This is a genomic window from Nocardia sp. NPDC050413 (assembly GCF_040655475.1).
GTDB lineage: Bacteria > Actinomycetota > Actinomycetes > Mycobacteriales > Mycobacteriaceae > Nocardia > Nocardia coubleae.
This window is the reverse complement of sequence record NZ_JBFAJZ010000009.1, coordinates 1-113,417: the sequence shown is the minus strand read 5'-3', so window position 1 is coordinate 113,417 and position 113,417 is coordinate 1. Positions and strand designations below refer to the sequence as shown.

General features: G+C 67.5%; 103 protein-coding genes, 1 tRNA gene and 1 pseudogene. 63 read left to right on the top strand and 42 right to left on the bottom strand.

Annotated features, from left to right (window positions below; all coding sequences use genetic code 11):
* Positions 1–72 precede the first annotated feature (72 nt).
* Positions 73–1,197 carry a glycerate kinase gene (locus tag AB0I19_RS21310; protein WP_357150686.1) on the top strand — a complete coding sequence of 375 codons (1,125 nt, stop codon included), beginning with the start codon at positions 73–75 and terminating at the stop codon, positions 1,195–1,197.
* 8 nt (positions 1,198–1,205) lie between these two features.
* On the opposite strand, the gene AB0I19_RS21305 is transcribed toward AB0I19_RS21310, so the two are convergent.
* A complete protein-coding gene (locus AB0I19_RS21305; RefSeq protein ID WP_067497730.1) occupies positions 1,206–1,532 on the bottom strand; it encodes a helix-turn-helix domain-containing protein in 327 nt (108 codons plus the stop codon).
* 144 nt (positions 1,533–1,676) lie between these two features.
* Between AB0I19_RS21305 and AB0I19_RS21300 the strand changes: the two genes are divergently transcribed.
* Entirely contained in the window at positions 1,677–2,546 is an 870-nt protein-coding gene (locus AB0I19_RS21300) for an NAD(P)-binding domain-containing protein (RefSeq protein WP_357150685.1), read from the top strand.
* Between the two features lie 46 nt (positions 2,547–2,592).
* On the opposite strand, the gene AB0I19_RS21295 is transcribed toward AB0I19_RS21300, so the two are convergent.
* From AB0I19_RS21295 to AB0I19_RS21285, 3 genes are read right to left on the bottom strand one after another with little or no spacing between them, the layout of a single operon-like run.
* On the bottom strand, positions 2,593–2,829 hold the full coding sequence (locus tag AB0I19_RS21295) for a helix-turn-helix transcriptional regulator (RefSeq protein WP_067643518.1): 237 nt from the start codon (positions 2,827–2,829) through the stop codon (positions 2,593–2,595).
* Positions 2,819–3,658, bottom strand: coding sequence for an ABC transporter permease (locus tag AB0I19_RS21290; protein WP_357150684.1), 840 nt, complete (start codon positions 3,656–3,658; stop codon positions 2,819–2,821). Before AB0I19_RS21290 ends, AB0I19_RS21295 begins: the two co-directional genes overlap by 11 nt.
* Positions 3,655–4,575 carry an ABC transporter ATP-binding protein gene (locus AB0I19_RS21285; RefSeq protein ID WP_357150683.1) on the bottom strand — a complete coding sequence of 307 codons (921 nt, stop codon included), beginning with the start codon at positions 4,573–4,575 and terminating at the stop codon, positions 3,655–3,657. Before AB0I19_RS21285 ends, AB0I19_RS21290 begins: the two co-directional genes overlap by 4 nt.
* Before the next feature lie 132 nt (positions 4,576–4,707).
* On the opposite strand from AB0I19_RS21285, the gene AB0I19_RS21280 reads away from it, so the two are divergent.
* Positions 4,708–5,154, top strand: coding sequence for a nitroreductase/quinone reductase family protein (locus AB0I19_RS21280; RefSeq protein WP_357150682.1), 447 nt, complete (start codon positions 4,708–4,710; stop codon positions 5,152–5,154).
* Here the strand turns inward: AB0I19_RS21280 and aroQ are convergent.
* Together aroQ and AB0I19_RS21270 are read right to left on the bottom strand one after the other, a co-directional pair.
* Positions 5,151–5,603, bottom strand: a complete 453-nt coding sequence (aroQ, locus tag AB0I19_RS21275) for a type II 3-dehydroquinate dehydratase (RefSeq protein WP_067497745.1) — start codon at positions 5,601–5,603, stop codon at positions 5,151–5,153. The two genes, AB0I19_RS21280 and aroQ, sit on opposite strands and share 4 nt — an antisense overlap.
* Before the next feature lie 83 nt (positions 5,604–5,686).
* A complete protein-coding gene (locus AB0I19_RS21270; RefSeq protein WP_067497800.1) occupies positions 5,687–6,253 on the bottom strand; it encodes a hypothetical protein in 567 nt (188 codons plus the stop codon).
* 479 nt (positions 6,254–6,732) lie between these two features.
* On the opposite strand from AB0I19_RS21270, the gene AB0I19_RS21265 reads away from it, so the two are divergent.
* Both AB0I19_RS21265 and AB0I19_RS21260 read left to right on the top strand, forming a co-directional pair.
* Positions 6,733–8,319 carry an NTF2-like N-terminal transpeptidase domain-containing protein gene (locus AB0I19_RS21265; protein WP_357150681.1) on the top strand — a complete coding sequence of 529 codons (1,587 nt, stop codon included), beginning with the start codon at positions 6,733–6,735 and terminating at the stop codon, positions 8,317–8,319.
* A gap of 147 nt (positions 8,320–8,466) precedes the next feature.
* Positions 8,467–8,823, top strand: coding sequence for a DUF3054 domain-containing protein (locus tag AB0I19_RS21260; protein ID WP_357150680.1), 357 nt, complete (start codon positions 8,467–8,469; stop codon positions 8,821–8,823).
* On the opposite strand, the gene AB0I19_RS21255 is transcribed toward AB0I19_RS21260, so the two are convergent.
* Positions 8,820–9,902 carry a YbhN family protein gene (locus AB0I19_RS21255; RefSeq protein WP_357150679.1) on the bottom strand — a complete coding sequence of 361 codons (1,083 nt, stop codon included), beginning with the start codon at positions 9,900–9,902 and terminating at the stop codon, positions 8,820–8,822. The two genes, AB0I19_RS21260 and AB0I19_RS21255, sit on opposite strands and share 4 nt — an antisense overlap.
* A 4-nt stretch (positions 9,903–9,906) precedes the next feature.
* Positions 9,907–11,427 (bottom strand): adenylate/guanylate cyclase domain-containing protein, encoded by a 1,521-nt coding sequence (locus AB0I19_RS21250; protein WP_357150781.1) that lies wholly within the window; start codon positions 11,425–11,427, stop codon positions 9,907–9,909.
* Between the two features lie 72 nt (positions 11,428–11,499).
* Between AB0I19_RS21250 and AB0I19_RS21245 the strand changes: the two genes are divergently transcribed.
* The 5 genes from AB0I19_RS21245 to AB0I19_RS21225 all read left to right on the top strand — a co-directional run bounded on the left by AB0I19_RS21245 (position 11,500) and on the right by AB0I19_RS21225 (position 17,636).
* Positions 11,500–12,738 (top strand): AI-2E family transporter, encoded by a 1,239-nt coding sequence (locus AB0I19_RS21245; protein ID WP_357150678.1) that lies wholly within the window; start codon positions 11,500–11,502, stop codon positions 12,736–12,738.
* Positions 12,719–13,900: a DUF5931 domain-containing protein gene (locus AB0I19_RS21240; RefSeq protein ID WP_357150677.1), complete on the top strand. Its 1,182-nt coding sequence runs from the start codon at positions 12,719–12,721 to the stop codon at positions 13,898–13,900. Before AB0I19_RS21245 ends, AB0I19_RS21240 begins: the two co-directional genes overlap by 20 nt.
* Positions 13,901–13,908: 8 nt before the next feature.
* The gene (locus AB0I19_RS21235) at positions 13,909–14,559 is read left to right on the top strand and encodes a response regulator transcription factor (RefSeq protein ID WP_357150676.1); all 651 of its coding nucleotides are present in this window, start codon (positions 13,909–13,911) and stop codon (positions 14,557–14,559) included.
* Between the two features lie 60 nt (positions 14,560–14,619).
* On the top strand, positions 14,620–15,303 hold the full coding sequence (locus tag AB0I19_RS21230) for a DUF1707 domain-containing protein (RefSeq protein ID WP_357150675.1): 684 nt from the start codon (positions 14,620–14,622) through the stop codon (positions 15,301–15,303).
* A 725-nt stretch (positions 15,304–16,028) separates the two neighbouring features.
* Entirely contained in the window at positions 16,029–17,636 is a 1,608-nt protein-coding gene (locus AB0I19_RS21225; RefSeq protein WP_357150674.1) for a DUF2339 domain-containing protein, read from the top strand.
* Positions 17,637–19,736: 2,100 nt separating this feature from the next.
* On the opposite strand, the pseudogene AB0I19_RS21220 reads toward AB0I19_RS21225, so the two are convergent.
* The 3 genes and pseudogenes from AB0I19_RS21220 to trmB form a co-directional block, all read right to left on the bottom strand.
* Positions 19,737–22,286 (bottom strand): annotated as a pseudogene (locus tag AB0I19_RS21220) (MMPL family transporter); the annotation flags it as partial.
* Positions 22,287–23,009 (bottom strand): NYN domain-containing protein, encoded by a 723-nt coding sequence (locus AB0I19_RS21215; RefSeq protein WP_225281546.1) that lies wholly within the window; start codon positions 23,007–23,009, stop codon positions 22,287–22,289.
* Positions 23,006–23,749 carry a tRNA (guanosine(46)-N7)-methyltransferase TrmB gene (gene trmB / locus AB0I19_RS21210; protein WP_243749826.1) on the bottom strand — a complete coding sequence of 248 codons (744 nt, stop codon included), beginning with the start codon at positions 23,747–23,749 and terminating at the stop codon, positions 23,006–23,008. Before trmB ends, AB0I19_RS21215 begins: the two co-directional genes overlap by 4 nt.
* A gap of 186 nt (positions 23,750–23,935) precedes the next feature.
* Here trmB and AB0I19_RS21205 point away from each other — a divergent pair, with 186 nt between their 5' ends.
* The 3 genes from AB0I19_RS21205 (at position 23,936) to AB0I19_RS21195 (ending at position 28,531) form a co-directional block, all read left to right on the top strand.
* The gene (locus AB0I19_RS21205; RefSeq protein WP_357150673.1) at positions 23,936–25,030 is read left to right on the top strand and encodes a hypothetical protein; all 1,095 of its coding nucleotides are present in this window, start codon (positions 23,936–23,938) and stop codon (positions 25,028–25,030) included.
* Positions 25,017–26,462: a hypothetical protein gene (locus AB0I19_RS21200; protein ID WP_357150672.1), complete on the top strand. Its 1,446-nt coding sequence runs from the start codon at positions 25,017–25,019 to the stop codon at positions 26,460–26,462. Before AB0I19_RS21205 ends, AB0I19_RS21200 begins: the two co-directional genes overlap by 14 nt.
* 239 nt (positions 26,463–26,701) lie before the next feature.
* On the top strand, positions 26,702–28,531 hold the full coding sequence (locus AB0I19_RS21195) for a phosphoenolpyruvate carboxykinase (GTP) (RefSeq protein ID WP_357150671.1): 1,830 nt from the start codon (positions 26,702–26,704) through the stop codon (positions 28,529–28,531).
* A gap of 51 nt (positions 28,532–28,582) precedes the next feature.
* Here AB0I19_RS21195 and AB0I19_RS21190 read toward each other — a convergent pair whose 3' ends face one another.
* Positions 28,583–29,329, bottom strand: a complete 747-nt coding sequence (locus AB0I19_RS21190; protein WP_357150670.1) for an HD domain-containing protein — start codon at positions 29,327–29,329, stop codon at positions 28,583–28,585.
* A 103-nt stretch (positions 29,330–29,432) separates the two neighbouring features.
* On the opposite strand from AB0I19_RS21190, the gene AB0I19_RS21185 reads away from it, so the two are divergent.
* Entirely contained in the window at positions 29,433–30,383 is a 951-nt protein-coding gene (locus tag AB0I19_RS21185; RefSeq protein WP_357150669.1) for a helix-turn-helix domain-containing protein, read from the top strand.
* A 202-nt stretch (positions 30,384–30,585) separates the two neighbouring features.
* Positions 30,586–30,765 carry a hypothetical protein gene (locus AB0I19_RS21180; RefSeq protein ID WP_357150668.1) on the top strand — a complete coding sequence of 60 codons (180 nt, stop codon included), beginning with the start codon at positions 30,586–30,588 and terminating at the stop codon, positions 30,763–30,765.
* On the opposite strand, the gene AB0I19_RS21175 is transcribed toward AB0I19_RS21180, so the two are convergent.
* Positions 30,762–32,207 (bottom strand): aldehyde dehydrogenase, encoded by a 1,446-nt coding sequence (locus AB0I19_RS21175; RefSeq protein ID WP_357150667.1) that lies wholly within the window; start codon positions 32,205–32,207, stop codon positions 30,762–30,764. The two genes, AB0I19_RS21180 and AB0I19_RS21175, sit on opposite strands and share 4 nt — an antisense overlap.
* A gap of 211 nt (positions 32,208–32,418) precedes the next feature.
* Between AB0I19_RS21175 and AB0I19_RS21170 the strand changes: the two genes are divergently transcribed.
* Complete coding sequence (locus AB0I19_RS21170; protein ID WP_067497182.1) at positions 32,419–32,715, top strand: hypothetical protein; 297 nt, start codon at positions 32,419–32,421, stop codon at positions 32,713–32,715.
* Position 32,716: 1 nt separating this feature from the next.
* Here AB0I19_RS21170 and AB0I19_RS21165 read toward each other — a convergent pair whose 3' ends face one another.
* Positions 32,717–33,508, bottom strand: coding sequence for a class I SAM-dependent methyltransferase (locus AB0I19_RS21165; RefSeq protein WP_067643553.1), 792 nt, complete (start codon positions 33,506–33,508; stop codon positions 32,717–32,719).
* A gap of 139 nt (positions 33,509–33,647) precedes the next feature.
* On the opposite strand from AB0I19_RS21165, the gene AB0I19_RS21160 reads away from it, so the two are divergent.
* Positions 33,648–34,820, top strand: coding sequence for a glycosyltransferase family 4 protein (locus tag AB0I19_RS21160; RefSeq protein ID WP_357150666.1), 1,173 nt, complete (start codon positions 33,648–33,650; stop codon positions 34,818–34,820).
* On the opposite strand, the gene AB0I19_RS21155 is transcribed toward AB0I19_RS21160, so the two are convergent.
* Together AB0I19_RS21155 and AB0I19_RS21150 are read right to left on the bottom strand one after the other, a co-directional pair.
* A complete protein-coding gene (locus AB0I19_RS21155) occupies positions 34,810–35,040 on the bottom strand; it encodes a hypothetical protein (RefSeq protein WP_357150665.1) in 231 nt (76 codons plus the stop codon). The genes AB0I19_RS21160 and AB0I19_RS21155 overlap by 11 nt on opposite strands.
* 148 nt (positions 35,041–35,188) lie before the next feature.
* Positions 35,189–37,105: a hypothetical protein gene (locus tag AB0I19_RS21150; RefSeq protein WP_357150664.1), complete on the bottom strand. Its 1,917-nt coding sequence runs from the start codon at positions 37,103–37,105 to the stop codon at positions 35,189–35,191.
* Positions 37,106–37,359: 254 nt separating this feature from the next.
* Here AB0I19_RS21150 and AB0I19_RS21145 point away from each other — a divergent pair, with 254 nt between their 5' ends.
* A complete protein-coding gene (locus AB0I19_RS21145; protein WP_357150663.1) occupies positions 37,360–38,541 on the top strand; it encodes a polysaccharide biosynthesis protein in 1,182 nt (393 codons plus the stop codon).
* 25 nt (positions 38,542–38,566) lie between these two features.
* Here the strand turns inward: AB0I19_RS21145 and AB0I19_RS21140 are convergent, their stop codons facing one another.
* A complete protein-coding gene (locus AB0I19_RS21140; RefSeq protein WP_357150662.1) occupies positions 38,567–39,757 on the bottom strand; it encodes a DUF3068 domain-containing protein in 1,191 nt (396 codons plus the stop codon).
* A 109-nt stretch (positions 39,758–39,866) separates the two neighbouring features.
* Here AB0I19_RS21140 and AB0I19_RS21135 point away from each other — a divergent pair, with 109 nt between their 5' ends.
* On the top strand, positions 39,867–41,030 hold the full coding sequence (locus AB0I19_RS21135) for an acyltransferase (protein ID WP_357150661.1): 1,164 nt from the start codon (positions 39,867–39,869) through the stop codon (positions 41,028–41,030).
* A gap of 80 nt (positions 41,031–41,110) precedes the next feature.
* Here the strand turns inward: AB0I19_RS21135 and AB0I19_RS21130 are convergent, their stop codons facing one another.
* From AB0I19_RS21130 to AB0I19_RS21115, 4 genes are all read right to left on the bottom strand, one after another.
* A complete protein-coding gene (locus tag AB0I19_RS21130; RefSeq protein ID WP_357150780.1) occupies positions 41,111–45,496 on the bottom strand; it encodes an alpha-(1->3)-arabinofuranosyltransferase in 4,386 nt (1,461 codons plus the stop codon).
* A 34-nt stretch (positions 45,497–45,530) separates the two neighbouring features.
* Complete coding sequence (locus tag AB0I19_RS21125) at positions 45,531–45,701, bottom strand: DUF2613 domain-containing protein (protein ID WP_022566695.1); 171 nt, start codon at positions 45,699–45,701, stop codon at positions 45,531–45,533.
* Between the two features lie 67 nt (positions 45,702–45,768).
* The gene (locus tag AB0I19_RS21120; protein ID WP_357150660.1) at positions 45,769–46,860 is read right to left on the bottom strand and encodes a chorismate-binding protein; all 1,092 of its coding nucleotides are present in this window, start codon (positions 46,858–46,860) and stop codon (positions 45,769–45,771) included.
* Positions 46,861–46,917: 57 nt separating this feature from the next.
* Positions 46,918–47,385, bottom strand: coding sequence for a universal stress protein (locus tag AB0I19_RS21115; RefSeq protein ID WP_067497170.1), 468 nt, complete (start codon positions 47,383–47,385; stop codon positions 46,918–46,920).
* 105 nt (positions 47,386–47,490) lie between these two features.
* Between AB0I19_RS21115 and AB0I19_RS21110 the strand changes: the two genes are divergently transcribed.
* The 3 genes from AB0I19_RS21110 (at position 47,491) to AB0I19_RS21100 (ending at position 50,556) form a co-directional block, all read left to right on the top strand.
* Complete coding sequence (locus tag AB0I19_RS21110; RefSeq protein ID WP_357150659.1) at positions 47,491–48,660, top strand: glycoside hydrolase family 3 N-terminal domain-containing protein; 1,170 nt, start codon at positions 47,491–47,493, stop codon at positions 48,658–48,660.
* Positions 48,661–48,745: 85 nt separating this feature from the next.
* Positions 48,746–49,342 (top strand): TetR/AcrR family transcriptional regulator, encoded by a 597-nt coding sequence (locus tag AB0I19_RS21105; protein WP_067497168.1) that lies wholly within the window; start codon positions 48,746–48,748, stop codon positions 49,340–49,342.
* Between the two features lie 65 nt (positions 49,343–49,407).
* A complete protein-coding gene (locus AB0I19_RS21100) occupies positions 49,408–50,556 on the top strand; it encodes a DUF5685 family protein (RefSeq protein ID WP_357150658.1) in 1,149 nt (382 codons plus the stop codon).
* A 7-nt stretch (positions 50,557–50,563) separates the two neighbouring features.
* On the opposite strand, the gene AB0I19_RS21095 is transcribed toward AB0I19_RS21100, so the two are convergent.
* A complete protein-coding gene (locus AB0I19_RS21095; protein ID WP_357150657.1) occupies positions 50,564–52,411 on the bottom strand; it encodes a VanW family protein in 1,848 nt (615 codons plus the stop codon).
* 306 nt (positions 52,412–52,717) lie between these two features.
* Between AB0I19_RS21095 and gnd the strand changes: the two genes are divergently transcribed.
* The 4 genes from gnd (at position 52,718) to AB0I19_RS21075 (ending at position 56,011) form a co-directional block, all read left to right on the top strand.
* Positions 52,718–53,743, top strand: coding sequence for a phosphogluconate dehydrogenase (NAD(+)-dependent, decarboxylating) (gene gnd / locus AB0I19_RS21090; protein ID WP_067497162.1), 1,026 nt, complete (start codon positions 52,718–52,720; stop codon positions 53,741–53,743).
* A gap of 241 nt (positions 53,744–53,984) precedes the next feature.
* Complete coding sequence (locus AB0I19_RS21085) at positions 53,985–54,686, top strand: hypothetical protein (RefSeq protein WP_357150656.1); 702 nt, start codon at positions 53,985–53,987, stop codon at positions 54,684–54,686.
* A 23-nt stretch (positions 54,687–54,709) separates the two neighbouring features.
* Entirely contained in the window at positions 54,710–55,669 is a 960-nt protein-coding gene (locus AB0I19_RS21080; protein ID WP_357150655.1) for an alpha/beta hydrolase family protein, read from the top strand.
* Positions 55,670–55,780: 111 nt separating this feature from the next.
* Positions 55,781–56,011, top strand: a complete 231-nt coding sequence (locus AB0I19_RS21075) for a hypothetical protein (protein ID WP_357150654.1) — start codon at positions 55,781–55,783, stop codon at positions 56,009–56,011.
* 68 nt (positions 56,012–56,079) lie between these two features.
* On the opposite strand, the gene AB0I19_RS21070 is transcribed toward AB0I19_RS21075, so the two are convergent.
* Positions 56,080–57,411, bottom strand: a complete 1,332-nt coding sequence (locus tag AB0I19_RS21070) for an acetyl-CoA C-acetyltransferase (RefSeq protein ID WP_067497154.1) — start codon at positions 57,409–57,411, stop codon at positions 56,080–56,082.
* Between the two features lie 101 nt (positions 57,412–57,512).
* Between AB0I19_RS21070 and AB0I19_RS21065 the strand changes: the two genes are divergently transcribed.
* From AB0I19_RS21065 to AB0I19_RS21035, 7 genes are all read left to right on the top strand, one after another.
* On the top strand, positions 57,513–58,868 hold the full coding sequence (locus tag AB0I19_RS21065) for a 3-oxoacyl-ACP reductase (RefSeq protein WP_067497153.1): 1,356 nt from the start codon (positions 57,513–57,515) through the stop codon (positions 58,866–58,868).
* The gene (locus tag AB0I19_RS21060) at positions 58,868–59,737 is read left to right on the top strand and encodes a MaoC/PaaZ C-terminal domain-containing protein (protein WP_357150653.1); all 870 of its coding nucleotides are present in this window, start codon (positions 58,868–58,870) and stop codon (positions 59,735–59,737) included. The genes AB0I19_RS21065 and AB0I19_RS21060 overlap by 1 nt, the downstream gene beginning before the upstream one ends.
* A gap of 489 nt (positions 59,738–60,226) precedes the next feature.
* Positions 60,227–60,688 (top strand): hypothetical protein, encoded by a 462-nt coding sequence (locus tag AB0I19_RS21055; RefSeq protein WP_357150652.1) that lies wholly within the window; start codon positions 60,227–60,229, stop codon positions 60,686–60,688.
* A 301-nt stretch (positions 60,689–60,989) separates the two neighbouring features.
* A complete protein-coding gene (locus tag AB0I19_RS21050; RefSeq protein ID WP_357150651.1) occupies positions 60,990–61,400 on the top strand; it encodes a hypothetical protein in 411 nt (136 codons plus the stop codon).
* A gap of 341 nt (positions 61,401–61,741) precedes the next feature.
* Positions 61,742–62,299, top strand: coding sequence for a hypothetical protein (locus AB0I19_RS21045; RefSeq protein ID WP_357150650.1), 558 nt, complete (start codon positions 61,742–61,744; stop codon positions 62,297–62,299).
* 149 nt (positions 62,300–62,448) lie between these two features.
* Positions 62,449–62,910 carry an HD domain-containing protein gene (locus tag AB0I19_RS21040; protein WP_357150649.1) on the top strand — a complete coding sequence of 154 codons (462 nt, stop codon included), beginning with the start codon at positions 62,449–62,451 and terminating at the stop codon, positions 62,908–62,910.
* Positions 62,911–62,992: 82 nt separating this feature from the next.
* Positions 62,993–63,307 carry a hypothetical protein gene (locus AB0I19_RS21035; protein ID WP_357150648.1) on the top strand — a complete coding sequence of 105 codons (315 nt, stop codon included), beginning with the start codon at positions 62,993–62,995 and terminating at the stop codon, positions 63,305–63,307.
* A gap of 79 nt (positions 63,308–63,386) precedes the next feature.
* Here AB0I19_RS21035 and AB0I19_RS21030 read toward each other — a convergent pair whose 3' ends face one another.
* Positions 63,387–63,971: a cysteine hydrolase family protein gene (locus AB0I19_RS21030; RefSeq protein ID WP_357150647.1), complete on the bottom strand. Its 585-nt coding sequence runs from the start codon at positions 63,969–63,971 to the stop codon at positions 63,387–63,389.
* A 79-nt stretch (positions 63,972–64,050) separates the two neighbouring features.
* On the opposite strand from AB0I19_RS21030, the gene AB0I19_RS21025 reads away from it, so the two are divergent.
* The 3 genes from AB0I19_RS21025 to AB0I19_RS21015 all read left to right on the top strand — a co-directional run bounded on the left by AB0I19_RS21025 (position 64,051) and on the right by AB0I19_RS21015 (position 65,839).
* On the top strand, positions 64,051–65,028 hold the full coding sequence (locus tag AB0I19_RS21025; RefSeq protein WP_357150646.1) for a DJ-1/PfpI family protein: 978 nt from the start codon (positions 64,051–64,053) through the stop codon (positions 65,026–65,028).
* 271 nt (positions 65,029–65,299) lie between these two features.
* Entirely contained in the window at positions 65,300–65,638 is a 339-nt protein-coding gene (locus tag AB0I19_RS21020) for a hypothetical protein (RefSeq protein ID WP_357150645.1), read from the top strand.
* Positions 65,639–65,689: 51 nt separating this feature from the next.
* Entirely contained in the window at positions 65,690–65,839 is a 150-nt protein-coding gene (locus AB0I19_RS21015) for a hypothetical protein (protein ID WP_357150644.1), read from the top strand.
* A gap of 58 nt (positions 65,840–65,897) precedes the next feature.
* Here AB0I19_RS21015 and AB0I19_RS21010 read toward each other — a convergent pair whose 3' ends face one another.
* The 3 genes from AB0I19_RS21010 to AB0I19_RS21000 form a co-directional block, all read right to left on the bottom strand.
* On the bottom strand, positions 65,898–66,611 hold the full coding sequence (locus AB0I19_RS21010; protein WP_067643721.1) for a helix-turn-helix domain-containing protein: 714 nt from the start codon (positions 66,609–66,611) through the stop codon (positions 65,898–65,900).
* 118 nt (positions 66,612–66,729) lie between these two features.
* Complete coding sequence (locus AB0I19_RS21005; protein WP_357150643.1) at positions 66,730–67,971, bottom strand: SGNH/GDSL hydrolase family protein; 1,242 nt, start codon at positions 67,969–67,971, stop codon at positions 66,730–66,732.
* 26 nt (positions 67,972–67,997) lie between these two features.
* Complete coding sequence (locus AB0I19_RS21000; protein ID WP_357150642.1) at positions 67,998–69,188, bottom strand: MFS transporter; 1,191 nt, start codon at positions 69,186–69,188, stop codon at positions 67,998–68,000.
* A 153-nt stretch (positions 69,189–69,341) separates the two neighbouring features.
* Here AB0I19_RS21000 and AB0I19_RS20995 point away from each other — a divergent pair, with 153 nt between their 5' ends.
* Complete coding sequence (locus AB0I19_RS20995; RefSeq protein WP_357150641.1) at positions 69,342–70,241, top strand: LysR family transcriptional regulator; 900 nt, start codon at positions 69,342–69,344, stop codon at positions 70,239–70,241.
* 16 nt (positions 70,242–70,257) lie between these two features.
* Here the strand turns inward: AB0I19_RS20995 and AB0I19_RS20990 are convergent, their stop codons facing one another.
* Both AB0I19_RS20990 and AB0I19_RS20985 read right to left on the bottom strand, forming a co-directional pair.
* Complete coding sequence (locus AB0I19_RS20990; protein WP_357150640.1) at positions 70,258–70,824, bottom strand: Uma2 family endonuclease; 567 nt, start codon at positions 70,822–70,824, stop codon at positions 70,258–70,260.
* A 126-nt stretch (positions 70,825–70,950) separates the two neighbouring features.
* On the bottom strand, positions 70,951–72,786 hold the full coding sequence (locus AB0I19_RS20985; protein WP_067497127.1) for an acyl-CoA dehydrogenase: 1,836 nt from the start codon (positions 72,784–72,786) through the stop codon (positions 70,951–70,953).
* Between the two features lie 233 nt (positions 72,787–73,019).
* Here AB0I19_RS20985 and AB0I19_RS20980 point away from each other — a divergent pair, with 233 nt between their 5' ends.
* Together AB0I19_RS20980 and AB0I19_RS20975 are read left to right on the top strand one after the other, a co-directional pair.
* Positions 73,020–73,613, top strand: a complete 594-nt coding sequence (locus tag AB0I19_RS20980; protein ID WP_357150639.1) for an alpha/beta family hydrolase — start codon at positions 73,020–73,022, stop codon at positions 73,611–73,613.
* A 34-nt stretch (positions 73,614–73,647) separates the two neighbouring features.
* The gene (locus tag AB0I19_RS20975; RefSeq protein WP_357150638.1) at positions 73,648–74,112 is read left to right on the top strand and encodes a flavodoxin family protein; all 465 of its coding nucleotides are present in this window, start codon (positions 73,648–73,650) and stop codon (positions 74,110–74,112) included.
* On the opposite strand, the gene AB0I19_RS20970 is transcribed toward AB0I19_RS20975, so the two are convergent.
* The 3 genes from AB0I19_RS20970 to AB0I19_RS20960 form a co-directional block, all read right to left on the bottom strand.
* Positions 74,092–74,748 (bottom strand): class I SAM-dependent methyltransferase, encoded by a 657-nt coding sequence (locus AB0I19_RS20970; protein ID WP_067643738.1) that lies wholly within the window; start codon positions 74,746–74,748, stop codon positions 74,092–74,094. The two genes, AB0I19_RS20975 and AB0I19_RS20970, sit on opposite strands and share 21 nt — an antisense overlap.
* Positions 74,749–74,882: 134 nt before the next feature.
* On the bottom strand, positions 74,883–75,986 hold the full coding sequence (locus AB0I19_RS20965; RefSeq protein WP_357150637.1) for a DUF4185 domain-containing protein: 1,104 nt from the start codon (positions 75,984–75,986) through the stop codon (positions 74,883–74,885).
* A gap of 146 nt (positions 75,987–76,132) precedes the next feature.
* Positions 76,133–76,876, bottom strand: a complete 744-nt coding sequence (locus tag AB0I19_RS20960) for a crotonase/enoyl-CoA hydratase family protein (RefSeq protein ID WP_357150636.1) — start codon at positions 76,874–76,876, stop codon at positions 76,133–76,135.
* 114 nt (positions 76,877–76,990) lie between these two features.
* Here AB0I19_RS20960 and AB0I19_RS20955 point away from each other — a divergent pair, with 114 nt between their 5' ends.
* From AB0I19_RS20955 to AB0I19_RS20945, 3 genes are all read left to right on the top strand, one after another.
* The gene (locus AB0I19_RS20955) at positions 76,991–77,302 is read left to right on the top strand and encodes a hypothetical protein (protein ID WP_067497116.1); all 312 of its coding nucleotides are present in this window, start codon (positions 76,991–76,993) and stop codon (positions 77,300–77,302) included.
* A gap of 125 nt (positions 77,303–77,427) precedes the next feature.
* Entirely contained in the window at positions 77,428–78,042 is a 615-nt protein-coding gene (locus AB0I19_RS20950) for an NAD(P)H-dependent oxidoreductase (protein WP_357150779.1), read from the top strand.
* A gap of 5 nt (positions 78,043–78,047) precedes the next feature.
* A complete protein-coding gene (locus tag AB0I19_RS20945; protein WP_357150635.1) occupies positions 78,048–79,493 on the top strand; it encodes a DHA2 family efflux MFS transporter permease subunit in 1,446 nt (481 codons plus the stop codon).
* Between the two features lie 89 nt (positions 79,494–79,582).
* Here the strand turns inward: AB0I19_RS20945 and AB0I19_RS20940 are convergent, their stop codons facing one another.
* Entirely contained in the window at positions 79,583–80,089 is a 507-nt protein-coding gene (locus AB0I19_RS20940; protein ID WP_357150634.1) for a hypothetical protein, read from the bottom strand.
* A 134-nt stretch (positions 80,090–80,223) separates the two neighbouring features.
* On the opposite strand from AB0I19_RS20940, the gene AB0I19_RS20935 reads away from it, so the two are divergent.
* Positions 80,224–80,670 (top strand): hypothetical protein, encoded by a 447-nt coding sequence (locus AB0I19_RS20935; RefSeq protein ID WP_357150633.1) that lies wholly within the window; start codon positions 80,224–80,226, stop codon positions 80,668–80,670.
* 18 nt (positions 80,671–80,688) lie between these two features.
* Here AB0I19_RS20935 and AB0I19_RS20930 read toward each other — a convergent pair.
* Positions 80,689–80,759 (bottom strand) — tRNA-Gly (locus AB0I19_RS20930).
* Positions 80,760–80,858: 99 nt separating this feature from the next.
* On the opposite strand from AB0I19_RS20930, the gene dcd reads away from it, so the two are divergent.
* Positions 80,859–81,458 carry a dCTP deaminase gene (gene dcd, locus AB0I19_RS20925; RefSeq protein WP_067497111.1) on the top strand — a complete coding sequence of 200 codons (600 nt, stop codon included), beginning with the start codon at positions 80,859–80,861 and terminating at the stop codon, positions 81,456–81,458.
* Here dcd and AB0I19_RS20920 read toward each other — a convergent pair.
* The gene (locus tag AB0I19_RS20920) at positions 81,371–81,883 is read right to left on the bottom strand and encodes a hypothetical protein (protein WP_357150632.1); all 513 of its coding nucleotides are present in this window, start codon (positions 81,881–81,883) and stop codon (positions 81,371–81,373) included. The genes dcd and AB0I19_RS20920 overlap by 88 nt on opposite strands.
* A gap of 149 nt (positions 81,884–82,032) precedes the next feature.
* Between AB0I19_RS20920 and AB0I19_RS20915 the strand changes: the two genes are divergently transcribed.
* The 3 genes from AB0I19_RS20915 to AB0I19_RS20905 all read left to right on the top strand — a co-directional run bounded on the left by AB0I19_RS20915 (position 82,033) and on the right by AB0I19_RS20905 (position 86,246).
* Positions 82,033–83,346 (top strand): helix-turn-helix domain-containing protein, encoded by a 1,314-nt coding sequence (locus tag AB0I19_RS20915; protein ID WP_067497110.1) that lies wholly within the window; start codon positions 82,033–82,035, stop codon positions 83,344–83,346.
* Positions 83,347–83,370: 24 nt separating this feature from the next.
* Positions 83,371–84,624, top strand: coding sequence for a pyridoxal phosphate-dependent aminotransferase (locus AB0I19_RS20910; protein WP_067643759.1), 1,254 nt, complete (start codon positions 83,371–83,373; stop codon positions 84,622–84,624).
* Positions 84,625–84,932: 308 nt separating this feature from the next.
* The gene (locus tag AB0I19_RS20905; RefSeq protein ID WP_067497108.1) at positions 84,933–86,246 is read left to right on the top strand and encodes a YibE/F family protein; all 1,314 of its coding nucleotides are present in this window, start codon (positions 84,933–84,935) and stop codon (positions 86,244–86,246) included.
* Between the two features lies 1 nt (position 86,247).
* Here AB0I19_RS20905 and AB0I19_RS20900 read toward each other — a convergent pair whose 3' ends face one another.
* Positions 86,248–87,585, bottom strand: coding sequence for an Hsp70 family protein (locus tag AB0I19_RS20900; RefSeq protein WP_357150631.1), 1,338 nt, complete (start codon positions 87,583–87,585; stop codon positions 86,248–86,250).
* Positions 87,586–87,652: 67 nt separating this feature from the next.
* Positions 87,653–88,975 carry a UDP-glucose/GDP-mannose dehydrogenase family protein gene (locus AB0I19_RS20895; protein ID WP_181698783.1) on the bottom strand — a complete coding sequence of 441 codons (1,323 nt, stop codon included), beginning with the start codon at positions 88,973–88,975 and terminating at the stop codon, positions 87,653–87,655.
* 247 nt (positions 88,976–89,222) lie between these two features.
* On the opposite strand from AB0I19_RS20895, the gene AB0I19_RS20890 reads away from it, so the two are divergent.
* Entirely contained in the window at positions 89,223–89,741 is a 519-nt protein-coding gene (locus AB0I19_RS20890; protein WP_357150630.1) for a YdcF family protein, read from the top strand.
* A 1-nt stretch (position 89,742) separates the two neighbouring features.
* Here AB0I19_RS20890 and AB0I19_RS20885 read toward each other — a convergent pair whose 3' ends face one another.
* From AB0I19_RS20885 to AB0I19_RS20875, 3 genes are all read right to left on the bottom strand, one after another.
* Positions 89,743–90,141 (bottom strand): PIN domain nuclease, encoded by a 399-nt coding sequence (locus AB0I19_RS20885; RefSeq protein ID WP_357150629.1) that lies wholly within the window; start codon positions 90,139–90,141, stop codon positions 89,743–89,745.
* Positions 90,142–90,152: 11 nt separating this feature from the next.
* Positions 90,153–90,353, bottom strand: a complete 201-nt coding sequence (locus AB0I19_RS20880; protein ID WP_357150628.1) for a type II toxin-antitoxin system VapB family antitoxin — start codon at positions 90,351–90,353, stop codon at positions 90,153–90,155.
* Positions 90,354–90,471: 118 nt separating this feature from the next.
* Positions 90,472–93,693 carry a heterodisulfide reductase-related iron-sulfur binding cluster gene (locus AB0I19_RS20875; RefSeq protein WP_357150627.1) on the bottom strand — a complete coding sequence of 1,074 codons (3,222 nt, stop codon included), beginning with the start codon at positions 93,691–93,693 and terminating at the stop codon, positions 90,472–90,474.
* Between the two features lie 736 nt (positions 93,694–94,429).
* Between AB0I19_RS20875 and AB0I19_RS20870 the strand changes: the two genes are divergently transcribed.
* The 5 genes from AB0I19_RS20870 to AB0I19_RS20850 are packed head-to-tail and all read left to right on the top strand — an operon-like array spanning position 94,430 to position 100,209.
* Entirely contained in the window at positions 94,430–95,359 is a 930-nt protein-coding gene (locus AB0I19_RS20870; protein ID WP_357150626.1) for a ParB N-terminal domain-containing protein, read from the top strand.
* A gap of 42 nt (positions 95,360–95,401) precedes the next feature.
* The gene (locus AB0I19_RS20865) at positions 95,402–95,986 is read left to right on the top strand and encodes a cysteine hydrolase (RefSeq protein WP_357150625.1); all 585 of its coding nucleotides are present in this window, start codon (positions 95,402–95,404) and stop codon (positions 95,984–95,986) included.
* A complete protein-coding gene (gene hypE, locus AB0I19_RS20860; RefSeq protein ID WP_357150624.1) occupies positions 95,983–96,999 on the top strand; it encodes a hydrogenase expression/formation protein HypE in 1,017 nt (338 codons plus the stop codon). Before AB0I19_RS20865 ends, hypE begins: the two co-directional genes overlap by 4 nt.
* A 10-nt stretch (positions 97,000–97,009) precedes the next feature.
* Positions 97,010–99,301 carry a carbamoyltransferase HypF gene (gene hypF / locus AB0I19_RS20855; RefSeq protein ID WP_357150623.1) on the top strand — a complete coding sequence of 764 codons (2,292 nt, stop codon included), beginning with the start codon at positions 97,010–97,012 and terminating at the stop codon, positions 99,299–99,301.
* 2 nt (positions 99,302–99,303) lie between these two features.
* The gene (locus tag AB0I19_RS20850) at positions 99,304–100,209 is read left to right on the top strand and encodes a bile acid:sodium symporter family protein (RefSeq protein ID WP_357150622.1); all 906 of its coding nucleotides are present in this window, start codon (positions 99,304–99,306) and stop codon (positions 100,207–100,209) included.
* Here the strand turns inward: AB0I19_RS20850 and AB0I19_RS20845 are convergent.
* Entirely contained in the window at positions 100,206–101,066 is an 861-nt protein-coding gene (locus AB0I19_RS20845; RefSeq protein WP_357150621.1) for a haloalkane dehalogenase, read from the bottom strand. The genes AB0I19_RS20850 and AB0I19_RS20845 overlap by 4 nt on opposite strands.
* Before the next feature lie 93 nt (positions 101,067–101,159).
* Between AB0I19_RS20845 and AB0I19_RS20840 the strand changes: the two genes are divergently transcribed.
* From AB0I19_RS20840 to AB0I19_RS20795, 10 genes are all read left to right on the top strand, one after another.
* Positions 101,160–102,284 (top strand): UbiA family prenyltransferase, encoded by a 1,125-nt coding sequence (locus tag AB0I19_RS20840; RefSeq protein ID WP_357150620.1) that lies wholly within the window; start codon positions 101,160–101,162, stop codon positions 102,282–102,284.
* A gap of 20 nt (positions 102,285–102,304) precedes the next feature.
* The gene (locus AB0I19_RS20835) at positions 102,305–103,372 is read left to right on the top strand and encodes an aminotransferase class I/II-fold pyridoxal phosphate-dependent enzyme (protein WP_357150619.1); all 1,068 of its coding nucleotides are present in this window, start codon (positions 102,305–102,307) and stop codon (positions 103,370–103,372) included.
* The gene (locus AB0I19_RS20830) at positions 103,369–106,560 is read left to right on the top strand and encodes a thiamine pyrophosphate-dependent enzyme (RefSeq protein WP_357150618.1); all 3,192 of its coding nucleotides are present in this window, start codon (positions 103,369–103,371) and stop codon (positions 106,558–106,560) included. The genes AB0I19_RS20835 and AB0I19_RS20830 overlap by 4 nt, the downstream gene beginning before the upstream one ends.
* Positions 106,561–106,577: 17 nt before the next feature.
* Entirely contained in the window at positions 106,578–107,294 is a 717-nt protein-coding gene (locus tag AB0I19_RS20825) for a class I SAM-dependent methyltransferase (RefSeq protein WP_357150617.1), read from the top strand.
* Complete coding sequence (locus AB0I19_RS20820) at positions 107,294–108,718, top strand: cytochrome P450 (protein ID WP_356985539.1); 1,425 nt, start codon at positions 107,294–107,296, stop codon at positions 108,716–108,718. Before AB0I19_RS20825 ends, AB0I19_RS20820 begins: the two co-directional genes overlap by 1 nt.
* A 29-nt stretch (positions 108,719–108,747) precedes the next feature.
* A complete protein-coding gene (locus tag AB0I19_RS20815) occupies positions 108,748–109,377 on the top strand; it encodes a methyltransferase domain-containing protein (protein ID WP_181698768.1) in 630 nt (209 codons plus the stop codon).
* 129 nt (positions 109,378–109,506) lie between these two features.
* Positions 109,507–110,166 (top strand): ATP-binding cassette domain-containing protein, encoded by a 660-nt coding sequence (locus tag AB0I19_RS20810; RefSeq protein WP_357150778.1) that lies wholly within the window; start codon positions 109,507–109,509, stop codon positions 110,164–110,166.
* Positions 110,163–111,326: an ABC transporter substrate-binding protein gene (locus AB0I19_RS20805; RefSeq protein ID WP_357150616.1), complete on the top strand. Its 1,164-nt coding sequence runs from the start codon at positions 110,163–110,165 to the stop codon at positions 111,324–111,326. Before AB0I19_RS20810 ends, AB0I19_RS20805 begins: the two co-directional genes overlap by 4 nt.
* The gene (locus tag AB0I19_RS20800) at positions 111,323–112,135 is read left to right on the top strand and encodes an ABC transporter permease (protein ID WP_357150615.1); all 813 of its coding nucleotides are present in this window, start codon (positions 111,323–111,325) and stop codon (positions 112,133–112,135) included. Before AB0I19_RS20805 ends, AB0I19_RS20800 begins: the two co-directional genes overlap by 4 nt.
* A gap of 292 nt (positions 112,136–112,427) precedes the next feature.
* A complete protein-coding gene (locus AB0I19_RS20795; protein WP_067497071.1) occupies positions 112,428–113,123 on the top strand; it encodes a hypothetical protein in 696 nt (231 codons plus the stop codon).
* 67 nt (positions 113,124–113,190) lie between these two features.
* On the opposite strand, the gene AB0I19_RS20790 is transcribed toward AB0I19_RS20795, so the two are convergent.
* The coding region (locus tag AB0I19_RS20790; protein WP_357150614.1) for a hypothetical protein at positions 113,191–113,417 on the bottom strand (227 nt) is incomplete at its 5' end.

The following is a 113,417-nucleotide window of genomic DNA, read 5'->3' as shown; positions in this document are numbered from 1 at the left end:
GTGGTGCGTTCTCGCGCAGTGGTGTTGTCGAAGACGGTGGCGGGTTCTGGGGTTTGCCCGGAGAATGTCGGGATGAGTGGTCCTCGAGTGGTGCTTGCCCCTGACAAGTTCAAGGGTTCGCTGACCGCGCCCGAGGTGGCGGCCGCGTTGGGGGTGGGGATCAGGCGCCGGGCGCCCGGGGCCGATGTGCGGGCGGTGCCGGTGGCCGACGGTGGCGACGGGATGGTCGAGGCCTTCGCGGCGGCCGGGTGGCAGCGGGTCGAGATCGACGCGCCGGGGCCGACGGGTGAGCCTTCGCGGGCGGTGTACGCGATGCGCGACGAGACCGCGGTGGTGGAGTTGGCCGCGGCGGTCGGGTTGGTGAAACTTCCCGGTGGCAGGCTCGCGCCGTTGCGGGCCGACACCTTCGGTCTGGGTGTTGTGGTGGCGCACGCGCTGGACGCGGGGGCGCGCGAGATCGTGCTCGGGCTCGGCGGAAGTGCCTCGACCGATGGTGGGTCGGGTCTGCTGCGCGCGCTCGGCCTGCGCCTGCTCGACGAGAACAACGACGAACTGGACGGCACCGCGATGGATGTCGTCACCCTGCTGAGCCGGGTGGCGGCCGTCGACCGGGCGGGGCTGCATCCCGCTGTCGCGCGGGCACGGTTCACCCTTGCCTGCGATGTCGACAACCCGCTGCTCGGACCGGCCGGTGCGGTGGCGGTGTACTCGCCGCAGAAGGGCGCCGACCGGCACATGATGGTGAAACTCGAAGCGGCACTCACCAATTGGGCTGCCATCCTGGGCACCGGCTATGCCGAGATCGGGGGTGCGGGCGCGGCGGGCGGCACCGGTTTCGGGGCGCTTGCCGTCCTCGGCGCCGAGGTCCGCAGCGGCATCGACGTGCTGCTCGAGCTGCTCGAATTCACCGCGCTTGTCAAGGGGGCGACGCTGGTGGTGACGGGTGAAGGGTCGCTCGATCACCAGAGCATGCACGGCAAGGCGCCCGTGGGTGTCGCGGCGGCGGCCAATGCGGCGCGCGTGCCAGTGGTGGCGGCGGTGGGCCGGACGATGCTGTCGCCGGGCGAGATTCGCGCCGCGGGGTTCGCCGCCTGCTACCCGCTCAGCGACCTGGAACCCGACGCGGCGCGGTCGATGCTGACCGCCGGGAAACTACTCGAGCGCATCGGCGAGCGCATCGCCCGCGAACACCTGTAGCCCGCCGGTCACACCAGCACGGCGCGATGCCGGTCGCCCCACGCCTCGAGCGGGGCGAGCGCGTCGCGCAGCGTTTCGCCGAGCGGGGTCAGCGAGTATTCGACGCGCGGCGGGATCTCCGGAAAGATCTCGCGACGCACCACCCCGGCCGCCTCGAGATGGCGCAAGTTCTCGGTGAGCACCTTCTCGCTCACACCGTCGAGCAGCCGCCGGATGTTGCCGAATCGCTGCGGCCCTTCGCCGAGCACCCACATCAGGTGCAGTTTCCATTTGCCGCCGACCACGTCGATAGCCAGGCTCATACCACACACCTGGTGATCTGCGTCACTGCTCATCGTCTGCGCACCCTTCTGACCGTATTTCGAACCTATAGGTAAGCAACCGCACTGCGACGTGCGGTCTTCCCGCGCGCTGCCCACGCCGACACCATGGAAACCGGCGCCGAACCAATCCGTATCGAAAAAGCGAAGGGCTACACCATGAGTACCCGATCAGTTTCCGTTCTCGGCCTGGGCCCGATGGGTCAGTCCATGGTCAAGGCCTTCCTCGAGGCGGGCGTCGAGGTGACCGTGTGGAACCGCAGCACCGCCAAGGTCGACGCCATGGTCGCCCTGGGGGCCAAGCGGGCCGAGACCGTCGCCGAGGCGCTCGACGCCAACGAGGTGTCGGTGCTCAGCCTCACCCACTACGACGCCATGTACGACGTGCTCGGCCAGGCGGTCGACCACCTGCCCGGCAAGGTGATCGCCAACCTGTCCTCCGATTCGCCGGAGAAGGCGCGGGCGGGTGCCAAGTGGGTGCGTGAGCGCGGCGCCGAGTTCTTCTCGGGTGGGGTGATGTCGGCGGGCGACAATATCGCCCATCCCGCGTCCTACATCTTCTACAGCGGCCCCAAGGCGGTGTTCGACGCGCACGCCGACCTGCTGCGCCCGCTGAGCCCGCAGGAGTACCTCGGCGCCGACGACGGCCTGGCGCAGGTCTTCTACCAGGCGTTGCTGGTGATCTTCCACCCCTGGTTGCTCGCCTTCGACCAGGCCACCGCCGTGATCTCGAAGTCCGGTCACGACATCGCCCAGTTCGTTCCGTTCGCGGTCCGCGCCAGCGAGGCGTTCCCGTACTTCATGGAGCAGTTCTCGGTGGCGAACCAGAACGGCGGCTGGGCCGACCTGGCCAGCCTGAAGATGATGGACGCGGGCGCGCAGCACATCATCGACGCCAGCGAGGAGGTCGGTGTCGACGCCGCGTTCTCGCACCTGGCGCAGTCGTTCTGGCGCAAGGCCATCGCGGCCAGCGAGGTCGCGGGCAAGCCCGTGTCGACCTATGAGCTGATGCGCGGCGAGAACTCCTGAGGCAGCGGCGAAACCGTCCGACGTGGGGTCGGACGGTTCGCTCGTTCTAGGCCGTTCCGGTGCCGAGCCGGGGGAACGGCTCGGTGGAGAACACCACCTCCACGGCTACCTCGAAATAGGCCGCGATGCGCAGCGCCAGGTGCAGGCTCGGGCTGTATTCGCCGCGTTCGAGGTAGCCGATGGTCTGGTAGTGCACACCGAGTGCTTCGGCGAGGTCGCGCCGGGAGATGCCGCGCTCGGCGCGCAGCATCGCGATGCGGTTGTAGATGACCTCAGAAGGCACGCTGCATCGCCTTGTCCCGGCGCGTCGCCATGGTCGCGCCCGACTCGTGCTCGGCCATCCGGCGCAGCACGACCGGGGCGAGAGCCAAGCCGACGACGGCCCAGATGCCGAGGACCCCAACTGTTTCCAGATGACGCCAGGACTGGTCGAGTTCGATGCCGACGGCCTCGCCGGGCAGCAGCGCCGAGCGCATGCCGAGGGCGAGCCAGTACATCGGGAACAGCTGGCCGAGCACCTGCAACCAGCCGGGCAGCGCGGTGATCGGGTAGAAGACGCCGGAGATCGCGATCAGGCCCATCAGCGGGATGGTCAGCAGGAAGGCCGTCCTGGTGTCGAGCACGCTGCCGAGGATGGCGCCGATCGGCAGCACGGCCAGCAGGCCGAGCACGAGCACCCACGCGAAGGTCGCCACCGCGCCGGGTCCGCTCAGCGAGGAGCCGCCGATGATCGCCATTCCCACACCGAGCACGATAACCACCTGCGCCACCACCGCCCCCGTGGTGCTCACGATTTTGCCGACGAAGTAGCCGGCCATGCCCTTGGGCACCGCTTTGGCCCGCAGCAGCGTGCCGTCCTCGCGGTCGAGCACCAGCACATTGAGGATGGCGTACATCCCGTTGAAGGCGATGATGCTGCCGAGCAGGCCGGGTACCGCCAGCTCGGCGATACCGAGCCCGCTGTCGCCGTAGTCGCGGTCGCGCAGCAGGAACAGCACTCCGAGAGTGATTGCCGGGGTGAGGAATTGGCCGATCAGATCGGGCGCGTTGGTGTAGACCTGCCGCAATTCGATCAGGCCGCGGGCGAAACCGGCGCGCAGAGCGGTGTTCATCGGGTCACCTCCGTGAGGGCGTGGACGGTCTCGCCGGACTCGGCGCGCCGGACCAGTGTCATATAGGTGTCTTCCAGCGAGGCGCGGCGCACCTCGAGGTCGGCGATGTCGGTGCCGTGCTGGGTGAACAGCTCGTGCACGAACTTGGTGGACTCGGTGGTGGTGTGCACGAACCGCTGATCGTCGACGGTCCAGCTCACCTGCGCTTCCCCCGCGATCGAGCGGGCGAGCGCGTCGGGTGACCCGTCGGCGATCACCCGCCCACCGGCCAGGATCAGGATGCGGTCGGCCAGCTTCTCGGCCTCGTCGAGATCGTGGGTGGTGAGCAGGACGGTGGTGTTCTCCAGATCGGCCAGCCGGTGCACCAGATCGTGGAAATCGCGGCGCGCGGCCGGGTCGAAACCGGCGGTCGGCTCGTCCATGAACAGCAGTTCGGGCCTGCCGACGATGCCGATGGCCACATCGAGCCTGCGCCGCTGCCCACCCGAGAGCGTGGCGATCTTCGCGCCCGCCTGCTCGGTGAGGCCGACGAGTTCGATGAGCTCGTCTGTGTCCCAGGGCCGTTGGATATTCGCCGTGGCGTAGGGACGGTAGTAGGTGCCGAGGTGCTGAAGTAGTTCGCGCACACGCCATTTCGCGTGATCGCGCCAGGACTGCAGCACCACACCCACCCTGGCGCGCCAGTGTTCGTCACCGTGTTCGGGATCGGCCCCCAGCACGTCGACCCGACCGGCCGACCTCCTGCGGAACCCCTCGAGGATCTCGATCGTGGTGGTTTTGCCCGCGCCGTTCGGCCCGAGCATGACGAGCACCTCCCCGCGTGTGGCCTGAAATGTCACATCGTGCAGCACATCCGCCTCGTCGTAGCGCATCCGCAACCGCTGGACGTCGAGAACGACGCCGTTACTCGAAGCCATGATTCCTCCCAGTCATCGACCTTCGATGAGATGTAGCATATGTACTACATCTCATCGCGGCAATGCTTTTGCGAAAACGGGCAAATCGGATCTCGACGCTCGCTCCCGATCGACGGCTGACATGCTTGGGGCATGGAGAACGCGAGTCGCTACCTGGCTCCCTCGGGTATCGAGGCGACACTGCTCGGAGTCGTCAATTGGCTGCCGAGACTCGGCATCAGCATCATGGGTTCGCGGCTGCTCGCCGTGCGCGGCCGCACCAGCGGCGAATGGCGCACCACCATGGTGAACGTGCTCGCCGACGCCGACGGCACGCGTTATCTGGTCGCGCCACGCGGCCACACTCAATGGGTGCGCAATCTGCGCGTCGCGGGTGGGGGCGAACTGCGGCTCGGCCGCAAGGCCGAAACCTTCTCGGCCACCGAGGTTCCCGACGCGGACAAGGTGCCGGTGCTGCGCCTCTACCTGAAGAAATTCGGCTGGGAGGTCGGCGCCTTCTTCGAGGGTGTCGGTAAGGACTCGACCGACGAGGAACTCGCCGCGATCGCGCCGGGATTCCCCGTCTTCCGCCTGGCCTAGACCCGCGTGCTCAGGAACTCGATCGCCGCCGCGTAACCCTGGATGCCGAGTCCGGCGATGACGGCGGTGGCGATGGGGGAGACGAAGGAGTGGTGCCGGAATTCCTCGCGGGCATGCACATTGCTGATGTGCACCTCGACGATCGGGACCTCCGGGATCACCAGGGCATCGCGCAGGGCGACCGAAGTATGGGTGAGGCCACCGGGATTCACGACGATGGCCGACTCGACGCCGCGCGCCTGATGGATCCGATCGATCAGGGCACCTTCGTGATTGGACTGGAAGGCCACCACCTCGCGCCCGAAGCGGGCCGCCGTGCGTTCGCAGAGGGCGACCACGTCGTCGAGGGTGTCGGAGCCGTAGATCTGTGGTTGACGGGTGCCGAGCATGTTCAGGTTCGGCCCGTTCAGCACGAGAATCGGACCGGTGGCCTGCACGGACGTCTCCATGCGTCGAGCCTAACCCGCGGCCCCGGCGCCGGATCGTCGCACCGTCGTCGGGGCGGACATTCCGTGTGCCGGGGCCGTGGAACTCAGAGGCCGGTAGGGCCTTCCGCGCGTAGGTCGTCCACTTTGCGCATGGCTTCGCGCAATTCGGCCAACCAGCTCTCGGCGTGCTTGCCCGCCAGCTTCACCGTCCAGGCCAGCGCGTCGGCGCGGGAACGGGCGACGCCCGCATCGATCAGGGTGTCGAGCACCTGGCGTTCGGGCTGACGCAGGCGGGTCATCACGGGAACGGCCAAGTGGGTGAACAGGATTCGCTCACCGTTCACGCGAACGCCCCAGGCGACACTTCGCCCGTACCGGCGCTGGGCCTCGTCGGCGATGCGCATGCGCGCCGGGCGGGTCGACTCGCGGAAGCGAGCGAGCGCGCCCTCGCGGGTCGCCGCCGAGGCGGGTGCGTCCGCGTCGCCGGGATCGGGGAGTTCACCGACGACGACGATCTCGTCGCGGTCGATCTCGAGTTCGGGCGGGCCGGTGAACCAGTCGGCGGGCAATCGTCCGGCGAACCAGTCGGCGGCGTCGGCCGCGTCGGGTAGGTCGGCCTGTTGCCAGCCGCCGGGACGGCCGAATCCGCGTTCGCGATGTGCGTTGCGCATGATGATCACCTGCTGTCGGAGAGTGCATGTATTGCAGTGATTACAAGATTACGCCGAAATTCGGGTGCGCGATTGTGCCGTGGGTGAACGCGAAATCGGACGGCCGGTGGCGCGCGATTGGTTGGGAGTGTCGATGGGTACCCTCGCTGTGAATCGCCAGACGATGCGAGATACTCACAAGTGCGCGGGCCTGCCGGTACGGTAAGCGCGCCAGTTGTTGCCACTGGCAGGGCGAGGTTCGAAATCACCCCCTCACGGGGTCGGAGTTCGGGCACAATCGATGTGCTGAGGTCGGATAGCGTCCCGTTTACCGGGGCATCGGAGACGGGTCAACTTCCGGTACGGTTGTTTTGTTACCGGAGTGGCAAGAGTGAAGAGTGGGCGATATGGATGTGTGGGGATCCCGCCGCTTTCGCGTCCGGGGCGCAATGGCGATCGCGGGGGTTGCGACCCTCGCCATGGCACTGTGCTCGTGCGGCGTGGGTGGGAAGACGAGTGAGTCCGAGACCGTGGTCCAGCGGTTCACCGAGCTGCTCGACAAACAGGACTACACCAAAGCCGCCGACCTGACCTCCTACCCGGCCGCCGCTTCGGCAACCATCAAGCAAATGTTCGAGGGCCTGCAGTCGGGCACCGTCGACTACGAGAAGACCCAGGTCATCGATCTCGACGCGCAGTCGGCCATTTTCAGCATGGACGTGGCCTGGAACTTCGGCGAGAACAAGGACTGGAGCTACACGCTGCAGGGCACCGTCCGCAAGCTCGCCATCGGCTGGCGGATCAGCTGGGACCCTGCCGTGGTGATGCCGCAGTTGGCGAACAACCGCACCGTGAAGCTCGTGCGAACCACGGCCAAGCCGCCGCCGCGCGTGGTCGACCTGGCGGGCGAGCCGCTGATGACCGAACAGATCATCAATGTCATCAAGATCGATCCCGCCCGTACCGGCGACCTCGTCGCCTCCACCAACGCACTTGCCGAGGCCATCGAACCCGTCGCCCCGCTCATCACCGGGCCCTACCTGATGGAGCAGCTCGCCGCCTCACAGGGCAAGCCGGTGGTCGCGGTGAATCTGCGCGAAGGCGATTTCGCCATTCTGGAGCCGAGGATGGCCAAGGTGCCCGGCGTGGTGATGGAGAAGCAGCCCAAGCTGATCTCCGCCGACCGCCGCACCTGGTCGCCGATGCTCGACTCGCTGCGCGAGGTGTGGAAGGCCAGCCTGGAGGCCACGGCCGGCTGGGGCGTCCAGATCTTCGAGGCCGACGGACGGTTCGTCAACCAGGTGGCCGGATACCAGGGCCCCGCCGGTCCCGACATCGCCGCGACCATGGACCAGCGCCTGCAGCGGGCCGCCGAGGACGCGGTGGTCAGCGTCGGCACGCCTGCCTCGGTGGTGGCGATCCAGCCGTCGACCGGTGCCGTTGTCGCGGTCGCGCAGAACAGTTACGCCACCGAGAAGGGGCCCATCGCGTTCACCGGGCTGTTCCCGGCGGGCGGCACGATGGAGCTGTTCCGCGCGGTAGCCGCCGCGACGAAGAACAAAGCGCCGCAGGATGTTTCGGTGCAGGAAGCCTCGGAGGCCGCCGCCGCGCTCGGCGTGGGTGTCGACTTCAAGGTGGCCGGGCTCGACGAGGTCACCGGACGGATCGCCGCACCCGGGCGCAGCACCGAACAGGTGCGTCAGGGCGCCGGTTCCGATGCGGTGCTGGCCAGCCCGTTCGGCATGGCGCTCGCCGCCGCCGCCATCGCACGTGGCGAGGTGGCCGCGCCGATGATCGAGGCGGGCAAGCCGGGCAAGGTCGACAACCCGATCCCCGCCCTGCCCCAACCCGCCGTCGACCGCTTGCGCGCGATGATGCACGAGGGCATCAACAAGCCGGAAACCGCCGCGCTGCGTGGCTTCCGCGACGTCACCGCGTTCGCCGCGACCGGCGGATCCGACGGCTGGCTGCTCGCCACGATGGGCGACCTGGCGTTCGCGGTCCACATAGCCGATGTCGACAGCGGTGACGCCACCTCCCGCTTGGCCGCCGTCCTCCTGAAGTCCCTGGCCACCCCGGACGCTTGAGCTGTTCCGCCTCTCCGGGAATTTGGCCGGACTCAGGTGCGGTGAGACTTGCGTCGGCGGCCAGACTGGGCAGCGGGTCACGCTAGCCCGTGCCCGGTGAGTTACCCATGTGCTTGCGGGATCAGGTGCCGCCTTAGGCTGCTCGGTGTGAAGAGATTCGCGCCTTTTGCTGTCGACGCCCTGCTAGTGATCGTTTTTTGTGCGATCGGGCGGCGTAGTCACGACGAGGATGTGCTTGCCGGGCTGGTGAAGACGGTGTGGCCGTTCGCGGTCGGGCTTCTCGTCGGGTGGGGGATTGCTTGGGCCATCGCGCGGGGGCGGCGGTTCGATCCGGCGGCGCTGTGGCCGAGTGGCGTGGTGATCTGGGGGTCGACGCTGGTCGGTGGGATGGTGTTGCGGGCCGTGAGTGGGCAGGGGACCGCGGTGAGCTTCATGATCGTGGCGGCTTCGGTGCTCGCGCTGTTCCTGCTCGGGTGGCGGGCGGCTGTGCGCGCGCTGCGCTAGATCCGGCGCTGCTTGAACTCGGCTTCGTATTCCTCGTCGTCGGCCTGCTTGGTGCGGAACAGGAACGCGAAAACGATCCAGCCGACGATCGCGACCAGGATGAAACTCACGAACCGGTACACGAACGCGGCGGCGACCGCCTGCGCAGCGGGCAGACCCGCACCGGCGGTGAGACCGTAGATCAAGGTGGCGTCCACGTAGACGATGCCGCCGGGCGCGAACGGAATCGAACCCACCGCCTTGCCCGCGGCGAACGCGATGAGCAGGCCCGACAGCTTGGGATCGGCACCCACCGCGTAACACGCCGCGCCGAGACAGGCCACGTCGGCGAACCGGTGCACCAGCGCCCACACCCCGACCAGCGCGCCGTCACGTTTGCCCAGGTCGACCGATTCCAGTTGCGCCCGGATCTCGGCCAGCTTGGGAATGCCGTGGTCGGCGGGCTTTTTCCGTAATCGGTTCACCAGCGCGAGCACCTTGCGCAGCATCGCCTCGAGCGTGCCCGGATGCCTGGCCAGATAGGAGCCCGCCACCAGCACCGCACCCAGCAGCACCAGGGTGGCGATGAGTTTCACGCCGATGCCCTGGCCGACGAGGGCAGCGCCGGCGATACCGAGCAGCGCGAGCCCGGCGGCGGCGACCACGCCGGAGAACACCAGCTGCCACGACGCGACGATCGGGCTCGCACCCCAGCGCCGGGTCTGGCGGTAGGTGAAGGCGGTGGAGAACACCTGGCCCGCGGGCAGGGTCAGCGACATGGCGGTGGCGCCGTACACCACCGACACCGACTTGCCCTGGCTCACGTCGACCCCGCCCGCGTGCAGCAGCTGCTTCTGCACCCGCCCGAACCCGCTCATGGACACGGCCTGGGCGAACACGCACAGCAGCACCCAGCCCCAGTGGATCTCGGTGAGCGTGCGCCACGATTCGTGCAGCCGGGGCCACAGGTACACGCCCTCGCCGACCAGCAGCGCGAGCAGGATCGCGCCGAGTACCCATTTCACCCAGCGAAAACGGTTTCCTCGGCGCGCGACCGGATGCGCGGCGGGATCGCCTGCTAGGTCGCCGTCGGCCGTCACCATGTCAGCCTAGCGAACGCGACTGTTCTCCCTGGTCCACACCGGGCGTGGCCGCCACCGGCTTCGGCCAGGCCAGGCGGGTTTTTCTGCGTCTGCCACGCAGCTGGACCTCGTCGCCGGTCTCCCAATGGTCTTGCTCGCTTTCCGAGGCGAAGTACAGCGCGCTACCCGAAGCGAGAACGCGGCCGGGGTGCTCTTTGGCCAGTTCGGTGAGTCGCGACGCCTCGTTGACGGGGTCGCCGATCACGGTGTATTCGAAGCGATTCGCCGCGCCGATATTGCCCGCGACTGCCAGTCCCGCCGACACGCCGATGCCGACATCGAGGGTGGTCACCTCGCGCAGCGCCTCCCGCAGCTCGCGGGCGGCGGCCAAGGCGGCGGTCGGTGCGTCGGGGCGGTCGAGCGGTGCGCCGAAGATGGCGAGGGCGGCGTCGCCGACGAACTTGTTGACGAAGCCGTGGTGGCGGTCGATCACGTCGACGACCACCCGGAAGAACTCGTTGAGCAGGCTCACCACCTCGGTGGGCGGACGTTCGGCCGCGGCGGCGGTCGACCCGACCATGTCGACGAAAAGCACCGCGACGAAGCGGGTCTCACCGCCGAGTTCGGTCCCGTAGTCCAGCGCGCGCTGCGCGACTTCCTCACCGACGTGCTGACCGAACAGTTCCTGCAGCTTGCGACGTTTGGCTGCCTCTTCCATCATCCGGTTGAAACCGACCTGCAGCAGGCCGATCTCGCTGCCGTCGTACACCTCGACCTGCACGTCACGCGCGCCCGCCTGCACCCTGTTGATGGCTTGGGACAGCTGACGAACAGGGTCGGAGATGGACGATCCGGTGAGCATCGACAGCGCGAGCGCCTGCAGGATCACCACGCCGCACAGCAGCAGGATGGAGATGGCAAGCGACTTCGCCGAGAACTTCACATCCGAGGAGATCTGGGTGACGCACAGCAGCACGATCGCGATGGTCGGCGCGAACGTGCCCATTCCCCAGGTCATCGCCATGCGTGTGCCGACACCGGGGGTGAGGGTGTGGTCGAAGGTGCCCTCGGTGAGCGCCTCGGCCGCGACCGGGCGCAGAATGCGTTCGCCGAGCATGTAGGTGAAGCCGAACACGATGGTGGCGGCCATACATTCGGTGACGATCACCGCGCCCGCCAGCTCCGGCGATTCGGCGATGATGAGCGCGGCGAGGATGGCACCACCGATGATCCACAGGACCAGGTGCACGATCGACTGCCGCAACGGCACGTGCAGCGCCGCCATCTGTTCGCGCCTGCTCGGCGGACCACCACGCATCTGCCAGCGCATCACCGGGCGCAACATGATGGCGGCGGCGATGATGCTGAGCACCGCGGCGGCACCGAACACGACGAGCGGGGCGAGCAGGCCCGCTTCGCGCACGCCACCCTGATGACCCTCGGGAACCGGCAGGCCGTACTGGATGAACGCCCAGACCAGCACCGCGCCGAAGGCATTGGCCAGCAGTACCGAGGTCAGATACAGCGGCCAGCGCGTTCGCATGGTCTGTTTGACCGCTTCCAGAGGCGCCGACACGACAACCAATCTAGCGTTGCGACCGATAGGCTCTCTCGGGTGACCGTCCAGAAGCCGGATTCCGGGCCCGCGTCCACGCCGTGGCGTTCCGACGCCGAGGCAGTACATCCGCTGGTCCGTAAAACGGCCGCGTGGTGCTGGCGGTTGCTGATCATCTTCGCGGCGCTGATCGCGCTGGGGATGATCGTGCAGAAGTTCGCGACGGTCGTGATTCCGCTGGCCATCGCGCTGCTGGCGGCCGCGCTGCTCGCGCCGCTGGTCGACTGGATGCAGCGGGTGGGGATTCCGCGCGCGATCGGCGTGTCGGTAGCGCTGATCGGGTCGATCGGGTTGCTCGCCGGAATCATGACCTTCGTCGTCGAACAGTTCGTCGACGGTGTGCCCGCGTTGTCCAACGAGGTCACCAACAGCGTGCACAAGGTGCAGGACTGGCTCATCAACGGGCCCGCGCACCTGAGCGACCAGCAGATCCGCAGTGCGGGCGACACCATCGTGCGCACCATCCAGGACAACCGCGAAAGCCTCACCAGCGGCGCGCTCACCACCGCCACGACCATCGGTCACATCCTCACCGGCGCGTTCCTGATCCTGTTCATCCTGATCTTCTTCCTCTACGGCGGCGATCAGATCTGGAACTTCATCACCCGGGTGGTGCCCACACCGCATCGCGAAAAGGTGCGCACCGCAGGCGAACTGGGCTTCGGCACGCTCGTCGGTTTCGTGCGGGCCACCGTGGTCGTCGCCGGTGTCGACGCGATCGGCATCGGTGCGGGGCTGGCGATTCTGCACGTTCCGCTTGCGCTGCCGTTGGCGTCGCTGGTGTTCATCAGCGCGTTCATCCCGATCATCGGCGCGGTCGTGGCCGGGTTCGTCGCGGTGTTCATCGCGCTGGTCACCAAGGGTTTCGTCACCGCGTTGATCGTGCTCGGCATCATCATCGCGGTGATGCAGCTGGAAGGGCATGTGCTGCAACCGTTGCTGCTCGGGCGCGCGGTGAGCATCCATCCGCTGGCGGTGGTGCTGGCGATCACCGCGGGCCTTGTCGTCGGAGGGATCGCGGGCGCGCTGCTGGCCGTGCCGCTGATCGCGGTGGGCAACACAGCGATTCGCTATCTGCTGGCGGACACTCCCGACGAGGCGTACGGCGAGCTCGCCGGTGCCGGGGACGGCGGCCTGTTCGACGCCGAACCCGACAAACCCGAGCCGGGCCGGTTCGACGTGACCGCGCGGTTGCGCAAGGCGACAGACGAGTCCGGCGATGCGGACCCACACAGCTGAGCTGAGCTCGGCCGACGCGGCGACCGCGCCCCTGTGGCGGGCCGCCCAGGCATTCCGGCTGGTCACGTTGCTGTACGCGATCGGCCAGCAGATCGCGTCGGTGCCCTACTACCAGCATCCACGGCTGAGCTGGGTACTGATCGCGCTGATGGCGATCTGGTCGGGTACCTCGGCTTTGCTGTTGTCGCAGTGGTACTTCCCCGAGGCGACCAGCCGGATTCGCGGGTGGGTCGTCGTCGGCGACCAGGTGGTGACGGTGCTGCTGATCGCCTCCACCCGGCTCGTCGCCGACTACGACTGGTATCACGGGCACCAGACCCTGCCGACCACGTTGTGGATCGCCAACTCGGTGATCTCGATGGCGATCCTGCGCGGACCCGTCGCGGGAGTTGTCGCTGGGCTTGTGATGTCGGCAGTCGTGGTGACCGTGCGTGACCAGTGGGGTCAGGACGTGTGGGGTGATGCGACCGCGCCCGTGCTGGTGTCGGTGGGGTTGGCGCTCGGATTGGCGGCCAATACGGCGCGGCGTGCGCAGGGGCAGCTCGAACGGGCGTTGCGGATCACCGCCGCCGCGCAGGAACGCGAGCGTTTGGCGCGTGAAGTGCACGACGGGGTGCTGCAGGTGCTCGCCTACATCAAACGGCGCGGCGGCGAGATAGGCGGGGCGGCAGGCGAACTCGCTCAGCGGGCCGGTGAGCAGGAGGTGGCGCTTCGGGTGCTGCTCTCCGAACAGGGTGATCAGGCCGATTCCGGTGCGGCCGAGGTCGACCTGCGGCCGTTGCTCACCGCACGCGCCACGCCGAAGGTCTCGGTGGCCACGCCCGGCGACCCGGTGCTCGTCGGAAGGATTGTCGCCCAGGAGATTTCGGCTGCGGTGGCGACCGCGCTGTCCAATGTCGAGCTGCATGCCGGCGCGGCGGCGAAAGCCTATGTGCTGCTGGAGGACACCGGTGACATGCTGGTGGTGAGCGTGCGCGACGACGGTGTCGGCATCGCACCGGGCAGGCTGGCCGAAGCGGCTGCCGAGGGGCGGATGGGTGTTTCGCGCTCGATCGTCGGGCGCATCTCGGCGCTCGGCGGCACCGCCGAACTGCTGAGCGAGGACTTCGGCACCGAATGGGAATTCCGGATCCCGCGCCACGCGGCGCACCGAGCGAGCTAGGAGCAGCGATGGGCGACATCAGCGTGATGGTGGTCGACGACCATCCGATGTGGCGCGAGGGCGTCTCGCGCGACCTCACCGAGGCCGGGTTCACCGTGGCCGCCACCGCCGACGGGGTCGGCACCGCCACCCGCCGCGCCGCCGCCGTGCAACCCGACGTGGTGCTGATGGACATGCAGCTCACCGACGGCAACGGGGCGACCGCCACCGCCGAAGTGCTCCGCGTATCACCGCACAGCCGGGTGCTTGTGCTCTCGGCCTCGGACGAACGCGACGACGTGCTCGAGGCGATCAAAGCCGGGGCCAGCGGGTATCTGGTGAAAAGCGCGTCGGCCGCCGAACTCGTCGACGCGGTGCGCGCCACCGCCGCCGGTCAGCCGGTGTTCACGCCGGGCCTGGCCGGCGTGGTGCTCGGCGAATACCGGCGCATGGCCACCGCACCCGCCGAACCCGATCAACCACACCGGCCGTCGCTGACCGAACGCGAGACCGAAGTGTTGCGGATGGTCGCCAAGGGGTTGTCCGCCAAGCAGATCGCCGCGCGGCTCAACCTCTCGCACCGCACCGTCGAGAACCATGTGCAGGCCACGCTGCGCAAACTTCAGCTCGCCAACCGGGTGGAACTCACCCGCTACGCCATCGAACAGGGCCTCGAGTAGGACACGGAATTGGGGGTTTGCCCTGATGCGCCGGTCGGTGTTCCTGGCTAGCCTCGAAACATGGGTGGTCCCGATTCCCTCGTCGCTCCCAGCGCCTTCGTCCCCGGCACGCCGACGGCGGGCCCGGTCGGCGACCGCGACCTGCGCGTCTCCGATTCCGAACGCGAACACGTCGGCCAGTTGCTACAGCGAGCCGTCGGCCTCGGCATGCTGTCGCTCGGCGAGTTCACCGAGCGGATGGACACCGCGCTCGCGGCCAAGACGCGCGGCGAACTGAACGCCGTCCTCGTCGACCTGCCCGGCATGCGAGTCGCGGGCGCGCCCCAACCGGCCGCCATGCCCAAACCCCGCCACACACCCGTACCGGGCGGCACCAATCCGGCCGTCATCCGCAGCAGGCTGTCCAGCGTGCAGCGGCGCGGGCCGTGGCAGGTGCCGCCGAGATTGCACCTCAACGGCCTGATGTCCGGGGTGACCCTCGACTTCACCTCGGCCGTGATGCAGACCCAGGTCGTCGAAATCCAGGTCGACGACTACTGCACGAGCCTCACCCTGCTCGTCCCCGCCGCCGCGACCGTCGACCTCAACGGCCTCACCCTCATCGGCTCCAGCGCCAACAACCGCGTCCGCACCGGCCCACCCATCGGCCCACTGCACCTGGTGGTCCACGGCCGCGTCCGCTTCGGCTCCGTCACCGCCAAGTACCCCCTGATGGTGCAATGGCGCCGCTTCCTCGGCCAATGATCAGGTAGGAAGAACCACCCCACCCGGGTGGTTCTACTCATGCCCGGCGACCGGGGTACGCGGACGATGGGTTCATGAACGCCATCGATCCTGCGCTGGTCGCACGCCTCTCGGACGAATTGACGACCCTCGGGACACGGTTGGGTCGTGTCGGTGCGGATCTGGGTGTCCTGCGTGAACAGTTGAGCCGGCCTGGGCAGTCGGTTGGTACGCAATTCGGTGGGCGAGTGCCGACGGGACAGGAATCCGCCGGGTGGTTGCTCGCGCAGGCTCGTCTGGCCGCGGCTCGTGGTGGCGCGGTTCGTGGTGACGTTCGGTCGGCTACAGGTTCCGGCGATGGTGCTGATCGGGCTGTGTGGGGCGCGACGAGTGGCTACCCGATCGGACAAGGGCAAGGAGTGCCGGAGTACGCGGCCGAAGGTTTCCCGACGCACGGTCAGGCGAGCTCGGGTGGGTCTGTGGCCGGACCCAGGCCGCCTGAATCGGTGCCCGGATCTACTTCGGCCGGTCCGGCGACATCCGGATCCGCAGTGCCCGTTCCGGGCGAGCCCGGGTTCGCGGTGCCGACTGCGATGCCGCCGGTGCGGGACGGATCTCCTGCGCCGGGGACTGCCGTGCGCGGCTCCGTGCCGGATTACGCATCGGGAGCGGGGACGTATGTGCAGGCGCCGTACGGTGGGCCTGGCGGTCGAGGGCCGGGTGTTGGGCCGGTGAGGCCGGTTGGGGTGGAGCTTCGGGTTGCGTGGTGGCAGCGGGAGGGGGTGATCGCGCGGGTGCTGGCGGTGGCCGGGGCTGGGGTCACCTTGATCGGGGTGTTGATGTTGTTGGTGTTGGCGGCTCAGGCGGGGTTCTTCGGGCCGGTGGCGAGAGTTGTTGCGGGCGGCGTTTTTTCGGTGGCATTGGTTGGGGTGGGCTGCCGGGTGATGGGGCGGGCCGGTGGGCGGGTCGGTGGATTGGCGTTGGTTTCCACCGGGATCGCGGGGCTGTATCTGGATGTTGTTGCGGTGACCGGCTTTTACCGGTGGGTGCCGGGTGGGGTCGGGCTCGCGGTGGCGTTGATTGTTGCGCTGGTGGGGCTCGGGTTGGCGATGCGGTGGCAGTCGCAGCCGTTGGCGGTGGGGGTTGTGGTCGGGGCGGCGGTGTTGTCGCCCGTGGTGGCGAGCGAGTTGATGCTGCTCGCGTTTCTCGTGGTGTTGCAGGCGGCCGGGGTGCCGGTGCAGATGCGGCGGGACTGGCCGGTGCTGCATGTTGCGCGCACCCTGCCGGTGGTACTGGCCGCGCTCGGGTTGATCGCCGTGAGCAGCTTCGAGGCGGGAATTGCCGGGGAGGAGGCAGCGCAGCGGCAAGGGCTGCTGATGGCGGCGGTCGCGTGTGCGGTGGTCGGAATCGTCGGTGCTCTGCTGACGGTGCGGCGTCGCGCCGGGGACATCACCGCCAGTGTGACCATCGCCCTCACCGCATTGTCGGTGGTCGCCGCAGCGCCGCTGTTCGACCGAGCGACTTCCGCATTCATCACCGGTGTGCTGGCCTGCGTGCTCCTCACCGTGGCCGCGACCGCGCTTCGACCGGAAATAGCTGCACGGCTGAACATCCCACGTCACACGGCTCTGGTGTCGGCGCTCACCGGTGCGGTTGTGCTGTTGCAAACCTGCATCACGGCGACCGGTGACAATCCGCATTTCCTGCCGACCGCGCTGTTCACGGTCGCGCTCGCGTTCCTCGGTGTCGCCGCAGCCGGCCGGAACCGGGTCTGCGCGGTACTCGGCATTGCCTTCGCCCTGCTCAGCGGATTTGTTCTATTCGCGATAGCCGACCCGGAAACCCTTGCGACACAAAGCCTCGCGATCCGAAATCTCGACGGTGCAACCGTGCTCGCCGCACTGCTCGGCCTCGGCACCGCCGCGATGGTCGCCTGGACCGTGCGGCGACTGCCCGGCGGGAACGACACGCTCATCACCGGAACATGGGTCGCCGTCAGCCTCGCCAGCCTGTATTTCGTCCTGGTGGCGACGGTTTCGACGGGTGTGGCTCTCAGTGGCACACAGGGTTTCCTCATCGGCCACAGCATCGCGACCATCATCTGGATGGCTGCCGCGACCACTGCACTCTTCGTCGGCCTGCGCAACCTCCGCACCGCCCCCGCCGTCGCCAAAGTGTGCCTGGCCTCCGGCCTCCTGGTGGTCGCGGCAGCCCTCGCCAAACTCTTCCTCTTCGACCTGGCCACCCTCTCCGGCCTCATCCGCGTCGCGGCCTTCCTCGCAGTCGGCACCCTCCTACTCCTCACCGGCACCCGCTACGCCCAAGCCTTCGCCACCCCCGACCCCAAGCCCTGACCCCGTCGAACCCACCCCTACCGCGCTCCCAACCACGCGACATCACCCCGCGCACACCTGGTCAGGCGATCACCACGCTCTGGTGGCGGGAGCGACTCGGCCGATGCCGCCACCAGAGCGTGGTGATCAGTTGTCCAGCGAGCCGGTCGGCGTCGGACCATGAGGATGTGTTGAGGAGACGACTCCGGCCACGGTGATCCCGGAGGGGCCGTGGCCGGAGTTCTGGTCGGAGGGGGCTTACGGAGTTTCGTCGTTGCGGCGGCGGAGGAGTTCGTTGACGCTCACCGTGCGGCCGTCGTCGCCGTGGTGGCGGCCCTCGTCGACCGGAGTGCTGCCTCGGCGGGAGGAACGCAGTTGCGCCATCCAGTTCTCGATCTCCGTGCGGGTGTCCGCCTGGGGGTCGTCCTCGGGAGTTGCGGTCGAGCCGTTTTCCGAGGAAGCGGCGCCGTTCGCGTCCGGGGCGGGCGATGAAGACGGCTCTGCCGCATCGGAATTCGGGATCGGGGTGAATCCGGGCGGTGCTTGCCATCCGCCTGCCGCCCCCGAGCTTTCGCCGGTCGCGTGACCACCGGTGGCGCCCTGATCGCCCGCCTCGTCGGCTGCGGTGAAGGGGGCGGTTTCGGGTTCGCCGTCCGCAGGGGACACCGGTTCGGCCGGGCGCGATTCCGGCGAGGTGGGCTCGGCGGCAGACACCGGAGTGAATCCGGGCGGTGCGACCTGAGGGCGCAGAACGTTCGGCGTGCGACTCGTATCCGATTGTGCGGCAGTCTGTTCCCGCGTGGTGGGGGCCTGCGGCGTACGGCTCTCGGTCGATTGCGCGTTGTCCGGGGAACCTATTTGCGCGGACCGGCGCGCATTGTCGATCGACGCCCACATCGACGACGCACCGGCCGACATCGGCGGCTCCGCTGCCTCGGCGGTCGGCGCATCACCCGGGGCACCGTCGGTCCACGGGAGTTGCTGTGGGTCGACGGGTACCGGAGTGCCGAAGACGTTCTGGGCAGCCGGGTTCTGCGATTGCGTGTCGCGGTCCTCTGGCGCGGGGTGGCGCATCGGCAGGTCCGGGAATTCCGGGAGATCGAACGCCGGCTCGGCGGCCTGCTGCGCATCCGCGCGGTGAGCACCGGGAGTCGCGGTCAGATCGGTCTGGGGCGGAACGAATCCCTGCGGACGTGAGTCCGGTTCGCGCGCAGCATCTTCCGTATCGGGTCGGCTGACCCGGTCGGCGGCGGGTGCCTGCGGTTCCGGTGCATCCGCCGAGGGGCGACCCGCCTCCTCGTCGCCAGTTCGCGGGAGTGGAGTGAACCCGTTGAAGGTTCCACCCGCCGGGAAGTCGGAAGGACGCGACACCGGACGCGGTGTCGGTGGCTGCACGATGCTGGGCGGTGGTGTGTTCACGACGCCCGACGGAGGCGTCACCGGGGGCGGAGTGTTCACGATGCTCGGCGACGGCGTCACCGGGCGCGGGGTATCGGTGCTCGGCCGAGCGGGAGCGACGATGCTCGGTCGGGATTCGGGTGTGTCCCTGGGGAATTCACCACCGACCGGCGTGCCGGGCGTCGAGATGCGAGGCGTCGTCGGGCTGTATCCCGCAGGCGGCTTGACCCGCTCCGAACCGCGCGGCGCGGGCTCGTTGCCCCGCGAATCGGGCAGGTCGAGACCGCCGATCACACCATCGACAGGGGCAGCGACATCGGCCGGGCCGGAACCGCCGATCACACCGTCGACACCGAATTCCGCACGGCCCGAATGGTTCCCCGCGGCTGAATCGACGGGTGCCGACCCCTGGTAGCTCTGGTCATCTCCGGCTGCCGAGCCGGGGGCAGGGGTTACGGAACCTGTGCCGAAAACCTGGTGGTCGGAACGGTTTCCAACCGACGGATCCCCAGGCGCGACCGCACCATGATCCGGCCGGAACGCGGTCGGCTCCCCGGAAGCACCCGTATCCCCACGTCCCGATCGGATCGCGGTCGGGTCCCCAGGAGTGCCTGTTTCCCCATGTTCCGATCGGATCGCGGTCGGCTCCCCGAGGGTGGCCGCATCCCCACGGTTCGATCCACCTTCGGACGATCCCGTAGGCATGCCCGAATCCCCACGGCCGGGGCGATTTTCGTTGCCGGGCTCAGGGGCGGGGGCATCCGGCTTCACAGCAGGCAGCATCTGCGTCGGCTCGTCATCGGCGCCGACAGGCTTCGCCGAACCGGGCTGCACAACCGGCAGCACGCGCGTCGGCTCACCCGACAGCATCGACGCGCGCGGCCGCGTGGGATCCGGCGACATCGGCTTGCGCGGCCGGGCCGGTTCGGCGGACTCGGTGATCTTGTCGATGCGCTGCGTCGGCGCCTCGGCCTCGATCTCGGCCACCGTGCGCGGACGACGCGGTGTCTTGGCCAGTTTCGCGTCGGGGACGGAGACCATCTGCATGGTCGGCGGGTCGGTGATCGGGGTGGTCTTCACCAGGTCGACGACGGTGCCCTTCTGCGGACGTTCGTCATCGAGGATGGGTTCGCCCAGGCCGATCTTCTCCTGAATCCGCTTCATCCACTTCGGCGCCCACCAGCAGTCGTCGCCGAGCAGTTTCATGATCGCGGGGACGAGCAGCATGCGCAGAACGGTGGCGTCGAGGAACAGCGCGGCGATCATTCCGTAGGCGATGTACTGCATCATCACCATGTCGGAGAAGGCGAACGCGCCGGTCACCACGAGGAGAATCAGCGCGGCGGCGGTGATGATCCGACCGGTTTGCGCGGTTCCGATCCGCACGGCCTCCGTGGTGGATGCCCCCTGCGCACGCGCCTCCACCATGCGCGACAGCAGGAAGACCTCGTAGTCCGTCGACAGGCCGTAGATGATCGCGATGATCAGCATCAAGACCGGCGCGCTGATCGGCTGCGGCGTGAAGTTCAGCAGACCTGCGCCGTGACCGTCGACAAAGATCCAGGTCAGGATGCCGAGCGTTGATCCGAGACCGAGGGCGCTCATCAAGGCAGCCTTCAACGGCAGCACCAGTGAGCCGAACGTCAGGAACATCAGTACGGTCGTGGCGACCAGCACGAGCAAGATCATCCACGGCATCAGGTCCAGCAGTGTGTCGATGCTGTCGGCCATCAGCGCTGGCTGACCCGTGACATACATCGTGACGCCGTCTGGCACCTCGATCGCGCGGATGTAGTCGATCGTCTGCTCGGCGCTGCCCGTGGGATCCACGAGGGTGGCGGAGGTGCGGAAAACCGTTGCGTCAGTGGGTGATTTGACCGGCACCTCGAACGGGCCGACCAGTCCGGGAGCTTGGTTGGCTTCCTTCCACACCTTGCCGATCGCGGTGGTGTTGTCCGAGACGAAGACCAGCTGAATCGGGTCCGTCTTCTTCTGCGGGAAGACCTCGTAGAAGTGTTCGAGCGCGAGACGGGTCGAGTTGTCCGGCGGAAGGTACTTCTCGTTGATGCCGCCGAATGCGAGGTCTTTGACCGGGATGATGAGCAGCAGCAGGCCGACGGTGATCGGAATGGCGATCTTGAGCGGGTGCCGCATGACCCAGCGGGTCGTGTTGCCCCAGAAACCGTTCTCGATCTGGTCGGCGGTCTTGGTCTTGCGGAATCGCTTGAGCCCCAGCATGTCCACGCGAGGACCGAGAATGCCGAGCATCGCGGGCAGGATCGTGATCGCGGTGAGCGCGGCCAGTGAGACGGCGGCGATCGTGCCGTACGCGACCGACCGCAGGAAGCCCTGCGGGAAGATCAGGATGCCGCCGAGGCTGGCGATGATCATGGTCGCGGAGAAGACAACGGTTCGGCCGGCGGTCATCACCGATCTTCGGACGGCGGCAGCCGTGTCGTAACCCTCGGCCAGCTCTTCTCGGAACCGGCTGACTATGAAGAGTCCGTAGTCGATCGCCAGACCGAGACCGATCATCGAAACGACGCCACCGACGAAGATGTTGACCTCGGTGAAGTTGGTCAACCCCATCACGAGGCCGTTCGCGCCGATGATCGTCAGACCACCGATGATCAGGGGCAGGGCGGCGGCGACGATGCCGCCGAAGACGAAGAACAGCAGCACCGCCACAGCCGGAAAGGCCAGCAGCTCCATGCGTTTGGAGTCGTGGTCGAGAGTGTCGGTCAGGGTGACGCCGAGTGGCTGCAAACCCGAGACTTCGACATCGATGCCGGGGATGTCGAAGGCGCCCTGAACAGCGCGATAGTTGGCCATGACGGTGGTGTCGTTGTCACCGATGATGGCTATCGAGGCGAATGCGTGCTTCTTGTCCTTGGACCCGAATGCCGACGGCACCGCGGGCGCATCGCCCACCTTCCAATAGGTGCCGTTGATCTTGTCGATGTGGTCGGGGTGATCGGCGACAGCCTTGCTGAGGCTGTCGACGGCCTTCTGCCGGAACTCCGGGTCATCGATCGTTTTGCCCTCGGGGGCGTTGTACATGACGATGACATCCGCCATGTGGTCGCGGCCGAAGGACTGGTCGGCGATCTCCGCGCCTTGCACCGACTCCGAGCCGGGGTCGAACCAGCCGCTCTGCGTCAGGCGCGGGCCGAGGCCCATGCCGTAGGCACCCAGCGCCAACAACGCGGCCCCGACCACCGCGATGACGGCGAATCGGAACCGATAGACCAGATCGCCCCAGCGGGTGAACACTTAAGCGACTCCTTGACCAGGGCGAGATGTGAGTAGCGCAGAAAGCGGCCGGAAGGGCTGCAACCATGCGCCCTCGTCGGGCAGCGAATCGAGGCTCACCCGCGGTAGCGGTTCCCGGAATACTCCCGGGATGTCCTCGAGGTCGACGAACTCGAGAGTATCGGAAGTGACTGCCCAACTCGCGTGCTCGCGGAATCCGAGCACGTGAGCTGGGGTTCCCTTGGCGGCGATGGCTTCCAGTGGTTCGCGGAAGGCTTGACCGTCGGCGGAGGCGACCATGATTCCGGCCAGTCCGCCGTGCCGGGCCCGCATGGCGATGTGGGCGAGCATGTCGGCGTCGACGTCGGAGTCCTCGTCGATCTTCGGCTTGGCGAAGACCGCGAAACCCACATTGCGTAATGCCTCGACCCAGGGGCGGACCACGTCGGCGGTGCCGGGGGCGATATTGGTGAAGACGGTTGCTTCGGCTTCGATGCGGGTTTTGGAACCCACCGACAGCTCGGCGGTCTTGGCGAGCAGCCAGCGGCCGAGCGCGTCGAAGCGGGGACGATAAGCGGCCGTGGGACGTCCACCGAGGATGGCGCCGAGTCCCATGTCGAGGTTCGGCGCGTCCCAGACGAGCAGGACGCGCCGGACATCGGGCCCGGAACCGCTCAACGCCTCGGCGCCGGCACCTGACTGGTCGAGTTCCGGCATCTCGGGGGCGATCTCACTCACGCTCATCTCTCGATCTTCCCCCATATGAACTCGTTGATGACGCTTCCGGCACGCAGGCCTTTGCCCTCGAACTTGGTGACCGGCCGGTCGAAACCGATCGGCGCGGTGTCGCGGTTGGCCGCGCTGTCGCCACCGGTGGTGTCGTTCAGGCCGGTGAGCAGCGGTTCCTGTGAGCCTACTTCGAGAATGTGTTCGGCGTAGTCGGCGTGGTCGGTCGCCACGTGCAGCACCCCGCCGGGCTTCAGCCTGCTCGCGATCAGCGCGAAGGTCGGCGCCTGCAGCAGCCGGCGCTTGTGGTGGCGGGCCTTGGGCCACGGGTCGGGGAAGAACACGCGCACACCGGTCAGCGACTCCGGGGCAACCATGTTCTCCAGCACGTCGACGGCATCACCGCGCAGCAACCGGATATTGCCGATCTCCTCGCGTTCCACCTGCTGCACCAGCTGGGCAAGGCCCGGTTTGTAGACCTCGATGCCGATGAGGTTCAGGTGCGGCTCGGCCTTGGCCATGGCGGCCGTGGCGGTGCCGGTTCCGCAACCGATCTCGATGACCAGCGGCGCGCTGCGCCCGAACCAGGCGTCGGCGTCGATGGGCTCGTTGGACACGTCCCGGCCGATCACCGGCCAGGTGCGTTCCCAGGAGGCCTGCTGGTTGGGCGTCAATGCCCCTCGGCGCGAGCGGAAGCTCGTCACGCGGGGGTAGAGCCGGGAGCCGGTGGTCGAGCGGCGGCCCGCTTCGTTCGGCATCTCCGAGAGCTTCAGGTGCTCCGGGGCAGTGGACGGCGGCCCGGGAACCGACTCGACAGGGTGGTTGGCGGCGTCGTTCACGTCGTCCATTGTCCAGCATGCGCCGAGTTACGTCGCAGCCGCCTCACGCCGGATCTGACAGAATGCCCTCCGAAAAGGGGGTGCGCGCAAATGCCGACAGGGACCATGACCGCACAGACACGGCCATCCGACCAGCTCGATCAGCTGATCTCGGACCTCGGCGCAGGTGGGGGAACCGACCCGGTGATCGCCGAGCGGCTCGTGGCGGCAGTACACCGCAGACGCAGGCCGTTGCGGATCCAGGTTGCGGGGCGTGCGCTCAGCGGGCGGACCACCGTCCTCGCGGCGCTGGCACTGCTGTCCGCGCAGGAGACCGACCCGGTCGACCAGCCCGAACTGCCCGATCCCGTGCTCGACGGTGATCTTGTGGTGTACGTGCTGGCCGGAGCGCCGCAGGCGGCCGATCTGCGAGTGCTGGAAACACTGCCCAGGGACCGCAGCATCGTGGTGCTGAACAAGGCCGACGCGATGGGTTCGCGCTGGGGTGACGCCGTGGCCGCCGCCGAACGGTTCGCCCGTGAGCTGCGCTTGCCGGTGGTTCCGGTGGTCGCCTCGCTGGCGGCGCGCACCCGGGCGGGCAGTGTCGACGCGGCCGATCTGAGCGATCTGCGCAGGCTCGCGGTCGGCCCGGACGTGCCGTCGGTGCTGGCCGCTGACCTGTTCATCGGTGCCGGTTCCGATCAGGACGCCCGCAGGCGCCTCATCGAGAACTGGGACCTCTACGGCGTGGACTGCGCGCTCACCGCGCTGCGCGCCGACCCGGATCTCACCTCCGCCGCGCTGATCCAGATCCTGCATTCCGCGGGCGGCATCGACCCGCTGCACCGGCTGGTCCACCGCCGCTACGAGCAGGTCGAAGCCGTGCGCGGGGGCGAACTGCTCGACGAGCTGGTCCGGCTGGCCGCGCGCGCCGTCCCCGGTGACGGTGGCCGCGCCCGCGCGCTCATCGAGCAGTACCTGGCCGGTGACGAGGCCTTGTGGATCGGGTTGTGCGCCGGTCTGGCCTGCCCGCAGGTCGCCCACCTGGCCGCCGGATATCCCTCGCCCGCGCCCGGCGACGCCGACGAGGCGCTCTCGCGCGCCACCCGCTGGCGGGCCGTGGTGTCGAGCGATATGCCGCCCGCCGCCCGCCGCGCCGCGCTGCGCGTCCACAACGGGTACATCAGAGCCTGGGAGCGGATGAGCAGTGCCGGACTCTGACGAGGCCGCACTGCCCGCCGACGTCGACGCCGTCATCGAACGATGGAATCCGCAGGGTAAGGCGCTGCTGCGGGCGATGGCCGGTTCCGGCGCCGCCGCGAGCGTGCTGTTCTACGCCCCCGACGACGCCAACACCACCCTGCTGCGCACCGAACTAGCCCGCTTCGAACCGCGCATTGACCTGATCGATCCGGCCACCCCGACCACCGAACCCGCCCCGGCCCTGATCCTGTTCGACGCGGGCAGCGTGATCGGTGCCGACCTGCTCGCCCTCATCGACCGCCTGCGTGGCGCGGGCGCCCCGATCCTGCTCGCCATGAACGGCTTCCACGCCTACCAGGACTGGCGTGCGATGCGCGAGCGCAGCCTCGCGCTGCTCGCCGCCCGCGGCAGCGACGACCTCGACATTCTCGCCGTCTCGGCCCGGTTGGCCGCGGCCGCCCGCGCCGCCGACGACTCCGCCCTGCTCGACCGCTCCGGTCTCGGCGCCCTGCACGCCGCCCTCGCCGCGGCCACCGCGCAGACCCCGGTCGACGGTGCCCGACGCCGTGCCGCTGTGCTCGCCCGCGTGCTCGCCGACACCAGGGCCCGCATCGCCGAGCAGATCACCGCACTGCGCACGGGTACCGAGACCGCGCGTATCCGGGAGGAGCGGGTCGCTCTGCTCGCCGAGCGCGACGGCGGCAGACAGACCGGTCTCGCGGCGGTGCGCAGCCAGGTGCAGCTGGCCCGCGTCGACCTGTCGACCGAGGTGGGCGCCATGGTCCGGGCCCTGCACATGCGCTCACGCGCCGAACTCGACCGCTGCGACCGCACCGAGCTGCGCGCCTACCCCGAGCGCTTGCAGCAGGCCGCCGGTGAGCTGTCGGCCGCGGTCGACGCCGTCATCGACGAGCGCGTGCTCGAGACCGCGCGGCGTATCGGCACCGCCGCGCCCGCCCAGCGCCGCTACGACGCGGCGCCCCGAGTGGGTCCGGAACCCACGCCGAGGCACCGTGGTGTCGAAGATCACCTGGTGATCGCGCTCGGCGCGTCGGTCGGTGTCGGTCTAGGCCGGTTGATCGTCGCGCCGCTGTCGCTGGTGCCGACGCTCGATGTGGCGAGCGTGCCGGTGGCGTTGCTGCTCGGCGCCGGTGCGGCGGCATGGGTGGTGCGTGCGCGCGGGCAACTGGCCGAACGCAGTCACATGTCACAGTGGGTGTCGGAGGCGCTGGTGAATGTGAAAGCCCAGCTCGAGCAGCGTGTCGCGGCTGTACTGGTGGACGTGGAGGCGGAGCTGGCCGAACATGTCGTGCGCGAATCCACGGCCCGCGCGGTGGCCGTCGACCGGCGCATCGCCGAGCTCGACACGCTCGTCCGGCGCCTCGCCGCCGAGCAGCCCGCACAACTTTCCGCCTGCGAACGCGATATCGAGACACTCGACAAGGTGTGACGAGAACGATTGGTCCACCCGTCGATGGGTACTAGGTTGGGCGAACCCGATTCCTTATCGATCGTCATATCGCGTTAACCTTTAAGCAGGAACCTGGGCGTCCTGCTCCGTGCCAGTCGATGCGCGGCTCCGTCCGTGTGCGGCCCTGTACGCCGTCCATTGGGGTTGTGCGGTGGCTGGTTCGCTGCCGGACGTCTTCCCGCCACGGTGGCGCCCCCGCCCATCTCAGGAGAGTTTTCATGACCTCAGCGACCATTCCTGGTCTTCGTGGATCCGACGGCACCGCGCCGACCGAGCACAGTGAACTGCTCGCCTGGGTACAGGAAGTCGCAGAGCTCACTCAGCCTGACCGCGTTGTCTGGGCCGACGGCTCCGACGCGGAATGGGATCGCCTGACCACGCAGCTGGTCGAAGCGGGCACCTTCAAGAAGCTCGACGAGAAGAAGAAACCGAACTCCTTCCTCGCCCTGTCCGACCCCTCCGATGTGGCCCGCGTGGAATCGCGCACCTACATCTGCTCCAAGACCGAGGCCGACGCAGGCCCGACCAACAACTGGGTCGACCCCGCCGAGATGCGCGCCACCATGACCGAGCTGTACCGCGGCTCGATGAAGGGCCGCACCATGTACGTGGTGCCGTTCTGCATGGGCCCGCTCGGCGCCGAGGACCCCAAGCTGGGCGTGGAGATCACCGACTCCGAGTACGTGGTCGTGTCGATGCGCGTGATGACCCGCATGGGCCAGGCGGCGCTGGACAAGCTCGGCAGCGACCGTCCGTTCGTGAAGGCGCTGCATTCCGTCGGCGCTCCGCTGGCCGAGGGTCAGGCCGACGTGCCGTGGCCGTGCAGCGACACCAAGTACATCACCCACTTCCCCGAGGACCGCGAGATCTGGTCCTACGGCTCGGGCTACGGCGGCAACGCGCTGCTCGGCAAGAAGTGCTACTCGCTGCGCATCGCCTCGGCGATGGCCCACGACGAGGGCTGGCTGGCCGAGCACATGCTGATCCTCAAGCTGATCTCGCCCGAGAACAAGGCGTACTACATCGCCGCCGCGTTCCCCAGCGCCTGCGGTAAGACCAACCTGGCGATGATCCAGCCGACCATCCCCGGCTGGCGCGCGGAGACCCTCGGCGACGACATCGCCTGGATGCGTTTCGGCAAGGACGGCCGCCTCTACGCGGTGAACCCGGAGTTCGGTTTCTTCGGCGTGGCGCCGGGCACCAACCACAGCTCCAATCCCAACGCGATGGCCACCATCGACGCGGGCAACACCGTCTACACCAACGTCGCCCAGACCGACGACAACGATGTGTGGTGGGAGGGCCTGGAAGGCGACCCGCAGCACCTCATCGACTGGAAGGGCAACGACTGGACTCCCGAGTCCGGCACGCACGCCGCGCACCCGAACTCGCGCTACTGCACCCCGATGTCGCAGTGCCCGATCCTTGCCCCCGAGTGGGACGACCCGCAGGGCGTGCCGATCTCGGCCATCCTGTTCGGCGGTCGCCGCAAGACCACCGTCCCGCTGGTGACCGAGTCGTTCGGCTGGGAGCACGGCGTGTTCATGGGCGCGACCATGGGCTCGGAGCAGACCGCTGCCGCCGAGGGCCAGGTGGGCACCGTCCGCCGCGACCCGATGGCGATGCTGCCGTTCCTCGGCTACCACGTGGGCGACTACCTCGACCACTGGATCGAGCTGGGCAAGAACGCCGACTCGACCAAGCTGCCGAAGATCTTCTACGTCAACTGGTTCCGTCGTGGCGCCGACGGCCGCTTCCTGTGGCCCGGATTCGGTGAGAACTCCCGCGTGCTTGAGTGGATCGTCGGCCGCATCGAGGGTTCGACCGGCGCGTCGTCCACCCCCGTCGGCCACGTCCCCACGGCCGCCGATCTCGACCTGGACGGCCTCGATGTCGACCCGGCCGACGTCGACGAGGCCCTTGCGGTGAACGCCGACGAGTGGCGCCAGGAGATCCCGTCGATCGAGGAGTGGTTCGAGTTCATCGGCGACCGCCTGCCCTCGGGTGTCCGCGACGAGTTCGAGGCTCTCAAGCAGCGCCTCGGCTGATCCCCCGAACAACGAACCGCCCGCGCCGATTCCGGTGCGGGCGGTTTCGTGCTATTCGGGGAAGGGCGCGAACTTGACGAGCTGGGTGAATCCGGTGGACGTCAGCCAGGCCACCCGCCCTTCGGGGACCGCGGCGGCCTCGGCGGCGAACACCGCGGCGAGGTGCTTCTTCAGCTGGTGACGAGGGTGCCGGACGAGCAGTTCGCCGACCCATCGGGGATCGAGGTCGGCCAGCCGGTCGCCGAGCACGTCCACCGACGCGCCCGCGGAGACGAAACCACCCGGGTCGCCGAGGTCCGCCGCGACGCCGGGGGTGAGATGGGCGGCGATGGCCGCACCGATGATCGCGGCCCGTTCGGCGGAGGCGCCGTGCCGCCGGGCGAGGCCGACCGCGCTCTCCCCGCCGACCACCGCGAAACACCTTCCAGGCGTAGGTGTTTCGAGGGCTATGTCGTGCAATAGACAGGAGACGTAGGCGATTTCGTCGTCGTACTCGGCGCCGTCGAGGTCGGCGAGGGCGCGACCGAAGAAGTAGGTGCGGAAGGAATGCGCGAGCAGTGCGTCCGAGAGTTCCTCGCGCGCATGTAGTTCCGCCTCTCTGGCCAGCCGGGTGTCCGGGAGTCGCACGTCCTCGACGCGCCCGGTGCCGCGCCTGCCGAGTGCCAAGCGCAGCCGTCCCGGCGCGAATCTCGGCACGGTGCGCCCGAGTGCCGCCAACAGTCGACGGCGCTGCGCCGCGGTGAGGTTCCCGCCGGTGCGCTGTGCCCAGGTCCAGTCGAGGCCTGCCGGATTCGTCATCAGATCTCCCTTGTCGTTTCTGCGTCAAGCAAAGCCGGACAGGGGTGAGGAGAACGAGTGGCAGGCATGCCAGCAGTGCCCGGATTCGTGCCAAACTCGAGGAGTGATCTCGGTGGCCGCACTCGCCCTGGACGGCGTGATGACCTACGACCTCGCGTGCGTGGTCCAGATCTTCCGCCACGGACCGGGCCGCACCGGCGAGCCCGCCGGCTTCGACATGCGAACCTGCGCTGTACGTCCCGGCCCGGTGTGGACGCCGAACGGCTTCGAGCTGCGGGTGGAGCACGGCCTCGAGCTGCTCGCCGACGCCGATCTGATCGTGGTCCCCGGCATCGGCCTCCCGACTCTGCCCACCCCGCCACCGGCGCTCGACGCCCTGCGTGCGGCGGCCGCCCGAGGCGCAACCATCGCCAGTATCTGTGTAGGCGCCTTCGTCCTCGGCGAGGCCGGGCTGCTCGACGGTCGCCCGGCCACCACCCACTGGGCTTACTGCGACGAATTCGCCGAGCTCTACCCGGCTGTGAAACTCGATCCCACCGCCCTCTACGTCGACGACGGCGACATCCTGACCTCGGCGGGCCTGTCCGCCGGATTGGACCTGTGCCTGCACATCGTCCGCCGCGAACTCGGTGCCGCGGCCGCCGCCGACCTCGCCCGCTGGAATGTGGTGCCGCCGCACCGAGAAGGTGGTCAGGCGCAGTACATTCCGCGGCCGATGGCGCGCGTCGCAGCGCACGGTGGCCTGGCGGCCACGCTCGATTGGGCGGCGGCCAATCCCATAGACGCCGTGGATGTCTCAGCTCTCGCCGCGCACGCGTTGATGAGCGAGCGGACTTTCATCCGCCGCTTCAAGGCCGAGGTCGGCACCACGCCGCGCGCGTGGCTCGACGCGCAACGGCTCGGACGGGCCAGGGAACTGCTCGAGCGAACGACGTTCACCGTGGAGACGGTTGCCCAGCGATCGGGCTTCGGCAGTGTGACGGCCCTACGCGAACACTTACGTGCGGCGACCGGGCTTACACCGTCCGCATATCGACGCTCATTGCGTCATTGACCCACTTTCCCGACGCGGAGTTTCCTTTCGGGCACAAAATAAGACGATTCCCCCGTGTGAATTTCGGGTACCTATTTCGATGACAGAGAGTCGCTGGGGCAAGGGAATCGCCGTCACCTATATTCCCAGTCAGGTTTCTGTGAACGTCGCACCATCCCCCGAGCAAACTCCGTTGAGATCGACGCTGAGAGGTGGTTGACGCATGACCGATCTGGTGACCCGCCCGGAGGACGACACCTGCTCGAGCACGCCACTGCACCGGGTGGCAGGCCGCCTGCAGCGAGTCCTGCCACCCGGATGGCGCGTCGACGTGGTCGACCTGCCCGCCAACGGTGAGGTTCGTGCCCAGCCGGTGCTGCGGGTAGTGATGCCGGAGGACTAGCCGGTCCAGCCCATCGGCATCAGCACCGACTTCTGCTCACAGAAGGCGTCCAGGCCCTCGGGCCCGTTCTCGCGGCCGATGCCGGAACTCTTGTACCCACCGAACGGCGCGGTGGGGTCGAAGGCGTACCAGTTGATCGCGTAGGTGCCCGTGCGCACGCGTGCGGCGATTTGCGCACCGCGTTCGATGTCGGTGGTCCAGACCGAGCCCGCCAGGCCGTACACGGAGTCGTTGGCGATGGCGACGGCCTCGTCCTCGGTGTCGTAGGGGATCACCGACAGCACCGGCCCGAAGATCTCCTCCTGGGCGATGGTGCTGGAGTTGTCCACGTCGGCGAAGATCGTCGGCTCGACGAACCAGCCGTGCTCCACCCCCTCGGGCCTGCCGCCGCCGAGGACCAGCCGCGCCCCCTCGGCCTTGCCCTTGGCGATGTAGCCCTCCACGCGCTCGCGCTGCCGCTCGCTGATGAGCGGGCCGAACTGCACCGACGGGTCGGTGGGATCACCGGTCTTCAGTGTGCTCACGTGGGCGACGAGCGCGTCGAGGATCTCTTCGTAGCGGCTGCGCGGTGCCAGGATGCGGGTCTGCGCGACACAGCCCTGCCCGCTGTTCATCAGACCGGAGAACGCGAGAACGGGAATGCTCGCCGCCAGGTCGACGTCGTCGAGAATGATCGCGGCCGACTTACCGCCCAATTCGAGGGAGACGGTCTTGAGCTGTTCGCCGGCGATAGCGGCGAGTTTCCGGCCGACGGCGGTACTTCCGGTGAAGGTCACCTTGTCGACGCCGGGATGACCGGCCAGGTATTCGCTTGCCTCGGCCTCGGCGGGCAGCACGGAGATCACGCCGTCCGGCACGCCTGCCTCGGTGAAGATATCGGCGAGGATATTCGCGCTGAGCGGGGTGAGTGGCGACGGTTTGAGCACGATCGTGCACCCGGCGAGCAATGCGGGCGCGAGTTTGTTCACCGCGAGGAACATCGGAACATTCCATGCGGTAATAGCGGCGACGACACCGCGCGGTTCCCGTGACACACGGGTAGTTCCGAACGGGCCGACCCGAGTCTCGTTCCAGGGGAAGGTCTTAGCGAGCGAGACTAACGCGTCGAGCGCCGCGACGGCGGGAATTTGGTTGAATGTCAAGGCGCCTACCGTTGTTGCGCCCATCTCGGCCGTGAGTGCGGCGAGCAATTCCGGGGAACGCTGCTCGATGAGGCGCGCGGCCTTGCCGAGCACCTCGGCTCGTTCCAGTGGATCCTTCTTCGGCCACGGTCCGCTGTCGAAGGCGTCGCGCGCCGCGGCGACCGCGGCGTCGACATCGTCCTTCGTTACCGCGGGCACGCTGCCCACGGTCTCCTCGGTGGCCGGTGAGACCACGGGAATGCGGTCACTACCGGCCGGGGTGGTCCACTTGCCGCCGATGAACAGACTGTCGTAGTGCATGAGAACACGTTACAGTTTCGCGGCCGGATTGTCTGCAACACGTTCTACTTTGCCTGGTGGTGGGCACTCTGAAGTGCGCGAATTCCAACCCGTCGGTTCGCTTTTCGGGAAAACGCACTATTGCGTTCTCGTGGTGAAAAGGGGATGCTTTAGCTACTGATCAGCTCGCTCGATTCATCGGACCTTTACAGCGAATTGGGGAGACCGACTCATGGCTGTGCAAGTGATCGGCCGATCGTTGATGACCAGCGACCAGACCGACCATCAAGCGAAGAGTGTGGGCAGTGGAGGATGGGTTGTGTCATTCCTTCCGGGCCGCACACTGACGATCGAGCAGGCAACTGCCGCCATTCAGGCCGCTGAGGCGGTCGCGATGGTCGGAGCGCTCGCCGATCAGGTCGGCCTGACCACGTTGGAGACCGTCGGCCTCGCGATTCAGGAATCCCCGTGGGCCAGTGCGTTACCCGAGCCGGTGCGCCGGACGCGGCGATTGAGCTGGCTGGCCTGAATCACCGTTTCGTCGCCACCACAACGAGATTGCTCACGAGTAGCTCGCGAATCACCGGAATCCGAACCAGCCACCACGCCCAGCGCGGGTGATAACGGGGGAAAACGGTTCGCACGTCCGCCGGTGTCGTTGCCGCCCAGCGCAAACCGTCGGCGGCGGTGACAGCGAACAGTGACCTACCGAATCTGTTCTTGGGTTCACGACCGTGCTTACGGAAGTACCTGCGGGCCGCGTACTCGCCGCCGAGGTAATGCCACAGCCCGGTCTCGTGCCCACCGAACGGCCCGTGCCACACCGTGTACGAGTAGACGATGAGCCCACCGGGCTTGGTCACGCGGACCATCTCGTCGGCCATCGCCCACGGCTCGGGGACGTGTTCGGCGACGTTGGAGGAGAAGCACACGTCGAAGGCGTTGTCGCGGAACGGGAGCGCCATGCCCGAGCCGCGCACCGAACCGGCCACCCGCAGGCCCGCGGCGTGCATCTCCGACGGGTCGGGTTCCACCGAGATATAGCGCGCACCGCGTGCGGTGAACTCGTCGGCGAAGTAGCCGGGCCCGCCACCCACGTCGAGCACCACGGTTCCGGCGAGATCGCGGCCGGTGATGTCGGCGTAGAAGTCGTCGATCAGCTCGGCGCTGTCGGTGGCGATGCCGCCGTAGAACCTGGCCGGGTCGGACTGCTCGAACCGGAAGCTCGTCAGCAGGCGCACGGAGCGGCGCAGCGTGGCGCGACGGGCGAAGCGGGGAGCTCGGCCCGGCTGGTCGGTTCTCGGCGGGGATGCGGTCGGCACGGCAGGAGTTTAGGGGCTCGGCGGCGGCGCATCGCGGCCGTGTGCGGGTTCGGCGGTGATATTGCCGTGTCGCGTGGGCCACACCCGCTAGGGTGGTGGCCGACGTTTGTCCGAAGCCGATCCGATTGCGAGCCCGACCGTGCGTGAAGTCCTCCTGTTGTGCTGGCGTGACACGGGGCACCCACAGGGCGGCGGCAGTGAGCGGTACCTGGAGCAGGTGGGTGCGCAGCTGGCGGCCCGTGGGGTCAAGGTCACCCTGCGTACGGCCGGGTACCCCGGTGCGCCGCGCCGCGAGCGGATCGACGGTATCGACATCAGCCGCGCCGGTGGCCGCTTCACCGTGTACCCGCGCGCGCTGGCCGCCATCCTCGCCGGTCGGCTCGGTGTCGGCCCGCTGCGCGGTGTGCGGCCCGACGTGGTGATCGACACCCAGAACGGCATCCCGTTCTTCGCGGCGGTCACCGGTGTGCCGTCGGTGGTGCTCGTGCACCACGGACATCGTGAGCAGTGGCCCGTCGCCGGGCGGCTGGTCGGGCGGATCGGCTGGTGGATCGAGTCCAAGCTGTCGCCGCGCGTGCACCGCGACAACCAGTACCTCACGGTGTCGCTGCCCTCGGCCGAGGAGCTGTCGGTGCTCGGGGTGGACCGCGAACGCATCGCCGTCGTCCGCAATGGTGCCGAGCCGGTGCCCGCCGAGGTCGTCCCCGGTGGCGCGAGCACCCGCGCCACCCACCCACGCATCGCCGTGCTGTCCCGTCTCGTTCCGCACAAGCAGATCGAAGACGCCCTCACCGCCGTCGCCACGCTGCGCGAACGCTTCCCCGACGTGCACCTGGACGTGATCGGCGACGGCTGGTGGGCGCCGAACCTGCGCGCGTGCGCCGAAGAGCTCGGCATCACCGACGCCGTCACCTTCCACGGCCACGTCGACGAACGCCGCAAGCACGAGATCCTGTCCACCGCGTGGGTGCACGTGATGCCCTCCCGCAAGGAAGGCTGGGGTCTGGCCGTCATCGAAGCCGCCCAGCACGGCGTACCGACTATCGGCTACCGCAGCTCCCGGGGCCTCACCGACTCCATCGTCGACGGCGTCACCGGCCTGCTGGTAGACGACGCCCCCGCCCTGTCCCGAGCCGCCGCCGACCTCCTCGCCGACCCGGAAACCCGCGCCATGATGGGCGAAAAGGCCCGCGCCCGCGCCCACGAATTCTCCTGGGAACAAACAGGTTCCGGCGTCTACGAAGTCCTCGCCGCCGCAGCCCGAGGCACCTACACCACCGGCCTCGTAGCCCCGTCAGCTCTCAATCACTGAACACATCGTCGACGGTCTGCGCCCCGATCGCCCGATCGAGCCATTCGCCGAGCTGCGCGCGGTCGTGACACGACACGATCTTGCTTTCCGCCGCAGCGGAAACAGCGATTCCACGCCGCCGCAGAATGCGAATGATGCTCTCTGAGACGCCTTCTTCGCGCCCCTCTTCGCGAATCCGCTGTGACGTCTCGGAGCGGAAGAACGACAGGTCTACCGACATCAACTTCCTCCAGATTCGGGCGCCTCGCGTACGGCCGGCCTCGTGCTGTGAGGTGACCATAGCGAGCGAACATAGGCCGTCGATGGCTCGCGGCGGTATTGGTGCGGTGTGTTGTGCGACGCGCGAGGGATCGCCGGATGACACTCCGTCAGTTGGGGTTTCGGCAGAGGGTGGCTGTGAGGAGTGCTCCGAGGAGGAGGGTGGCCCAGAGGAGGTGGGCGGTGGCGGAGATTCGACGTTGGGTGGGGGTTGCGGTGTCGGTGGGGGTTGGGTTGGGGACCCGGTAGAGGGCTAGGTCGGGGTCTTGGTAGGTGAGTTGGGTTGTGGTCAGGGTGGACTGGGAGGCGCCGAGGGGGCCGGGGGTGGTGCGTTCTATGAGAATCCAGCCGACGCCGAGGGCGGCTAGGTCGGTGGCGGGGGCGCCTTCGAGTAGGGCCGTTTCGACTGTGCGGGCGCGGTTTCCTTCGCCTGCTACGGCGTAGCCTCGGACGCGGAGTTCGCCTGTTTGGAGGACGTCGTCGGGGAGGATTCGGGGAGCGGGGTCGAGGACGGGAGCTGTTCCGCTGTAAGGGAATCGGCGGAACATGCCTGCGGGGAGGACGGCCACGTCGCCCGGCGCGTCGATGTGTTCGACGACTTCTTCCCAGCCTGCGGGGTAGTGGACAGGGCGCATCTCGCCGCCGACGCCCCAGGCCAGGTCGGGGAGAGGGAGAATCAGCAGTCCGATGAAAAGTGTTGCGACAGCGGATGTTCCGGTTCGTACGCCGTCATGGATCGTCGGCGCGAACCTACGTGCGAAGGTGAGCACGGTGGTGCAGGCGGCCGCCGCGCACAACACATACGCGGGCATCGCGAGCGCCACGTACTTCTGGCTGTCACGCAACAACCCCGCACCGGGCACATGCACGACCAACCATTCGCCGACCGCGATCCCCCCGCTGGTCGCCCCGAGCGCGGGCACGACCACAGCCACCACCGCGATGACCAGCAATGCCCGGTGCCCCCGCGCCCACACCGCCCGCACCCCGAGCGCGACTATCCCGAGCAACAACATTGTGGCGACGAACGCCACCGGCGTTGTCCGGCTACCCGGAACCGCCTCCGCGTTCCAGATCCCCCCGAGCCCGGCCAGACTGCCCAACGTCCCCAACCACGGCTCCGCCCGCGCCGCGAAGGCCGAAACCCCCTCGGGATCCGACGGCTCGGCCCCGGCTCCCAACGCGGTCGCCGTCAACCACGGCGCACAGGTGAGCACCCACAGAACGCCCGCGGGCAGCATCTTCCGCCACCCGATCATCGCCAGTCCGATGACGGCCGCCAGCAACGACCCGGTCGGCGTCAACCCGGCTGCCGCGAACGCCGCGACCAGCGCGGCCCACGCACCGATACGTGCTCCCGCCCGGGAACGGCGGGCCTGAACACCGCTCCATGCGCGTCCGACAATCGACGTACCACTCGCACGTGCCGAGTCGACCTCGCTGACGCTGCCCGGTGATCCTCTGCCGGTGCCGGTCTCGGCGGTCGAGTCTGTACCCGACCCGGCAGCACGGGCGAGGCTCGCCTCGGTGTGGCTGCGCTCGTACGAGCGGATGCCGACTGACGAATCGACCTCCGGCTCGCGCAGACGCATTGCCGCCAACGCCACCCAGGGCAAAGCCGCATACCCCGCGAGCAGACTCCAATGCCCTTGGAGGAGGCGTTCGGCGACGAAAGGGTTCCAGAGTGCCAGGGTCGCGGCGACGAGTTGCGGGCCTGTGGTCGCGCTGACGAAGCGGCGGGCGAGGACAGCGGCGCCGTAGCCTGCCGACCACAGGGAAACGATCAGGATGGCTTTGACGAGGATGCCGCCGTCGACGACGGGGGAGAGGACGGCGAGCAGCGCGTCCTGCGGCACCGCGCGGGGTGCGGCGGCGCCGAGACCGAGCGCGGAGTCGGTCAGGTAGGAGCGCGGGGTACTCACCGCGTCGCGCAGCAGCAGGTATCCGGAGCCTGCCAGCGGGCCGACGATCACAGCCGTGAGGAGCGCGCAGTACGCGGCAACCCAGAGCCTCGCGCTAGCTGTCACATCAGAGCACCCTAGATGCTTGCGGGAAGCACGGCGGGGCCCGCCCTGATCTGGACCGACCCGAGGGTGCGACAACGCGAAGGCCCCGCCTCGAGTGCGCCAGCGCTCCAGAAGCGAAGCTCAGGGTGAGTCCGCTCGGACTCACATTTCGGGGTACCGCCCACCGCAGGGGCGATGAGGTGCGACGATGGGGCGTGCCTTCGGTCCGCCGCCCCCCTGTTGTTGCCGATCTGACGTGGGTCACGGCCGGCGCGATGACCGCCAACGTCGCCGGTTACCTGCTGCAGATGCTGGCCGGTCGCTGGCTCGGTGTGGCCGGCTTCAGCGAGTTCGCGAGTCTGCTCGCGGTCCAGTTGTTGTGCGCGGTGCCCGCCTTGGCGATGCAGAACGTGGTGGCGCGCGAAGTCGTGCGCGGTGCCGGTCTGCGCGCGGTGCGGGCGATGCAGTGGCGGTGTGCCGCGCTGGTCGCGGCGGTCGCGGTGGTGCTGATCCCGGTCGTCGCGACGGTGCTGCACGTCGGCGTGCTGGCGGCGGCCGCTGCCCTCGGCGCCGCTCCCGCTCTGGTGATCCTGTCCGGTGAACAGGGAATCCTCCAGGGCGCCAACCAGTTCCGTGCCTTGGCGACGGTCCTTGCGCTGGCGGGAACCGCTCGCGTCGCACCCGCTCTGATCGCGCTCGCCCTCGGCGGGGGTTCGGCGGGCGCCCTACTCGCCGCAGCGGGTGGACTCGTCGTCGCCGCATTCGTCGCGGGCCGCATCGTCCGATCGGCAACCGCGAGCGATTCAGCAGACCTGTTGCTCGAGGGGCGGACCGCTACCGTCGAACCGCACGAGCAGGCGATCGGTGTCCTCCCGGTCTTGCGTGCCGTCCAAGTGCAGGCCGCGCTGATGGCCTTGTCCTCGGCCGACCTGATCGTCGTGCGCATCGTCCTCGACGACGCCGACGCCAGCCGCTACTCCCTCGGCACCATCGCCACCAAGATCGCCTTCTGGCTCCCGCAGGCGGTTGGTGTTGTGCTGTACCCACGCATGGCCCAGCCGACGCATTCGGCCCGCGCCATCCGCGACGCCTTGTCGGTGTTGTCGCTGATCGGCATCGTCGCGGTCATCGGTGCCGCCTTAGCCGCTCCCCTCGCACCCCTGTTCGCGGGTCAGGACTACGCGCCCATCCAGGGCATGCTGTGGATTTTCGCGCTGCACGGCGCCATGCTCGCCGTTCTGCAGGGCGCGTTGCTGTCGGCGATCGCGGTGGAACGCACCGGCCTGGCGATGGTCACCTGGGTGGGTCTGGCCGTCGAGGTCGCGTTGATGCTCGCTTTCGCCGACAGCATCGGTTCGCTCATCGGCATCGCCGTCTGCGTCGCCGCCGTCACCACGACGATCGTCGCCTTGGTCGTGTTGCGCACCGCGCGAAACGACGACGGCCCCGGTCGGTGACCGGGGCCGTCGTGAACCGCTTGCCTCAGGGGCGTTTGTTCGTGTCGATCTGTTCGGTCGGCGAATCGTAGTCACCGCGCGGGAACTGGGTGGTCGGCGCTTCGTCGCCGTCCCAGCGGGTGGCGCCGGGTTCGGCGGCGGTCGGCGCGGGCGTGGGCCGGGTGCCACGAGGGGAGGCGTGGGCCGGTGTGCTACCACCGCGCAGGCCGAGGAACAGGCCGGCCAGCAGCGCGATCACGCCGAGGATGCCGAGCACGATCGGCACGATGCGCCCGAACAGCGACAGCTTGTCGGTGTTCTCCTTGGCGATGGCCAGCTGCGATTCGACGGTCGACTCGTCGAACACGATGTGCGACTTGAGCGCGGTCACCTCGGGCTTGTCGGCCGTGCGCGCGTAGAACAGGTGGATCGATTCGCCACCCTTGACGACCGTGCCGGTCTGCGGCTCGACCCACAGGTCACGCACGTTGGTGTAGTAGCGGGTCATGGTGACCGGCGCGTCGGCGGGCACGTCGGTGACGCCCCACTTGGCGGCGGGCAGAGTGAGCCGGTTGGTCGGCGACTGCACCACGTCCCAGGTGCTGGTGACGGGCGCGATCATCTGGAACCGGTACACCTTGGTGCTGTTGATCTCGGTCTCTTCGATGAAGTTGGCGTCGAAGGACTTTCGCACGTTGATGTCGAAGTAGGGGTACGTCTTCTTCTCGGTGCCGATCGGGAAGCGGTAGCCGATGCCGGTGTGCTGCACCGGTTCCATCACGCTGCCGTCCTTGTTGACGGTGACCGCGATGGAGCCGTTGGGCTCCTCGTCGACCGGCATGCCGGTGGTGCGCGAGATGGTGACGCGGTCGATGGCCGCGGTGAGCAGGCCCGTGTCACCCTGCACATCGGTGCGGCGCAGCGTCTGACCCGCCTGCAGCGTCATCTTGTCGGCGTCGGAGGGCTCCTCGACGGTGACGAAACGTTGCGAGATCAGCGGCACGTTCTTGTCGACAACGGCCGGACCGTCACCGGAGGTCAGCGACTTGGAGTCGAGGACGAGACTGTCCTCGCCCGGCTGGTTCTCCGCGATGGTGGTGATCTCGAGGTCGAGCGGAGTCTTGGCCACCTTGCTCACGGTGTAGGTGGGGATCATGAGCGCGGCAACGAGCAATGCCGCGCCCAGACCCACGAGCACGCAGGCGACCGTCCTTCTGGTACCGGCACTCAGTGCCATGCAAACTCTCCTCGTCGTTCGAACACGGATTGAGCCGACACTAACAGCCCATGACGACGGAAGGCGGCGCTGTGCCCGCTAAATCGCCGACACGGCAGACTGGACCCCGATGACGAGCCCGCACGCCCCCGTTCCGCCGCCGCGCACCTTCATCCCCGCCCTGGAAGGAATGCGTGGGATGGCGGCGCTCGGCGTGCTCGTCACCCACGTGGCTTTCCAGACCGCGGCATCCGGAACACCGGTGGTCGGGCCGATTCTGGAGCGCTTCGACATGGCGGTCGCGGTGTTCTTCGCGCTGTCGGGTTTCCTGCTGTGGAGGCCGCACGCGGCGGCCGCGCACGGGGTGGGTGCGGCGCCGTCGACGGGGCGGTACCTGCTGCACCGTTTCGCCAGGATCATGCCCGCCTATTGGGCCGTCGTGGTGTTCGTGCTCGTGTTGCTGCCCGGCGCCGCGCAGACGGCGAACCTGCGGGTATGGGTGTCGAATCTGTTCCTGCTGCAGGTGTTCGTCCCCTTGACACTCACCGACGGCCTCACCCAGATGTGGAGCCTGTCGGTGGAGGTGGCCTTCTACCTGGTGCTTCCGTTGCTTGCGTTGGCGTTCGTCCGGCTGCGTGGTCCGTCGGCGCGGTGGCGGGTGCCCGTGCTGTGCGCACTGGCCGCGGTGAGCCTGACGTGGAACCTGTGGCCGGTGCCGACACCCGACGCCATCCACGCCGACAACTGGCTGCCCGCCTACATCCCGTGGTTCGCGGCGGGCATGCTGCTCGCCGAACTGATCTACCGCCTGCGCACCGATGCCCGCTGGCCGAAGCTGCTGGCGAATCAGCCGCTGATGTGGGGCTTCGCGCTGGTCGCGTTCCTGATCTCGGCGACGGAGTTCGGCGGACCGGCCGGTCTGGAACGTGCCGAGCCGTGGCAGTACGCGGTGAAGATGCTGCTCGGTGCGATCATCGGTTTCGGCCTGCTGGCGCCGTTGGTGCTGCGCCCGGCCGACGCGCCACCGCATCGCTGGCTGGAATCGCGTACGGCGGCGGTGCTCGGCCGGTGGTCCTACGGGGTGTTCCTGTGGCACCTGGTCGTGCTGTCCATGGTGTTCCCGGTGTTCAGCCTGTTGCCGTTCAGCGGCAGCTTCCTGTACGTCCTCGTGCTCACCACCGCGCTGACCTTGCCGCTGGCCGCCGCGAGCTACGCGCTGATCGAGGAACCCGCGCGCCGCCTGGTCCGGCGCTGGGACAAGCGGCGGGCTGTGAAAGAAACCGCCAGCGTCTGAGCCCGGCGAGGCGGCATTGCCGGGCGACATCCCGTCCGTCGCACGGTCCGTTCGGCCCGATGGAGTCGGCAGGCCACAGGTCAGCGCCGGCGTGGAAGTGCGGCGACTCCCACCGCGACAACAGCGATGACCGCGGGTGCCTGCGCCCAGATCGAGCCGCCCATATAGGTGGTGCCCGACCGCCATGTGCCGGTCGACAACGCCGCCACCGAGACCAACGTCCCGACACCGGCGACCCAGGGCAATACCCGACTCGTCACAGCGGGCCGGAAGTGACCGCACGCCACCGCGATAGCTGTGCACACCACCCCGAACGGGCCGGAGATCACCGCCACCGCACCGGTGAGTCCGAGGGCGGCAAGTGGGCGGGTACCCCATGTGGTCGGTGCGGGGCCGACGTCGGGAACCGGTCGCCGACGCGGAATGGCAAGCAGCACAAGTGGAATCAGCAGCAGTAGACCACCGAAGATCGCCAGCCGGTACCACCGGTCGTCCGGGAACGACACGGTGATCTCCCCACTCGTCCCCGCCGGAACAAGCCAGGCCTGCTGCCAACCGTCGACCACGACGGGCTTCAACAGTCGCCCGTCGGAGGTGTGTGCTTCCCAGCCGACATTGGTGCTCAACGGCAGTACCAGCAATCGTGCCTTCGTCGGATCGGCTGCCGGCGCAGAGGGGCCTTCGTGGGTCGCATCGCCGGCGGGGCTCGATTCGGAAGAATCGCTTGTCCCGCCCAGGATCGGGGCGGTCGCGAGATCGGTGCGCGGCAGCCGAATCCGGTCGACTGTGAACAGTTCCGTCGGCACGACGGTGAGGTCGGGCTTGCCGGGCAGCAACTCGATGTCGGCCGCGTCCAGTTCGCAGGGGCGTGCGGAAACCGGTGCACCCGAACGGAGTTCGTCGGCGGTCGCGGTGACGGTCGTGTGCACTGCGCGCCCGCCGATGGCGATCACCGGCCCGGCTTCGCAGCCGATGGTCACGAGCCGGTCGCCGGGGGCGCGGGCCGGGTAGTCGGGGCCGAGTACTTCCACTTCGGCGAGACCGGCCGGCTGGGTGAGGACGAAGCCGAGCGCGGTGCGGTCGAGCACCTCGTTCCACTGCTGAATGCTCACCTCCACCCGATCGGTGACGGTGGGGTGCAGCGAAATTCGTGCGGGTTCGCCGTGTTCGCGTTCGGGCAGTTCGCGCATCTGCGGACCGTTGCCGAGGTTCACCAGCACGGAGGTGGCGGTGGCGGGCAGGCCGCCGAGGGCCGTGGTGATGTCGAGCCCGGTCACCAGTGCGGGTTCCGGAAGTTCCAGCACCAGTGTGGGTTTGGCACCCGCGAGGCCACGGACGGTTGCTTCCGGCGCGGTCCAGGTGGTTCGCGGGTCGCCGTCGGTGGCGGCGAAGGCGGCGCCGCGCAGATCGGCCACATCGGCCTTGCCGCGCGCGATCGGTCTGGCCGGGTCGGTGAGCAGCGCTTCGAGAGCCGGTCCGGGGCGGGTGCGCACGGTCAGGTCGGTACTCACTCGCATCGGTTCGGGCACCGAAAGCGTCCGCCCGAAGACGCCGGGTTCCTCGGCTGGCAGACCGAGTCCCTTGCTGCAGTGCACCCGCAGCGGCCCGTCGAAACACGCTGTGCGACCGGGGAATTCCTGCCCCAGGTCCCAGCCGGTCACCGTGGTACCCGCCGGAACATCGGGGAGCACGACTCGATGCCGGATATCGACGCGGACCGGCGCCTCGCGTACCGAATAGTCGTCGAGGGTGAGTTCGCTGATCCCGAATTGCCCACCACGGGTGCCGGTTTCGGTGCGCGCGGCGGTGATCATCACCCACTCGGTGCGGCCCGCGGGCAGGGCGACGGTGACCGGCGCACCGGGTTCGGTGATCCGGGCCGACACCGTGCCGCGCGACGTGCGCACCTCTACCCACTTCACCGGATCGCCGAGCGCGGCCGCGGTCGTGGTGAACTGCAGCGAACCGCTGGTGATCGGCTTGTCCAGATCCAGCCGGAGCCACTGGCCGAGTGCGGATTCCGCGCCGTTGCTGATCCATGCGGTGCTCGGATCGCCGTCCACGGCGGCGGCGGTGGAACTGCCGGGCGCCGCGCCGCCGATCTGGGTGGCGTCGGCCGCCGAACTCGAGGTGGTCACCTTCGCACCGGACCACTGGCCACGGACGAGTTCGGTGCCGTCGACGGGATAGTCGGGGACGAGGTTGTGGGTTCGGCGGGCGTCGTCCGGAGCGCGGACGGCGGAGTTGTGGTTGTCCACCCGGCCGAAGTCCGATTCCCGGTCCATGGGTGTGTCGGTCAGCAGCACCGGTTCGGTCGGGAGTCCGGCGCGTGCGGCGTCGGCTTCGAGAAGTACTGGGCCGCTTGCCCCGTCGCGACGAACACGCTCGAGCACCTCGGGTCCGCCGCGCACGACGGGAACCGAGTCGAGCCCCACCGTGTAGGCGCCGGGGATCGAGTCTGGGGCGCCGGTGCCGCTGCGCACCTGCGTCGGCGTGCCAGGCGTCGCGTGGTCCACCCGGTAGATCTCGATGGCCGGGTACGACGGCAGCAGGTCGTTGTCGACGACCAGGCCCGCGTCGTCGGCGCGCGGTCCGATGGGCGTGCCGAATTCGGCGACCTTGGTGAGCCCCGGTGAACCCTCGATGGCCTGGTGCGCCAGCATCGGCCGGGTGGAGCGGGAGGTCTCCGGGTCGAGGTCGTTGCGCAGCACCACGATTCCGATGCCCTGGTTCGCCAGGGTGGTTGCCAGCCCGGTCGACGGTCGTCCGTCGGCGATGAGCCGCTGTACCGAGTCCATGGCGCGGATGGTGCCCGGTGGATTCAGCGGCACCGAATCGCGCACTGCCCATGGGGTACTCGCCAGCGCCTGGAGTGGTTCGTCGCGGGTGAGTCCCCAGATCTGGCTGCCGAAGGGCGCGCCGGGAACGACCAACGCGCGGGTGTCGGCGGCATTGTCGGCCAACCATCGCGCGGTGTCGGTCCAGTAGGCGGGCACCCGGTCGTAGGCGCCGCGCGGGGCGAGTCGACCGGTCCACGCCAGCGAGGTCGCGAGGGTGAGCGCGGCGAGAACCAGGGCCGCCACGGCCACGACACGATCGCGCTCCGGATGGGCGAAAGCATTGCGCCACACCGGCATCGGCACCGACGCGGGCAGTGGCACCCGGCCGAGCAGGTGCGCGAGCCCGACCACCAGCGGCAACCGGATCAGCGGCTCCAGCTTGTGCACATTGCGCAGCGGCGCACCACCGGAGTCGAGGAAGATCCGCACCGATTCCGCGAACGGCCCACCGAGCGTGCCGACATACCCGGCGCAGATCCCCGCCAATCCCACACACAGGATCAGCACGAACCGCCCGCGATACGGCATCGACGACCGCGCGAGCCCCGCCATGCCCGCCGCCGCGAGCAGCCCGGTGGCGAGCACCGCGGCGGGCTGGGTCACCAGCACGGCCCCCGCGATCCGCTCGGGCGACACGAACGGCGTCCAGCTGTCGGTGCCGCGCAACACCTCGCTCAGCGCCGCCCACTGCGTGGTCACCCCCGAGGACTCGATGTAGTCGAGGAACGGCGGACTCACCTTCCCGAGCAGCAGCAGCGGCACCACCCACCAGAACGTGGCGAGCACGAGCAACGGAATCCACGCCCGCGTGAACCGCCACCACCGCCGATTCGGCCGGTAGGAGGCCCACCACAGCGCGGCGGGCAGGAACGCCGCCACCGTCGCGACAGCATTCACCGACCCCATCAACGCGAGCGCGAGCGCACTACCAGCGGGTGAGAGGATTCCACCGCGCGTGGGCCCAGACGCAACCGACTCGCCGGTGCTCGAGCCGCGACCGGCCCGCCCCACTCGGCCACGCAGGCGACCGACTTCGCCGGACCCGGCGTTCCCGACCGTCCTCCCCACAGCGCCGGTGGCAGGCTCGATCACGCTGTCGTCCGGCGCATCTACCCTCGTTGACTTACCGCGCAGCGCCACCCCGAGCGCGGCCGGCGCGAGCAGCACCCACGGCGCCAGCATCATCGGCAGCGTCTCCGAGGAGATCGACCCGAGAGTGGTGAGCACCCGTGGCGACAACGCGAACGCGATACCCGCGATCACCCGCGACCCACGCGCCCCGATGCCGAGGGTTTCGCACAGCTTGACGATGCCCCAGAACCCGGCGAGCAGCAGCAGCGCCCACCAGACGCGCTGGGTCACCCAGGCGGGCACATGCAGCAGATGACCTGCGGAGAAGAACGCGCCGTGTGGGAAGAAGTAGCCGTAGGCCTGGTTCTGCACCTGACCCATGGGCGCCTGGCTGCTCCACAGGTGCGCGGCGCGCGCGAGGAAGCCGAGGGGGTTCTGGGCGAGGTCGTATTTGGTGTCGGCGACGGTGAGGCCGGGCGCCTGCGCGAAGGTCAGGACGAAGGCGGCTACGACCGAGCCGACGAACCAGCGCCAGCCCAGTGGCGCCTTGTTCAGGTGCCCCGAGGGGCGCGACGCACGGGCCTGCGCGTCAGCGGCTGCCGTATTCAGGAGCGTTGAGCAGCGAGGAGTCCTTGTCACCGCTGCGGTCGATCGAGGGAGCCGTGTTCTGCTGCACCGCTGCCGTGATGGCGAAGACGGCGATCGCGCTCAGCAGGGCGCCGCCGACCGCGCTGGCAACAGCCGGAACAGCAAACTTCATCGCGCACTCCAATACGTCGACGTCGGGGCCTGTCTGGTGGTCAACCTAGCAGGTGTGCGCCGGTAGGTCAGCGTTCGGGCAGTTCGCAACGCAGGGCGGCGAGCAGAGTGCGGAATTTGGCGGTGGTCTCGGCCAGTTCCTCGGCCGGATCGGAGTCGGCGACGATCCCGCCGCCCGCGCTCGCCCGCAGGACGCGCCGGTCGGCCGACAGTTCCCCGCCCCGGATGGCGACCACCCATTCACCGTCGCCGTGGCTGTCGCACCAGCCCACCGCTCCGCCGTAGAAACCGCGCCGTTCGTCGGCGGTGACGGCGTCGAGCGCGGCGGCGAAGGGGGTGCCGTTCACGGCGGGCGTCGGGTGCAGCAGCAGCGCAAGGTCGAGCGCGGTGGTCGACGGGTCACGCAACACCCCGCTGATGGGGGTGGCGAGGTGCCAGACCTGTTCGGTGCTCAGCAGTTCGGGCCGCTCGGGGATGTGCAGTTCCGCGCACACGGGCCCGAGTTGCTGCCGGATCCACTCGATGACGAATCCGTGCTCGTCGTTGTTCTTGCTGCTGGACAACAACTTACGGGCCTGCGCGGCATCGGCTGCGGCATCGGACAGGTGCGGCAACGTCCCCGCGAGCGGATGCAGGCTCACGCGGTCACCGTGGCGCGTGACCAGCACCTCGGGCGTTGCGCCGAGCAGTGTCTCCGACGCCCGGCCCGCCACCGACAGGTCGACCGCGTACACATTGGCCGTCGGATGCCTGGTGAGCAGGTACCCCGCGAGCACTTCGGGATCCAACGGCGCATCGGCTTCGACGACAACGCTGCGCGCGGCGACCACCTTGCGCAACTCGTCGGCCGGATCGGCCAGCTGTTCCACCAGCTTCCGAACACGCGCCACATGCTCTGCCGCACTGGGCGATTCGGCCACAACGCGCATCTGCGGCAACGGTGGCAGCGCGGCCGGACGCCACGGCCCGGCCGTGTGCAGAGCGGTCTCGGGCTGCCACAGCGCGGCGGGTTCGCGGGGATCGAACGGCAACGCACCGACGACCAACTCCGGCGCCCCGTCGCGCAGCGCCGCGACCGCCGCCGCCGGATCGGCGAAACTCGCGCGCACCCCCTCGGCGCGCAGCACCGCGTCCGGCCGGGCCAGCAGAAATCGGTTCATAGTGGTTCGACCATAACGCCGGGTACCCACCGCCGAACCGCGAGAGCGACGCAACTCTCAGTGCTCGGGCGGCACCAGGAACACCGGCCGGTGCCCGTGCTTGAGCACCGCCTCGGCCACACTGCTGTGCAGCAGCGCACGCAATCCGGTATTGCCCCGTGTACCTGCGACGATGATGTCCACATCGAGCTCATCGGCACAGTCGACGATGGCGTTCCAGATGGTTGTCGTGCACTCGACGGTTCGGGCCTCGGCATCGATACCGGCCTGCTTGGCCAGTTGCACACCTTCGGCATTGATCTTGCGGGCATCGGTGTAGGCGATGTCCTCGATCTCCTCGTCGGGCACCCATTCCGGTTGCATCACCCCGGCGAGCCCGGAGATGCGGGCGGCCTGGCGGACCATCGGTTCCCAGGCGGTGAGCAGAATGGCGCGTTCGGCGGAGAGGAACCGGCCCGCGTACTGCACGGCGCGCTTGGCATGTTCGGAACCGTCGTAGGCGATGAGCATCCGATCGCACGGCATGACGACCTCCTGCGCAGGGTCTTTCCCCCAGGTTACCCGGCCATTTGCCGCTTGAACCCAACCTGACGACGGCACCGGTTCCGGTCCGGGTCTACCGTGGAGTGCATGCGGAAATCGCCTGTGGTCGTGTTCGCAGTTGTCGCCGCCGTCGCCACCGCGTGTTCGGGAGGGTCGTCGACCGAGACGACCACCGCGGCGAGCAGCAGCGGTACGGCGCCGTCGTCGGAGAGCGGCGCGCCTGCCGCCACCAGTGCCGCCCAAAAGCCTTGCGGGGCCGATTATCTCGGCACTTTCTCGCAGCGCGAGAAACTCGCCCAGCTGCTCACCGTCGGCATCACCGGCGCCGACGACGCCACGAATGTGGTGACCACCGAGCAGGTCGGCGGCATCTTCGTCGGTAGCTGGACCGATCCGGGCCTGCTCGACCGCGCCCAGCTCGACGCGGTGAAGGCCCTCGCCAAGGCGCCCTTGATGGTGACCATCGACGAGGAAGGTGGGCGTGTCTCGCGCGCGTCGGCCGTGATCGGCGAGGCGCCCTCGGCCCGGGTGGTCGCCCAGACCCAGACGCCCGAACAGCACTACCAGAACACGCTCACCCGCTCGAAGGCGTTGAAGGACCTCGGCATCACGGTCGATTTCGCGCCCGACACCGATGTGAGCGCCCAGCCCGACAACAGCGTCATCGGCGACCGCTCCTACAGCGACGACCCGCAGGTGGTCACCGAATACGCCGACGCCTACATCCGCGCCTCCAACGAGGTCGGCCTCGGTTCGGTCATCAAGCATTTCCCCGGTCACGGCTCTGGTTCCGGTGATTCGCACACGGGTGCGGTGCGCACGCCCCCGTTCGACGAGCTGAAGACCAAGGACCTGATCCCGTTCCGCGATCTGGTGAACTCCGGCGCCGCCGTGATGGTCGGCCATCTCGACGTGCCCGGCCTCACCGAACCCGACACCCCGGCCAGCATCAGCCCGGCCGTGATGTCGCTGCTGCGCCAGGGCACCGGCTACGGCGCCGCGCCGTTCAACGGCCCGATCTTCACCGACGATCTGGGTGGCATGGCCGCCATCACCGACCGCATGACGATCGCCGAGGCCGTCGAGGCCGCGCTCGTCGCCGGGGCCGACAACGCGCTCTGGATCACCACCGATGCGGTGCCGCAGGTACTCGACCGCTTGGAGCTGTCGGTGTCGAGTGGCAAACTGCCCGCTGATCGAGTCGATGCGTCGGTGCTGCGGATGGCCCGCTACAAGGGTGTCGCACTGGGCTGCTGAGCGGCGTGGCGACTGTGCGGCAAATGGGCACGGGTGGAACTTACCTTACAGTAAGATGGAGTCTCACCCTGCGGTAGGAGAGTGGATGGCAGGCGGGACGAAGCGGCTTCCCCGGGCGGTTCGCGAGCAGCAGATGCTCGATGCCGCCGTCGAGGTATTCGCACGCAAAGGCTTCCACGACACATCGATGGACGCGATCGCCGCCGAGGCGAAGATCTCCAAACCCATGCTCTACCTGTATTACGGCTCCAAGGACGAGCTTTTCCGCGCGTGCATCCAGCGTGAGGGACTTCGCCTGATCGAGGCCGTCGCGCCCGCGGGCAATCCCAAGCTCAAGCCGCACGAACAGGTGCGAACGGCGCTCGAGGGCTTCCTCGATTTCGTCGACCGCAACCGGCAGTCCTGGCAGGTTCTCTACCGGCAGGCAATCGGTCAGCAAGCATTCGCCGCCGAGATCGAGAACGCCCGCGAGCGGGTCATCGAACTCACCGCGAAGCTGCTGGAGTCCAGTGCCAGACACGCCGAGCCCGGCACCAATTTCGAGGTCGTCGCCGCCGCCGTGATCGGGGCGGGGGAGGCCATCGCCGACCGCGTCGCCGGTGGCCGCATCGAGGTGGCCGAGGCGGTCGACCTGCTCGACGATCTGGCCTGGCGCGGTCTGGCGGGTCGCAAACCCGAGTAGCGGTTGCCCCGACCGCCGCGACCTGCGATCGTGCTTGTCTGGTAGTTCAGACCGACGGGGTGGCAGTGTTCGGAGTGTTGAAGCCGTGTGCGCACGGTGCGGCGAAGTACGGCATCGATCCGGACCAGTGGCAGGCGCACATGTGCGGGCTGTGTCTCGGCCTGCGCGACGGCCACGGCCAGCTGGCCCGCGCGGCGACCAATACCGACGCGATCGTGCTCAGCGTCCTCACCGAGGCACAGGCAGGCGCGAGTTCCCGGACGAACGCCGCGCCCTGCCCGTTGCGCGGCATGCGCCGGGCGTCGGTGGTCGCGGCCGACGCGCCGGGTGTGCGACTGGCCGCCACGGCGTCACTCCTGTTGGGCGCCGCCAAGATTCGTGATCACGTCGACGACGGTGACGCGGCAGCGTTCGCACGCCGCCCGATGCGCAAGATCTCCGATTCGTGGGCGACCCATGCGCGACGCCAAGCCGACGCCATCGGGCTCGACGTAGCTCCGCTGCTGACCGCGATCGCCGCACAGCCGGGACTCGAAGCGCGTGCGGCGGAAGGTTGTCTCGAAGACCTCACCGGCCCCACCCAGCTGTGCGCGGCCACCCTGTTCGGCCACACCGCCACCCTGGCCGGCCGACCGGAAAACGTTGCCGCCCTGGAGGAAATCGGCCGCCACGTCGGCCGCATCGCCCACCTCGCGGACGCGATCGAAGACCTCGAACGCGACCGCGCCCGCGGCCGCTTCAATCCCCTCGACGCGACCGGCACCGACATGCCGCGCGCCTACGAACTGGTCCGTGAGAGCGCGGCGAGTATCCGCCGGGCGGCGGTCGAGGCCGAACTCGACCAGGTGCCGACGGTGCGCTGGGCGCTGCTCGATCCGCTGGCGGCGCTCCTGCGCAGCCTGGGTCGCGGGCTCGGGCTCGTCACCGGGCACACCTGTCGCGCCTCGGCGAATCACGAGCCCTACCAATTCCCTTCCGCACCGGAGCAGAAGTCGTCCGGACCAGGCCCGCTGCAGGCGATCGGCCAGATCTGCGGCGTCTACTGCACCGGTGCGGCGTGCTGCGTCGACCACAACAGTCCTTGCGACGGCAGGCGAAAGAAGGCCTGGCGCAAGAAGTGCAAGGACTGCTGCGACGCGTGCGAGTGCTGCGGCAACTGCGGCGAGTGCGGCAAATGCTGCGGCGACGGTTGCTGCTGCGACTGCAACTGCTAGGAAAACCTCACTCGCACTTCACGATCGGGATGGGGTCGTACTTCACGGTGCGCGTGTGCCGCGAGATCTGCTGCCCCGTCTTGCGATCGGTGATCACCCGGGTGTCGGAGATGGTGAATCCGGGTGCGCCCTCGGAGGCGATGCAGTCCTTGCCCTTGGGCAGGGTGATCTCGGTCGGTTCCGTCGGCTTGGTCTTCTCGCCCGTGATCGACTCCACGTCGACGGTTTTCGTCCCCCACAGCCGCACCGTGATGTCGGACCCGGTGGCGACGGCCTGGATGAACACACCGTGTTCGGAGTTGTTGCGGAAGGCGAGGTCGATCGCGCCGTCGAACACCGTCGCCTCGCGCGCGGCGGGGTAGCGCGAGATGTAGTAGCTGTGCTCGGTGTGCCCGGCGTCTTCCATGCCCGCGAAGTAGGCGGCGTTGTACAGCGTGGTGGCGAACTGGCTGATGCCACCGCCGACCGCCGTGCTCGGCCTGCCCTTGTCGATGATCCCGGACTCGACATACCCTTCCGCGGCGGTGCGCGGACCGGTGAACCCGTTGAGCGAGAACGTATCTCCGGGTTTCACGACGGCACCGTTCACCTTGGCGGCCACGGTCCGGATGTTCACCCCGGAGGGCCCGCTGAACCCACCGGTGGTGAATTCGCCGATGGTTTCGTTGATGCCGAGCTTCTCGGCGGCCTCGGTGGTGAGCTTCGGTTCGATGCGCTGATAGACGGCCTCGAACGCCCGCTCACCCGGTTGGGTGAGCAGCGCGGGCAGCTTCTCCAGCGTCTTGGCCCAGTCGATCTTCTCGCCGACCACGGCCGGTACGACCGTCGGCTTTCCGGCGCCGACGGTGAACGTGGCGTCCTTGGGCTCGATCTCGGTGGTCACCACCTGTGGTCCGAGCAGCCCGATCACGGCATCGTTGTCGATCTGCGGGGCGAGCCCGCCGTTGCCGTCGGGTACGAAACTCAGCACGCTCGCGATCTGCTCGGGCGTCAGGGCCACCCGGGTGTCCTTGGCCGCCAACGTGATCGGCGAGGCGACAGCGGGTGTGGCGATATCGCGCAACGCAGCCTGTACCGCTTCGGTTCGCACCTCGACCGGCGCCGCGACGACGGGCAGGTCGAGCAGGCTCACCTCGGCCCAGCGCTCGGTGATGGTGCTGCGCGCGCCGTCGATGTCGAGCACCCGGCCCGGGACCGGCGGCACCGCGACGGGTGCACCGTTCTCGAAGCGAACGGTGCCTTCCACGGTGGGGTTGTCGTGGGTGCGGAACGTGCTCAGCTGCTGATCGAGCGCCGCATTGTCAACGGTGCTGGACACGGGGACGTCGCGCGTCCCGAACAGTGAGACCAATCGGCCGACCGGGTTCAGCGGCTGACCGCCGACGGCATCCCAGGTGGCGTCCCAGTCGATGCCGAGACCGGCCGCCGAGGGCACCATGCTGGCCTGCACATCGCCGATACGCACGGGCAGCGGTTGGTCGGCGCGCGGTCCGAGAACGCTGCGCAGCTTGGCGTCGGCCTCGCTCTGATCCATCCCGCCGACCTCCACGCCGGCGACGACCACGCCGCGCGGCACCTCGCCCACGTTCAGCGCTAAGTCGGCCAGGTAGGCGGCGGTGCCGACCGCGAACACGGCACCGACGGCGATCCCGATCCGCTTGACCAGCTGCTGGTCGCCCGGTGGGGTCGGCTGAGGCGCCTGTGGGCGGTGGTCACGGGCGATGGTGCTGATGGGCTGGGTGGGCAGGGCGGTGGTGTCGGCATCGAAAGTGCGATTTGCTTCGAGCAGCTTGCGTAGTCCGACCTCGCCCCGCCCTCGGTCCGCCGGTCGTCCGGCGGTCGACTCGCTGGGCACGGAGGTCCTTCCGTTTCATGGGCCCCGTTGGGTTTACCGGGTGCTCGCCAAGGGTAACGGCCCGGCGCGCACTCGGCAGCCCGGCGAAGTGGGGCAGACAACAGGAAGGCCCCGTGTAGTTGCCGGGTCGGGGGTCTGGCAACTACACGGAGCCGATCTGTTTATCGCGGCCCTCACCGGGGCGTTACAGCCGATTTTCGGTCGATTTCGACCGGGCGTGCGATGCCGCCGGGCAGCTGGGCTCGGTCGCGCGCGACAATCAGGGGTGAGACTCGCCACCAGGGACCGGACAACGAGGGAGAACTGATGCAGTTGGGAATGATCGGCCTCGGCCGGATGGGCGCCAATATCGTGCGCCGCATCGTGCGTGACGGGCACAGCGCCGTCGGGCACGAGCGCCACCAGGGCCACATCGACGAGCTGTCCGCCGAGCTCGGCGACAGCTTCCGGGGCAGCACCGACCTGAAGGAATTCGTCGGGATGCTCGACGCGCCACGGGTGGTGTGGGTGATGATTCCCGCCGGTGCCACCGGCGCCGCGATCGACGAGCTCGCCGACCTGCTCGAGCCGGGCGACACCATCATCGACGGCGGCAACAGCCGCTACCACGAGGACATCAAGCGATCGAAGGCGCTGGCTCCCAAAGGGATCCACTACCTCGATGTCGGTACCTCGGGCGGCGTCTTCGGTCTGGAACGCGGCTTCTGCCTGATGATCGGCGGCGAGGACGAACAGGTGCGCAGGCTCGAGCCGCTGTTCAAGTCGATCGCGCCCGGTGTCGATGCCGCGCCGCGCACCCCCGGCCGCACCGGTGAGCCGACCCCGTCCGAGCAGGGCTGGCTGCACTGTGGTCCGGCGGGCGCGGGTCATTTCGTGAAGATGGTGCACAACGGCATCGAGTACGGCGCGATGAGCGCCTACGCCGAGGGTCTGAACATCCTCAAGCACGCCGATATGGGCGCCGATCACGGCGGCGAGCACTCGGCCGAGGAAACCCCGCTCGAGCACCCGGAGTACTACCAGTACAAGCTCGACATCCCGGAGATCACCGAGGTGTGGCGGCGTGGCTCGGTGGTGGCCTCCTGGCTGCTCGACCTCACCGCGGGCGCGCTGTTCGCCGACCCGAACCTCGATTCCTTCAGCGGCCGGGTGTCCGATTCCGGCGAGGGTCGCTGGACCATCGACGCCGCCATCGACACCGCCGTCCCGGTTCCGGTGCTGTCGGCCGCGCTGTTCCAGCGCTTCTCCTCGCGCGGGGAGGCCGAATACGCCGACAAGATGCTCTCGGCCATGCGCAAGGCGTTCGGCGGCCACATCGAGCTGCCGAAGTAGTCGTCCGCACCCGGCCTCCCGTCATCACGGGAGGCCGGGCCCGCGTGGGGGCACAAACTTGCGGAGATTACCTGGTCACACGCGTCTTGGAGAGTAAAACGAGGATGTTCCACTAATATTGGAACGCGTTCTTGTTTTCCAGGACAACTGTCCAGTTCCACCGTTACCTTGTCGCCGGAGGGGGAGCACCACTCGATGAGGATTCGCCCCACCCGCTCAGGGTGAGGCTTTGGAGGAAATCATGGTCCGGACTTCGCGCACCGCCGCGGGAATCGCCACGACCGCGCTGGTCGTCGCCTGCGCGGGCGTAGCCCTCGGCTCCGGCGTCGCCGCCGCCGACAGCACCTGCTCGGTTCGTAGTCACGCCGAGAAGCGCGACGCGAGCACCGTCGGCGTCACCCACGTCTACGACAAGATCGCGAGCGCCGAGGAGATCGGCGTGGGCACCACGGTCACCTACAAGGTGGTCGTCGGGACCACCGGCATCGGCAACCCCTACGTCAACACCATCACCGACTTCCCACCCAGCGGCTTCGGTGCCCCCGTCAAGACCACTGTCACCGCCTATCACGCCATCGGCGGCCAGGTCACCGAGGATGTGACGCCCGAACCGAACGCGGGCGGCTGGAAGGTCACCAGCACCGGCTGGTTCGTGAACTCGGGCAACCCCGTGACCCTCACCATCACCTACCCGGTCCCGTCCTCGTTGCAGCCAGGTCAGCAGGTGACCAGCGGCGGCGTCGGCGTCGCGGGCACGGTGGGCGTGAGCAACGAAATGCCCAATCTCACGGCGTGTTTCACCGCGCGTGGCGCCAATGCGGGCGAGACGGTGATCGGCAGTCTCGGCGAGAACGGCCTCGGGTCCTCCGACGGTCAGCTGAGCTCCACCGGTTCGGCCACCGACATCCTCTCCGACGTGCTGCGCAACCTGATCGGCAGCTGATGTTCGCCCGGCTGTGTTCGATCGTGGCAGCGATCTCGGCGTCGATCGTGCTCACGGTCGGCACGGCCGGGGCCGACGTCTCCCACCTCGACAGCGTCGAGCGGCCCGGCCAGCGGCAGCAGACGCTGCACGTGTACTCCGCGTCGATGGACCGGGTGATCCCGTTGCGGGTCATCACACCCTTCGACACCAGCGAACCCCGCCCGACTCTGTATCTGCTGAACGGGGCGGGCGGGGGCGAGGACGTGGCGAACTGGTACGACCAGACCGATATCGTCGAGTTCTTCGCCGACAAGAACGTCAACGTGGTCACCCCTGCCGAGGGCGCGTTCTCCTATTACACCGACTGGCAGCGTGACGACCCGAAGCTCGGCCGTAACAAATGGCAGACCTTCCTCACCGAGGAGCTACCGCCGATCATCGACGCCACTCTCGGCACCACCGGCGTGAATGCGGTCGCGGGCCTGTCCATGTCGGCCACGGCTGCCCTGAACCTGGCCATCGCCGCGCCCGACCGCTACCGCGCAGTCGGCGCTTTCAGCGGCTGCGCCACGGTCGAAGATCCGATGAGCCGCGCGTTCATCGACCTCGTTCTGGCCCGCGCCGGCGCCGATCCGGTGAACATGTGGGGCCCGCCCGACGACCCCGCCTGGCGGGCCAACGACGCCTACCTCAACGCGGATCGACTGCGGGGCAAGACGATCTACCTGTCCAGCGCCTCTGGGCTCCCCGGGCCCGCCGAAGCCCTTCCGCCCGGAGCGACTCCCGGCAAAGCCGTCGGCATGGCCAACCAGATCATGCTCGGCGGCGCCATCGAAGCGGCGGCCAACTTCTGTACTCAGCGGCTGGCTGCACGCCTGAACGAGTTGAACATCCCCGCGCACACCGTCTTCCGGCCTGCGGGCGCGCACACCTGGCACTACTGGGAGCAGGACCTGCACGCCTCCTGGCCGGTGCTAGCTGCCGCGATCGGCACGGAATAGCCAGTTACACAATAAGTTTCGCGAGTCAAGCCCCCACAAGTTTCGGAAACGCCTTCGCTGAAACCCCCGATGTGACAGTTAGCTCTGCTCAGTTACCCGAGAGGTTCCCCCATGCACCGTCGAATGATCCGAGTCCTCGTCACCACCGCTGCCGTCGCGGGCATCGCCGCGGGTGCCACCTCCCCGGCCCTCGCCGCCCCCGCGCAGCCCGCGGTCATCGCCGAGTCCGGCTCCGCGGGCACCGGTTCCGCCCTCGTCGACTTCCCCCTCGGCATCATGAAGCTCCTCATCTGCGGTCCCTGGGGCGCCGCCGAGCCGCACCCGAACCCGATGTGCCGCTGACAGAGGCCCGAAGACGACTGCGGCGGCCCCCGGATTCCGGGTGCCGCCGCAGCTGTTTCAGCGTGTGACTACCGCTCGATGATCGCGACGACGCCCTGGCCGCCCGCGGCGCAGATGGAGACCAGCGCGCGGCCGGAACCCTTCTCCGCCAGCATCTTCGCGGTTGAGGCGACGATGCGCCCGCCGGTCGCGGCGAACGGGTGGCCCGCGGCGAGCGAGGAACCGTTCACGTTGAGCTTGCTGCGGTCGATCGAGCCGAGCGCGCCGTCGAGACCCAGGCGCTCCTTGCAGTAGGCGTCGGACTCCCACGCGGCGAGCGTGCACAGGACCACGGAGGCGAAAGCCTCGTGGATCTCGTAGTAGTCGAAGTCCTGCAGCGTCAGGCCGTTGCGGGCCAGCAGACGCGGCACCGCGTAGGTGGGCGCCATCAGCAGGCCGTCGGGGCCGTGGATGTAGTCCACCGAGGCCACCTCGGAGTCCACCAGGTGTGCGAGCACCGGCAGCTTGCGCTCGGCGGCCCACTCGTCGGTCGACAGCAGCACCGCCGACGCGCCGTCGGTGAGCGGGGTCGAGTTGCCCGCGGTCATGGTGGCGTCGCCCAGCTTGGTGCCGAACACCGGCTTCAGCGTGGCCAGCTTCTCGACGGTCGAACCGGGACGCAGGTTGTCGTCGCGGGTCAGCCCGAGGAACGGGGTGATCAGGTCGTCGAAGAAACCACGGTCGTAGGCGGCGGCCATGTTCTTGTGCGAGAGGTAGGCCAGCTCGTCCTGGGCCTCGCGGGAGACGCCGAATTCCTTGGCGGTGATGGCGGCGTGCTCACCCATCGACAGCCCGGTGCGCGGCTCGGCGTTGCGCGGGATCTCGATGCCCAGCATCGAGGGCCGCAGCTGCCCGACCAGCTTGAGCCGGTCCTTGTTGGTCTTGGCGCGGTTGGCGTTGAGCATCCACTCGCGCATGTCCTCGCTCACGCCGATCGGCGCGTCGGAGGTGGTGTCGGTACCGCCGCCGATGCCCGCCTCGATGCGGCCCATCGCGATCGCGTCGCCGACGGTCGCCACGGCCTGCAGGCCGGTGCCACAGGCGAGCTGCAGGTCGTGTGCGGGGGTGTAGGGCGAGAGCTTGGAGCCGAGCACGCTCTCACGGATCAGGCTGTGCTCGCCGACGCGCTTGAGCACGGCGCCGCCGACGACCATGCCGAGGCGTTCGCCCTGCAGGCCGAAGCGGCTGACCAGCCCGTCGAGGGTGGCGGTGAACATGTCCTGGTTGGACGCGTGCGCGTAGGCCTTGTCGGAGCGCGCGAACGGAATTCGGTTACCGCCAACGATCGCGACCGGGCGCTGCGTCTTCGCGGTTTTGGCGGTACTTGCCTTGGCCGCCGTCGAGCGGGCTTTGCTTGTCACTCGAGTTCTCCATGGTCTCGTCGGGTGATCGGTTGTCATCCAACTTACTCTGGAGTAAGTTCGTTGTCGACACCGTACCCGCGAATGTGAAGGTAGGAACAGTGGCAGCCAAGAGCAAGGGCGCACCCAACCTCTACGGATCCTTCATCCACTCCGCCCCCGGCGCGTTCCTCGCGAGCAAGCTGGGCCTGCCCCAGCCCGCGGAGCTGCGCCGCTACAAGGCAGGCGAGCCCGCGCTTCCGGGCCCGGTGCTGCTCGGCGGCAAGGGTCGCCTCGCCGAGCCGATCCGTGCCCTGCTCACCGATTACACCATCGCCGACTCGCTCGAGTCCGGAACCAAGTACGGCGCGCTGGTCTTCGATGCCACCGGTATCGACTCCATCGAGAAGCTCGAGCAGCTGTTCGAGTTCTTCCAGCCCGCCATGCGCAACATCGCGCCGTCGGGCCGCGTCGTGGTGCTCGGCAGCACGCCGGAGCTGGTCGGCTCGGTCGACGAGCAGATCGCCCAGCGCGCGCTCGAGGGCTTCACCCGGTCCGTGGCCAAGGAGCTGCTGCGCGGCGCCACCGCCCAGCTCGTCTACGTGCACCCCGAGGCCGGCTCCTCGGCCACGGGTGTCGAGTCGACCCTGCGCTTCCTGCTCTCGGCCAAGTCGGCGTTCGTCGATGGTCAGGTCATCCGCGTCGGCAAGGCCGAGTCGGTCGCACCCGCCAGCTGGGACAAGCCCCTCGCGGGCAAGGTCGCCGTGGTCACCGGTGCCGCGCGCGGTATCGGCGCAACCATCGCCGAGGTGTTCGCCCGTGACGGCGCCACCGTGATCGTCGCCGACATCCCCGCCGCCGGTGAGGCCCTGTCCGAGACCGCCAACAAGGTCGGCGCCACCGCCCTGGCGCTCGACGTCACCGCGCCCGACGCCGCCGAGCGCCTCGCCGAGTTCGCCACCGAGCGCTTCGGCGGCATCGACATCGTCGTCCACAACGCGGGCATCACTCGCGACAAGCTGCTCGCCAACATGGACGAGGGCCGCTGGAACTCGGTCATCAACGTCAACCTCGCCGCGCCGCACCGCATCACCTCGGGCCTCGTCGCCAAGGGTGTGCTCAAGGAAGGTGGCCGCGTGATCGACGTGTCCTCCATCGCGGGCATCGCGGGTAACCGCGGCCAGACCAACTACGGCGCCTCCAAGGCGGGCGTCATCGGTATGGTCGACGCCGAGGCGCCGCTGCTGTCGGAGAAGGGCATCACCATCAACGCGGTGGCCCCCGGCTTCATCGAAACCGCCATGACCGCCGCCATCCCCGTCGGCACCCGCGAGGCGGGCCGCCTGATGAGCTCGCTGCTGCAGGGCGGTCAGACCGTCGACGTCGCCGAGACCATCGCCTACTTCGCCAGCCCGGCGTCGAACGCGGTGAGCGGCAACGTTGTTCGTGTCTGCGGGCAGAGCCTGATCGGCGCCTGATGACCCAGACCATCACGCTCACCGAGATCCCGGGCAACGGCGCGCTGTACGCGAAGGCGGCCATCGGCGCCGTCCCGCTGCCCGCGCCGCTCTCGGGCCGCAAGCCCGTACTGCCCGACCGCCGGGTCGCCATCGAGGGTGTGCGGGTCGACCCCGACCACCTCGCCGCCTACTGCCACGCCACCGGCCTGCGCTTCGGCGACACCCTGCCGCTCACCTACCCGTTCGTCCTGGCGTTCCCGCTGATGATGGAACTGCTCGTGGCGCGGGACTTCCCGTTCACCGCGGTGGGTTCGGTGCACTTCTCGAACGTCATCGAACGCACCCGTGAGATCTCGGCGGCCGAACCGTTGGACTTCACCGTGCACACCGAGAACCTGCGCGAGCACCCGAAAGGCCTGCTGGTAGACGCGGTTACGGAGATCCGCGTCGGCCGGGAACTGGTGTGGCGTCAGGTGGCGACCATGCTGCACCAGCAGCGCACCTCGCTGTCCGGCGGTCCGAAGTCCGCACCCCCGCCGGAGGAGGTTCCCCCGCCGCCGCTGCGCGTGCAGCGTGTCGATCAGAAGATCATCAACCGCTACGCCGCCGCCTCGGGCGACCGCAACCCGATCCACGTCTCCGGAATCGGCGCCAAGGCAATGGGTTTCCCCACCACCATCGCCCACGGCATGTGGTCGGCGGCCACCATCCTCGGCACCATCGAGGGCCGGGTCCCCGAAAAGGCCACCTACACGGTCAAATTCGGTAAGCCGATTCTCCTGCCTTCCTCGGTGAACATCTACGCCGAGAAGGCCGATACCGGCTGGGATCTCTCGATGCTCCACCCCAAGAAGGGTTTTCCCCACCTCACCGCCACCGTGCGCTGAGTTCTTCGTTGCCGGAAGGCCGCGTATCCCATTCGGGATATGCGGCCTTTTCCGTTGTGTACGTGGTTATATGGCAGGCAACCACTAGCTATACGGTGTCCATCAAACCGGTTGCGCGACAATCGTTCTGGCTGATCGTTCTGTTACCGGTCCTGCGTGTGACATCAATCATGGTGTACGCCAGGTATTAGCTGGGTATCAAGATGGGTTCGGCGCCGTGCCGAAAGATCACGAGTGCACCGGGCTTCGGGCCGAATCCGCCTCGGGGTCGCAACCGACCGTTTGTACTGCAGTGTTCAACTTTTCCAGCTGGCATCGAGTTGTGGATTCCGAACGATCGTTCTGAAACCCTCGCACCGCTCTCGGATTATCTCCACCTTGACGGCAAATGTTCAGCATTGCCCAGGCAAGTGCCCCGAAAACAAGTGTCTGCGGAACTGTCCGCCCCCCGTGTTAGAAACTTTCCAGTCGGCAACGCAGTCGACAATCATGCTTAATACCAAGGGGTTCCACTTCATGAAGAAGATCCGCACGCTCGGTTTCGGCATCGCCCTCGCGGCCGGTATCGCCATGTTCGGCACCGGCGTGGCCTCCGCCGCCGAAGAGCCCGCAACCGGCTCCTCCGAAAGCCTGGCCGCCATCGTCGAGGCCCTGTCGTCCGGTTCGGCTGCTGCGGAGGACCCGACCGATCCGGCCACCGACATCGCCGAGGAGCCGGCGGAGACCCCGGACACCGGTTCGGCTGACAGCCTGGCCACCATCCTCGAGTCGCTGTCCTCGGGCTCGGCCGGCGCCGAAGAGCCCACCGACCCGGCCACCGACATCGCCGAGGAGCCGGCGGAGACCCCGGACACCGGTTCGGCTGACAGCCTGGCCACCATCCTCGAGGCCCTGTCCTCGGGTTCGGCCGGCGCCGAAGAGCCCACCGACCCGGACACCACCACCCCCTGATTATCAGCTCGTAGAAAACAAATGCCCCGTCCCCCGGCGGGGCATTTGCCATACCGGCACAGCATCGGCCGCCATCGACACCCCTCACGGAGCATGGTTTTCGTTGGCGGTGGCGTGCTTGGATCGCTAATCATTCGGAGGATGGGCTGTTTGCAAGATGAGGGCATTCGGGTCTGCTGTCGTGGTTGGGCTCGCGTTGAATTTGTTGGGTGCTCAGGCTTCGGCGGTTCCCGGCCTGCCCAGCGGGTCGTCGGAGGTCGTCCCTCCGACCGCCGAATCGATCAGCGCTGCGTTTCCGCGGTTGGTTCCGCAGAGTGCGGAAAGCGAAATCGGGTACCGGGGCGCGACCTGCTGGCAGACCGATCGCGGGTACGTTCCCAGCGCCAATGCGGGTGACCCAGAATTCGGCAACTGGGCGTGGCAGTGGCGGTGTTATGGCGGAGGGGATGGCAACGACCCCTTCTATCGGATCTACGCCTACCACTCCGCCGTCGACGTTCAGTCGGTGGTCGCCGCCCTCCCGCCGTCATCGGTGACGACCGACGTCAATCACGGCCGCGAATACACGAACCATCAGTACACCGACAACGGAAACAAGATCATCACCACCTTCTCGGGCGACGCCCAGCGCGCAACCTTCCTCATGTTCACCGACGGATACGGCACACCGGGCGAGGTCATGAACTGGTGGCGCGAGGCCCCGCTGAACTAGAAACCGGCAACCGACCGCATCGCAGACGGTTCCGCCTTATGGGGATCGATAGCAGCCGTGCTCGCACGTGTTGCCGTCATGCGGCTCTCCTTGCAGAAGGATTGAAAATCGTTGTGCCGCAGCACATTAAGGGGAACTCCTGCCGTACTTGATGCTACGATCGCCGGTTGCCCGCGTGTGAGCGGGCTCAAGCGAGAGTAGGGGTAGGCGTGTCGACGCCCGGAGAAATTCGGTCTGAGCAGACCGACTTCAGTACGGCCAATGGGATCTATTGCGGTGTCTGTGGTGGCACGCCCGCGGTGCGCACGCCGATTCGATCGCATCGTGGATTCTTGTGGTTTATGCGATTCATCACCGAGCCGGGACCGTTCTGCCGGGACTGTGGGACGGCGACGTATCGGCGATTGACCGCCGAGAGCGCGTGGCTCGGCTGGTTCGGACTGATCTCGTTGGTGGCGAACCCGGTGACCATGTTGCTGAACATCGGGGCGGCGAACCGGGTGCGGCGTTTGCCTCCACCGATTCCTGGTGCTCCCGGCCCGTCGCTGGACCCCGGCAAGCCGCTGTGGCGGCGGGCGGGCATGCTCGGACTCCTGATTCCGGTGATATTCCTGCCCTTGTTGGCGATCGTCCAGGTGAACGCAGAGGAGCGGTCCGCGAGCAGTGCCGAAGTCGGGGACTGCGTGGTGAACCGCAACGGCAACCGAACCGAGGACGACAACCCGAATGTCGAGAAGATCGCCTGCTCCGACCCACGCGCAACCGGAAGGGTGATCGCCAAAGTCAGGGGCAGCAAGGGACATTCGGATTTCGCGAATGACTACTTGTGCGCCGGTTACACAGCCACGGAGTTCTTCTACACCACAGACGACTTCACTCTTTGCCTCGTAACGCCGTGATGAGATCCAGGACCGAAAGGGTGGGAGTGAATCGCGTTCTGTTGCAACGAGCCTTGACTGATCCTGGGCTCCGAGCACTACCTGCACAAGTCGAGGGTCTCCTCCGAGACCTCGCGGCTCCACCCCGTCTCGGCGCTCACCTCCGGGCGGTGCACGAAGTGGCGTGGGAGTTGGTCGATTGGGTCGAAATCCGTTATCGAGGCTTGTGGTTCGACCGCGAGGCTGTGCTGTTCGGCGCGGCAACACACGACATCGGCAAGATCCTTCATCCCGAGGAGTTGTCGGGGCCAGGTTCGGCGCACGAGCTGGCCGGGTTCGAACTCCTCGCGGCACACGGCTTCGACGAGAAGTCGGCGCGCTTCGCGCGAACCCACAGCTCGTGGACCGCGGCCGAGGTCGAAACGGAAGATTTGCTGGTCAGCCTGGCAGACAAGATATGGAAAGCGAAGCGTGTTCCTGAACTGGAGGAACTGATAGTGCAGCGCCTCGCCACCGCTGAAGGTCAGCCATCATGGCAGGTATTCATGGCCCTCGACGACGAACTCGATCGCATCGCCGCCCACGCCGACCACCGACTCGCTTTCCAGGGAGGCTATCCGGTCCGTGCATAACCTGACGGCCTGCCACCACCTGACACCGAAGTTCGTCGTTGGCGTTCCGATGACCCAATCGACCCGATGAAGGATACGTTGTATGCCTAGCTTTCCTCTCGATCTGCAAGCATCTATAGACAAAGAGATTGGACTGCTCGCTTTAGCGGAGATGTATGAAGACGATATATCTGCGGACCTGGTGATCGCGATTGATGGCGGCCGGTACAGTGTTCGAATGAACTCGAATACCCAGCCGGTCATATTCCCTGATGATGAATTGTTGACGTCGGTAGGGAGGTTCGTATCCCTGCATACCGAATATGGCACCCGCTTGCAATCCATTGCCTATCATTACGAGAAAGATCCGACCGGATCATGGGACTGGTCGGCGGTATTCCAATACGATCGGCGATAAGGTGTTCGGAGTGGCGCAGTGGGTCAGCTGAATTCTTCGCCCGTTTGGTGAACACGGATTGGCCCGACGGATCGCGAGGTCAGTCGGTGGTGAGGTCGGCCGGGGTCGGGACAACCACTCCGTAGATATCGCCGATGGTGGCGAGGGCGGCGGCGTGGAGTTGGGGGGCGGTGACTTCGGCGAGGGGGCGGGTGGCGCAGGCGTTGGCTACGACGGTGGGCTTGTTGCCGCGGAGGAAGGCGCCTTCGGTGGTGAAGGTGACGCACATGTGGGTCATGAAGCCGACGATGACGACGGATTCGTTGCCTGCGGCGTCGACCAGGTCGCCGAGTTCGGTGTCGACGAAGGAGTTCGGGAAGGACTTCACCACGACGGCTTCGTCGGCGGTGGGGGTGAGCTTGGGGTGGATCCGGCCGATGTCGGTGGTGATGTCGTAGGGGCTGCCCTCGCCGCCGTTGTGCATCACGTGGATGACGGTGGTGCCTGCTTGCCGGGCCTGCTCGAGCAGGTCGGCGGCGGCGTCGATGGCTTGGTCCCAGTCGGTCAGTTCCATGACACCGCGGGTGTAGGTGTTCTGGTAGTCGACCAGGATCAGGGTCGAGGTGGCGAGGGCGGCGGGGGTTTCGTCGAGGCCGCTGAGCTGGCGCAGGGTTGTGGAGGTCATGGGTTCCACGCTATGGCCGGGCAGTGATGTCTGCAATGTCATGTAACCTGCAGATTCAGACATCGGCAGGAGGTGGATAGTGGGACGGCTCATTGTGGTGGTGCTGTTCGAGGGGGTCGACCTGCTCGACGTGACGGGGCCGCCCGAGGTGTTCTCGCTGCTGCAGCGGGAGATGGACGAGCCGACCGGCTATGAAGTGGTGCTGGCCGCCGAGACGCTGGATCCGGTTACGACCTCGGCTGGTGTCCGGGTGCTGCCCGACGTGACGTTCGACGGATTGGTCGGGCGGCGGATCGACACGATTGTCGTGCCGGGCGCGGTCGAGACCGATGAACGGCGCCAAGTTCGCGCGGTAGTGGAACCCGTTGTGGTAGAGGCTGTTTCGACAATGGCGTCCGGCGCACGCCGGGTGGCTTCGGTGTGTGTCGGGGCGCATGTGCTCGCGGCAGCGGGGTTGCTCGACGGCAAACGTGCCACCACGCACTGGTCGACCGCGCACCAACTCGCCGCCGAGCATCCGGCGGTGCGGGTCGATGCCGATCCGATCTATATCCGCGACGACAATGTGTGGACCGGTGCAGGGCTCACCGCATGTCTCGATCTCACGCTTGCCCTGGTCGCCGACGACTTCGGTGAGGAACTCGCGTTGCGCGTCGCCCGTCAGCTGGTGATGTTCCTGAAGCGGCCGAGCGGGCAGAGCCAGTTCAGTGTCTCGCTCGAGCCGGTCTCCACCACCCGTCGCATCGATGAGCTGCGGCACTACATCGCGGGCAATATCGCGCGTCCGCTCACGGTGACCGAGCTGGCCGAACAGGCGCATGTGAGCGAACGCCAGCTCACCCGAATTTTTCGTACCGAGTTGGGGATGACGCCTGCCGCTTATATCGAGGCGGCGCGGGTGGAGGTCGCGCGGCATCGGCTCGAGACGACCGACGAAACGCTGCAGCGTATCGCGACCGGCTGCGGGTTCAACACCGTCGATACCCTGGCGCGCGCCTTTCGCCGACGGCTCGACACCACCCCTGCGGAGTACCGGAATCGGTTCCGCATCGGGTGATCACTAAGCTGTCGACTTTACGGTGAATTGCTGAGTAACAAGGGGTTTCGGGTGTTCGGTATCGCGGAAGAATGGCCGACGTGGCCGGTTACGACAATGCTGTGGGCAATGACGGGTCTGATACGCCTGCTGACCAGCGGTTCGGGCGCCTGAGCAAACACTCGGCTGCTGTCTTGCCCCCCTTTCAGACGTCTGCCGAGCGGTCTGCCGCGGTGTTAGACATCTTGTGCGGCGGAAATTCGCCGCAAATCTGAAAGATGAGGGGTTCACAATGGCAAAGATTCGTGCATTCGGTGTGGCGATGGTCGCGGCGGCTGGCATGTCGATGATGGGCATGGGGGTCGCGGCCGCCGAGGAACCGGCCACCGGGTCGTCGGAACTGCTGAGCGGGCTCACCTCGGACACCGCGGAGACCGAGCCGGTCGCGGAGGAGCCGACCGGCTCGCTCGAGGGCCTGGACCTGGCGGCCCTGCTCGCCCTGCTGAGCAGCGGCTCGGGCGAGGCCGAGACCGTGGCGGAGGAGCCCGCCACCGGTTCTGCCGAAGGTCTGGATCTGGCCGCGCTGCTCGCGCTGCTGAGCAGCGGCACCGCCGAGACGCCTGCCGAGTAACAGGCCCTGGACCGGGTGCGAACGCACCGACGGGACCGGCCGTCGGTGCAGATGAGTTCTTCTCACGTTCATCCGAATTATGTGCTGCGTAATTCGGCGCTGATAAGAAGTGACTATTCGTCTAGAAGGAGAAGCATGTTCGACACCCTGGTCCAGATCCTGCCCCTGCTCGCCGCCTTCGCCTCCGGGTCGGCCGGCTGAGCATCGAGGCAGTGCAACGCGGCGCCCGTCGGATTTCGACGGGCGCCGTTTTGTGTATTTACCGCGACGGGATCATCCGGTACAGCCACCACGGGCGGGTGGGGAAGGCCGGGTCGTAGATGCGCAGCAGGTAGCGGCGTTCGACGCCGGTGGTGCGGTCGCGTACTCGCACATGCCGCCGGGCCACATCTTGCGGCCGGATCTCACTGGCCCACACCGCATCCCAATCAGGTGATACCGCACAGGCGGTCGTGATCGCGGTGACGCGCTGAGTGGGAGCCAGCGGCGACAACATGCGGAAGGCGTGCACGAGCACCTGAGCTTCGGTGGTCCAGTCGAGCAGGGCCTTCTTGGCGGCCGGGTTCAGGAACATCCATTCGAGCAGGTTCACCCCGGCGCCGGTGCCGGGGAAGATGCGCTGATACTCGGCGTTCGCGGCGAGCAGGTCCATGGTGGGGAAGCGCTGGTAGCAGGCCGGATGGGTGAGACTGCCGAGGTCGGCGAGGTCCTCGGTCGACGGTGCCGTCGGCGCGGCGCCGGTATCGACCGACGGCAGACCGAGCACGAGAATGTGCTTCCGATACCACGGCGGCACATCGAGACTGTCGAAAAGTCGTTGCAGCATAGCGGTATTGGGCACCAGCGCCCCGGTCTCGATCTGCGTGACCAGCAGCGGCGCCATCTGCGCACGAGCCGCCAGCTCCGCCCGCGCCAACCCCGCCGCCAACCGCCGCTCGCGCAAATACACACTGAGCGCAGAACTTTCAGCCATCCCAACCCCCGAGCCTCACCCCGACGACGGTAAAACCAAGAGTACGCCGCAAAGATCACCCGGAAACAACGAAACGGTCCGGAGCTCGAAAGCTCCGGACCGTCCGGGAGAGACGAACCTAGAGGGTGTTCAGGTCGATTGCGGCGGCCATCGCTCGGTAGCCTGCCGCGTTCGGGTGTTTGTGGTCGCCGGAGTCGAAGGCGGGGTCGAGGCGCTCCGGGTCGGCCGGGTCGGCGACAGCGGTGTTGAAGTCGGCGACGGCGTCGAATTCGCCGCTGGTGCGGATCCATTCGTTCAGTGCGCGCAGTTTCGCGGCGGAGGTGGGGGTGTAGTACTCGGCGCCCTTCATCGGCAGGAGGGTTCCTCCGATCACGCGCAGCCCGGCTCGGTGGGCGCGGGCGATCATGTCGCGGTAGCCCGCGATCAGCTGGTCGACCGTGACGACCGGGTTGGGCTTGTAGGTCGGCAGATCGACCTCCGAGAAGCCGATATCGTTCAGTCCGCCGAGCATGACGACCGTGCGGGCACCGTCCTGGGCGAGGACGTCACGGTCGAAGCGGCGCAATGCGCTCTCGCCGTACCAGGGCGAATCGCTGATGATGGTGTTGCCGCCGATGCCCGCGTTGAGGACGGGGCGGGGGGTGCCGGCGGCGGCGAGGCGGTCGGCCAGGGCGTCGGGGTAGCGGTTGTTGCCGTCGTTGTCGGAGCCGAAACCGTCGGTGATCGAGTCACCGAACGCGACGATCGCATCCGCGGGTGCGGCGCCGCTCATCTGCACGCTCGACAGGTAGTACCAGGAGTGGGTTGTCTCGGTGAAGGCGGTGGCGTCGGCGTCGGTGGCGTGGTTGCCTGGCGCGCGGTAGGACGTCGCGTAGCCCTGGGCGTGGAAGGTGGCGGGCCCGGTGGGTTCGTCCAGATACAAAGTGACCGTGGCGAATTCGAGCGGAGCCAGGTGTAGCTCGGCGGGGTCGCTGGTCAGGTCGGTGCCAGGGGCGATGATGGCGGTTTCACTGCCGTGGAAGCGAAGGGGACGCAGCGTGTCCTGATGAACGCTAGCTCCGGTATCGGTGCGGGCGATCGTGGCCGAGGCGATGCGGAGATCGGTGCGGCCGAAGCGGTTGGAGAGGGTGATCCGGGCGGAATCACCGCCGGTGGTGACCCGGACGACCTGGCGGAGTGTGTGCTGGGCGAAACCGTCGAGCGACCAGTTCGGCTCGAAACCGGTGCTCGGCTGCTGCATCGGCACCGACCAGGCGGTGCTGGCGGTGTCGGCGGGGGCGGCCTGGGTGTTGGTGCAGGCTGCGGTGAGGGTGGCGGTGATCGCGATGGCGGCGGTCATCATCTTCTTCCAGACGTGCATGGGTTCGTCGATTCTCGGTAGTCGGTCTAGCCGCGGCGCTCGAGCGCGCGGGCGAACAGGGTGGTGAGCAGGGCGGCGGCGGCCAGAGCTGCGCCGATCCAGGCGGGCGCGGTCAGGCCGAACCCGGCATCGATGGCAGCGGCGCCGAGCCAGGAGGCGACCGCGATGCCGATATTGAAGGCGGAGATATTGGCGGCCGAGCCGAGCGCCGATTCGCCGCCCGCGGTGTCGAGTACGCGCATCTGCACTGCGGGCACGATGGCGAAACCGGTCGCGCCGAGCGCGAGGATGCCGACGGCCGCGCCGACCGGATGCCCGGCGACTACCGCGAAGATCATCAGCACCACGGTCAGGGCGGCGAGCGCGCCGATCAGCGTAGGTAGCAGGGCGCGGTCGGCCAGCCGGCCGCCGACGATATTGCCCGCGAACAGGCCGACGCCGAAAACGACGAGCAGCCACGGGACGGCACCGTCGGGCAGGCCGGTCACCTCGGTCAGGATCGGTTCGAAGAAGGTGAACGCCGCGAAGACGGCACCGAATCCGAGCGCGGTGATCGACAGCGCCAGCCACACCTGCGGGCGGGTGAACACAGCTAATTGCTCTGTCAGAGAGATGGATTCGCCGCGTGGCTGGTGCGGGACCAGCATGAGTACGGCGAGCAGCGCGGCCACTCCGACGGCGGTCACAGCCCAGAACGTCGACCGCCAGCCGAATGCCTGGCCGAGCGCCGTGCCCAGCGGCACACCGGCGACATTGGCGAGGGTGAGCCCGGTGAACATGGTGGCGATGGCGGCGGCGCGGCGGTCGGGCGTCACCAGGCCTGCTGCCACCACGGAGCCGATCCCGAAGAACGCGCCGTGGGTGAGCGCGGCGACGATCCGGCCGGTGAGCAGCAGTTCATAGGTGGGGGCCAGCGCCGAGAGGAGGTTGCCCGCGATGAAGAGGCCCATGAGTGTCGCGAGCATGGTCTTGCGAGGGACCCGCGAACCCAGCGCGGTCATCAGCGGCGCGCCGACCGCGACGCCTGCGGCATAACCGGAGACCAGCAGGCCTGCGGTCGGGACGGAGATGGACAGGTCGTCGCCGATCACGCCCAGCAGGCCGACGATGACGAATTCGGTGAGGCCGATTCCGAAGGCGCCCAGCGCAAGCGCGCCGAGGGCGAGGGTCGGCCGGTTGGTCCCCGCCCGGGGCGGGGCGGTCAGTGTGGTGGTCATACGAGTGTGCAACTCCCTTAGTGGGAAAATTGTTCCGTTAAGACCATTCGTGTCGGTACCCGGACGTACGGTTTCGAATGGAGTGATTTCAGACTGCCGGTCGCGTTCACGTGCATCAACGGCCGTCGCCGACACGGTCGATTAGCGGGAGTTATGGAACGGCAGGAGATCGAGATCTTCCTGGCTCTATGCGAGGAACTGCACTTCGGGCGGGCCGCCGAACGGCTGTATCTGACGCAGGCGCGGGTCAGCCAAACGATCAAGAAGCTCGAACGACACTTCGGCGCACAGCTTTTCGAACGCACCAGCCGCCAGGTGCGGCTCACGCCGGTCGGCCGGATGCTGCGCGACGACCTGCTCCCGATCCGCACGCAACTGAACCGGGCCATCGAACGCGCGCAGGCGGCGGCACGCAGCGTGGAAGGGACACTGCGCGTGGGCTACCTCGGCGGTTTGGCGGCGAGCCTGCTGGTCGACACCGTCCTGGAGTTCCGCAACCGCCATCCCGAATGCGAGGTACACGCCCGCGAGGTCCACCTGGGCGACGTCTTCGGCCCGCTACGCCGCGACGAACTCGACCTGGTCATCAGCCACTCCCCGGTCGGCGAAAACGACCTGGTCGCCGGGCCGGTCCTGCTCACCGAGCCCACGGGTCTCGTCGTCCCACGTCACCATCCCCTCGCCCGCACCAGCGCCGTCGACGCCCCCGCCCCGAGCCTCGAGGTGATCGCCATCGGCGGCCCCGCCAGCGCGTACTGGCACCGGTACCTCGACGAAACCTGGCATTTCAGTCCGGCACGTGCGAACGGCGCCCAAACCTTCGAGGACGTCCTGACCGCCGTCGCCTTCGGTGCCGGAGTCCACCCGGCCGGAGCCCACGCCGAACGCCACTACCCCCGCCGCGGAACGGTCTATGTGCCGTTCAGCGACGGACGAGGGCACGTGTGGCGCCCGGTATGGCTACCGGGCGCGGAATCCGCGCGACTACACGCGTTCGTACAAATGCTGCTCGAAGCAGTCGCCCAGCAAGGCGCGGAACACTACTTCGGCTAGGGCGGGGAGCGGCGGCTCAGAGTCGACCGAGGTCGACCTCGATCGGGAAAGGCGCTGCGGCGCGAATAATTCCGGTGTGGACCTCGCTGTCGCGGTAGGACCGGGTGGCGGGGTCGAGAACATAGGTATAGGTGAGGGGGAGCCCTGTCGGGGACTGTTCGACCCGCCAGTAGAAGGCGATTCCGGCTTTGGCGTACTGATCGACTTTGACGATCCGATCGGTCGTCTCCGAGCCGGGCGAGACGACCTCCGCCACCAGCAGCACATGCTCGGGGCGGGTCGGGGAGATGTCGAGGGTGTCGGCCCGATAGACGACGACGTCGGGGCGGCGATTGGTGAGCGGGACATCCTGGAGGCGGATGTCGAAGTCGGTGTCGGCGTTCCAGTCCGGGCCTGCGGCCGCGTCCAACGCGTTCGCGAGAATACGGGCGAGTCGGTTGTGGCGTTTGGTCGCGCTCGGGCTCACGACCACCATCCCGTCGACGATCTCGACACCTGCACACTGCTCCTCGGTCCAGGAGTCGTATTCCGCTGCGGTGATCTGGCGATGCATCCACGCCGGAGTGACGGCTTCGATGGTCATGACACCGCTCCTCCCGGACGCTCTCGGGCGGACTGATTCCGCCGACCCAGTCTACAAGCCGTACGCCACGAGGCCCCGGAGTCGTGGACTCCGGGGCCTCGTAGGCAGTGATTATCCGAGCACAGCTCAGAAGGCGGCTTCGTCCAGTTCCATGATGTCGTTGTCCAGCGTGGTGAGGATCTGACGGGTGGCGGTCAGCTCCGGCAGGACGTTGCGGGCGAAGAACTGCGCCGAGGCGACCTTGCCGGTGTAGAACGGCACGTCGGAGCCGGTGGCGCCGTTGTCCAGGGCGGCCAGGGCGATCTCGGCCTGGTTCAGCAGCATCCAGCCGATGAACAGGTCGCCGACGGCCATCAGGAAGCGGACTGAACCAAGGCCGACCTTGTACAGCTCGGACGGCTGCTCCTGGGCACCCATCAGGTGGCCGGTCAGGGTGGCGGCCATGGCCTGCACGTCTTCGAGCGCGGTGGCGAGCAGCTTGCGCTCACCCTTGAGGCGCTCGTTGGCGTTGTCGGCGTCCAGGAACTTCTGGATCTGGCCCGCCACGTGGGCCAGGGCCACACCGCGGTCGCGGGCGATCTTGCGGAAGAAGAAGTCCTGCGCCTGGATGGCGGTGGTGCCCTCGTACAGCGAGTCGATCTTCGCGTCGCGGATGTACTGCTCGATCGGGTAGTCCTGCAGGAAGCCGGAGCCACCGAAGGTCTGCAGCGAATCGGTCAGGTACTGGTAGGCGCGCTCGGAACCGACACCCTTGACGATCGGGAGCAGCAGGTCGTTCACGCGGAACGCGACGTCCTTGTCCGCACCCGAGACGGCCTCGGCGATCTCCGGGTTCTGGTGCGCGGCGGTGTAGAGGTAGATGGCACGCAGGCCCTCGGCGTAGGCCTTCTGCATGGCCAGCGCGCGACGCACGTCCGGGTGGTGGGTGATGGTCACACGCGGCGCGGTCTTGTCCGTCATCTGGGTGAGGTCGGCACCCTGCACGCGGGTCTTGGCGTACTCGAGCGCGTTCAGGTAACCGGTCGACAGGGTCGCGATGGCCTTGGTGCCCACCATCATTCGCGCGTTCTCGATGACGTCGAACATCTGGGCGATGCCGTTGTGCACCTCGCCGACCAGCCAGCCCTTGGCGGGGACGCCGTGGCCACCGAAGGTGAGCTCACAGGTGGCCGAGGCCTTGATGCCCATCTTGTGCTCGACGTTGGTGACGAACACACCGTTGCGGTCGCCGAAGGTCTCGGTCTCGAAGTCGAAGTGGGTCTTCGGGACGTAGAACAGCGACAGGCCCTTGGTGCCCGGACCGGCGCCCTCGGGGCGGGCCAGCACCAGGTGCATGATGTTCTCGAACATGTCGTCGGAGTCGGCCGAGGTGATGAAGCGCTTCACGCCCTCGATGTGCCAGGAGCCGTCCTCCTGCTTGATCGCCTTGGTGCGACCGGCGCCGACGTCGGAGCCCGCGTCGGGCTCGGTCAGCACCATGGTGGCGCCCCAGTTGCGGTCGGCGATCTTCTTCGCCCATTCCTTCTGCTCATCGGTGCCGTTGTTGTAGAACACCTGAGCGAAGCCCGCGCCTGCGGCGTACATCTGGATCGGCGGGTTGGCGCCGAGCACCATCTCGGCCAGCGCCCAGCCGATGACCGACGGGGCACCGAGGCCACCGAGCTCCTCGCGCAGCGGAACCTTCACCCACTCGCCGTCCTCGAGCGCCTTGTAGGACTTCTTGAAGGACTCGGGGATGGTGACGGTGTGGGTGTTCGGGTCGAAGACCGGCGGGTTGCGGTCGGCGTCGGCGAACGAGTCGGCCAGCGGGCCCTCGGCCAGGCGGCGGACCTCGGAGAGCATTTCCTTGACGGTGTCGGTGTCGAGGTCGCCGAAGGCGCCCGCGTCGAGCACCTTGCCGACGCCGAGAACCTCGAAGAGGTTGAACTCGAGGTCGCGAACGTTTGCCTTGTAGTGGCCCATGTGAGTACTCACTCTCCGTTGAGTTCTGGTGCGGTCGGTTGTGTGCCGTTCCCGCCCGTCAGGTCGTCCACCGGGTAGCTGACCGGTTTTCCGCATGCTACTCGCGGGTAACTTATAGACCATATTACCGATGGGTAAGGCTCTCGGCAAAGGGGTTCGCCAGCAATGTGACGTGAAAAACACGCGTGCGTGCCGAGACGTTGCTCGCGGCGACCGCGGGGCTACCGTGAGGTGTGCGCATCGAGACGTCAGCCGGACCGGCCGAGATCGAGCTCGACGAGGTGGCCGACCCGGCATTCCTGCTGGTGATGACCCATGGGGCGGGCGGCGGCGTCGATGCGAAAGACATTCTCACCGTGCGTGATTCGGCCCTCGCCGCCGGTGCCGCGGTAGCCCGTGTGGTGCAGCCGTACCGGGTTGCCGGGCGGCGGGCGCCGGGCAATGCGGTGGCCCAGGACCAGGCATGGGTCGAGATCGTCACGGCGTTGCGCGATCGATTCCCCGGTGTGTCGCTCGTGCAGGGCGGCCGGAGCAATGGTGCGCGGGTGGCGTGCCGGACCGCCGTCGAACTGGGTGCGCGCGGGGTGATCGCCCTGTCTTTCCCGTTGCACCCGCCCGGAAAGCCCGAGAAGTCACGGCGCGACGAGCTGGTGTCGGTGGGTGACACGGAGGTGGTCGTCATCAACGGTGGCAGCGACCCGTTCGGTGTCCCCGATCCCGCCGATGCCGCCGAGGTGCGCGTCATTCCCAAGCAACCCCACTCCTTCCGCACCGGATTCGACGTGATCGCGGCGACAGTGCAACCGTGGTTCGGCCGGTGGAGTTAGGCTTTCGGCACATCGGACCAGGTAGGGGGAGCCAATGAAAGCGCTCATCGTGTGCACGTCCAAGGCGCTCGGCAATACCAGGAAGGTCGCCGACGCCATCGGCTCGGTGCTCGACGCGCGGGTGGTGGATCCGGCCGAGATCAGCGCCGCCGAGCTGGGCGACTACGACCTGATCGGTTTCGGGTCGGGGGTGTACTGGATGTCGCTCGACGCCCGGCTGCGCGCCTTCGTCGACGCGCTGCCCGCCGGCCAGAACCGCGACGCGTTCATCTTCGCGACCAGCGGGCTGCCCGAGTTGCGTGTGCGTCCCTACCTGCGCAATCTCGGCGATCAGCTCGAAGACAAAGGATTCGAGCTGGTGGGCGGGTTCTCCTGCCGTGGGCTCGACACGATGGGACCGCTCGCGCTGATAGGCGGGCTCAACAAGGGTCGGCCGAGCGCGGACGATCTGGCCTCGGCCAGGGCTTTCGCCGAGCAGCTACGCGGTCGGTTCGACTGACTCGGCCACGACAAGGGCGTCGATGGCATCGGCGCCCTCGGTGGGCCGGAACACCTCGCGGGCGGTGGTGACGGTGACGCCGGTGCCGTCGAGATCGGCGCGGATGTCGTCGGGAGCGAACAGGATCGTCGGATCCTGGGGGCCGCCGTAACCGTCGGTGATATTGCGGGTGGCGTGGCCCAGGACCAGCAGCATGCCGCCGGGGGCGAGCATCGACGCGAGTTGATGGAGGAGTTGGCGGCGCTCCTGCGGTGGCAGGTGGACGAAGACCATCAGGATCAGTTCGAACGGACCGCTGACGCCCGCCGCGTCGAGGTCGGTGATGTCGGCGCAGGTCCACTCGACGCGCGAACGCACCGAACGCGACAGACGCGCGGCGACCGTTCGCCCCTTGTCGATACCCACCTGAGCGAAGTCGACGGCCTGCACCTGCCAGCCGTGCGTGGCCAGCCACAGCGCGTGACGGCCTTCACCACAGGCCAGGTCGAGGGCGCGCATCGGGGCGGCGGTGCCGTCGGCTTGCAGCGGAAGCCTGCGGTCGAGGCCATGGACGTATTCGACGACCGTGCTGTTCGGCGGTGCGCCCCAGACCAATTCGCTGCGGGCATAGCGTGCGTCCCACTCCGCCGCGTCCATGCTGTTCCGCCTCCCCACGAATTCTGGCCAGACTCAGGTGCGTTCTCGATTGCGACGCGGCTGGCGGGATGTCGCTGTCATGGTAGCCCGTGCCCGGTGAGTTACCCATGTGCTTACTTGCGGTGGTCGAACTGTCAGAGGGATGTGCGCATGAGGATGACGTTGTACTGGGTGTGGACGGTTGTGAGGAAATAGAGGTCGCGGCCGGTCTGGTACGGGAAGATCTGCGGGGCGTAGGCGGTGGGGAGTTCGCGGGCGTCGATGAGGACTTCGGGCGGGCTCCACGGGCCTTCCGGTGACGGTGCGCGGCGCAGCACCACCGAATTGGCGGGGTCGGTGGTGAGGGAGACGAACTGGCCGAGGTGCTCGTTGTACATCACCGACAGCTCGGCTGCCCCGGCCATGATGGGGGCCGCGGCATTCGCGTCGCCACGCTTCCAGCCGCCGCCGTCCCAGTACTCGTAGGCGTCGAGATTCTCGATCTCGCCCTCGGGTACCCGGGCGAGGAAGGCTTCGTTGTCGCGGCCGGGCGGGGTGCCGAATTCGTAGACGAAGCCGCCGTCCTTCAGGAAGGCGTTCATCTGGAACTTGTTGTGGCCGTTGTCGTTCGGCCTGCGGGTATGGGCAAGGTCCGCCCATGTCTCGCCGTTGTCCGACGACACGGCCAACCCCGAATAGTTCGTGGTCCACTCACCGGGCGCGTCCCAACTGCGCACCGACATCAACGACATGTACTGCACGCCGCCGACCGACATGCCCGCCGTGGGGATCCGGCTGATCTCCTCGCCGTCCTTCGGGCTGAAGACGAGTTCGCGGGCCTGGCCGATACCGTCGCGCACCACGCTGTGGAAATGGATGCCCTCGGCCGGGTTGCGGCTGAAACTGCGGGCCAGGAAGTTCGAACGCCAAGCCCACTTGCTGTCGCGCAACAGGTTCGGGAGGCCGACGCCCGCGGTGTCACCGAACGCGGTGAGCATCTCGCCGTGCCCGTTGTCCCACATGATCCCCAGGTCGGTGCCGAGGACATTGTAGGTGTGGGTGGCGTTCGGGCTCGCCATGCCGGTCACCTGGAACACGGCCTGCGCCCGGCCGTGCAGGACCGGCAGGCCGTAGGTGCCGTTGAGGACCGGGATCGGGTTGATCGCGTTCGGGTCGGCCGCGGCGGGCGCCGTCCCGACGAGCAGTACCGCCGCAGCCCCCGCCAATACGGTCATTGCGAGCGAGCCGGATTCGTTCACGTCAGCCTCCGGGCACACGGGAATAAGCGCACCTGTTCTATTCGGTGCACTTTTTCCATCGGATTGGTGAACTGAAACTAACAGCCGGACGCGGGCCGAAGTACTGTGAGGCGACCTAGTGATGGGGCGGCGTTTACTTGTCCCCGTCAGCGAATAATTGCCTTACGGAGCAGCAGGGGAATTTGGGCGGCACGCTCGGCGGCGAAACTGCCGCGTGCGGGCCGGTGCCAGGACCGGTCGAACAGGCGCTTGGCGGCGGCGACCGCGCGGGGATCGCGGGCCGCGATCCGATCGGCCAGCGACTCGGCGGCGGCCACCGGATCGTCGGCGATATCGGTGACCAGACCGATCCTTCTGGCGTGATCGGCGTCGACGCGCTCGGCGGTCATGGTGAGCAGCAGGGCCTGATCGATGCCGATGAGCTGCGACAACGATGCGGTGCCCGACATGTCGGGAATGAGGCCGTGCGCGGCTTCCATCACCGAGAACTCGGCGTCCGGAGCGGCGATGCGGAAGTCGGCGGCGAGGGCGAGTTGCAGTCCGCCGCCGAAGCAGCGGCCGTGCACCGCGGCGATCACCGGGACGTCGAGGCGTCGCCATGCCCAGCAGGCTTCCTGGAAAGTATTGGTGCCCCGCCACGGTCGCGGCAGGAATTCCCGCACAATGGCGATCGGGTCGCGGGTCGCGGCGGCGATATCGAGTCCGCTACTGAAACTCGGGCCGTTACCTGTCACGATGACCGCGCGAATTTCCTTGTGCCCGGACACCGCATCGGCCGCCGTCACTAGGTCACGCAACATTTCCAGCGTCAATCCATTGTGTTTCGCCGGACGATTCAGCGTGACATAAGCGCGTGCGTTCTCGAACCGCAGATCGATGTGCTCTCCCATGACCCGATCTTACTCGTGAGTCAGTTCGAGGGTGTGGCCCATCCGCCGCCGTTCGGGCATGATCCAACTCGGCCACGCATCGGCCGATGCGTGTCGACCGGGAGGACACACAGAGTGCGGATCTGTCTGATCGCCGCAGCGCTCATCGCGCTGCCGGCACTGTCGGCCTGCGGCAGCGAAGAGCCTGCGGTAACCCAGGCGGAACTGTCGAAATCCCTGCAGGACAAGGGTTTGAAGGACGTGTCGCTCGCCGACTGCGCCGCCCAGGTCTTCCTCGACTCGGGCATGTCCCAAGACGGCCTGCGCGTCATGGTCGCCAACGGCCAAGCCGGCGACCAGGCCAAGGAGCTCAACGAGGAAGACGCGGCCAAAGTGGGTGCGGCTCAAGCGAAGATCGCCGCCGAGTGCGTGAAGCTGGGCGGCTGAACAACCCGAGCAAGGAGGGGTGGTTGGGTATGGCCCCGATCACACGGGGTTGACCTGAATTTTGGTTGAGGTTGGAGGCTGTGGGCAGCGCCAAGGCCGGCGCGATTGTCCAGAGGAGGGGCCTCATGAGCAACCACGTCGATATCGAAGGGTCGCCGGACGGGGCTGGCACGGCTCCGCTGCGGGTTGCGGTAGTCATCGGCAGTACGCGGGAGGGTCGATTCGGCACGACCATTGCGGACTGGTTCGTCGGTCGGCTGCGGCGACAAGACACTCTCGAGGTCGAGATCGTCGATACCCGGGAGGTCGCGCTGTCGCACGCCTTCGGTGCGGCCACGGATCACAAATCACGCGCCGAGACCACTGAAAAGCTCTCCCGCGCTGATGCTTTCGTAGTGGTGACGCCCGAGTACAACCACAGCTACCCGGGTGCGTTGAAGAACCTGATCGACGAACACCACGTCGAATGGCAGGCCAAGCCGGTGGGTTTCGTTTCCTACGGCGGCATCTCCGGTGGGCTGCGCGCGGTGGAACATCTGCGGCCGGTCTTCGCCGAACTGCACGCGGTCACCATCCGTGACACGGTCAGCTTCGCCAACCCGTGGCGCCGATTCGATGACGCGGGTGAGCTGGCCGATCCGTCCGACGCGGTCACCGCCACCAAGACCATGCTGAAGCAATTGACTTGGTGGGGTGAGGCATTGCGTTCCGCCCGTGCCGTGAACCCGTACGGGGCGTGAGGGTCGTGACCACTACCGCGAAGGCAGCCGCGTCGCCCGTCGCTGCCCGCAATCCGATGACGATCGCCCTGGTGCTGGTGCTCGGCACAATCATGGCCACGCTGGACCAGACCATCGTCAATGTCTCGATCAACACGTTGTCCGCGGAATTCGACGCGGGCCTGAACACCATCCAGTGGGTGGCGACCGGTTACTCGCTCGCGCTCGGCGCCGTGGTGCCCGCCTCGGCGTGGCTGGTCGGCCGGTTCGGTGCCAAACGGCTGTACCTGACCGCGGTCGCCGCGTTCGCGATCGGTTCCGTGCTGGCCGGGCTGGCCTGGAACATGGAGTCGCTCATCGCTTTCCGGGTCGTGCAGGGCGCCAGTGGCGGGCTGCTCATGCCGGTCGCGATGACGATCCTGCTGCGCGCGGCCGGGCCGGACGGGCTCGGGCGGTTGATGAGCACCCTCGGTCTGGCCATTCTGGTCGGCCCCTTGCTCGGGCCCGTGATCGGCGGCTACCTGATCGACGAGGTGTCGTGGAGGTGGATGTTCTTCATCAACCTGCCGATGGGTGTGCTGGTGCTGGTGCTGGCCGCACGGATCGTGCCCGACGATCTGCCGGAACCGCGGCACGCACTAGACATACCCGGGCTCCTGTTGATGTCGCCAGGTCTGGCCATGCTGATCTACGGGGTGACCGCGGCCGGTGAGCAGGCCGGCTTCGCCACGCCCGCCGTGCTTGTCCCGCTGGTGGCCGGGGCCGTGCTCATCGCCGCCTTCGTGCGCCGGTCCCTGACCATCGAGGATCCGCTGCTGAACCTGCGGGTCCTCGGCAACCGGATCAGCGGCCCCGCCGCGCTGCTGCTTGCCCTGTTCGCCGGCGGCTACTTCGGGTCGATGCTGTTGCTGCCCTTGTATTTCCAAGTCGTCCGTGGCGAATCCGCGCTGGTGGCAGGCGCACTGGGCATCCCGTTCGCGCTGGCCTCCGGTCTCACCATGCAGGTGGCAGGCCGGTTGATCGATCGGATTCCACCCGGCCGCTACCTGCCGCTATCGATCACGGTGGCACTCACCGGTTTCGTACTGTTCATCGTCCAGCTGGACGCGGACGCGCCGTACTGGGCACTCGGCGCGAGCATGCTGCTCATGGGCGCCGGTGGCGGCGGCACCATGATGCCGGTCATGACCACCGCCACCCGGTCCCTGAGCCGCGCGGATCAGCCTGCGGGCTCGACGGTGCTGAACATGATCAGCACCACGGCCCTGGCGGTCGGCACCGCGGTCTCCTCGGTCATCCTCGGCGCACTGCTTCCGGTGACCGGCGGCCTACAGGCGCTGCACGACATGGCTCCGGCCCAGCACGCCGAACTCGCTCCCGCCCTGGCCGAAGCATTCCAGCACACCTATCTGATCGCTCCGGTCATGATCGCGCTCGCATTGATCCCGGCCTTGCTGCTACCGCGCCGGTGATCATCGCCGATGTTGAGCATCTTGCCGCGGCCTGCGCGATTCCGCAGGCCGCGGCAGCAGCGGACGGCCTTACTCACCTGAGTGCTCGATCATGAGAATCCCTGTACTTCCAGGTACCAGATTGTTTGTTCGCCGCCAATACCCTTGGTAACAGCCGACTTCGGGCTCACGAGGGAGTCCGGAGTGGCGTAGGTCAGCCTCTTGACAATCGGGCCCCGTTCCCTGTCGTCGTAGGCAAGGACCACTTTGCCATCATGTACGAACACCTGCGTCGTAGATTCGGAGTGGGTGTGCAACCCGGTCCATCTTGCTCCGTCGGTCCCCAGCACCCGATTGAGTTCGTCGCTGGTGTTAGGCGAGCTGAAGCTGTACATGCGGTCCCACGGACCGATCTGAGCGCCGGATGACGCGACGATATCGCCCAATCGTGCGCTTCGCTTTTCTTCCAAGAGCCGAGCGAAAGCTGCTGTCAATGCGGGACTTCCGTCCTGGACGGCGATTTGTTCACCGATCGAGGAACTACATCCGGCGACCGGGATGAAGGCCACCGTGGCTACGAACGCCAGCAGTCCGCTCATCCGTTTACGGGTACGCACCAATACTCCTTCGAGGTTTCGACCCCAGCCGAGCCCGAGCCGTTCGGGAGACGGCTCGTCGGCTGCGGAGACGTGGTGGTCGAGTCGGGCGGAGGGCATCCGCCTGGAGAACCAATTTGACTACCATGCCAGTCATGTCGTCATCGAGCGTCTGGGCGCGCGTCTTCTCCGGGCTCGGGGCCTGTGTCGCTGCTGTTCTGGTGTTGGTCTACTCGTTCCTGCTGATGGTCGAAGGTATGCCCGACGAGGAGGTTTCGGCGGGTAGTCATGCCCTGCTCGTCACCAAGGTGGTCGTCGCGGTTTTCGCGGGTGTGGCGTTGGTCGTCGGTGCCGCGAGTGGGTGGAGGTGGGCGATCTTCGGCGGTTGCTTGTTGTTCGCCGCCGATTTCGCACTCTGGCTCGTTTGGTACTCGGGAGTTTTCAGGCTGCCGAGCTACGAGCACCCCGAGCCCGGCCCGGTCGCGCAACCACCGGTGTTCTGGCTCGTGCTGGTCACCGTCTGGGGTGTGTTCCCTGGTCTGCTCGCGGCGCTCGCGTGGCGGGGGCACAAAAAAGCCTCCCCGGATCTAGGTCTGGCCTAGCTCGCGGGGAGGCGGGAGAGCCGATGACGGGAATCGAACCCGCGCTACCTGCTTGGGAAGCAGGAGTTCTACCATTGAACTACATCGGCAGTTGTGCGATCGCGACTCTATCAGAACTGGCGTGCGGGGATGCAAGTCTTCGGGGGCTCGGTCGGGTGGTGGGGGCGTCACCTGCTTAAACTGGGCCGGTGCTGCTCTCCGATCGTGACATTCGCGCCGAGATCGCCGCTGGGCGGCTCGGGGTCGAGCCGATGCTCGAGTCGATGGTTCAGCCGTCGAGTATCGATGTTCGGCTCGACGGGCTGTTCCGGGTGTTCGACAACAGCCGGTACACCCATATCGATCCGGCCCAGCAGCAGGACGAGCTGACCAGTCTGGTCGAGCCGAAGCCGGGGGAGCCGTTCGTGCTGCATCCGGGGGAATTCGTGCTGGGGTCGACGCTGGAGATGTGCACGTTGCCCGACGACCTGGCGGGGCGGTTGGAGGGCAAGTCGAGTCTGGGCAGGCTCGGATTGCTCACGCATTCGACGGCGGGGTTCATCGACCCGGGGTTCAGTGGGCACATCACGCTCGAGCTGTCGAATGTGGCGAATCTGCCGATCACGCTGTGGCCGGGGATGAAGATCGGGCAGTTGTGCCTGATCCGGTTGACGAGCCCGGCCGAGCATCCGTACGGCAGTGCGGCGGCCGGGTCGAAGTATCAGGGCCAGCGGGGGCCGACGCCGTCGCGGTCGTACCTGAATTTTCCCCTGTCCCCCGATTCGCTCAACGCGGTCGAGACGCGCTGAGGACCGACTTCCAGCGCGATCCGCAGCACCTTCGTGAGCGGCGGGAACACGTCGCCGGGGCACGGCGGGCGCACCCAGTGGCAGCCCTCGCGGCTCCAGCGGCCGAGGCTGGTCGGGAGCATCACGGCGCTGCCGATGCCGGGGACGTCGATATCGAGGCCCGACAGTTCGGCGGCGAGATCGTCGGTGGGTCTGGCATCGGGTGTGGCGAGCACGCTCCAGCGGATCTGACGGGCGAGCACGGGTCCTTCCGTCCGTTGCTCGTGTAACCGCGCGAACACCTTCTCGGCGCGTGCGGTCGGCAGATGAACCACACACAGCCGATCGGTGATCGGCAACATCACGAAGCCACCACGCTCGCGCACGGGCAGCCTGAATTCGCGCTGGTAGCAACGCACCCAGTCATCGACAGTCCTGGCTTCCACCCCTTCAGGATCACCCCGCACGGCGGTCGGTGACCACTGCCCCGCACCGCCCTTTCGCTGCCTCAGACAACCGATTCGGCGAACATGTGGTGTGTCTCACTGTCGCGCTCGTACTCTGGAAGATGTTGTCCATCGGATGAGGTGACGTCGTGGTCGGGGAGTGGACGGGTAGAGAGGCCAGAGCTCTTCGCGATGCCAAACGAATGAGCATCCGGGAGTTCGCGGCTCATCTGGGCGTGCACGAACGGCTGGTGTCGAAATGGGAAGCCGGTGGGTCGCGGGTGAAGCCGCGGCCGGTGAACCAGGCGGCACTCGATACGTCGCTGGCCCGCTCCGACGAGGTGGTCCGCGCCAGATTCACGGCGCTGCTCGCCCCGGCGGGCGAGACCGACCTGCTCGCCTTCGTCGACGCGGGGGTAAGCAAAAGCGCTGTGCCCGAGTTGATGTCGGAGAGGGAGTTGATCATGGCGGCTGCGCACGAGGCCAGCGAACACGCGGCCGCCGCGGAGAGTACCAATGTCGGACCGACAACGTTGGCCCAGCTCGATGCCGACGTGCGACGGATCGCCACCGAATACGTCTATGCCGCACCGGCTCCCATGATGGTGGAGATGCTGCGGGTGCGGCGGCGGGTGTACCGCCTGCTCGACGGACAGCAGAAACCGGTGGACACCTCGCATCTGTATTTACTGGCGGGCACCCTGTCCGGGTTGCTCGCCAACGCGAGCACCGACCTCGGCTACCTCGATGCCGCGGGCGAACAGATCAGGGCCGCTTGGGCTTACGCCGAACTCAGCGGGCACAACGGGTTACGCGCATGGACGCGCGGCATGCACGCGCTGATCGAGAACTGGTCGGATCGCCCGCGCAACGCCGTCCAATTGGCCCGTGGTGGACAGGAATTCGCGCCGGGCGGATTAGCGCGCGTGCGGTTGCTCAATATCGAGGCGCGGGTGTGGGCGCGGCTGGGGAACGACTCCGAGACCGACCGATGCCTACGCACGGCCGAGTCGGTCGATCCGGACCGGCGTGAGGAACTGCACGACGAGATCGGTGGGGTGTTCGGCTTCCCGACGGCCAAGGCCGCCTACTACGCAGGCGCCACCTGCATCCAGCTCGGTCGCGCCGAGCAGGCGCTCGCGGCCACCGAACGCGCGATCGCGCTGTACTCGAGCGGACCGCCGCTGCAGCGTTCCTACGGTGCCGAGTCGCTGGCGCGCGTCGACAACGCGGCCGCGCACCTCATCAACGGAAGTATCGACGGCGCGGCCGACGCGCTGCGCCCGGTGCTCGGCCTGCCGGAGGACCGGCGCATCGCTCAGCTGGGCGAACGGCTGGTCGGTCTGCGCCGCCGGATCGCCGCCCCGAATTACCGCAACGCGGTCGAAGCGCGCGGGCTCGACGAGCGCATCGAGGAGTTCTGCCTGGAAACGGCGGCTCAGGCGGGCAAACCCCGGCTGTGAATGTTGTCGGCAACCATCCCTAACATGGGGTGGGTGAGTCCACAGCATCCGCATGTCGCCCCGCGCGTCCTCGAGCAGTCGAAGAAACTGCAGGACGTGGTCTACGAGATCCGTGGGCCGGTACACGCGCAGGCAGCACGCCTGGAGGCCGAGGGCCATCGCATCCTCAAGCTCAACATCGGCAACCCGGCCCCGTTCGGGTTCGAAGCGCCCGACGTGATCATGCGCGACATGATCGCGGCGCTGCCGTACGCGCAGGGGTACTCCGAGTCCAAGGGCATCCTGTCGGCGCGGCGCGCGATCGTCACCCGCTACGAGCTGGTGCCGGGCTTTCCCGAGCTCGATGTGGACGACGTCTACCTGGGCAACGGCGTGTCGGAGCTGATCACCGTCACCATGCAGGCGCTGCTCGACAACGGCGACGAGGTGCTGATCCCGGCGCCGGACTACCCGCTGTGGACGGCCATGACCAGCCTCGCCGGCGGAACCCCGGTGCACTACCTGTGCGACGAGGAGAACGGCTGGCAGCCCGATATCGCCGATATCGAATCGAAGATCACCGACCGCACCAAGGCGCTGCTGGTGATCAACCCGAACAATCCGACGGGCGCGGTGTACTCGGCGGAGGTGCTGCAGCAGATCGTCGACCTCGCGCGCAAGCATCGGTTGCTGCTGCTCGCCGACGAGATCTACGACAAGATCCTCTACGACGACGCCAAGCACATCTCGCTGGCCTCGCTGGCTCCCGACCTGCTGTGCCTGACGTTCAACGGTCTGTCCAAGGCCTACCGGGTGGCCGGGTACCGCTCGGGGTGGTTGGCGATCACCGGGCCCAAGGATCACGCGGCAGGCTTCCTCGAGGGGATCGATCTGCTCGCCTCGTCCCGGTTGTGCCCGAATGTGCCTGCTCAGCACGCCATTCAGGTGGCATTGGGCGGCCATCAGAGCATCGAGGACCTGATCCTGCCCGGCGGGCGGTTGCTCGAGCAGCGCGATGTGGCGTGGGAGCGGCTGAACATGATCCCCGGTGTGTCGTGTGTGAAGCCGCGCGGCGCGCTGTACGCCTTCCCGCGTCTGGATCCGAATGTGCACGAGATCCACGACGACGGGAAGCTTGTGCTCGATCTGTTGTTACAAGAGAAGATCCTCATGGTGCAGGGCACCGGGTTCAACTGGCCAGCCACCGATCACCTTCGGATCGTGACGCTGCCGTGGGCACGGGACCTCGCGGTGGCGATCGAAAGGTTCGGTAACTTCCTGTCCAGTTACCGACAGTGAGTGTCACTGTGTCAGGGGCCTTGACGGGGACGGCATAGGGTTAGACCGGCTGAAACCAACTCAGGGTTCGGAAATCTAGGGATTTTGAAGATGCACTAGCGCAAAAGTCCAACTTTTGTGTACAGTGGGCATCGGCGCTTCGGCGCCCCGGCCCGGTCGTCTACCCCCCCTGGACGACCGAGAGCCCTAGGTACGCGCGCCTACCCCCCTGGGCGCCTGCCTGACGGGCGGCGGAGACAACCCCCTGCTCTCCGCCGCCCGGTACCTTTCCGCCTCTTCGAGATCTGGGTCGCGGTTCTCGGCTGCGTATGTCGTTCTTGAAAACGGATTCCCTTAAGCTCTCTCGGGTGAGCGATCATCATCACCACCATCACCACGATCATTCGGGGCCCATCGCTATCGGGGCTACCGCGGCCAAGGTTGTCGTCGGGCTGTTGGCGGTTATCGGGGTGGCGGTGTTGATTGCTACCGCGCTGTTGTGGCCGAGTAAGCCCGAGATCGATATTCCCGCGCCGATGGGGACCGTCAGTGGTGGGGCGGTGCAGACCGAGGCCGGGACCGTCGTGATGCAGGAAGTGGGGCTGTGCGGGAGTCCCTCGCACGGGAAGGCGTTTCCCGACAAGCCGGTGCAGCCGCAGGTGGGGTACTCGTGCCAGCGCAGCATCATCGACATCCGGTCGGGGCCCGACGAGGGTAAGAAGACGCTGTTCGAAATCGCGCCGGGGCCGGGACAACCCGATCTGCGGGTGGGCGACGAGATCCGCATCGTGCGCGCCGCCGACCCGAGCGGCGGGACCATCTACGGGTTCGAGGACTACTCGCGCGGGTTGCCGCTGACATTGATCGTGATCGCGTTCGTCGCGGTGATCTGCATCGTCGCGCGGTGGCGTGGCTTCCGGGCGCTCGTCGGGCTGTGTTTCGCCTTCGGCGTCGTGGTGATCTTCCTGCTGCCCGCCCTGCTCGACGGGAAACCGGCGATCCCGGTCGCGCTCGTGTCGGGTGCGCTGATCCTCTACGTGGTGCTCTACCTCGCGCACGGACTGAATCTGCGGACCAGTTCGGCCCTGCTCGGCACGCTGGCATCGATGCTCGTGGCGGCGGCATTGTCGTGGCTGACGTTGAAGGTCACCCACCTCACCGGACTGTCCGAAGAACAGAACACGAACGTGGCCACCTACATTCAGCACGTCAGCATCACGGGGCTGCTGCTCGCGGGATTCATCATCGGCTCGCTCGGCGTGCTCAACGACGTCACCATCACCCAGGCCTCGGCCGCCTTCGAACTCGCCGCACTCGACGAAGGGGCCTCGCGGCGCGAGATCTTCACCGCCGCCATGCGCGTCGGCCGCGACCACATCGCCAGCACCGTCTACACCCTCGTGCTCGCCTACGCCGGTGGCGCGCTACCGCTGCTGCTGCTGTTCAGCGTCGCCGGACGATCCATCACCGACGTGCTCACCGGTGACGCCGTCGCCATCGAGATCACCCGATCCGCGGTCGGCGGTATCGCCCTCGCACTGTCGGTACCGTTGACCACCGGCATCGCCGTGCTGCTCGCCCGGCCCTTCGGTGCGCAGAAGGCGACCGTCGCGCCGCCACGCGCCCGGCACGCCAGGAACTGAACTACCGCCCCGGCGGCGGCATACCGGGCAGCACCACCGGCGGCAACGTCGGCACGATGATCGGCGGCAGGCCCGGCACCACGGTGAAGGTGTTGGGGCCCTGCGTCGGCGCCGGTTCCTCCGTCGGGGTAATCGGCGGAAGCTGCACGGGCGGAGCTGCCACTGTGCCGTGGACCGCTTCGGTGGTAGACGGCGGCGCCGTGGTCGGTACGGTCGAGCGCGGCGTCGAACTGGCCGGTACCGCCTGCGAACCGTCGCTGGAATTACCGCTCTCGAGCACCTCGGTGCCGTAGCCGAGGCCGATACCGATCGCCGCGACCACCGCCAGCGAACTCACCGTGAGCACCGCGCCGTTCAACTCCCGGCGATTGTGGCCGCGACCGGCCAGCGCGGCGAGCGGACGCCTGCCACGGGCCGGGGCGGTGAGCCAGGCGGGCGTCACATCGTCGAGCTGCTCGATGGGTGCGATCGGCGGCGCGACCGGTGCCTGGGCTACCTGCGCGGGCCTGGCCAGCAACGCGGCACCGCGCGCCAACGCCGTCTCGGGTTCGACAGGAACGATCACCGGCACCCCGATCGTGCGCTCGAGCACCCGCGCGATCAGCGGAATCCGGGCGCCGCCGCCGATCACCAGCACCGCCTGCACCGGATGCTGGGCCCGGATGATGACATCGCGGGTCATCCGCGCCGACGACTCGATCGCCAGCATCATCAGCGCTTCGAAGTTCTCCTGGGTGAGCAGCACCAGCCCCTGCTCACTCGGCAACGCCACCGCATTGCTGCTCGACAACTGCTCCTTGGCCGCCCGGCACAACGCGTCGAGCGCGGCCAGGCCGGCCGGATCGGCGGGGTGTGCGATACGGCCCGACGCGATCTGCTGCTCGCGGATCAGCGAATCGAGGTAGTCGCCGCTGATGTCGCTGATGCGTTCACACTGGTGCACATCGATGGTTCGCGCGTCGACCACGCTCACCGTGAGACCGGAACTGCCCAGGTCGTAGACGGCCAGCGTGGTTACTTCACGCAGGTCGGCGGTGGCGTGCGCGAAATGCACGGCGGCAACGGCTTCGGGAATCAGCTGATAGTTGGTGAGCTGCCTGCGGGCCATGGCGGCGCGGATGGCACGAGCCTGCGGTTCGCTGCGGAAGGTGACGGTGGTCGCCGCGACCTCGGGGCCCGCGGCGAGGGCGGCGGCGATCGCGTCGGCCGCCGATTCTTCCGCGTGTTGTTCGGGGACCGGAAGGGTATGCACCTGAAAGGAATTCGGTGCACCACCGGGCTGTGGGCGCGCCAGGCGCACCGTCGCCGCTCCGACGGAAACTCCCAAAACCGCACTCATCAGCTGCCCATCTCGTTGCACGACATGCGGAGCCTGCACAACCTGCCAGCCCCCGCCCGCCGTAACTCTACGGGGTGCCGAGTCCGGCGTACACCCACCCGGCATCACGCCAAGCGTGACGATCCAGACAATTGCGACCGTCGATGATCGAGCGGGAACGTACCACCGGTTCCAGATCGGCGGGCGTCAAATCTGTGAATTCATTCCATTCGGTAAGGACCAGAACCACATCGGCGCGATCACACGCCTCGGCGACGGATGTCGCATAGTTCAGTGTGGGAAAGACGCGGCGCGAATTCTCCACCGCTTTCGGGTCGTACACGGTGACCACGGCGCCGTGCAGCTGGATCATCCCGGCCACGTTGAGCGCGGGCGAATCGCGCACGTCATCGGACTCCGGCTTGAACGCCGCGCCGAGGACGGCGACGTTCGCGCCGAGCAGGGAACCACCGCAGGCGCGGGCGGCCATGTCGACCACTTTGGTGCGGCGGCGCATATTGATGTTGTCGACCTCGCGCAAGAATGCGACCGCATGATCGGCGCCGAGTTCGCCCGAGCGGGCCATGAAAGCGCGAATGTCCTTCGGTAAGCAGCCGCCGCCGAAACCCAGTCCGGCATTGAGGAATCGCCGGCCGATGCGCGCGTCGTAACCGAGCGCGTCGGCGAGCATCGTGACATCGGCGCCCGTTGCCTCACAGACTTCGGAAACGGCGTTGATGAACGAAATCTTTGTGGCCAGAAAGGCGTTCGCCGAAACTTTCACCAATTCGGCGGTGGCCAAATCGGTGAGCAGGAAAGGGATTTCGGCATCGATGAGATCGGCGTAGATGTCGCGAATGTGTTGTTCGACCCAATCGGCGCGCTCACGGGTGCGGTCGAGGCCGAGCACGAGGCGATCGGGGCGCAAGGTGTCCTGCACCGCGAAGCCCTCACGCAGGAACTCGGGGTTCCACGCCACCTCCACGTCGACGTCGGTGAGTGCGCGAGCCCGGATACCCAAGGCCGCCGCGGTTCCCACCGGGACGGTCGACTTGCCGACGATCATCGCCGGACGTTCCAGCATCGGGACGAGGGTGTCGACCACGGCGTGCACGTACTTCAGGTCGGCGCCGTACTCACCCTTCTTCTGCGGTGTGCCGACACCGAGGAAGTGCACGTCGGCGTGGGCGGCCGCGTCCTCGTAGTCGGTGGTGAACCGCAGCCTGCCCGCCGCGAGGTTGCGTTGCAGCACCTCGTCCAGCCCCGGTTCGTAGAACGGCACCACCCCGTCGGCCAGTTTGGCCACCTTGCCGGGGTCGACATCGACCCCGACCACATCGTGCCCCAGCTCGGCCATACACGCTGCGTGCGTGGCCCCCAGGTACCCCGTTCCGAAGACTGTGCATCGCATACTCTCGTTGGTAAGCGGCGCGCGTGGCTACGCCGCGTCAGCGAGGCAAGGGCGGGCGCAACATCTGGTGTACAGGGGGGAACGTGAGTTCGCTCTCCCGCTTCACGGGGCTTCTACCTGCGGTGACTGGTCGGTGAACTGTGCATGCTTCGGTTCGCGGGTGTGCATTTATGTCATGGTCGACGCGGGCACTGATCCTCGACCCGGGTTGTCCAGGCGGAACAGAGGTTCGCCGTACCATCGGCGGATGCGCCGGAAGCTGGTGGTGGGTGGGCTGGTTGCTGTGATGCTGGTTGTGGTGGTGTTGTGGCCGGTGTATGTGCGTCCTCGGGTGGACGAACCTCGGGGGGCCGATGCGATTCTGGTGCTCGGTGGGGCGCATGACGGTCGTGAAGAGCTCGGGTTGCGGTTGGCCGCAGAGGGATTCGCGCCGCGGGTGTTGATATCGGATCCGTATGAGCGCAGTGCGATGGTGAATCGGATCTGCCACGGGGGTTACTCGTTCGAGGTGATCTGTTTCGATCCGAGTCCGCGGACCACACTCGGCGAAGGCCGCGCCCTCTCCCGTCTCGGGGCCGACTGGGATCGCGTCATCGTCGTCACTTTCACACCACACATCTCCCGCGCCCGCTACATCCTCGGCAAATGCTGGCCCGGCGAACTCCTCTTCGTCGACCCACGCCCCCACCTCTCACCCGCCCGCTGGGCCTGGGATTACGCCTACCAATCCGCTGGTTACGTCAAGGCCTGGTTCGCCGACTGCTGACTCAACTGGTCGACAGCCGGTGATGCGGCTGACCTGTTACTTCGGCGATCGTCTGATGGTCGTTGTCCACATGCATCACGGTCGCTCCGTGGATCTCCGCTGTCGCTGCGATGATCAAGTCCGGGATAGGAATTCGATGGGTACCACGTTCGGCTAGCAGACCTTGCACGGCAAGTGCGCGATCCATTACCTCCTCGGTGACCGGCAGCCACACCAGCGACTTCTGCAGGCCGATCCGTTCGTTGTAATCGGACAGCGTTCGCGCCGAATACCCGATCTCGAGGGCGGTGAGATGACATGCGGCGACAAGTGCTCCCGGCATGCTTGTGGCAGCGTGAAAATCCGCAGCAGCCGCGGGGTCCCGGAGGACCCACTCGAAGGCGGACTTGTCCGCCAACATGAACATCGTCCTCAGCGCCAGGCCCCCTGCATTCCCTCGGCTGACAAGTCGGTGTCGGTATCGCGAAGATGCTGGAGCATCTTTGCCACAGCACGTCGGTTCGCGACCTCGCGTAGTGCAGCGTTGACCGTCGCCACCTTGGTCTTCGTCCCCAACTCTTCTGCGGCCAGGCTCAATGCATGGTCGTCGATGTCGATCAAGGTTCGAGACATACAGCAACCTCCAGATATCAAAACTCTGACTTCAATGATATCAGGGCCTGGCAGTGCCCTCATACACAGCAGTGAGGCGCGGATCCTTGGAATCCGCGCCTCACTGGGTGTTCAGTTGTCAGTTCTTGCGGCCGGGGGCCTTTGCTCCGGACTTGAAGCCGAGGCCGCCGGGCTTGGCGGTCGGCGGGGCCACCGGTGGGGTGCCGTTGCCGTTGGAAGGTGTGGGCTCGGGGGCCGGGTCTTCCTGGGCGGTGGGCTCAGCCGGGGCTTCCGGTTCGGCGGGGGCCGCTGCCGGTTCTGCCGGCTTGGGGGCGCCGGGGGCCTTGGGGCCGGGGCGCTTGAAGCCGGACTTCATGGCGAGTCCCTTGGCGGCGACGGTCGGCTTGGTTTCGGTGGGGGCCGAAACCGGTTCGGCGGCAGGGGCTTCGGGGGCCGGTGCGGACTCGGTCGCGGGGTCCGAGGCCGGGGCTTCGGGGGCCTGGGCCGATTCCGTGGGCTTCGGAGCACCCGGAGCCTTCGGGCCGGGGCGCTTGAAGCCGGACTTCATCGCGAGTCCCTTGGCGGCGACCGTGGGCTTGGTCTCCGTGGCAGCGGTTTCGGCGGGAGCTTCCGCAGCCGCATCAGCAGCCGGGGCTGCATCGGCGGCCGGGGCGGCAGGAGCCTTGGCGCCGGGCGCCTTGGCGCCGCCCTTCATGCCGAGTCCGCCACCGGGAGCCTTGGCGCCACCCTTCATGCCGAGACCCTTGACCGGGGGAGCGGTGGTCTCGGAGGCTGATTCGGCGGCCGGAGCTTCGGCAGCGGGCGCCTTCGCACCCGGAGCCTTGGCGCCGCCCTTCGTGCCGAGTCCGCCACCGGGAGCCTTCGCCCCGCCCTTCATACCGAGACCCTTGGCGGGCGCGGCCGGGGCCGACTCCGCTTCGGCGGCAGGGGTCTTCGCCCCGGGCGCCTTGGCGGCACCCTTCATACCCAGGCCACCACCGGGCGCCTTGGCAGCACCCTTCATACCGAGTCCGCCACCAGCCGGCGCGGCCTTGGGAGCAGCTTCGGCGGGGGCTTCGGCGACCGGTTCCGGCTCGGGTTCGGGCTCCGGCTCGGGTTCCGCCTTCGGCTCCTGGACGACGAGCAGGTTGGCCGACAGCTCGGCGGCATCGATGCGGGTGATCGAGTCGAGCATCAGCTGCGACACGTCGACCACCTCGACGCCCTCGCCCTGACCCTGCTCCTGACGCGCGGTGACGCCGTCGTTGAGCATGACGCGGCAGAACGGGCAACCCGTGGCGATCTTGGTCGGATTGGTGGACAGCGCCTCGTCGACACGGTCGACGTTGATGCGCTTGCCGAGCTGCTCCTCCATCCACATGCGGGCGCCACCGGCACCACAGCACATGGAACGTTCGCCGTGGCGCGGCATTTCGACCAGGGTCGAACCGGAGGCTTCCATCAGCTCACGCGGCGCGTTGTAGATCTTGTTGTGGCGACCGAGGTAGCAGGGGTCGTGGTAGGTGATGTTCTGCGACACCGTGGCCACCGGGACCAGCTTCTTCTGCCGCACCAGGCGGTTCAGCAGCTGGGTGTGGTGCACGACCTCGTAGGTGCCACCGACCTGCGGGTACTCGTTGTTGAGCGCGTTGAAGCAGTGCGCACAGGTGACGACGATCTTCTTCTTCGACTGCTCGACACCCTCGAACACCGAGTTGATGACCTCGATGTTCTGCATCGCCAGCTGCTGGAACAGGAACTCGTTGCCCGCGCGGCGAGCCGAGTCACCGGTGCAGGTCTCCTCGGCGCCGAGCACCATGAACTTGGTGCCCGCGGTGGCGAGGAGTTCGGCGACGGCCTTGGTGGTCTTCTTGGCGCGGTCCTCGTAGGCGCCGGCGCAACCGACCCAGAACAGGTATTCGTAGCCGTCGAAGCTGTCGGCGTCCTTACCGAAGACCGGGATGTCGAAGTCGACTTCCTTGATCCAGTTCAGGCGGTCCTTGGAGTTCTGGCCCCACGGGTTGCCCTTGTTCTCCAGGTTCTTGAACAGACCGGCCAGCTCGGAGGGGAACTCCGACTCGATCAGCACCTGGTAGCGGCGCATGTCGATGATGTGGTCGACGTGCTCGATGTCGACGGGGCACTGCTCCACGCAGGCACCACAGGTGGTGCAGCTCCACAGCACCTCGGGGTCGATCACACCGTGCACGTCCTCGCCGCCGACGAGCGGGCGCTCGGCCTCGGTGCGGGCTTCCTCGGTGATCTTGGCGAGCTTGGCCTCGTCGGGCTTGCCGTCGGCGTCGACCAGGCCGATCTCGTCGCCGCCCATGTCCTTGCGGCCGCCGGCCAGCAGGTAGGGCGCCTTGGCGTAGCCGTGGTCGCGCAGCGACATGATGAGCAGCTTGGGCGAGAGCGGCTTACCGGTGTTCCAGGCGGGGCACTGCGACTGGCAGCGACCACACTCGGTGCAGGTGGTGAAGTCCAGCCAGCCCTTCCAGGAGAAGTCCTCCATCTTGCCCGCGCCGAGGGTGTCGGTGTCGGGGTCGACGTTCTCGATGGTGAGGACCTTGCCGTCCGACATCATCGGCTTGGCGGCACCGAGGGCGACGCCGCCGTCGGCCTCACGCTTGAAGTAGATGTTGGGGAACGCGGCGAAACGGTGCCAGGCGACGCCCCAGTTGACGTTGCGGCTGACCACCACGACCCAGACCAGCGCGGCCATCAGCTTGAAGAAGGCGAACACCGACACCGCTTCCGCGCTGGCGGGCAGCACCGAGGCGATGTGCATGCTGACGAAGTCGCTGCTGGCGTGGGATTCGCCGGTGTAGGCCAGGACGAGGGACTTCGCGCCGAGCATGCTGATGCCCTCGACGAGCACGATGAGCTCGACGAAGTAGGCGGCGAAGAAGTTGGAGCCGGAGAAGCGCGACTGCCGGGCGGGCACGCGGGGGTGGTTCAGCTGACGGATGACGATCAGCACGATCGCACCGATGATGGTGCCGAGGGCGAGCAGTTCGTCGAGCAGGTGGTAGACGAAGGTGTTACCGACCAGCGGCCAGGTGAACGTGGGGCTGAAGATCTGCCCCTGCGCCTGGAAGACCGTGACGAAGCCGAGCATGAAGCCGACCATGACGAGCCAGTGTGCCCAGCCGACGGTCCGGAACTTCACCATGCGCGTGTGCGCGGCGAACTCCTTGATCATGGTGGCGAACCGCGGCACGAACGGAGTGAACCGGTCGGGGGCGGGCTGCCCGAGCATGATCGTCCGAGCCATCTTCCGGATGGCGAGGCCGAACCCGATCCACGCGGGGACACCGACCAGAATGGAGATGATGCCCAACGTCAAAGATATGGGGCTCATGCTGTGGCCTTTCGTTCACGAAGCGACGCGGTGCCGCTCGTCCCAGGTCGCATCATAGTACGGTCCAAGTTACCCGCCAGTAGGGGTAGGGATTCTATGTTACCGGTGGGTAGCTTCGATGTCTTCCCGGAGCTGAGGATCATCCTAACGTTGCAGTTCAGGGGTTGATTTGGCGCATGCCTGTTACAGCCCGTTCCGGGATCGCCCCGAAACGGCCCGCGTGTCGATGGGGCTTGCATGGCAGCGGGCGCGACGGCCGGGTTCGTGGGCGGGGCTCTGCGCTCGGCCGCGATGTGAAACAAGGTGGAATTAATCTATCGTCCAGTTTGTTCGGGGTCCGCGGAAATAATTTCCCGGCGAATTCGCATTCTCACCTGAGGGTGCTCGCGACCGTGAGTTGCATAGACCATTCTATTCTCGGCGCGCCAGCTGCCCGGATCGTGACATCGAGGCACGAAGGGGCTTGTCCAACTGTGGGTTTCACCAGTTGGACACCGTCAGGTCGGTTGGTTACCGGTCGGTCGGGCGGAGCGCCGCGGGGCCCTGACCGGCGCGTCGACCGTGGGCGAGGGTCTCGGATCGAACACTTGCCCGAATTGGCTCACTGCGATATTTTTTTACGCGGCTCTTGATCTTGATATTGATGCACAGCTTGAAAGACTGGGGGGCTTGATAGGTGAATCGCCCGCTGAAATCCAACCGGGTAAAACAGTCTGTGGAAATCGCCTCGCTCGTCATGGCGGGCTCCCCCCGATTCGAGGGGGAGGACCCCGCTCATATCGAGCGGCTGGTCGAGGCGGAATGGCCCTTGCCGCCCATTCTCGTCCATCGTCCGACGAATCGGATCATCGACGGATTTCACCGGACGAACGCGGCACTACGCAAAGGCCTCACGCACATCGACGCGTATATGGTCGATGGTTCCGAAGAATTGGCGTTCATTCTCGGCGTGCAGGAGAATGTGCGGCACGGCCTGCCCTTGTCGCTGGCCGATCGCCGGGCTGCGGCGGAACGCATCATCCGTTCCCATCCGCACTGGTCGAATCGGTCGATCGCCACCGCCGCCGGGCTTTCCGCGAAAACTGTGGCGTCGATCCGAAGCGGTACCGGCGATACGTCACAGGCGAGTCATCGGCTCGGCAGTGACGGCAGGCTCCGGCCGGTCGACACGAATTCGGCGCGCAAAACGGCCGCCGAACTCCTGCTGGCCCGCCCGGATGCCTCGCTGCGTTCCATCGCCCGCGAAGTGGGTCTCTCGCCGTCGACCGTTCGCGATGTCCGGGCCCGGCTGGAAAGCGGCATGGGCCCGCTCGTCCAGCCCGACGACACCAGGACTCCGGTGCCCGGCGGACCGGCGGAGAACGACCGGCTCGCGCCGACACCGCACAAGAAGCAGGTCGACCTTGACGCCCTGCTCGCCGTGCTCTCGCGCGACCCGGCGCTGCGGATGAGCGTCGGCGGGCGCGAATTGCTGCGGTGGCTGCATCAGCATGCGGTGAACGCGGGTGACGCCGAGAAGATCGTCGAATTCGTGCGACCTCATTCCTCCTACCATGTGATCGAACTCGCCAATCAATGCGCGGCCAATTGGGCGAGTATCGCCCAGGCCCTGCAAGCCGCTTCCGATAATGCGTACGGTAATTCGCCGGGCGCTCGTTCGGCCTGAACTTCCGAACTGTTTCCCATTCTTACGGACCTAAGGATCGGCATGTCCAAAATCGCCGTTGTCACCAGTGGACTGCAATACGACATCGTCGGGAAAAATCCCGAGCGGGAAGCCGCTATCGCGGCTGCGACGCCGCGGGTGAACGAATTCCTGACCGAAATGCGCAAGCGGGGCTGCACGGTTTACCATCTGCAACTTTTGAATCAACCCGACGACCCGCTGGCCGAGCGTTACGACGGTCGCGTACCGGCACTGCGCGGAACTCCCGGCGCCGAGGTGATCCGCGAATTCGTCGACCCCGACGACGTGATCCAGGAACGCAGTAAGGACAGCGGCTTCTACGAAACCGACCTGCACGACCGGCTCCAGGCCGAGGGCGTGGAAGCGCTGGTGCTGATCGGTCTGCAGACCCAGATCTGTATCCAGACCACCGCCGCCGACGCCTTCTTCCGCGGCTACATCGTCGCGGTGCCCGGCGACTGCGTGTTCTCGGCGCAGGAGGCCGACCGGGTGCGGGCGCTGGACTGGCTGGAGAGCTACTGCGCCACCGTCGCCGACTCCGCCGAGATCCTGCGGCTCATCGACACCACCGGCGGCATCCCGCGCAAGGAGACCAAGACACCATGACCGTGGCCACGCAGCACATCCAGCTCGACCACGGCACCGGCGCGGTGCTCTCGGGCGAGCTGGTCGACTTCATCGCCCGCACCCTCGGCGACGTATATGTGGGGGAGATGGAGGACAGCGCGGTCCTGCCCGTGGAGGGCGACCGGATCGCGATGACCACCGACAGTTTCGTGGTCGATCCGCCGTTCTTCGGCAACGGCGACATCGGCAAGATCGCGGTCTGCGGCACGGTCAACGACCTGGCCGTCTCGGGTGCGGTGCCGCGCTATCTCACCCTCGGGCTCATCCTCGAGGCCGGATTGTCCTTCGACCAACTCGAGCGCGTGCTCACGTCGGTGCGCGATACCGCGCGCGAGGCGAGGGTGCAGATCGTGTGCGGCGACACCAAGGTCGTGCGGGCGGGCGAGGCCGATCAGCTGTACCTCAACACCAGTGGAGTCGGGTTCTTCCTGCGCGAACCACTGCGGATGGACGCGGTCCGCCCCGGCGACGCGGTGATCCTGTCGGGTCCGATCGGCAATCACACGGTGCACCTGCTCTCCATCCGGGAGGGGCTCGGCTTCGAGAGCCGGGTGCTCAGCGACTGCGCGCCGCTCAACCTGATGATCGACAGCGTCTTCGCGGCGGTGCCGCGCGAGGCGGTGCGGTCGATGCGTGACGTGACGCGCGGTGGTCTCTCGGCGGTGCTGCACGAATACGCGGGCCGCATGGGCAAGGCCATCACCATCGATGAGCAGTCGCTGCCCATCCAGCACGAGACCGCGATGGCGGCGGACATGCTCGGCATCAACCCGCTGAACTGCGCGAACGAGGGCTGCCTGGCGATCTTCGCCGACCCGGCGGCCGCCGCCGACATCGTGGCCGCGCTGCGCGGGCACGAGTACGGCAGGCACGCCACGGTGATCGGCGAGGTGACCGGCCGGGAGGGCGCCGCGGTCGTGCTGCGCGACGCCGACGGACGCGAATCGACACTGCAACCGCTGCGGGGCGCCGAGCTGCCCCGCCTGTGCTGATCGGGCTGCCATGACCGCCACCTGGCAGATCAGGGTCACCGGGGTCGTGCAGGGCGTGGGCTACCGCCCGTTCGTCTACAAACTCGCCCGCGAGCGGCAGCTCACGGGCTGGGTGCGCAACGATCCAGGGGGCGTGCTCGTCGAGGCGAGCGGCGCCGCAGCCGCGCTGGAATTGTTCTGCGCCGAGCTGGCCGACCGGGCGCCCGAGCTGGCTCGGGTGGACCGGGTGGTGGCGCTGAGCCGGGTGACGGGCGGGTCGGGCGCGTCGACTTTCGAGATCGTGCACAGCGAGCACACGGGGCAGAAGGTGGCGCTCGTCCCCGCCGACACCCACGTATGTGCGGACTGTCTGGCCGAGCTGCGCGACCCGGCCGACCGGCGCTATCGCTACCCGTTCATCAACTGCACCAACTGCGGGCCACGGTATTCGATCATCCGGGCGTTGCCCTACGACCGATCGCAGACCACCATGCGCGCGTTCACGATGTGCACGAATTGCGATGCGGAATACCGGAATCCGATGAGCAGGCGGTTTCACGCACAGCCGAACGCGTGCGCGGACTGTGGGCCGAGGCTGTTGCTCGCCTACCCCGACGGGACGGTGCACGAGGACGCGTTGAGCCGGAGTGTGCGTGAGCTGTCGGACGGTCGGATCGTCGGGGTGAAGAGTGTCGGCGGTTTCCATCTGGCCGTCGATGCGATGAATGCCGCGTCGGTGGCGCTGCTGCGCAAGCGTAAGCGGCGCGATTCCAAACCGTTCGCGGTGATGGTGCGGGATCTGGACACGGCGCACCGGATCGTCGAACTGTCGCCTGCGGAGGAACAGGTGCTGCGTTCACCTGCTCGGCCGATCCTGTTGGCACGCAAGCGTACTGATGCGGTACCGGAAAGTGTCGCGCCACGGAATCCGAATCTGGGGGTGATGCTGCCCTCGGCACCGCATCACCACCTGCTGCTCGACGAGGCCGACACCGACGTGCTCGTGATGACCAGCGGCAATGTGTCGGGATACCCCATCGTGCACCGCAATGCCGACGCGCTGGCGCACCTGTTCGAGATCGCGGACGCGATTCTGTACCACGACCGCGAAATCGAGTCCAGAGTGGACGATTCCGTGGTCCGGGTATCGATCCACCCGGATCTGGACGGACCGCTGCTGACCTTCCTGCGCCGTGCGCGCGGGTACGCGCCGTACCCGGTGGAGGTGGGTCGTCCGCTGCGGCCGCTGGTCGCCTACGGCGCCGAACTCAAGACGACGGTCGCGCTGTCGGCCGGCACGCGGGTGTATCTGAGCCAGCACATCGGTGATCTGAAGAACGACGAGACGTTCGAATCGCACCGCCGCACCGCTGCTCACCTGGCCTCGCTGTACGACCTGCGACCCGAGGCCGGGGTGTACGACATGCACCCGGACTTCCGGATCAATATGGGCCACAGCGGTATCGGTGAGACAGGTGAGCCGATCGCGGTGCAGCACCATCACGCGCACATGGCGGCCTGCATGGCGGAGAACAAGCTCGACGGGCCCGCGATCGGCGTGGTGTTCGACGGCGCCGGGTACGGCACGGACGGCACCATCTGGGGCGGTGAGTTCCTGGTCGGTGACTACGGCAAGGTCGAACGGGCAGCGCATCTGCGGCGGGTAGCCCTGATCGGTGGGGATCAGGCTGTGCGCGAACCGATCCGGACGGGCGTCGCCGTCGCTGTCGATGCGCTCGGAGACATTGATGCTGCGGTGCAGGCCTTTCCGATGCTCGGGACGCTCGATGACGATCGCAGACACGTCTACGCGACCATGTGCGCCCGTGGCATCAACTCGCCCGAGGTGACGAGTATGGGTCGGTTGTTCGACGCGGTAGCGGCTCTGCTCGGCGTGTGTTCGCGGGCCGAATACGAGGCGCAGGGCCCGATCGAACTCGAGGGTCTGCTCGATCGCGACCTCACGCTCGTCGACGGCTACGAGTTCGGCTACACCGCAGGAGAAGTCGACCACCGGCCGGTGATCCATGCCATCGCGGCCGACCTGGCCGCCGGGACCGCGCTCGAACGGATCAGCAGGCGGTTCCACAGTGGGGTCGTCGCCATGGTCGTCCGGCAATGCCGGAACCTGGCCGACACCACCGGCATTCGGCAGGTGGTGCTTTCCGGCGGCGTGTTCCTCAATGAGTTCCTGCTGGTCAACTGCATGGTGATGCTCGAACGCGCCGGACTGGTGGTGTACAGCCATCGGCAGGTTCCGCCGAACGACGGTGGGATCGCCCTCGGGCAGTTGCTGGTGGCCGACCGGGCGAAACAGGAGTGATGATGGGTTCTTCGCAATTCGCGGTGGTGCTGCCGATCGCGCTCGTGGTGGTGATGCTCGGCCTCGGACTCACCCTGACACCGGACGACTTCCGGCGGGTGGTCCGCCATCCGAAAGCGGCGGCCGTCGCCCTCGTCTGCCAGCTCGTGGTGCTGCCGCTGATCTGTGTGCTGCTCGTGCTCGCCTTCGGGCTCACCGGGGTGCTCGCGGTCGGCATGATGCTGCTCGTCGCCTCGCCGGGCGGCACCTCGGCCAACCTGTTCAGCCACCTCGCCGGCGGCGATGTGGCGCTCAACATCATGCTCACCGCGATCAACTCGGTGATCGCGGCGTTCACCATGCCGATCGTGATCACCCTGTCGGTGGCGGCGTTCATGGACGGTGACGCCTCGGTCGGGCTGCAACCGGCCAAGCTGGTGCAGGTGATCGTCATCGTGCTGGTGCCGGTGGCCGTCGGGATGTGGATCAGGCACGCGCGGCCCGCCTTCGCCGACCGGATGGGTAAACCGGTGAAGCTCGGTTCCATGGTGGTGCTGGTCATGGCGGTCGGCGTGGCGGTCGGGTCCGAATTCGACACGCTGCGTGCGAACTTCGGCAAGCTCGGCGCGATCACAGTGCTGCTGTCTGTGCTGAGCCTGGCAGTCGGCTATTACGTGCCCCGCTGGTTCGGGGTCGATATCCGGCAGGCCATCGCCTCGTCCATGGAGATCGGCATCCACAACGCGACGCTGGCCATCGCGGTCGCGGTGTCGGCGCTGGGCAGCGAGGCGATGGCGGTGCCCGCCGCGACCTACGGGATCGTGATGGGTGGGCCGGCGGCGGTCGCGGCGTTCCTGCTGGCGCGACGGTCCCGCACGGAATCGGGTGCGTCCGCGCCGGTCGCCGCGACCGCGCTGCCCCTGAGCTAGGGGAACCGTTTGGCGATGGCCTCGGCGATCTCGACGGGCGCGTGCTCCTGGATGAACTGGCGGGCCTGCGGCAGCTCGACGACCTCCACGTCGGTGAAGGTCGACACCATGCGGGGGATGTGGGCCTTGGGCCGGTACACCATGTCGCGCATGCCCCAGACCAGCAGCGTCGGCTTGTCGGCGAGGACCGCGGGCACGTCGCGGGCGAGCTGAGTCATCAGTGGGCGGGCGTCGACGATCTGCTTGGCGATCACCGCGAGACCCTTGCGTGCCTGCGGCGACGGCTGCACCAACCGGTAGTGGTCGATCTCGGCCGGGCTCAACGTCTTACCGAGTTCCGACAGCAACACGCGCTCGACGAGGAAGTTCTGCTCCAGAACCCGCCGCTGCATCGGTCCGGTGCGGATGGCCTGGGCGAAGACGCGGTTCGCCATCGCCTCGATGGGCCAGAAGATGGTGTTGCCCAGCACGATTCCGCGCAGGCGGTCCGCTCTCGGGATGCTGGCACCCAAGCCGATCGGGCCACCCCAGTCGTGCCCCATCAGCACGTAGTCGTCGAGGCCGAGGTGGTCGATGAGCTCGCCGAGGATGCCGGTGTGCTCGGCGACGGTGTAGCCGAAACCCTCGGGCCGCTCCGACAAGCCGAAGCCGAGATAGTCGACGGCGACGCACCGGTACCTGGTGCGCAGCTCGGCGATGACGTGACGGTAGAGGAAGCTCCAGGCGGGGACGCCGTGGCAGAACAGAATCGTCGGCCCCGATCCCTCATCGATGTAGTGGACACGGCCTGCGGACGAGTCGAACCAGCGTGACTCGAAGGGGTAGAGGTTCTTGTCGGGCACGAAGTCGATCAGCATAGGGAAACCTATACCCCATTTGTGAAACGGCCGGAGTGTGCAACCGGAGAAAGCGCCGGTTGCACACACTGCCGCTCCTTTCCGAACTCGGGTATGGTCGCCCCAGCCGCCTCTTCCGCGGCCGGGCCGCAAACGGGTGACGAGTGGGCTTTGATTGTGACTGGAACAATTCCTGAACCGACGCTTGACGAATTTCTGCATAAATCGGCGGAGAAAAGAATCGACTGGGTGAACTCGTCCGACGGGTTCACCACAGGCACGGTGGAACGGGTCGGCCTGTTTCTCTCGTTCGCGCGGCCGCGCACCTGTCTGCCCGGCATGCTCGCGTTTTATCTGGGTTGTGTACTGCTGGACGTGCCGATGGGTATCGACGTGCTGCTCGGCTTCTTCGTCACATTCCTCTACAGCGCTGTGGCGAATCTGTTCAATGCCTATTCCGATATCGCGGAGGACAACCAGAACATTCCGGCCCGGCTGTACCTGCTCGGCCTGTACGGTCGTCGGCGCCTGCTGCGGAGCAGTTACGCCGCCGGTGCGGTGATGCTCGTGGCCGCGGCCGTGTTGAGCCCGGCATTCCTGCTGCTCACGGCCCTGTGCCTGCTCATCGCCCACCAGTACTCGTTGCCGCCGCTGCGGATGAAGGCGCGGCCGATGGGTTCGCTCGTGTTCTTCGCGCTCGATGTGGCATTGCCGTTCCTGATGGCACCGGCCGTCGTGGAGAACGGTCCGGCGATCGTGGGAAATTGGTCCTTCCTCAGCATGGCCGCATATTTGTTGGTCTGGTTCGTCGCGAAGGGATTCGTGAAGAACCTGCCCGATTTCGAGGGCGACCGCCAAGCTGGATTGTCGACGTCGGCCACCATTTTCGCGACACGACAGCAGGCGGCTGTCGCTGCTGCCGTCGCCACTTTTCTCGTTTATCTCGGTCCGCTTTTCCTGGTGGTTGCCGGGCAATTCGAAGCGAAATATTTGTTCGCGCTGGCCTGGTTCCCGGTGGCCTGTGCGCAAGGTGCGCGGATGATCTTGCGCGACGACAATCAATCGGCGAACAACATGCTTCGATTCGACATGATCGTATCGACGGGATATCTGTCTACCTGGGTTTTGCTGGCGGATCCATCTGTTACTTCGCTGCTTGTTGTCGCCGGATCTCTGGTGGTCATTTTCGCTATGGACGCGCTGAAACTCGATACCCGGAAAAAGGAAGACATCGGGTGACGGCGGAAAGGACGACAGCGGTGCGCGACACGGTATTGCTGAACGAATATCGATCCGGTGAGGAGGCCGATACCTCGGCGGCCGCACTCGACCTGTCCAACAACGCGCTGCCGTTCGCGCCCCTGCCGAGCGTGCGCACCGCGATCGCCGACGAGGTCGAACACGCGGCCGCCTACCCCGCCGCCGCGTACGGCGATTTGCGCGGTGCCATAGCCGAATTCGCGGGTTGCACACCGGATCAGGTCGTCGTCGGGCCGGGCAGTGTCGGTGTGCTCGCCTATCTGCTGCGCTGGGTCGCCGGACACGGTGGGCGGGTCGTCTACGCGGTGCCCGCGTTCGACGCCTACGAACGGGTGGTCCTCGGTGCGGGCGGTATCGCGGTGCCGGTGATCGGGACACCGAACCGATGGCAGCCCTTGACGGAGATGGTCGCCGCGGCGGGCGACGACGCGGCCGCGCTCCTGATCTGCTCACCACACAACCCGACCGGTGAACAGGTGACGCCCGAGGAGATCGAGCAGGTACTGGCACGAGTGCCGGACCACACGGTCGTCGTGGTGGACGAGGCGTATATCGAATTCGACCGTGACACCGACCGGTCGGCGGCGCTGCGAATGGCCAAGGAACACCCCAATCTGGTTGTGCTTCGAACCTTTTCGAAGGCGTACGGGCTGGCGGGGCTGCGGGTCGGATACGCGGTCGGGCACGGTGACCTGATCGGCGCCTGCCGGTCGATGGCCATGCCGTTCGGGGTGAACCGGCTCGCGGTGGCCGCGGCCGTCGCCTCGCTCGGCGTGGTGAACGAGCTGGAGGCACAGGTCGATTCGGTGATCTCGGTGCGGGCCGAGTTCATCGCGGCCATTCGCGGACACGGCATCGACGTGCCCGATTCGTCCGGCAACTTCGTCTGGGTGCCCACGCCGAATCCGGCGGCACTCGTGGCGTACCTCGCCGAGTCGGGCATCGCGGTGCGCTGCTACCCGGACGCGGGCGTCCGGATCACGGTTCCTGCCAGGGGGCACCTCGCCGACGTCGTCGACGTACTCGCGCGGGGATACAGACGAGTGGAGGCACTGACATGCAGATGAACACCAATCTGGGCGCCGACGTGCTCGGGCGGCCACGGTTCGCCGACGCCCTGGTCGACCGGCTGATCGGCCACGATGTGCGCTACCTGTTCGGCATGCCTGCCGAATCGGTGAACTGCCTGGTCGACGCGGTAGGGCGGCGGTCGGAGATCGAACTGATCGCGGTGCGGCACGAGAGTGCGGCCGCCTGGATGGCGGTCGGTTACGCGCAGGGGTCGGGCACCGTCGGGGTGTGCTTCGGCACCGCCGGACCGGGTGCCACGCACCTGTTGCCCGGCGTGTACGGCGGGCTCTACGACCGGGTGCCGGTGCTGGCGATCTCCGGCCAGGTGGCGCGCGCCGAGATCGGCACGAAATCGTTCCAGGAGATCGACTCGGCGCGACTGTTCCGTGACGGAACGTGGCGCTCCACCGACATCGTCTCGCCCGACCAGCTCGCCGTCTTCGATCAGACGGTGCTGTCGGTGCGGCTCGAACAGACCTCCGCGCACCTGGCCGTGCCGTCCGACGTGCTCAACTCGCCCCTCGAGCGGATCGAACAACAGAGCCCGTACCGGTTCGGCGCACGGACAGCGCCCGACATGGACAAGAAGCGCGTCGAAGACCTGGCCGAATACCTTTGCTCCACACCGGGTGTCATCGTGCTCGGCGCGGGCGGCCGGGCGGTCGCGGACTGTGCGTTGCTGCTCGCGGACGCGCTGGATGTGCCGATCGTCGCCCTGCCCGAAGCGGGGATTCCGGACTGGTCGGTGCCGCCGGTCGAGGAGTCCGACGCCCGGCAGGTGCTGTTGATCGGCAGGCCGACCGCCGGTGGGGCACGGCACTTTCCCTCGCTCGAGCTGCTGCTCGAGATCACCGATGTGGCCACCTCTGGCTTCGACGAGGAGAGCAGGCGGATCGGGATCGCCGGGGAGGTTCCGCAGATCCTGCACGCGCTGGTTTCGGCCGTGTGGAGCAGGCGCGGTACCCCGGCCGCGGCGAGCGCCCCAGTCGCACCGACAGATCCGAACGCACCCGAGGGCTGGGGTGTGCTCGCCGACGCGCTCGCCGGTGCGTCGGTGGCGGTCGACCCCGGGGCGACGAGGGAACTCGCCCGCCGCTATCTCGGCGAGCGCGCACACCTGCACAGTTCCTGGAATTTCGAGGCTGAGGGTTCGGCGCTGCCGCTGGCCATCGGTCTGGCCCTCGCGAACGGCGCTCGCTCCTACGCGCTCACCGACCTGGACTCGCTCGACCAGTACATCTCCGAATTCTCCACTGCCGCACGCTACGACGTGCCGGTGACCGTGGTGTGCCGGGCCGAGCCCGGTGTGCCGGTGAGCGACCTGGCCAAGGCGTTCGGTATCGGGGTGTTCTGGGCCGGCGACGCCACCGAACTGCGGTCGCGCCTGAGCGAGGACCGGCACGGTCCGGCGCTCGTCCTCACCTCGGCGCTCGCGGACGACCGGCCCGCTCCGGCGCCGGATGTCGAAGTCGTCGACTACGTCACCGATCTGTTCGCGGCACTCGCGCACCGGGGCATCGGCTCCGCGTACCTGTCGAAGAACAGCCGCGCGCGGCTCGGTGCCACCGCTGAGCGGGACCTGCACGTCGTCGCCGATGTCCAGGCCGCGGCCATGCGGGCGACCGCGGCGTACAAGGCCGACGGAACCACCTCCTGCGCGGTGGTCACCTCACCTGCCGAACTCCTCGGCCAGCTCAACGGGCTCTACGACGCCGCCTTCGACGACGCGTCCGTGGTGCTCGTCTCCGTCGAGACCACACCCTGGCTGCTCGATCCCGTCGACGTGCTCGCCGATATCGCCGCCGTCTCGGTGGTTCTCGACGGTGGTGACAAGGACGCGGTCCGGCTGCGCGACGCCTTCACGACCATCGCCGGTGGTGGACGCGGCGTCACCCACATCCACGTGACACGCGCCGCGATCGCCGCCCGCAACAGCGTCGCCCTCGTGGACAGCGCGCGGTCGTTCGCGATCCCGCCGTCGTTGATCGGGCTGCCCGGCCGCGCGACCGCCGCACCCGAGGACATCGTGCGGGCCGCCGAACTCATCGCCGCCGCCGAGGACATCTCCATCATCGTCGGGCGCGGGGCGGCGGGCGCGCGACGCGAACTCGTCGAATTGGCCGCCCGCACAGGCAGTCCGCTCTACTGCACGATGGGTGCGCTGGCGGCCGACGTGGTCGGCGAACACTGCGCGGGACTGGTGGGCACCTCCGGGACCGACGACGCCATGCAGCGGGTCCGGCGCAGCGGGCTTGTCATCGTTGTCGGAGTGTCCTGGCGCGGGTCGGCTTTCGAGATGGTCGGGCACAACCCGGTGATCTCGGTGAACACCGACCCGCTCACCTTCCTTCGCCTCCCGTCGGATTCGGTCGGTCTGCTCGGTGACGCGCGCGAAACCATCGAAGCTCTGGTCAGCCTGCTCGGCGAGGAACGCGACGCACCCGAGGTCGCCGAACGGCCGCGCCGCAAGCCGAGGGAGAGCGCACGCAAGCTGCGCGCCGCCACGGTGGCCCAGATCATCGACAACGAACTCGCGGGTCTCGACAAGCCGTCCACCTTGAGCGTCGACGTCGGCATCAACACGCTCTGGGCCTACCGCTACGTGCGCTCGGCCCACCGTTACCTGTGGACCGCCTCGTTCGCGACCATGGGATTCGCGGTACCCGCCGCCGTCGACGTGGCCGTGCGCCACCCCGACGAGGTGTCCGTGGCGATCGTCGGCGACGGCGGCATCGGCATCACCCTGGCCGAACTGCGCAACGCCGCCGACGTGCGTTCACCGCTGGTGATCGTGGTGTTCAACAACAACGCCCTGGCCGCGATCAAATTCGAGAGCTGGATCATGGGCTGGCCCGACCGTGCGTCGGGTTTCCACGAAATCGACTTCGCCGGGTTCGCCAGGCACTGCGGGGTGCGCGCGACAACCGTGCGCAGCGCCAAGGAGTTCGGCAACGCCTTGCGCACCGCACTCGCCGGGAACGGGCCGACGCTGATCGACGCCAGAATCCCCGCCGCCGAAGCACCCGTGCTCGCCGGACGCGCGCACATCCGCCAATTCGCCGGCCTGCTCACCGGGTGGGCCCGCGACGGCAAGAACGCCCGCACCGGCGCCCTGTCCACCCTGCTGGCCTTCGGCGCGGAGAAGGCGGTGCGCGTCGCGCGTCGCGCCGACCCGCGCCGGTGAAACCCGAGGAGATCGCGATGGCCGGAACACGCCCTGCCACCCCGCAGGCCATGTTCACCCGAATCGCACCGCGCTACGACGCGGTGAACTCGCTGCTCACTCTCGGTGGCGACAAACGGTTGCGCCGCCGCGCCGTCCGCGCGCTCGACCTGCGGCCGGGTGCGGAAGTGCTCGATATCGCCGCCGGGACGGCCGAGATCGGCGCTGCCCTGGCGGCGGTGTACCCGCTGCGCCTGTCGTATGTCGCCGTCGACCTCAACGAGCAGATGCTCGCCGTCGCCGAGCGGAAGTTCGCTCGGTTGCGCCGCAAGCGGCCGAGCAACGACTGGCAGCTCGCCGTCGGCAGCGCGGAATCGCTCGACTTCCCGTCGTCGAGTTTCGACGCCGCCGTGATGTGTTTCGCGCTCGACGACATGGACGACCCCGCCGCCGCGCTCGCCGAAACGGTCCGGGTGCTGCGCGCCGACGGACGGTTCCTGCTGATCGAACTCGCCATGCCCGACAGCCCGCTGCTGCGCAACCTGCTGAAACTGCGGCTGCGACTCATCCGCGGTGTCGCCGCCGTCGCGGGCATGGATTCCGTCGCCCACATGACCAGGGAAGTCGAACTCGATCGCGGCGTCGAACACACCCTCGCGCGCTGCGAGAACGCCGGCCTGGAACTGGAATCCACGGCCCGGCACCTCGGCGGGCTGGTCCGTGCCCACGTCTTCCGTAAGAGGAAAGGTTTGTGATGACCGAGAAATGTCCCCACGCCACGGCGGAGAAGGTGCCATCCGTCACCGGAATCACCAGTCGCAGGCTCTCCAACCGACACCTGCCCGGCCCGCCCGGCCACCGGATCATGGGCTCCTATCCGGAATACGCCAAGGACCGCAACAAATTCCTGCGGGACGCGGTGCGCCAATACGGGGATGTCGTGCGGATCAAATTGCCGCTGCGCGACCTGGTGGTGATCGCCAATCCAGAAGACGCACACGCGGCGATGGGCGACACCTCCGGCGACTACAGCAAGTTCGGTAACTACCATCCCGCGATTGCCAAGCGGCAGAACGGTTTGTCGTTCATCGAGGGCGAATTGTTCCGCGAGCGGCGCCGAATCGTCAGCCCGCTGGTGACCCGCGACGGTCTCAAGAGCACCTTCCACGCCAACGCCGATGCCTACCTGGCAAGCCTCGAATCGAATATCGCCGCCGCGACCGACGCCGACGGGGTGACCGATCTGCAGGAGGCGATCTTCCAGACACTGCTGCGCGGCGTGCTGGCCCAGACCTTCACGGAACCGTTCACGCCCAAGGAAATTCACGATCTGCACGACGGTCTGTCGACGTTCACGAAGTTCCTCGGTTCTACGCTGAAGATCGCGGACCCGCCGAATCTGGTTCGCCCGTGGGGCCGGTACAAGATCCGGCCGTGGGCGGTGTACTCGGCGGGCAAGATCGTGCGCGATCGGGTGGTCGAACGGCAGAACTCGCCGTCGCTGGGCACCTACAACGACGTGCTCGACGGCATGCTCGCCGGTTACAAGAAGCTCAAGACCCCGATGACGTTCTGGGACTTGTGCTTCGACGTGGCGACCATGACCAGTGCCTCCTACGGCACGACGGCGGGCGCCATCACCCAGACCGTCGTGCGCACCTGCCTGGCCGAGGAAGCCAAGAACCGGCTGGTCGAAGAGGCGAGTTCGGTCGACCTGTCCAAGCCGACCATCGAATCGGTGCGCAGCATGCACTGGGTGAAGGCGTGCTTCGAGGAAGGCATGCGCATGCAGGGCCTTCCACTGCTGCTGCGATTCACCGCGCGGGGCGCGAACTACCAGGGCTACGACATCGCACCCAACACCATGCTCGGCGTGCCGATCTCGACGATCCACCGCGACCCACGCTGGTGGACCGACCCCGACGTGTTCGACCCCGAACGCTTCTACGACCAGAGCAAACGGGTCGACCAGCCGCGCGTGCTGCACTACCTGGCCTGGGGCGCGGGCCCGCACCGTTGCACCGGCGCGCAGCTCGGTTACCTCATCGCGCCGTACCTGGTCGCGCTCATCTTCAGCCGCTACAAGATCGAGCTCCCGCCGAACTGGCAGCTCGTGGAAGACCCCGGCCTCGCACCGATGATCAAGGGCGGCTTCAACGTCCGGCTCACCCCCCGATAACCCACCGACGAGAGATCTGAGAGATTCGCATGAAATTCGCAGAGCGGTACGACATCGCGGCCCCCATCTACGACCGGACGGCGTGGTTCCTGTCGCTCGGTGGCATCGACAAACTGCATCCGGGCCTGGTCGAAGGCCTCGACCTCACCGGTAAGAAGGTGGCCGACCTCGGCTGCGGCACCGGCCTCGCCTTCCCGGCGTTGCTCTCCGCTGTCGGGCCGACCGGGCACGTGATCGGGGTGGACAACAACGCCGCCATCCTCGCCAAGGCGCAGAAGCGGGTCGACGAGAATCATTGGCCCAACGTCACTTTGCTCACCGAGGACATCGCCGAACTGCCCGTGAACCAGGACGTGGACGTGCTGTTCAGTTGCATCGCGTTCAGTTGTGTGCCGCACCCGTCGGACAAGCTGGCCGAACTGCTCGGCAACCTCACGCCGGGCACCCAGGTGCGCATCATCGACGCGCTGCCGCGCACGTCGGGGCTGAGCCGGTACCCGATCAACGGCTACAACTTCGTGAAGTCGGGCATCGTCGGATCGCATTTCCGGGAACTGCACCCGTTCGAGCAGGTCTTCCGTGACCGGCTCACCGACGTGGTCGTCGACTACCTGCACGGCGGCATGTACACCCGCCTGACCGGCGTCAAAGGCGCGTAGGCATTCCGCGCGCACCGGCGTCGACGTCGGTGCGCGCGGCCCTTGGTGACACATTCTCGAGAGACGGCCGAATTGAGTATCTGGGAACTGAAAGTCGACGGCGGTGGCAAGACATTCGGCGAAAGCACCGTGCTCGACGACGTGGACTTCCACGTGGACCGCGGTGAATTCCTCGCCGTGCTCGGCCCGAGCGGCAGCGGCAAATCGACGCTGCTGCGTGTGCTGGCCGGACTCGAACAGCTGACCGCCGGAACCATCAGCTGGAGCACCGACGGTGCCCGGCCGCGTACCGGGGTGGTTTTCCAGCAGGCGCTGCTGCTGCCCTGGCTCACCGTCATCGACAACATCTCGCTGGCCGGCCGGTTCGCCGCGCACCGGCGCGAGTTCGACAAGGACTACCCCGAAACCCTGCTTGCCCGTTTCGGATTGGGGTCGCTGGCGCAGCGGTACCCCGGCGAGCTGTCGGGTGGGCAGGCGCAGCGCGTCGCAGTGCTGCGCGCGGCGGCCACCCGGCCACGGCTGCTGCTGCTCGACGAACCGTTCAGCGCCCTCGACCCAGCAACCCGCCAGGACCTGCGGAAATGGCTGGCCGAACTCGTCACCGAGATCGAGGCGACGGTCGTGCTCATCACCCACGACGTGGACGAGGCGATGGATCTGGCCGACCGCATCGTGCTGCTCGACAAGGGCCGCATCCGGCGCGAATGGACCGAGGTGCGCGACGGTGGCGACGCGCTGCGCGCCGATATCCTCGGGCAGTACCACCCGGACGAAGTAGTGGTGTCGTGAGCGGGCTTTCACGACGGCACCTGCTCGCCGGGGCGGCCGGGCTCACCGCGGCCGCCGGGCTCTACGGCTCGGCCGACCTGGTCCGCAGCGCGGCAGGCGCCGGGCAACGGCGCGAACAGGCGCTGCGCATCGGGTACCTGCCGATCACCGACGCGGCGCCGCTGCTGATCGCGCACTCGGCACACCTCTACCCCGCGGGGTCGGTGAGCAGCGCCAAACCGGTGATGTTCCGCAGCTGGTCGGGGCTGGCGGAAGCGTTCGTCTCCCGTCAGGTGGATGTGGCGCATCTGTTGATGCCCATGGCGATTCAGCTGCGGCAGGTGCTCGGGGCGAATGTGCGGGTGCTCGGGTGGAACCACACCAACGGGTCGGCGCTCACCGTCGCACCCGACATCACCGAGCTGGAACAGTTGATCGGCACCCAGGTGGCCATTCCGTTCTGGTGGTCGATCCACAACATCGTGCTGCAGAAACTACTGCGCGCACACGACATCACGCCCGTGGTTCGCCGGACCGCGTCGCGCGCCAAAAGGACCGTCGAGCTCATCGTGATGAGTCCCTCGGATATGGTTCCCGCCCTGGCCAACAGGTCCATCTCCGGCTATGTGGTCGCCGATCCGTTCAACGCCATCGCCCAGATCAAGAAGATCGGGCGCATCCACGTGTTCCTCGGTGACGTGTGGCGTGAACACGCCTGCTGCGTGCTGGTGACCCGCGACGACGTGATCGCCGAACGGCCGCACGCCGTCCAGGCCGTGACCGACGCGGTGGTCGCGGCGCAGCTGCGCATCGGCACCGACCGGCCGCGCGCCGCGGAAGCGCTCACCACCGGCAGCTACCTGCCGCAACCCTTGCCCGCCGTGCGGACCGCGCTCGCCTATCCCAACCCGCCCTACCAGTTCCAGCGGCCCGACTGGTCGCCGCAGCTGGTGGGATTCCAGCCCTACCCGTACCCGAGCTTCACCCGGCGGCTGGTCGAGGAGATGCACGAGACCGTCGTCGACGGCGACCGGGGCTTCCTCGACACCCTCGACCCGGCCCGCGCGCACAGCGAGCTCGTCGACGACACCTTCGTGCTGAATTCCCTTGCCGCACAGGGTGGGCGACAAGCGTTCGGGCTCACGGGTCTCGACCGAACTGAACAGGTGCACCTGCTGTGACTACAACGACCCAAGCCCCACCGAAAACCGGCTCGACCGTCTCGCGCTCGGTTCTGGCCAGGGTGTGGCCGCCGGTGCTCGCCGTGCTCGTCACCGTCGGGTTGTGGTGGACGGCGACCACGGTGCTCTCGCCGGAACACTCGCTGCTGCGCCGCACCGCGCCCCAGCACGTGCTGCCCGCCATCGCCGATCTGCACGAACGCGGTGTGCTCGTGTCCGACGCCGGAATCAGCCTGTGGCGGTTGCTGATCGGGCTCGCGATCGCCACCGTGCTCGGTGTGCCGATCGGGTTGCTGATCGGGCTCAGCACGCGGATCGAACAGGCCGCCTCGCCGGTGGTGCAGTTTCTGCGGATGATCTCGCCGCTGTCGTGGACCCCGATCGCCATCGCCGTGTTCGGCATCGGCAACCAGCCGGTGTACTTCCTCGTCGCCGCGGCGGCCGTGTGGCCGATCATGCTGAACACGGTGGCCGGGGTGCACGCCATCGACCGCGGCTTCCTCGACGTGGCGCGCTCGTTCCACGCGACCCGCGCCGAGCAGCTGCGCGTGGTCATCATTCCGGCGGTGCGCGACCACATCCGCACCGGGCTGCGGCTCGGGCTCGGCACGGCCTGGATCGTGCTCGTGCCCGCCGAGATGCTCGGTGTGCGATCGGGACTCGGGTACCAGATCCTCAATGCCCGTGATCAGCTCGCCTACGATCAGGTGGTTGCCATCATCCTGGTGATCGGCGTGCTCGGATTCGCCGTCGATTTCCTTGCGGGCAGGTTGCCGGGGCGGTCCCTGAACAGCCGTACGTATCGATGATTATGTGATGTATGTCACTGACATGTTTGCCCCGGTTGGGTCGTGTTTGTGATTGAGCATGGGAAACCCCCTCTGCCGGCGGCATGGGTTAGGGCAGCCTCACCCATGCCCCTGGAAACTGTGCTGGCATCAGGGGTTTCGGTCTACTAGGCTCCAGACGTTCTGTCTGCTGTGCCGGTCTTCACACTGCTCGGGGAGAAGTTGGGAGCATCTCACAAGGGTGCACCCGCTTGACGAGTCTCGCGTGTCGCTTGATCGCACGCCGCACCACACCTGATGGATAGGAACTTCAATGAACATCCGTAAAACCGTTGCGGGTGCCGCCTTGGTTATCGGGGCCATGACGGTGGCCGCTGGGACGTCGCATGCTGAGCCCGTGGCGCCCGAGGGCATCAAGTACTCGGTGAAGCTGGTCGACAAGACCGTGGTCGCCACCGTGAAGAACGGGACCTTCTCGCTGGTGGAGCAGGAGGGGGAGACTCCCGAAGCGCCGAAGACCCAGGTCGCCGAGATCAAAGACAGCACCGGTGCTGTCGTCATGGCCATGCCGATCGCCTTCTCGATCTCCGGCACGGAGATCCCGACCAAGGCTGAGGTCGTCAAGGACTCCACGGTGCTCGAACTGACGCCGGAACGTCCCCAGGGCGTCGAAATCGCGGCCCAGCCGGTCGCGGTCAAGCCGGTCCTGCAGGGCCAGGAGATCGCCTCCGCTCAGGAGAACCAGAAGGCGATCAACGACTTCTCCTCGAAGTTCAGCATCGGCACCGCCATCGGCACCTTCGTCGGCACCGCCATCGGCGCCGTCATCGGTTGCGTCGTCACCATCCCGCTGGGCTGCCTGCCCGGCTTGACGGTCGGCGCCGCGGCCGGCGGCATCATCGGCATGATCGCCATCGGTGGACCGGTGATGGCTGTGACCGGCCTGGAGCTGCTGCAGGTGCTGCAGGCGCCGGACGGCACTACTGTTTGGGCTGACAAGCCGAAGTAGAGGCTCGCTGTGGAAGCCCCGCTCCTGTTAGGGAGCGGGGCTTTTCGTGTGTTCGGGGCGGGGTTCGTTAGGTGGTGGGGTCCCAGTTGTAAGGAACCACCTTGGTGTTTTGTGCACCACAAAGGTATTGGGCTGTGTTTTTGGAGCGCTGGCGCGCTCGAGCGCGGCCCCTGGAGGGCCGCGCGAACAGCGCTCGAGACTCGCGCCTGCGCCGCAGCACGGCGGCCTCGGCGCGGCCGACCTTCTCGATGGCGTCCGCTTCGCGTTCCCGGACGAGCGCCTGACCCAAGCCGG

Bases quoted from the DNA above. Each gene is read 5' to 3' on its own strand.
- AB0I19_RS20830 (WP_357150618.1), top strand. From the start codon at position 103,369: ATGAACACCAATCTGGGCGCCGACGTGCTCGGGCGGCCACGGTTCGCC.
- AB0I19_RS20865 (WP_357150625.1), top strand. From the start codon at position 95,402: ATGTCCAAAATCGCCGTTGTCACCAGTGGACTGCAATACGACATCGTC.
- AB0I19_RS21155 (WP_357150665.1), bottom strand. From the start codon at position 35,040: ATGTCGGTAGACCTGTCGTTCTTCCGCTCCGAGACGTCACAGCGGATT.
- AB0I19_RS21020 (WP_357150645.1), top strand. From the start codon at position 65,300: ATGGCAAAGATTCGTGCATTCGGTGTGGCGATGGTCGCGGCGGCTGGC.
- gnd (WP_067497162.1), top strand. From the start codon at position 52,718: ATGCAGTTGGGAATGATCGGCCTCGGCCGGATGGGCGCCAATATCGTG.
- AB0I19_RS21310 (WP_357150686.1), top strand. From the start codon at position 73: ATGAGTGGTCCTCGAGTGGTGCTTGCCCCTGACAAGTTCAAGGGTTCG.
- AB0I19_RS20950 (WP_357150779.1), top strand. From the start codon at position 77,428: ATGAGCAACCACGTCGATATCGAAGGGTCGCCGGACGGGGCTGGCACG.
- AB0I19_RS21285 (WP_357150683.1), bottom strand. From the start codon at position 4,575: ATGGCTTCGAGTAACGGCGTCGTTCTCGACGTCCAGCGGTTGCGGATG.
- AB0I19_RS20905 (WP_067497108.1), top strand. From the start codon at position 84,933: ATGTCGTTCTTGAAAACGGATTCCCTTAAGCTCTCTCGGGTGAGCGAT.
- AB0I19_RS21300 (WP_357150685.1), top strand. From the start codon at position 1,677: ATGAGTACCCGATCAGTTTCCGTTCTCGGCCTGGGCCCGATGGGTCAG.
- aroQ (WP_067497745.1), bottom strand. From the start codon at position 5,603: ATGGAGACGTCCGTGCAGGCCACCGGTCCGATTCTCGTGCTGAACGGG.
- AB0I19_RS20985 (WP_067497127.1), bottom strand. From the start codon at position 72,786: ATGGGCCACTACAAGGCAAACGTTCGCGACCTCGAGTTCAACCTCTTC.
- AB0I19_RS21190 (WP_357150670.1), bottom strand. From the start codon at position 29,329: ATGACGAATCCGGCAGGCCTCGACTGGACCTGGGCACAGCGCACCGGC.
- AB0I19_RS20990 (WP_357150640.1), bottom strand. From the start codon at position 70,824: ATGACCATCGAAGCCGTCACTCCGGCGTGGATGCATCGCCAGATCACC.
- hypE (WP_357150624.1), top strand. From the start codon at position 95,983: ATGACCGTGGCCACGCAGCACATCCAGCTCGACCACGGCACCGGCGCG.
- AB0I19_RS21015 (WP_357150644.1), top strand. From the start codon at position 65,690: ATGAGTTCTTCTCACGTTCATCCGAATTATGTGCTGCGTAATTCGGCG.
- AB0I19_RS20845 (WP_357150621.1), bottom strand. From the start codon at position 101,066: ATGCTGATCGACTTCGTGCCCGACAAGAACCTCTACCCCTTCGAGTCA.
- AB0I19_RS21115 (WP_067497170.1), bottom strand. From the start codon at position 47,385: ATGCCGTGCGATCGGATGCTCATCGCCTACGACGGTTCCGAACATGCC.
- hypF (WP_357150623.1), top strand. From the start codon at position 97,010: ATGACCGCCACCTGGCAGATCAGGGTCACCGGGGTCGTGCAGGGCGTG.
- AB0I19_RS21305 (WP_067497730.1), bottom strand. From the start codon at position 1,532: ATGAGCAGTGACGCAGATCACCAGGTGTGTGGTATGAGCCTGGCTATC.
- AB0I19_RS21140 (WP_357150662.1), bottom strand. From the start codon at position 39,757: ATGGCACTGAGTGCCGGTACCAGAAGGACGGTCGCCTGCGTGCTCGTG.
- AB0I19_RS20880 (WP_357150628.1), bottom strand. From the start codon at position 90,353: ATGTCTCGAACCTTGATCGACATCGACGACCATGCATTGAGCCTGGCC.
- AB0I19_RS20870 (WP_357150626.1), top strand. From the start codon at position 94,430: ATGGCGGGCTCCCCCCGATTCGAGGGGGAGGACCCCGCTCATATCGAG.
- AB0I19_RS20825 (WP_357150617.1), top strand. From the start codon at position 106,578: ATGGCCGGAACACGCCCTGCCACCCCGCAGGCCATGTTCACCCGAATC.
- AB0I19_RS21000 (WP_357150642.1), bottom strand. From the start codon at position 69,188: ATGACCACCACACTGACCGCCCCGCCCCGGGCGGGGACCAACCGGCCG.
- AB0I19_RS20995 (WP_357150641.1), top strand. From the start codon at position 69,342: ATGGAACGGCAGGAGATCGAGATCTTCCTGGCTCTATGCGAGGAACTG.
- AB0I19_RS20850 (WP_357150622.1), top strand. From the start codon at position 99,304: ATGGGTTCTTCGCAATTCGCGGTGGTGCTGCCGATCGCGCTCGTGGTG.
- AB0I19_RS20795 (WP_067497071.1), top strand. From the start codon at position 112,428: ATGAACATCCGTAAAACCGTTGCGGGTGCCGCCTTGGTTATCGGGGCC.
- AB0I19_RS21145 (WP_357150663.1), top strand. From the start codon at position 37,360: ATGACCGCCAACGTCGCCGGTTACCTGCTGCAGATGCTGGCCGGTCGC.
- AB0I19_RS21135 (WP_357150661.1), top strand. From the start codon at position 39,867: ATGACGAGCCCGCACGCCCCCGTTCCGCCGCCGCGCACCTTCATCCCC.
- AB0I19_RS21105 (WP_067497168.1), top strand. From the start codon at position 48,746: ATGGCAGGCGGGACGAAGCGGCTTCCCCGGGCGGTTCGCGAGCAGCAG.
- AB0I19_RS21110 (WP_357150659.1), top strand. From the start codon at position 47,491: ATGCGGAAATCGCCTGTGGTCGTGTTCGCAGTTGTCGCCGCCGTCGCC.
- AB0I19_RS21085 (WP_357150656.1), top strand. From the start codon at position 53,985: ATGGTCCGGACTTCGCGCACCGCCGCGGGAATCGCCACGACCGCGCTG.
- AB0I19_RS21120 (WP_357150660.1), bottom strand. From the start codon at position 46,860: ATGAACCGATTTCTGCTGGCCCGGCCGGACGCGGTGCTGCGCGCCGAG.
- AB0I19_RS21250 (WP_357150781.1), bottom strand. From the start codon at position 11,427: ATGCGAACGCGCTGGCCGCTGTATCTGACCTCGGTACTGCTGGCCAAT.
- AB0I19_RS21240 (WP_357150677.1), top strand. From the start codon at position 12,719: ATGCGGACCCACACAGCTGAGCTGAGCTCGGCCGACGCGGCGACCGCG.
- AB0I19_RS20885 (WP_357150629.1), bottom strand. From the start codon at position 90,141: ATGTTGGCGGACAAGTCCGCCTTCGAGTGGGTCCTCCGGGACCCCGCG.
- AB0I19_RS21205 (WP_357150673.1), top strand. From the start codon at position 23,936: ATGACCGCACAGACACGGCCATCCGACCAGCTCGATCAGCTGATCTCG.
- AB0I19_RS20935 (WP_357150633.1), top strand. From the start codon at position 80,224: ATGTCGTCATCGAGCGTCTGGGCGCGCGTCTTCTCCGGGCTCGGGGCC.
- AB0I19_RS21290 (WP_357150684.1), bottom strand. From the start codon at position 3,658: ATGAACACCGCTCTGCGCGCCGGTTTCGCCCGCGGCCTGATCGAATTG.
- AB0I19_RS21170 (WP_067497182.1), top strand. From the start codon at position 32,419: ATGGCTGTGCAAGTGATCGGCCGATCGTTGATGACCAGCGACCAGACC.
- AB0I19_RS21125 (WP_022566695.1), bottom strand. From the start codon at position 45,701: ATGAAGTTTGCTGTTCCGGCTGTTGCCAGCGCGGTCGGCGGCGCCCTG.
- AB0I19_RS21235 (WP_357150676.1), top strand. From the start codon at position 13,909: ATGGGCGACATCAGCGTGATGGTGGTCGACGACCATCCGATGTGGCGC.
- AB0I19_RS21230 (WP_357150675.1), top strand. From the start codon at position 14,620: ATGGGTGGTCCCGATTCCCTCGTCGCTCCCAGCGCCTTCGTCCCCGGC.
- AB0I19_RS21010 (WP_067643721.1), bottom strand. From the start codon at position 66,611: ATGGCTGAAAGTTCTGCGCTCAGTGTGTATTTGCGCGAGCGGCGGTTG.
- AB0I19_RS21045 (WP_357150650.1), top strand. From the start codon at position 61,742: ATGCGATTCATCACCGAGCCGGGACCGTTCTGCCGGGACTGTGGGACG.
- AB0I19_RS21035 (WP_357150648.1), top strand. From the start codon at position 62,993: ATGCCTAGCTTTCCTCTCGATCTGCAAGCATCTATAGACAAAGAGATT.
- AB0I19_RS21270 (WP_067497800.1), bottom strand. From the start codon at position 6,253: ATGCGCAACGCACATCGCGAACGCGGATTCGGCCGTCCCGGCGGCTGG.
- AB0I19_RS21180 (WP_357150668.1), top strand. From the start codon at position 30,586: ATGACCGATCTGGTGACCCGCCCGGAGGACGACACCTGCTCGAGCACG.
- AB0I19_RS20910 (WP_067643759.1), top strand. From the start codon at position 83,371: ATGGGGTGGGTGAGTCCACAGCATCCGCATGTCGCCCCGCGCGTCCTC.
- AB0I19_RS21005 (WP_357150643.1), bottom strand. From the start codon at position 67,971: ATGCACGTCTGGAAGAAGATGATGACCGCCGCCATCGCGATCACCGCC.
- AB0I19_RS20975 (WP_357150638.1), top strand. From the start codon at position 73,648: ATGAAAGCGCTCATCGTGTGCACGTCCAAGGCGCTCGGCAATACCAGG.
- AB0I19_RS21175 (WP_357150667.1), bottom strand. From the start codon at position 32,207: ATGCACTACGACAGTCTGTTCATCGGCGGCAAGTGGACCACCCCGGCC.
- AB0I19_RS20970 (WP_067643738.1), bottom strand. From the start codon at position 74,748: ATGGACGCGGCGGAGTGGGACGCACGCTATGCCCGCAGCGAATTGGTC.
- AB0I19_RS20820 (WP_356985539.1), top strand. From the start codon at position 107,294: ATGACCGAGAAATGTCCCCACGCCACGGCGGAGAAGGTGCCATCCGTC.
- AB0I19_RS20890 (WP_357150630.1), top strand. From the start codon at position 89,223: ATGCGCCGGAAGCTGGTGGTGGGTGGGCTGGTTGCTGTGATGCTGGTT.
- AB0I19_RS20875 (WP_357150627.1), bottom strand. From the start codon at position 93,693: ATGAGCCCCATATCTTTGACGTTGGGCATCATCTCCATTCTGGTCGGT.
- AB0I19_RS21215 (WP_225281546.1), bottom strand. From the start codon at position 23,009: ATGAGCGTGAGTGAGATCGCCCCCGAGATGCCGGAACTCGACCAGTCA.
- trmB (WP_243749826.1), bottom strand. From the start codon at position 23,749: ATGCCGAACGAAGCGGGCCGCCGCTCGACCACCGGCTCCCGGCTCTAC.
- AB0I19_RS20840 (WP_357150620.1), top strand. From the start codon at position 101,160: ATGGTCGCCCCAGCCGCCTCTTCCGCGGCCGGGCCGCAAACGGGTGAC.
- AB0I19_RS21060 (WP_357150653.1), top strand. From the start codon at position 58,868: ATGACCCAGACCATCACGCTCACCGAGATCCCGGGCAACGGCGCGCTG.
- AB0I19_RS20900 (WP_357150631.1), bottom strand. From the start codon at position 87,585: ATGAGTGCGGTTTTGGGAGTTTCCGTCGGAGCGGCGACGGTGCGCCTG.
- AB0I19_RS20960 (WP_357150636.1), bottom strand. From the start codon at position 76,876: ATGGGAGAGCACATCGATCTGCGGTTCGAGAACGCACGCGCTTATGTC.
- AB0I19_RS21055 (WP_357150652.1), top strand. From the start codon at position 60,227: ATGCTTAATACCAAGGGGTTCCACTTCATGAAGAAGATCCGCACGCTC.
- AB0I19_RS21280 (WP_357150682.1), top strand. From the start codon at position 4,708: ATGGAGAACGCGAGTCGCTACCTGGCTCCCTCGGGTATCGAGGCGACA.
- AB0I19_RS21195 (WP_357150671.1), top strand. From the start codon at position 26,702: ATGACCTCAGCGACCATTCCTGGTCTTCGTGGATCCGACGGCACCGCG.
- AB0I19_RS20815 (WP_181698768.1), top strand. From the start codon at position 108,748: ATGAAATTCGCAGAGCGGTACGACATCGCGGCCCCCATCTACGACCGG.
- AB0I19_RS21075 (WP_357150654.1), top strand. From the start codon at position 55,781: ATGCACCGTCGAATGATCCGAGTCCTCGTCACCACCGCTGCCGTCGCG.
- AB0I19_RS20895 (WP_181698783.1), bottom strand. From the start codon at position 88,975: ATGCGATGCACAGTCTTCGGAACGGGGTACCTGGGGGCCACGCACGCA.
- AB0I19_RS21030 (WP_357150647.1), bottom strand. From the start codon at position 63,971: ATGACCTCCACAACCCTGCGCCAGCTCAGCGGCCTCGACGAAACCCCC.